The sequence below is a fragment of the Actinomyces sp. AC-20-1 genome, assembly GCF_023369555.1.
Taxonomy (GTDB): domain Bacteria; phylum Actinomycetota; class Actinomycetes; order Actinomycetales; family Actinomycetaceae; genus Actinomyces.
In genome coordinates this window covers 1-113,872 of record NZ_JACJVC010000002.1, presented here as the reverse complement: position 1 = coordinate 113,872, position 113,872 = coordinate 1, and the positions used below count along the sequence as shown (strand labels likewise).

Annotated in this window: 96 protein-coding genes, 1 tRNA gene and 1 pseudogene (1 of these 98 cut by a window edge); 30 read left to right on the top strand and 68 right to left on the bottom strand. The window is 72.2% G+C overall.

Annotated features, from left to right (window positions below):
- Positions 1–603 carry the 5' portion of a citrate synthase gene (locus H6X67_RS01940; protein WP_249368986.1) on the bottom strand. The gene continues 777 nt to the left of window position 1, outside the view, so only the first 603 of its 1,380 coding nucleotides appear in the window; it begins with the start codon at positions 601–603; its stop codon lies off the left edge, out of view.
- 122 nt (positions 604–725) lie between these two features.
- The gene (locus tag H6X67_RS01935; protein WP_249368985.1) at positions 726–1,400 is read right to left on the bottom strand and encodes a TetR/AcrR family transcriptional regulator; all 675 of its coding nucleotides are present in this window, start codon (positions 1,398–1,400) and stop codon (positions 726–728) included.
- Positions 1,401–1,520: 120 nt separating this feature from the next.
- On the opposite strand from H6X67_RS01935, the gene H6X67_RS01930 reads away from it, so the two are divergent.
- Entirely contained in the window at positions 1,521–2,072 is a 552-nt protein-coding gene (locus H6X67_RS01930; RefSeq protein ID WP_249368984.1) for a nuclear transport factor 2 family protein, read from the top strand.
- A 28-nt stretch (positions 2,073–2,100) separates the two neighbouring features.
- On the opposite strand, the gene dapC is transcribed toward H6X67_RS01930, so the two are convergent.
- From dapC to H6X67_RS01870, 12 genes are all read right to left on the bottom strand, one after another.
- Positions 2,101–3,291 carry a succinyldiaminopimelate transaminase gene (gene dapC / locus H6X67_RS01925; protein WP_249376328.1) on the bottom strand — a complete coding sequence of 397 codons (1,191 nt, stop codon included), beginning with the start codon at positions 3,289–3,291 and terminating at the stop codon, positions 2,101–2,103.
- Between the two features lie 73 nt (positions 3,292–3,364).
- Entirely contained in the window at positions 3,365–3,712 is a 348-nt protein-coding gene (gene fdxA / locus H6X67_RS01920; RefSeq protein ID WP_249368651.1) for a ferredoxin, read from the bottom strand.
- Between the two features lie 150 nt (positions 3,713–3,862).
- The gene (locus H6X67_RS01915; protein WP_249375523.1) at positions 3,863–5,764 is read right to left on the bottom strand and encodes a VanW family protein; all 1,902 of its coding nucleotides are present in this window, start codon (positions 5,762–5,764) and stop codon (positions 3,863–3,865) included.
- A gap of 45 nt (positions 5,765–5,809) precedes the next feature.
- Positions 5,810–7,732 carry a translational GTPase TypA gene (gene typA, locus H6X67_RS01910; RefSeq protein ID WP_249368649.1) on the bottom strand — a complete coding sequence of 641 codons (1,923 nt, stop codon included), beginning with the start codon at positions 7,730–7,732 and terminating at the stop codon, positions 5,810–5,812.
- A 212-nt stretch (positions 7,733–7,944) separates the two neighbouring features.
- Positions 7,945–9,717 carry a dipeptide ABC transporter ATP-binding protein gene (locus H6X67_RS01905; RefSeq protein ID WP_249375525.1) on the bottom strand — a complete coding sequence of 591 codons (1,773 nt, stop codon included), beginning with the start codon at positions 9,715–9,717 and terminating at the stop codon, positions 7,945–7,947.
- Positions 9,714–10,670 carry an ABC transporter permease gene (locus H6X67_RS01900; RefSeq protein ID WP_249368647.1) on the bottom strand — a complete coding sequence of 319 codons (957 nt, stop codon included), beginning with the start codon at positions 10,668–10,670 and terminating at the stop codon, positions 9,714–9,716. The genes H6X67_RS01905 and H6X67_RS01900 overlap by 4 nt, the downstream gene beginning before the upstream one ends.
- Positions 10,663–11,592 carry an ABC transporter permease gene (locus H6X67_RS01895; protein WP_249368646.1) on the bottom strand — a complete coding sequence of 310 codons (930 nt, stop codon included), beginning with the start codon at positions 11,590–11,592 and terminating at the stop codon, positions 10,663–10,665. The genes H6X67_RS01900 and H6X67_RS01895 overlap by 8 nt, the downstream gene beginning before the upstream one ends.
- Before the next feature lie 154 nt (positions 11,593–11,746).
- Positions 11,747–13,396, bottom strand: a complete 1,650-nt coding sequence (locus tag H6X67_RS01890) for an ABC transporter substrate-binding protein (RefSeq protein ID WP_249368645.1) — start codon at positions 13,394–13,396, stop codon at positions 11,747–11,749.
- Between the two features lie 240 nt (positions 13,397–13,636).
- Positions 13,637–14,713, bottom strand: coding sequence for an LLM class flavin-dependent oxidoreductase (locus tag H6X67_RS01885; protein ID WP_249377016.1), 1,077 nt, complete (start codon positions 14,711–14,713; stop codon positions 13,637–13,639).
- A 40-nt stretch (positions 14,714–14,753) separates the two neighbouring features.
- The gene (locus H6X67_RS01880; RefSeq protein WP_249368644.1) at positions 14,754–15,746 is read right to left on the bottom strand and encodes a bile acid:sodium symporter family protein; all 993 of its coding nucleotides are present in this window, start codon (positions 15,744–15,746) and stop codon (positions 14,754–14,756) included.
- Positions 15,747–15,920: 174 nt separating this feature from the next.
- Positions 15,921–16,529, bottom strand: a complete 609-nt coding sequence (locus tag H6X67_RS01875) for a biotin transporter BioY (protein WP_249368643.1) — start codon at positions 16,527–16,529, stop codon at positions 15,921–15,923.
- Between the two features lie 116 nt (positions 16,530–16,645).
- Positions 16,646–17,650 carry an alpha/beta hydrolase gene (locus H6X67_RS01870; RefSeq protein WP_249368642.1) on the bottom strand — a complete coding sequence of 335 codons (1,005 nt, stop codon included), beginning with the start codon at positions 17,648–17,650 and terminating at the stop codon, positions 16,646–16,648.
- A 56-nt stretch (positions 17,651–17,706) separates the two neighbouring features.
- Between H6X67_RS01870 and H6X67_RS01865 the strand changes: the two genes are divergently transcribed.
- A complete protein-coding gene (locus H6X67_RS01865; protein WP_249368641.1) occupies positions 17,707–18,219 on the top strand; it encodes an NUDIX domain-containing protein in 513 nt (170 codons plus the stop codon).
- A gap of 114 nt (positions 18,220–18,333) precedes the next feature.
- Here the strand turns inward: H6X67_RS01865 and H6X67_RS01860 are convergent, their stop codons facing one another.
- A complete protein-coding gene (locus H6X67_RS01860; RefSeq protein ID WP_249368640.1) occupies positions 18,334–19,296 on the bottom strand; it encodes a patatin-like phospholipase family protein in 963 nt (320 codons plus the stop codon).
- Positions 19,297–19,386: 90 nt separating this feature from the next.
- Here H6X67_RS01860 and H6X67_RS01855 point away from each other — a divergent pair, with 90 nt between their 5' ends.
- A complete protein-coding gene (locus tag H6X67_RS01855; RefSeq protein ID WP_249368639.1) occupies positions 19,387–20,517 on the top strand; it encodes an oxidoreductase in 1,131 nt (376 codons plus the stop codon).
- Positions 20,518–20,583: 66 nt separating this feature from the next.
- Here the strand turns inward: H6X67_RS01855 and H6X67_RS01850 are convergent, their stop codons facing one another.
- Together H6X67_RS01850 and H6X67_RS01845 are read right to left on the bottom strand one after the other, a co-directional pair.
- Positions 20,584–21,030: a YchJ family protein gene (locus tag H6X67_RS01850; protein WP_249368638.1), complete on the bottom strand. Its 447-nt coding sequence runs from the start codon at positions 21,028–21,030 to the stop codon at positions 20,584–20,586.
- Between the two features lie 23 nt (positions 21,031–21,053).
- The gene (locus H6X67_RS01845) at positions 21,054–22,487 is read right to left on the bottom strand and encodes a M18 family aminopeptidase (protein ID WP_249368637.1); all 1,434 of its coding nucleotides are present in this window, start codon (positions 22,485–22,487) and stop codon (positions 21,054–21,056) included.
- A gap of 45 nt (positions 22,488–22,532) precedes the next feature.
- Here H6X67_RS01845 and H6X67_RS01840 point away from each other — a divergent pair, with 45 nt between their 5' ends.
- Both H6X67_RS01840 and H6X67_RS01835 read left to right on the top strand, forming a co-directional pair.
- On the top strand, positions 22,533–23,240 hold the full coding sequence (locus tag H6X67_RS01840) for an HAD-IA family hydrolase (protein ID WP_249368636.1): 708 nt from the start codon (positions 22,533–22,535) through the stop codon (positions 23,238–23,240).
- A gap of 158 nt (positions 23,241–23,398) precedes the next feature.
- Entirely contained in the window at positions 23,399–23,989 is a 591-nt protein-coding gene (locus H6X67_RS01835; protein WP_249368635.1) for a GtrA family protein, read from the top strand.
- A 56-nt stretch (positions 23,990–24,045) separates the two neighbouring features.
- On the opposite strand, the gene H6X67_RS01830 is transcribed toward H6X67_RS01835, so the two are convergent.
- Complete coding sequence (locus H6X67_RS01830; protein WP_249368652.1) at positions 24,046–24,777, bottom strand: aminoacyl-tRNA hydrolase; 732 nt, start codon at positions 24,775–24,777, stop codon at positions 24,046–24,048.
- 379 nt (positions 24,778–25,156) lie between these two features.
- Here H6X67_RS01830 and H6X67_RS01825 point away from each other — a divergent pair, with 379 nt between their 5' ends.
- Positions 25,157–26,476, top strand: coding sequence for a M48 family metallopeptidase (locus H6X67_RS01825; RefSeq protein WP_249377014.1), 1,320 nt, complete (start codon positions 25,157–25,159; stop codon positions 26,474–26,476).
- A 143-nt stretch (positions 26,477–26,619) separates the two neighbouring features.
- Here H6X67_RS01825 and H6X67_RS11960 read toward each other — a convergent pair whose 3' ends face one another.
- Positions 26,620–27,225, bottom strand: a complete 606-nt coding sequence (locus tag H6X67_RS11960; protein WP_249375480.1) for a GNAT family N-acetyltransferase — start codon at positions 27,223–27,225, stop codon at positions 26,620–26,622.
- Positions 27,226–27,404: 179 nt separating this feature from the next.
- Here H6X67_RS11960 and H6X67_RS01815 point away from each other — a divergent pair, with 179 nt between their 5' ends.
- Entirely contained in the window at positions 27,405–28,406 is a 1,002-nt protein-coding gene (locus tag H6X67_RS01815) for a DUF368 domain-containing protein (protein ID WP_249375482.1), read from the top strand.
- Positions 28,407–28,652: 246 nt separating this feature from the next.
- A pseudogene (gene trpB, locus H6X67_RS01810) lies at positions 28,653–29,981 on the top strand (tryptophan synthase subunit beta); the annotation flags it as partial.
- A gap of 31 nt (positions 29,982–30,012) precedes the next feature.
- Here the strand turns inward: trpB and H6X67_RS01805 are convergent.
- The 4 genes from H6X67_RS01805 to H6X67_RS01790 all read right to left on the bottom strand — a co-directional run bounded on the left by H6X67_RS01805 (position 30,013) and on the right by H6X67_RS01790 (position 32,786).
- Positions 30,013–30,903: an N-acyl homoserine lactonase family protein gene (locus H6X67_RS01805; protein WP_249369224.1), complete on the bottom strand. Its 891-nt coding sequence runs from the start codon at positions 30,901–30,903 to the stop codon at positions 30,013–30,015.
- A gap of 85 nt (positions 30,904–30,988) precedes the next feature.
- Complete coding sequence (locus tag H6X67_RS01800; RefSeq protein ID WP_249369222.1) at positions 30,989–31,351, bottom strand: type II toxin-antitoxin system VapC family toxin; 363 nt, start codon at positions 31,349–31,351, stop codon at positions 30,989–30,991.
- Complete coding sequence (locus H6X67_RS01795) at positions 31,338–31,604, bottom strand: type II toxin-antitoxin system VapB family antitoxin (protein ID WP_249369220.1); 267 nt, start codon at positions 31,602–31,604, stop codon at positions 31,338–31,340. Before H6X67_RS01795 ends, H6X67_RS01800 begins: the two co-directional genes overlap by 14 nt.
- A gap of 210 nt (positions 31,605–31,814) precedes the next feature.
- Positions 31,815–32,786 carry a diaminopimelate dehydrogenase gene (locus H6X67_RS01790; protein ID WP_249369218.1) on the bottom strand — a complete coding sequence of 324 codons (972 nt, stop codon included), beginning with the start codon at positions 32,784–32,786 and terminating at the stop codon, positions 31,815–31,817.
- Positions 32,787–32,836: 50 nt separating this feature from the next.
- Here H6X67_RS01790 and arfB point away from each other — a divergent pair, with 50 nt between their 5' ends.
- Positions 32,837–33,349: an alternative ribosome rescue aminoacyl-tRNA hydrolase ArfB gene (gene arfB / locus H6X67_RS01785; protein ID WP_502797299.1), complete on the top strand. Its 513-nt coding sequence runs from the start codon at positions 32,837–32,839 to the stop codon at positions 33,347–33,349.
- A gap of 92 nt (positions 33,350–33,441) precedes the next feature.
- Positions 33,442–34,596 carry an MFS transporter gene (locus H6X67_RS01780; RefSeq protein WP_249369215.1) on the top strand — a complete coding sequence of 385 codons (1,155 nt, stop codon included), beginning with the start codon at positions 33,442–33,444 and terminating at the stop codon, positions 34,594–34,596.
- Between the two features lie 148 nt (positions 34,597–34,744).
- Here H6X67_RS01780 and H6X67_RS01775 read toward each other — a convergent pair whose 3' ends face one another.
- A complete protein-coding gene (locus tag H6X67_RS01775; RefSeq protein WP_306468494.1) occupies positions 34,745–36,583 on the bottom strand; it encodes a BCCT family transporter in 1,839 nt (612 codons plus the stop codon).
- A gap of 272 nt (positions 36,584–36,855) precedes the next feature.
- Here H6X67_RS01775 and H6X67_RS01770 point away from each other — a divergent pair, with 272 nt between their 5' ends.
- Positions 36,856–37,377, top strand: coding sequence for a DUF4256 domain-containing protein (locus H6X67_RS01770; RefSeq protein ID WP_249369214.1), 522 nt, complete (start codon positions 36,856–36,858; stop codon positions 37,375–37,377).
- Between the two features lie 82 nt (positions 37,378–37,459).
- On the opposite strand, the gene H6X67_RS11725 is transcribed toward H6X67_RS01770, so the two are convergent.
- The 4 genes from H6X67_RS11725 to ychF form a co-directional block, all read right to left on the bottom strand.
- Positions 37,460–38,665: a L,D-transpeptidase family protein gene (locus H6X67_RS11725; protein WP_283251281.1), complete on the bottom strand. Its 1,206-nt coding sequence runs from the start codon at positions 38,663–38,665 to the stop codon at positions 37,460–37,462.
- A gap of 638 nt (positions 38,666–39,303) precedes the next feature.
- The gene (locus H6X67_RS01755; RefSeq protein WP_249369806.1) at positions 39,304–40,044 is read right to left on the bottom strand and encodes a helix-turn-helix domain-containing protein; all 741 of its coding nucleotides are present in this window, start codon (positions 40,042–40,044) and stop codon (positions 39,304–39,306) included.
- Positions 40,045–40,415: 371 nt separating this feature from the next.
- Entirely contained in the window at positions 40,416–40,871 is a 456-nt protein-coding gene (locus tag H6X67_RS01750) for a cytidine deaminase (RefSeq protein ID WP_249369808.1), read from the bottom strand.
- Between the two features lie 36 nt (positions 40,872–40,907).
- Positions 40,908–41,987 carry a redox-regulated ATPase YchF gene (gene ychF, locus H6X67_RS01745; RefSeq protein ID WP_249369810.1) on the bottom strand — a complete coding sequence of 360 codons (1,080 nt, stop codon included), beginning with the start codon at positions 41,985–41,987 and terminating at the stop codon, positions 40,908–40,910.
- Positions 41,988–42,073: 86 nt separating this feature from the next.
- Between ychF and H6X67_RS01740 the strand changes: the two genes are divergently transcribed.
- Entirely contained in the window at positions 42,074–43,348 is a 1,275-nt protein-coding gene (locus H6X67_RS01740; RefSeq protein WP_249369812.1) for a DNA recombination protein RmuC, read from the top strand.
- A gap of 178 nt (positions 43,349–43,526) precedes the next feature.
- Complete coding sequence (gene xseA / locus H6X67_RS01735) at positions 43,527–44,855, top strand: exodeoxyribonuclease VII large subunit (protein WP_249369125.1); 1,329 nt, start codon at positions 43,527–43,529, stop codon at positions 44,853–44,855.
- A 118-nt stretch (positions 44,856–44,973) separates the two neighbouring features.
- Here xseA and H6X67_RS01730 read toward each other — a convergent pair whose 3' ends face one another.
- The 5 genes from H6X67_RS01730 to H6X67_RS01710 all read right to left on the bottom strand — a co-directional run bounded on the left by H6X67_RS01730 (position 44,974) and on the right by H6X67_RS01710 (position 50,234).
- On the bottom strand, positions 44,974–46,017 hold the full coding sequence (locus tag H6X67_RS01730) for a LacI family DNA-binding transcriptional regulator (RefSeq protein WP_249369124.1): 1,044 nt from the start codon (positions 46,015–46,017) through the stop codon (positions 44,974–44,976).
- A 74-nt stretch (positions 46,018–46,091) separates the two neighbouring features.
- Positions 46,092–46,928: a NosD domain-containing protein gene (locus H6X67_RS01725; RefSeq protein ID WP_249369126.1), complete on the bottom strand. Its 837-nt coding sequence runs from the start codon at positions 46,926–46,928 to the stop codon at positions 46,092–46,094.
- On the bottom strand, positions 46,856–47,434 hold the full coding sequence (locus tag H6X67_RS11955; protein ID WP_249369123.1) for a hypothetical protein: 579 nt from the start codon (positions 47,432–47,434) through the stop codon (positions 46,856–46,858). Before H6X67_RS11955 ends, H6X67_RS01725 begins: the two co-directional genes overlap by 73 nt.
- A gap of 105 nt (positions 47,435–47,539) precedes the next feature.
- Positions 47,540–48,823, bottom strand: a complete 1,284-nt coding sequence (locus H6X67_RS01715) for an ABC transporter permease (protein WP_249369122.1) — start codon at positions 48,821–48,823, stop codon at positions 47,540–47,542.
- Between the two features lie 109 nt (positions 48,824–48,932).
- Positions 48,933–50,234 (bottom strand): extracellular solute-binding protein, encoded by a 1,302-nt coding sequence (locus tag H6X67_RS01710; RefSeq protein WP_249369121.1) that lies wholly within the window; start codon positions 50,232–50,234, stop codon positions 48,933–48,935.
- A 170-nt stretch (positions 50,235–50,404) separates the two neighbouring features.
- On the opposite strand from H6X67_RS01710, the gene H6X67_RS01705 reads away from it, so the two are divergent.
- The 3 genes from H6X67_RS01705 (at position 50,405) to H6X67_RS01695 (ending at position 53,144) form a co-directional block, all read left to right on the top strand.
- The gene (locus H6X67_RS01705; RefSeq protein ID WP_249369120.1) at positions 50,405–51,628 is read left to right on the top strand and encodes a glycoside hydrolase family 32 protein; all 1,224 of its coding nucleotides are present in this window, start codon (positions 50,405–50,407) and stop codon (positions 51,626–51,628) included.
- Between the two features lie 147 nt (positions 51,629–51,775).
- Positions 51,776–52,048 carry an exodeoxyribonuclease VII small subunit gene (locus tag H6X67_RS01700; protein ID WP_249369119.1) on the top strand — a complete coding sequence of 91 codons (273 nt, stop codon included), beginning with the start codon at positions 51,776–51,778 and terminating at the stop codon, positions 52,046–52,048.
- A 139-nt stretch (positions 52,049–52,187) separates the two neighbouring features.
- Positions 52,188–53,144: a carbohydrate kinase family protein gene (locus H6X67_RS01695; protein ID WP_249369118.1), complete on the top strand. Its 957-nt coding sequence runs from the start codon at positions 52,188–52,190 to the stop codon at positions 53,142–53,144.
- Positions 53,145–53,180: 36 nt separating this feature from the next.
- Here H6X67_RS01695 and phoH2 read toward each other — a convergent pair whose 3' ends face one another.
- Together phoH2 and H6X67_RS01685 are read right to left on the bottom strand one after the other, a co-directional pair.
- Positions 53,181–54,494 (bottom strand): RNA 5'-3' helicase PhoH2, encoded by a 1,314-nt coding sequence (gene phoH2 / locus H6X67_RS01690; RefSeq protein WP_249369117.1) that lies wholly within the window; start codon positions 54,492–54,494, stop codon positions 53,181–53,183.
- A gap of 389 nt (positions 54,495–54,883) precedes the next feature.
- Positions 54,884–55,654 (bottom strand): isoprenyl transferase, encoded by a 771-nt coding sequence (locus H6X67_RS01685; protein ID WP_249369116.1) that lies wholly within the window; start codon positions 55,652–55,654, stop codon positions 54,884–54,886.
- A 204-nt stretch (positions 55,655–55,858) separates the two neighbouring features.
- Between H6X67_RS01685 and trhA the strand changes: the two genes are divergently transcribed.
- The 4 genes from trhA (at position 55,859) to H6X67_RS01665 (ending at position 60,374) form a co-directional block, all read left to right on the top strand.
- Entirely contained in the window at positions 55,859–56,626 is a 768-nt protein-coding gene (gene trhA / locus H6X67_RS01680; RefSeq protein ID WP_249376378.1) for a PAQR family membrane homeostasis protein TrhA, read from the top strand.
- Positions 56,627–56,960: 334 nt separating this feature from the next.
- Complete coding sequence (locus H6X67_RS01675; protein ID WP_249369407.1) at positions 56,961–57,446, top strand: GreA/GreB family elongation factor; 486 nt, start codon at positions 56,961–56,963, stop codon at positions 57,444–57,446.
- Between the two features lie 160 nt (positions 57,447–57,606).
- On the top strand, positions 57,607–58,311 hold the full coding sequence (gene msrA, locus H6X67_RS01670) for a peptide-methionine (S)-S-oxide reductase MsrA (protein ID WP_249369405.1): 705 nt from the start codon (positions 57,607–57,609) through the stop codon (positions 58,309–58,311).
- 200 nt (positions 58,312–58,511) lie between these two features.
- Positions 58,512–60,374, top strand: a complete 1,863-nt coding sequence (locus tag H6X67_RS01665) for an ABC-ATPase domain-containing protein (RefSeq protein ID WP_249375545.1) — start codon at positions 58,512–58,514, stop codon at positions 60,372–60,374.
- Between the two features lie 135 nt (positions 60,375–60,509).
- Here H6X67_RS01665 and H6X67_RS01660 read toward each other — a convergent pair whose 3' ends face one another.
- From H6X67_RS01660 to ilvD, 7 genes are all read right to left on the bottom strand, one after another.
- Entirely contained in the window at positions 60,510–61,067 is a 558-nt protein-coding gene (locus H6X67_RS01660; protein WP_249369401.1) for an NADPH-dependent FMN reductase, read from the bottom strand.
- A 93-nt stretch (positions 61,068–61,160) separates the two neighbouring features.
- Positions 61,161–62,693 (bottom strand): threonine ammonia-lyase, biosynthetic, encoded by a 1,533-nt coding sequence (ilvA, locus tag H6X67_RS01655; protein WP_249369409.1) that lies wholly within the window; start codon positions 62,691–62,693, stop codon positions 61,161–61,163.
- Between the two features lie 81 nt (positions 62,694–62,774).
- On the bottom strand, positions 62,775–64,541 hold the full coding sequence (locus tag H6X67_RS01650) for an ABC transporter permease subunit (protein ID WP_249369399.1): 1,767 nt from the start codon (positions 64,539–64,541) through the stop codon (positions 62,775–62,777).
- Positions 64,538–66,115 carry an ABC transporter substrate-binding protein gene (locus tag H6X67_RS01645; RefSeq protein ID WP_249377009.1) on the bottom strand — a complete coding sequence of 526 codons (1,578 nt, stop codon included), beginning with the start codon at positions 66,113–66,115 and terminating at the stop codon, positions 64,538–64,540. The genes H6X67_RS01650 and H6X67_RS01645 overlap by 4 nt, the downstream gene beginning before the upstream one ends.
- A 30-nt stretch (positions 66,116–66,145) precedes the next feature.
- Positions 66,146–66,982 carry an ATP-binding cassette domain-containing protein gene (locus tag H6X67_RS01640; RefSeq protein ID WP_249377007.1) on the bottom strand — a complete coding sequence of 279 codons (837 nt, stop codon included), beginning with the start codon at positions 66,980–66,982 and terminating at the stop codon, positions 66,146–66,148.
- Positions 66,979–67,896, bottom strand: a complete 918-nt coding sequence (locus H6X67_RS01635) for an ATP-binding cassette domain-containing protein (RefSeq protein WP_249377005.1) — start codon at positions 67,894–67,896, stop codon at positions 66,979–66,981. The genes H6X67_RS01640 and H6X67_RS01635 overlap by 4 nt, the downstream gene beginning before the upstream one ends.
- A gap of 77 nt (positions 67,897–67,973) precedes the next feature.
- Entirely contained in the window at positions 67,974–69,842 is a 1,869-nt protein-coding gene (ilvD, locus tag H6X67_RS01630; protein WP_249369938.1) for a dihydroxy-acid dehydratase, read from the bottom strand.
- Positions 69,843–70,272: 430 nt separating this feature from the next.
- Here ilvD and H6X67_RS01625 point away from each other — a divergent pair, with 430 nt between their 5' ends.
- Entirely contained in the window at positions 70,273–71,316 is a 1,044-nt protein-coding gene (locus H6X67_RS01625; protein ID WP_249369171.1) for a hypothetical protein, read from the top strand.
- Positions 71,317–71,489: 173 nt separating this feature from the next.
- Here H6X67_RS01625 and H6X67_RS01620 read toward each other — a convergent pair whose 3' ends face one another.
- Both H6X67_RS01620 and H6X67_RS01615 read right to left on the bottom strand, forming a co-directional pair.
- Positions 71,490–71,897, bottom strand: a complete 408-nt coding sequence (locus tag H6X67_RS01620) for an FKBP-type peptidyl-prolyl cis-trans isomerase (RefSeq protein ID WP_249369180.1) — start codon at positions 71,895–71,897, stop codon at positions 71,490–71,492.
- Positions 71,898–71,981: 84 nt separating this feature from the next.
- On the bottom strand, positions 71,982–72,938 hold the full coding sequence (locus tag H6X67_RS01615; RefSeq protein ID WP_249369182.1) for a Bax inhibitor-1/YccA family protein: 957 nt from the start codon (positions 72,936–72,938) through the stop codon (positions 71,982–71,984).
- A gap of 311 nt (positions 72,939–73,249) precedes the next feature.
- On the opposite strand from H6X67_RS01615, the gene H6X67_RS01610 reads away from it, so the two are divergent.
- The 4 genes from H6X67_RS01610 to H6X67_RS01595 all read left to right on the top strand — a co-directional run bounded on the left by H6X67_RS01610 (position 73,250) and on the right by H6X67_RS01595 (position 77,505).
- Complete coding sequence (locus H6X67_RS01610; RefSeq protein ID WP_249369184.1) at positions 73,250–74,209, top strand: ABC transporter ATP-binding protein; 960 nt, start codon at positions 73,250–73,252, stop codon at positions 74,207–74,209.
- A 1-nt stretch (position 74,210) separates the two neighbouring features.
- Entirely contained in the window at positions 74,211–75,158 is a 948-nt protein-coding gene (locus H6X67_RS01605; protein WP_249369186.1) for an ABC transporter permease, read from the top strand.
- Positions 75,159–75,259: 101 nt separating this feature from the next.
- A complete protein-coding gene (locus tag H6X67_RS01600; RefSeq protein ID WP_249375574.1) occupies positions 75,260–76,825 on the top strand; it encodes a sensor histidine kinase in 1,566 nt (521 codons plus the stop codon).
- Positions 76,807–77,505, top strand: coding sequence for a response regulator (locus H6X67_RS01595; protein WP_311765862.1), 699 nt, complete (start codon positions 76,807–76,809; stop codon positions 77,503–77,505). Before H6X67_RS01600 ends, H6X67_RS01595 begins: the two co-directional genes overlap by 19 nt.
- On the opposite strand, the gene pth is transcribed toward H6X67_RS01595, so the two are convergent.
- From pth to eno, 7 genes are all read right to left on the bottom strand, one after another.
- Entirely contained in the window at positions 77,495–78,097 is a 603-nt protein-coding gene (gene pth / locus H6X67_RS01590) for an aminoacyl-tRNA hydrolase (protein WP_249369190.1), read from the bottom strand. The two genes, H6X67_RS01595 and pth, sit on opposite strands and share 11 nt — an antisense overlap.
- 31 nt (positions 78,098–78,128) lie before the next feature.
- On the bottom strand, positions 78,129–78,731 hold the full coding sequence (locus H6X67_RS01585) for a 50S ribosomal protein L25/general stress protein Ctc (RefSeq protein ID WP_249369191.1): 603 nt from the start codon (positions 78,729–78,731) through the stop codon (positions 78,129–78,131).
- A gap of 218 nt (positions 78,732–78,949) precedes the next feature.
- Positions 78,950–79,927, bottom strand: coding sequence for a type I 3-dehydroquinate dehydratase (aroD, locus tag H6X67_RS01580; RefSeq protein WP_249369193.1), 978 nt, complete (start codon positions 79,925–79,927; stop codon positions 78,950–78,952).
- Complete coding sequence (locus H6X67_RS01575) at positions 79,924–80,886, bottom strand: Ppx/GppA phosphatase family protein (RefSeq protein WP_249369195.1); 963 nt, start codon at positions 80,884–80,886, stop codon at positions 79,924–79,926. Before H6X67_RS01575 ends, aroD begins: the two co-directional genes overlap by 4 nt.
- Positions 80,887–80,905: 19 nt before the next feature.
- Positions 80,906–81,421 carry a DUF501 domain-containing protein gene (locus H6X67_RS01570; RefSeq protein WP_249375576.1) on the bottom strand — a complete coding sequence of 172 codons (516 nt, stop codon included), beginning with the start codon at positions 81,419–81,421 and terminating at the stop codon, positions 80,906–80,908.
- Positions 81,422–81,435: 14 nt separating this feature from the next.
- Positions 81,436–82,158: an FtsB family cell division protein gene (locus tag H6X67_RS01565; protein ID WP_249377003.1), complete on the bottom strand. Its 723-nt coding sequence runs from the start codon at positions 82,156–82,158 to the stop codon at positions 81,436–81,438.
- Positions 82,159–82,477: 319 nt separating this feature from the next.
- A complete protein-coding gene (gene eno / locus H6X67_RS01560; protein ID WP_249369660.1) occupies positions 82,478–83,764 on the bottom strand; it encodes a phosphopyruvate hydratase in 1,287 nt (428 codons plus the stop codon).
- Positions 83,765–83,957: 193 nt separating this feature from the next.
- Between eno and H6X67_RS01555 the strand changes: the two genes are divergently transcribed.
- Both H6X67_RS01555 and H6X67_RS01550 read left to right on the top strand, forming a co-directional pair.
- Positions 83,958–85,169, top strand: coding sequence for an AAA family ATPase (locus H6X67_RS01555; RefSeq protein ID WP_249369662.1), 1,212 nt, complete (start codon positions 83,958–83,960; stop codon positions 85,167–85,169).
- Complete coding sequence (locus H6X67_RS01550; RefSeq protein WP_249369664.1) at positions 85,166–85,825, top strand: RloB family protein; 660 nt, start codon at positions 85,166–85,168, stop codon at positions 85,823–85,825. Before H6X67_RS01555 ends, H6X67_RS01550 begins: the two co-directional genes overlap by 4 nt.
- 69 nt (positions 85,826–85,894) lie before the next feature.
- Here H6X67_RS01550 and mfd read toward each other — a convergent pair whose 3' ends face one another.
- From mfd to H6X67_RS01520, 6 genes are all read right to left on the bottom strand, one after another.
- Positions 85,895–89,584 (bottom strand): transcription-repair coupling factor, encoded by a 3,690-nt coding sequence (gene mfd, locus H6X67_RS01545; RefSeq protein ID WP_249377001.1) that lies wholly within the window; start codon positions 89,582–89,584, stop codon positions 85,895–85,897.
- A 110-nt stretch (positions 89,585–89,694) separates the two neighbouring features.
- Positions 89,695–92,949, bottom strand: coding sequence for a DUF5979 domain-containing protein (locus H6X67_RS01540; protein WP_249368479.1), 3,255 nt, complete (start codon positions 92,947–92,949; stop codon positions 89,695–89,697).
- A gap of 345 nt (positions 92,950–93,294) precedes the next feature.
- Positions 93,295–95,361, bottom strand: coding sequence for a DUF7926 domain-containing protein (locus H6X67_RS01535; RefSeq protein WP_249368478.1), 2,067 nt, complete (start codon positions 95,359–95,361; stop codon positions 93,295–93,297).
- 157 nt (positions 95,362–95,518) lie between these two features.
- Positions 95,519–96,502, bottom strand: coding sequence for a ribose-phosphate diphosphokinase (locus tag H6X67_RS01530; protein ID WP_249368477.1), 984 nt, complete (start codon positions 96,500–96,502; stop codon positions 95,519–95,521).
- An 84-nt stretch (positions 96,503–96,586) separates the two neighbouring features.
- Positions 96,587–97,603 (bottom strand): bifunctional UDP-N-acetylglucosamine diphosphorylase/glucosamine-1-phosphate N-acetyltransferase GlmU, encoded by a 1,017-nt coding sequence (locus H6X67_RS01525; protein WP_249368476.1) that lies wholly within the window; start codon positions 97,601–97,603, stop codon positions 96,587–96,589.
- 122 nt (positions 97,604–97,725) lie between these two features.
- A tRNA-Gln gene (locus H6X67_RS01520) sits at positions 97,726–97,797 on the bottom strand.
- Positions 97,798–97,883: 86 nt separating this feature from the next.
- Between H6X67_RS01520 and H6X67_RS01515 the strand changes: the two genes are divergently transcribed.
- Positions 97,884–98,510 (top strand): TetR/AcrR family transcriptional regulator, encoded by a 627-nt coding sequence (locus H6X67_RS01515; RefSeq protein WP_249368475.1) that lies wholly within the window; start codon positions 97,884–97,886, stop codon positions 98,508–98,510.
- Between the two features lie 21 nt (positions 98,511–98,531).
- On the opposite strand, the gene H6X67_RS01510 is transcribed toward H6X67_RS01515, so the two are convergent.
- The 9 genes from H6X67_RS01510 to metG all read right to left on the bottom strand — a co-directional run bounded on the left by H6X67_RS01510 (position 98,532) and on the right by metG (position 108,509).
- Positions 98,532–100,424 carry an ABC-F family ATP-binding cassette domain-containing protein gene (locus H6X67_RS01510; protein ID WP_249368474.1) on the bottom strand — a complete coding sequence of 631 codons (1,893 nt, stop codon included), beginning with the start codon at positions 100,422–100,424 and terminating at the stop codon, positions 98,532–98,534.
- Positions 100,424–101,401 (bottom strand): GHMP family kinase ATP-binding protein, encoded by a 978-nt coding sequence (locus H6X67_RS11950; protein ID WP_311765840.1) that lies wholly within the window; start codon positions 101,399–101,401, stop codon positions 100,424–100,426. The genes H6X67_RS01510 and H6X67_RS11950 overlap by 1 nt, the downstream gene beginning before the upstream one ends.
- Positions 101,398–102,390, bottom strand: coding sequence for a 16S rRNA (adenine(1518)-N(6)/adenine(1519)-N(6))-dimethyltransferase RsmA (rsmA, locus tag H6X67_RS01500; RefSeq protein WP_249368473.1), 993 nt, complete (start codon positions 102,388–102,390; stop codon positions 101,398–101,400). The genes H6X67_RS11950 and rsmA overlap by 4 nt, the downstream gene beginning before the upstream one ends.
- A complete protein-coding gene (locus H6X67_RS01495; protein ID WP_249368472.1) occupies positions 102,383–103,210 on the bottom strand; it encodes a hypothetical protein in 828 nt (275 codons plus the stop codon). The genes rsmA and H6X67_RS01495 overlap by 8 nt, the downstream gene beginning before the upstream one ends.
- Positions 103,211–103,215: 5 nt before the next feature.
- A complete protein-coding gene (locus tag H6X67_RS01490) occupies positions 103,216–103,518 on the bottom strand; it encodes a hypothetical protein (RefSeq protein WP_249368471.1) in 303 nt (100 codons plus the stop codon).
- A gap of 147 nt (positions 103,519–103,665) precedes the next feature.
- Positions 103,666–104,490 (bottom strand): transglycosylase family protein, encoded by an 825-nt coding sequence (locus H6X67_RS11715; RefSeq protein ID WP_311765839.1) that lies wholly within the window; start codon positions 104,488–104,490, stop codon positions 103,666–103,668.
- Positions 104,491–104,615: 125 nt separating this feature from the next.
- Entirely contained in the window at positions 104,616–105,518 is a 903-nt protein-coding gene (locus tag H6X67_RS01475; RefSeq protein WP_249368470.1) for an aggregation-promoting factor C-terminal-like domain-containing protein, read from the bottom strand.
- Positions 105,519–105,737: 219 nt separating this feature from the next.
- Positions 105,738–106,667: a TatD family hydrolase gene (locus tag H6X67_RS01470; protein WP_249368469.1), complete on the bottom strand. Its 930-nt coding sequence runs from the start codon at positions 106,665–106,667 to the stop codon at positions 105,738–105,740.
- Positions 106,668–108,509: a methionine--tRNA ligase gene (metG, locus tag H6X67_RS01465; RefSeq protein WP_249368468.1), complete on the bottom strand. Its 1,842-nt coding sequence runs from the start codon at positions 108,507–108,509 to the stop codon at positions 106,668–106,670. It lies immediately after the preceding gene.
- Between the two features lie 184 nt (positions 108,510–108,693).
- Between metG and H6X67_RS01460 the strand changes: the two genes are divergently transcribed.
- Positions 108,694–109,485, top strand: a complete 792-nt coding sequence (locus H6X67_RS01460) for a hypothetical protein (protein WP_249368467.1) — start codon at positions 108,694–108,696, stop codon at positions 109,483–109,485.
- 54 nt (positions 109,486–109,539) lie between these two features.
- Here H6X67_RS01460 and H6X67_RS01455 read toward each other — a convergent pair whose 3' ends face one another.
- Positions 109,540–110,199 (bottom strand): hypothetical protein, encoded by a 660-nt coding sequence (locus H6X67_RS01455; protein WP_249368466.1) that lies wholly within the window; start codon positions 110,197–110,199, stop codon positions 109,540–109,542.
- A 170-nt stretch (positions 110,200–110,369) separates the two neighbouring features.
- Complete coding sequence (gene rsmI, locus H6X67_RS01450; protein ID WP_249368465.1) at positions 110,370–111,254, bottom strand: 16S rRNA (cytidine(1402)-2'-O)-methyltransferase; 885 nt, start codon at positions 111,252–111,254, stop codon at positions 110,370–110,372.
- Between rsmI and H6X67_RS01445 the strand changes: the two genes are divergently transcribed.
- Positions 111,246–113,165, top strand: coding sequence for a dolichyl-phosphate-mannose--protein mannosyltransferase (locus H6X67_RS01445; RefSeq protein WP_396121330.1), 1,920 nt, complete (start codon positions 111,246–111,248; stop codon positions 113,163–113,165). The two genes, rsmI and H6X67_RS01445, sit on opposite strands and share 9 nt — an antisense overlap.
- Positions 113,166–113,872 lie beyond the last annotated feature (707 nt).

Sequence of the window (113,872 nt, the reverse complement as noted above, 5' to 3'; positions counted from 1 at the left end):
CTCGACGTAGCCGCGCCGCGGGTCGGGGTACATGAGCGGCAGGCCGATGGCGCGCCGGGCGATGTAGGACACCATGGTCGGCACCTTGCTCAGCAGCAGCACGGTGGCGAGCTCGCGCTCGTAGGGGTCGTGCGGGTTGAGGGTGTCCTCGTAGTAGGTGGCCAGGCCCGCGACGCCGGCCTGGAGGATCGCCATGGGGTGCCCGGAGGAGGGGAAGGAGGTGAAGAAGGAGCGGAAGTCCTCGTGCAGGAGGCGGTGGCGGGCGATGCGCCGCTCGAAGCGCTCGAAGGTGTTGGCGTCCGGCAGCTCGCCGTTGATGAGCAGGTAGGCGACCTCGGTGAAGGTGGAGGAGCGGGCGAGCTCGGCGATGGGGTAGCCGCGGTAGCGCAGGATGCCGGCGCCGCCGTCGATGTAGGTGATCTCCGAGGTGGTGGAGGCGGTGTTGGTGAAGCCCGGGTCGAGGGTGACCATGCCGGTGGCGCCCAGGAGCTTGGCGATCCCCAGGCCGTCGGAGCCCTCCGTGGCGTGGGCGCGGGGCAGCTCGAGGCTGGTGTCCTCGATGGTGAGGAGGCCGGGGCCGTCGGCGTCGTTGAGGTCGGTCATGGTTCCTCCTGGTGCAGCTCGGGGGACTGGGCCGTCTGCCACTGTAGCGGTTCGGGCAGGGTGGCGACCTCGCGAGTGACCTCAGGCCCTGCGGGGCAGGACGCCGCAGGGCTGCCCCACCATCAGTTGCTGAGCTGCGACTGTGCCGCCACACCTGCGAGCAGCACGGCGAGCGCCTGGCTCATCTCCCGTTCGAGATTGTCCTGCGGCGGCAAGAGCCGACCGTCCCGGCGCGCCGCCTGCATCAGCGCCGGAGCGGGATGGGTGACGGCCCACAGCTCAGAGATGATGCCGTGTACACCGACGACGACCACCGTGTGCAGGGGCTCGGGGACCGGACCCAGGCGGGACTCGATCACCGCTACGAGCCGCATGATGTGACCGTACATCGCCGTCTTGTACCCGATGATGTCCTCGACGTTGACATGGTGCTCGAGGACGGCGGCGGAGCAGCCGAGCAGCTCGCACAGCAGTGGGCGCCTGGTAATGGTGGCCAGCGCCACAGCCAGCTCCGTGACAGGATCACCTCCGCCTCCAGCGTCCTCGAGCTCATGGGTCACCTCATCAACCCACGCGGCGTAGTCACGCTGTGCAAGCTCAAGCAGGATCGCCTCCCGGGAGCCGAAGTAGCGCAGCACATTGGACTTGGCCAGTCCTGTGCGGCGGGCGATCTCGTTGAGACTGGTCCTCGTGACCCGCCTGTCCTGGAGCAGTGCCCTTGTGGCGGCGAGTATCTGCTCCCTGCGGCTCTCGCGCTGCTCCTGGGTCCTGGCTCTGAGGAATCCACCCTCCACCATGTGCCCCTCCTCACTAGTTAAGGTACCGACGGTCTGTTACGTTGGCTCCACTGGCAACAGACCGTCAGTCTCCTACGCGGTTCCTGCCGGAGCATCATCCCACTCGACCTGGAGCACACCATGCGCAGCCGTCTCATTGCCCTCCCCCTGCTCGTGACCACCGCCCTGAGTGCCTGCTCAGGCGCACAGTCGTCCACCGCCAACTCGGTACCGGCCTCACAGCCTGCCAGCAGCGTCAGTCCCAGCAGCGGCACCAACCAACCGACACCCGCCACACCCGCCCCAGCCGAGATCCGCCAGCCGGACAGTGACCGGCAGGCGGTCATCGACAGGTTCCAGACGCACCAGGCCGCCCTCAGGGCGGGCGACGTTGACACGGTGGCTCAGGGCCTGGCCGAGGACTACGTCGGTACGCACATGAGCGGCCAGACGGTCACCAAGCAGCAGTCGCTCGAGGACCTCAGCAGCGGCGACTACCAGTACCACAGCTTCCAAGAGGTCAGCCCCATCGAGGTCACGGTGGACGGGGACACCGCCACCCTGACGGTGACAGCCGACATCGAGGCGACGGTCCTCGGCAGCCACGGCACATGGCGGATGACAATCTTCAACACCTACCGCTACGAGGACGGGCGCTGGCTCAACACCAGCTCCACCGCGACGCGGGCCTAAACCTCATTCCCCTGGCGACGTGCGGGGCTCATGCCCGGAACAGGTCGGTCGCGGCCAGGCGCCGGCAGGCGGCCCCGACACGCTCGTCGGTCTCGGTCAGGCTCACGCGCACGCGCCCGGCGCCGGCCTCGCCGTAGAAGTCCCCCGGGGCGACGACGATCCCCAGCTCGGCGAAGGCCCCCACGAGGTCGAAGGCGCTCATGCGCTCGGGGCCGCGCAGCCACAGGTACAGTCCCGCGACCGAGCCCGGGTCGTTGACGAGGTCCGCGGCGCGGGTGGCCTCCAGGAGCAGGTCGCGGCGGCGCCGGTAGGTCTCGCGCTGGGCGTCGACGTGCGCGTCATCGGCCAGGACGGCGGTCATGGCGGCCATGACGGGGGCGGGGACCATGAGGCCCGAGTGCTTGCGCACCTCGGTGACGGCCGCGAGCAGGTGCGGGTCACCGGCCATGAGGGCGGCGCGGTAGCCGGCGAGGTTGGACTGCTTGGACAGGGAGTACAGGGCGATGAGGCCGGTGAGGTCGGGGGTGCCGTCGCTCCGGGTGCCGCTCACGCGCGCGTCGAGGAGGCTGGGCACGCCCCGGGTGGCCCAGGGCTCGGCCCAGGCGAGCTCGGCGTAGCACTCGTCGCTGACGACGACGGCGCCGCGCGCCCGCGCCCAGGCGACGACGCGGGCCAGCTGCTCGACGCTCAGGACGTGGCCGTCGGGGTTGCCGGGGCTGTTGAGCCAGACCATGACCGGGGCGCCGTCGGGCAGCCGCCAGGTGGTGGGGTCGGCCTCGACATCGACCGGCACGGGCCTCGCCCCTGCGAGGCGTGCGCCGACGTCGTAGGTGGGGTAGGCGGCCCGGGGGTGCAGGACGAGGTCGCCGGGGCGCGCGCCCAGGTGGCTGGGCAGGAGCGCGACGGCCTCCTTGGAGCCGGTGGTGGGGATGACGTGGGCTCCGGTCAGGCCCGTGACGCCGCGGCGGCGGGCGAACCAGCCGGCGGCCGCCTCGCGCAGGGCGGGGGTGCCGACGACAGCCGGGTACCCGGGGGCGTCAGAGGCGGCGTCCAGTGCCCGGCGGGCGAGGGCGGGGGTGGGGTCGACGGGGGTGCCGATGGACAGGTCGACGGTGCCGCCGGGGTGCTCGGCGGCGCGGCGGCGGTAGGGCACGAGCGAGTCCCACGGGAAGTCGGGCAGGGCCAGTGGCCTGGGCAGCGCGGGGGTCGTGGACGTCATGGGCCGATTGTGGCCCAGCGGGGCGGGCGGCGCCTGCCGCGGCCGACGGCCGGGACGGTGGCCCGCGGTGGGCTCAGCCGTTGGCGGTCTTCCACTCCTCGTTCTGCGGGGGCAGGGCGGCGATCATGGGGTCGTCGTAGTCGAGGGCGCCCACGCGCTGGGCACCGCCGGGCGCCCCCAGGCCCTTGAGGGAGAAGAAGTCGATGTTGGCGCGCGTGTAGTCGACCCACTCGTCGGGGACGTCGTCCTCGTAGAAGATCGCCTCGGTGGGGCACACGGGCTCGCAGGCGCCGCAGTCGACGCACTCGTCGGCGTTGATGTAGAGGGTGCGCTCGCCTTCGTAGATGCAGTCGACGGGGCACTCGTCGACGCAGGCCCTGTCCTTGACGTCGACGCAGGGCTGGGCGATCACGTAGGTCATGCGCTCTCCTCGTTCCTCGGGCCGCCCACCGCAGGGCGGTGTGGTCTGCGGCAAGTATGTGCCGGGGCGGGTGCGGGCCCAAGGGAGCGGGGCCGTGGCGGTGAGCACCCGCGGGCGGGGACCGCCGATAACGTCACGCCCGGCGCGTGTTCAGGCCGGGGACCCGGACGCCGGCTGGGCGGCCGGGTCCGGGGTGGCGGGCGCGTTGGGGTCGACGCAGCGCAGGGCGTGGTCAGCGGCGTAGGAGGTGGTGAGCACGTCGTCGGCGGGGCCGGTGCCGTCGGGTGCCCTGCGGGTGCGGGTGACGGTGACGTCGAAGCCGGCCTGGCCTCCCCCGTAGGGCTCGCAGCCGGGGGCGGTGGAGGTCTCGGTGCGCACGGGCCGATAGCCGGTGTGCTCACTGGAGACGATGCTGACGTCGTAGTAGTGGGTGGACCACAGGCGCACGTGGACGTCGTCGTCGGAGACCCAGGCCTGGACGAGGACGGAGTAGGGAGTGGAGTTCGTCCACCTCACGTCGAGCACCCCGGTCCACAGGGTGGCCTCGCGCCCGGCCGGGTAGCGGGTGAACCACACGGAGTGGGGGTGGTGCTCGACGTCGTCCATCCCGGCCTCGAAGCCGGCGTTGAAGACGGTGGTGGCCACCTGGGACAGGCCCCCGCCGACGGCGTCGGAGTGCACGCCGTTGGTGTAGACGCCGGCGGAGGCGAAGCCGTGCTCGGCGTCCACGGGCCCCAGGGCCTCGGTGAGGGAGAAGGTCTGCCCCGGCAGGACAACCGTGCCGTTGATGGCGGCGGTCCCGGCGGTGAGGTTCTGGGTGCGCTGAGGGTCGTAGTAGAAGGGGGTGGAGTACTCGCCGACGACCTCGGTGACGCCCCACTGCGCCTCGGGCTCGTTGTGCTCCGGCTCGGTGACGGTGACCGGCAGCGTGAGCGTGCGCGTGCCGTTGGCCGTGGCGAGAACGGCGGTGGCCAGGGCCTCGCCGTCGACGCTGAGCCCGGTGGTGCCGGGGACGAAGACGGGGGTGCCGGCCGCGCTGCCCTCGATGGTGAAGGTGGCGTCGACGGGGGCGGTCTCGACGGCGGCGCCCATGTACGCCAGGACGGCCTCGCGCAGGCCGGCCGGGTCGAGGTGCACGGACAGGGCGCCGGACTCGTTGACGACGCTGGCGGTGGCGGCGATCTCCGCGGGGGTGAGGACGGCGTCGGCCTGGGCGGTGGAGGCGGCCTCGGTGCCGGCGGCGCTGACGGTGACGTCGGAGGCGAGCAGGGGCGTGAGGACGGTGTCGATGAGGGCCTGGGCGTCGGCGTCGGTGACGGCGGGCTCGGTCCTGCCGGCGACGAGGGTGACGGTCTCCTGCCCCAGGGGCCAGCCATGGCTCAGGGCCTCGACGGAGGCGGCGACGTCGACGCCGGTGCCGGAGACGGCGGGGATGAGGACGGGGGTGGTGCCGTCAAGGGCGACGGTGGCATCGACCGTGCCCTGGGAGAGGGTGGCGAGCCTCGTGTTGAGGGCGGTGGTGAGGGCCCGGGTGTCGACGGCGGTGACGGCCTGGGTCTGCGCGCCGGTGAGGCGGTCGATGATGGTGACGGGGTTGAGGGTGAGGGAGGTGAGGGTGTCGATGCTGGCGGCGGCGTCGAGGCTGACGCCGGACTGGGCGGGCACGAGGGTGTCGGTGGCGACGGGGGCGCCGTCCTCGCCGGGGACGGCGACGGTGACGGTCTGGGCGAGCCGGGCCCCGATGGTCTCGGTGAGCACCTGCTCGGCCCGGCCGGCGCTCATGCCTCCGACGGCGACGCCGGAGACGGTGGAGCCGGCGAAGACGTGCTGGGTGGTGGCCGCGGCGGCCGAGCCCCACAGGACGAGGAGGAGGGCGCCTGCGCCGATGCCCAGGAGGGTGGCCAGGCGTCGTCGGCCGCGGGTCCCGGTGGCGGCGTCCGCGGGCTCGACGGCGGTCCCCTCCTCGCTCACGGGCGCGAGCTCGGCGGTGTCCTCGCTAGCCGGCGTGGGCTCCTCGGGCGCGATGTCGTCGGGAGTCGGGGTGCTGTCCATGGCTCGCTCCTGGGCAGTGTCGTGGGGCGGGTCAGCGGCGGCCGGTCAGGCCTCGGAGCGGCGCCTGCGGGCCGCGTCCTTGAAGCGCTCCTGCGTGTCGAGGATGATCTTGCGGATGCGCACCGCGTCCGGGGTGACCTCGACGCACTCGTCCTCGGCGGCGAACTCCAGGCTCTCCTCCAGGGTGAGCCGGCGCGGCGGGGTCAGGGCCTCGAAGGAGTCCGCGGTGGAGGAGCGCATGTTCGTCTGCTGCTTCTCGCGCACGACGTTGACGTCCATGTCCTCGTTGCGGGGGTTCTCCCCGACGACCTGCCCCTCGTAGGTCTCCTGCGTGGGCTCGACGAAGAAGGTCCCGCGGTCCTGCAGGCGCACGAGCGCGTAGGCGGTGACGGCGCCCGCACGGTCGGAGACGAGCGAGCCGGTAGTGCGCGAGACGATCTGGCCGGCCCAGGGCTCGTAGCCCTCCGCGATGGAGGAGGCGATGCCGGTACCGCGGGTCTCGGTGAGGAACTGGGTGCGCAGGCCGATGGTGCCGCGCGCCGGGATGAGGAACTCCATGCGGATCCAGCCGGTGCCGTGGTTGGTCATGGTCTCCATGCGCCCCTTGCGGGCGGCCATGAGCTGGGTGACGGCGCCCAGGTGCTCCTCGGGGACGTCGATCGTCATGCGCTCGACGGGCTCGTGGCGCTTGCCGTCGATCATCTTGGTGACGACCTGCGGCTTGCCGACGGTGAGCTCGAAGCCCTCACGGCGCATCTGCTCGACGAGGATCGCCAGGGCCAGCTCGCCGCGGCCCTGGACCTCCCAGGCGTCGGGGCGGTCGGTGGGCAGCACGCGCAGGGACACGTTGCCGACGAGCTCGCGGTCCAGGCGGTCCTTGACCTGGCGGGCCGTGACCTTGGCGCCCTTGGTGCGCCCGGCCATCGGCGAGGTGTTGATGCCGATCGTCATGGAGATGGCGGGGTCGTCCACGGTGATGAGCGGCAGCGGACGCGGGTCCTCGGGGTCCACGAGGGACTCGCCGATGGTGATGTCCTCGATGCCGGCGACGGCGACGATGTCGCCCGCGTGCGCCTCCTCGGCGGGCTTGCGGTCCAGTCCCTCGGTGACGAGGAGCTCGGAGACGCGGGCGCTGGACATGGTGCCGTCGTGACGCGCCCAGGCGACGCTCTGGCCCTTGCGCAGGGTCCCGTTGTGGATGCGCAGCAGGGCCAGGCGGCCCAGGAAGGGGGAGGCGTCGAGGTTGGTCACGTGCGCCTGGAGGGGGGCGCCCTCGTCGTAGGAGGGACCGGGGACGCGCTCGATGATGGTGCGGAACAGGGGCTCGAGGTCCGTGTTGGCGGGCAGGTCGCCGTCGGCCGGCTGGACGGTGTCGGCGCGGCGGGCCTTGGCGGAGGCGTAGACGACGGGGACATCGAGGACGGCGTCGAGGTCGATGTCGGGGTGCTCGTCCGACAGGTCGGAGGCCAGGGCGAGCAGGAGGTCGGTGGTCTCCTCGACCACCTCGCTGATGCGCGAGTCGGGGCGGTCGACCTTGTTGACGACGACGATGACCGGCAGGCTCGCAGCCAGGGCCTTGCGCAGGACGAAGCGCGTCTGGGGCAGCGGCCCCTCGGAGGCGTCGACGAGCAGGACGACACCGTCGACCATGGACAGGCCGCGCTCGACCTCACCGCCGAAGTCGGCGTGGCCGGGGGTGTCGATGACGTTGATGGTCAGGCCCTCGCTCAGCCCGGCGGCGACGGCGGCCGGCCCGGCGTAGTGCACGGCCGTGTTCTTCGCGAGGATGGTGATGCCCTTCTCGCGCTCGAGCTCACCGGAGTCCATGACGCGCTCGGCCGTGTTCTCCTGGGTGGCGCGGGTGCCGAAGGCCCCGGCCTCCCAGAGCATCGCGTCGACGAGGGTGGTCTTGCCGTGGTCGACGTGGGCGACGATGGCGACGTTGCGCAGGTCCTGGCGCACGGTCATATGGGGCTCTTCTTCCGTCCGGGAGGCGCGCCCGGGTCGGTCGGCGCGCCTGGGGACGAGTGTCCGCAGGCGACGGGCACACCGTCGCCAGAGTACGGGGGCGCCTCGGGCCGTCGCCATGACGGAAACGACACCGCCCCTGTGCGCCCGCTCACGCAGGCGGGGCCGCCCCTGCGGGGGCGACCCCGCCGTGGTGGGTGAGGCTCAGCGGCTCAGGCGCCGTAGAGGGGGATCGAGGCTCCCGGAACGGCGTTGATGAGCTCGCGCGTGTACTCCTGGCGCGGGTTGTCGAAGAGATCGTCGGAGGGCCCGGCCTCCACGACCCGACCGTGCTCCATGACGACGACGTCGTCCGCGATCTGGCGGACCACGGCGAGGTCGTGGGTGATGAAGAGGTAGGTCAGGCCCAGCTCGGTCTGCAGGTCCGTCAGCAGGCGCAGCACCTGCGCCTGGACGAGGACGTCGAGGGCCGAGACCGCCTCGTCCAGCACGATGATCTCGGGCCTGAGGGCCAGGGCGCGGGCGATGGCGACGCGCTGGCGCTGACCGCCGGAGAGCTCGTTGGGGTAGCGGCGCATGACCGAGCGCGGCAGGGACACGAGGTCGAGCAGCTCGGCCACCCGCGTCTCGCGCTCCTGACGGGTGCCGACGTGGTGGACCCGCAGGGGCTCCTCGATGACCCGGAAGATCGAGTACATGGGGTCGAGGGAGCCGTAGGGGTTCTGGAAGACCGGCTGCATGATGCGTCGCAGCGCGAAGAGCTCCTTGTCCCCCAGCGTGGACAGGTCGACCCCATTGTGGAAGACCTTGCCGGAGGTGGGGTCCAGGAGGTTGAGGATGATGTTGGCGACCGTGGACTTGCCGGAGCCCGACTCGCCCACGAGCGCGGTGGTCGTGCCGCGCCGCACCCCGAAGGTGACATCGTCGACGGCCTTGAGGGTCTTGGCCTCCCCCTTGGCGCCGCGGACGTCGAAGACCTTCGTCAGGTGCTCGGTGCGCAGGACCTCGTCGACGTCGTCGGCGATCTCGCGCACGCCGAGCTCGTCCTCGCTCACCTGGATGCCGGCGGCGTGAGCCGTCTGGATGCGGCGCGAGGCCAGCGACGGGGCGGCCTGGACCAGGCGCTGGGTGTAGGGGTGGCGGGGGTCCTGCAGGACCTCGATGGAGGGGCCGGACTCGACCACGCGACCGCGGTGCATGACGACGATGTGCTCGGCGCGCTCGGCGGCCAGGCCCAGGTCGTGGGTGATGAACAGCATCGCGGTGCCAAGGCTGTGGATCTGCTCGCCGAGGTGGTCGAGGATGCGGCGCTGGACGGTGACGTCCAGGGCGCTGGTGGGCTCGTCGGCGATGAGCAGCTGGGGGCGGGCCGCCAGGCCGATGGCGATGAGGGCCCGCTGGCGCATGCCGCCGGAGAACTCGTGCGGGTACTGGCGGGCGCGCCGGGCGGCGTCGGGCAGACCGGCCTCCTCCAGGAGGAGGGCGACCTGCTCGTCGACGTCGATGCGCCCGCCGGCGGAGACCTCCTCGCCCTTCTCGGCGGCGGCGAGGGCGGCGAGGCGGTCGTCGGCGACCCCGGCCAGACCGTTGGCCTTGAGGGCCTCCTTGACCTGGAAGCCGATGGACCACACGGGGTTGAGGTTGCTCATCGGGTCCTGGGGGACCAGGCCGATCTCGCTGCCGCGCAGGGCCTGGTACTCGCGGGCGCTGGCGTGGGTGATGTCCGTGCCGTTGAAGGTGATGGTGCCGCCGGTGACGCGGCCGGTGCCGGGCAGCAGGCCGATGACCGCGGAGGCCAGCGTGGACTTGCCGGAGCCGGACTCGCCGACGATGGCGACGGACTGGCCCGGGTAGAGCGTGAGGTTGGCCTTACGCACGGCCGGCACGAGCCCGGTGGAGGACCGGAAGGCGACCTCGAGATCGCGGACCTCGAGCAGTGCGGTGGTGTCCGTGCCTTCGGTGGTGGGGGTGTTCGCGGTACTCACTTGCGGGCCTTCGGGTCGAGGGCGTCGCGCACGGCGTCGCCCATCATGATGAATCCGAGGACGGTCAGGGCCAGGGCCCCGGCCGGGTAGAGGAGGACGGAGATGTGGTCGCGCAGGGCGGCCTGAGCGGAGGCGATGTCCGCCCCCCAGGAGACCATCGAGGGCGGCAGGCCGACGCCGAGGAAGGACAGGGTCGCCTCGGAGACGATGAAGGCGCCGAGCTGGACGGTCGCGGTCACGATGATGGGAGCGGCGGCGTTGGGCAGCACGTGGCGCACGAGGATCGCCATCCGGCTGGATCCGAGCGAGCGCGAGGCGGTGACGAAGTCCTCGTTCTTCACGCTCATGACGGCGCCGCGGGTGATGCGGGCGATCTGGGGCCAGCCGAAGATGGCCAGGACCAGCACGACGGTGGCGATGGAGGAGCGGCCCTTGAACATCTGCATGACAACGATGGCGGCCAGCACGAAGGGCACCGCGAAGAAGATGTCGGTGAAGCGGGCGAGCAGCGCGTCGAGCCAGCCGCCGAAGAAGCCGGCGAGGGAGCCGATGACGGCGCCGATGAGCACGACGATGAGCGTCGTGAGCACGCCGACGGTGACGGAGGCACGGGCGCCGTGGATGGTGCGCGAGAAGATGTCGCAGCCCTGGCGGTCGAAGCCGAAGGGGTGGCCGCCGGTGGCGGGGCCGTAGGAGTCGCGCAGCTGGCAGAAGGTGGGGTCCACCCGGGTGAACAGGCCCGGGGCGATGGCCAGGAGGAGGGCGCCGACGATGAGGACGGCGGCGACCCAGAAGATCGGGCGGCGGCGCAGCTGCTTCCAGGCCTCGCCCCACATGGAGGAGGGGGCGGACTCGTCGGAGACGGCGTCGACGGCGCCCAGGCCCTGCTCGTCGATCTCGGCGACGTAGCGCTCCTGGCCGGGGCGGGCGAGGGTGTGCTGGTTGTCAGGCATAGCGGATCCTCGGGTCGAGAGCGGCGTAGAGCAGGTCCACGACGAGGTTGGAGATGATGAAGACGAGGATGAGGACGGTCGTGAAGGACACGACGGTGGGGCCCTCACCCTGGAGGATGGCGCGGTAGAGGGTGCCTCCGACGCCGCTGATGTTGAAGATGCCCTCGGTGACGATGGCGCCGCCCATGAGGGCGCCGAGGTCCGCGCCGAGGAAGGTGATGACGGGCACGAGCGAGTTGCGCAGGACGTGGACGACCATGACGCGGGTGCCGGACAGGCCCTTGGCGCGCGCGGTGCGCACGTAGTCGGCGGAGAGGTTCTCGGCGACCTCGGTGCGCGTCAGGCGCAGCACGTAGGCGAAGGAGACGGCGCCGAGCACGAGGGCCGGCATGAGCAGCTCCTTGAAACCGGGGCTGTTGCCTGCGGTGACCGGCAGCCACCCCAGGCGCACGCCGATGAAGAACTGCAGGAGGAAGCCGATGACGAAGGTCGGCACGGCGATGACGACGAGGGAGAGCACGAGGGCGGTGGCGTCGAACCAGCGGCCCTTGCGCACACCGGCGATGAAGCCGACCGTGATGCCGGCGACGGCCTCGAAGGTCAGGGCCATGAGGGCGAGCTTGATGGTCACCGGGTAGGCGCCGGCCAGGACCTCGACGATGGGGCGCGAGCCGCGCAGCGTCGTGCCCAGGTCGAGGGTGAACACGCCCTTGAGGTACAGCAGGTACTGCACGAGGAAGGGCTTGTCCAGGTTGTAGCTGGCGCGGATCTGCTCCTGCACGGCCGGGCTCAGGGCGCGCTCGCCTCCGAGGGCGGCGACGGGGTCTCCGGGCAGTGCGAAGACCATCGCGTAGATCAGGAGGGTGGCCCCGAAGAACACGGGGATCATCTGCAGCAGCCTGCGTCCGGCGTAGCGGACCATCGGCGCCTCCTTTGGGTGGGTCGGGGGTGGGACGGGCATGTCGGGCTGGTCCCGACGTGCGCCGGGCCCGCACCTCGCAGGGTACGGGCCCGGTGCACGGTGAGGCTGGGACCGTCAGACCGCCAGGGGCCTGAGGGACGGTCTCAGGTGGGTGTCAGAACTCGGCGATGGCGTTGGCCTGCTCCCACAGGCTCTTGGCCTCGGCCTCGTCGAAGTCCAGGACCTCGTTGCCCTCCACGTCCTCCGTCCAGCCGGCGATGACCGGGGAGGTGAAGTCGGAGGCCGGGGTGCGGGTGCCGTAGAACAGCGTGTCGCAGATCTCCTTGCGGTTGACGGCCCGGGACAGGGCGGCGCGGCGCAGGCGGCCCTCCTCGTCCATCTTGAAGTGCTCGGCCTCGCAGTCGATCGCGAAGAGCTGGACGACGGCACCCGGCTGGTTGATCGCGCGCTCACCGAGCTCCTCGGCGAAGGTGGACAGGGCCGAGTCCGGCAGGGCGTCGATGACGTCGAGGGAGTCCGCGAGCAGGTCGTTGTAGGCGGCGTCGTAGTCCGTGTACATGGTGAAGGTGACACCCTCGTTGGCGACCGTCACCCCGCCCTTGTAGTCGGCGTTCTTGGAAAGGACGATCTCGGAGTCGTGCGTCCAGCTGTCGACCTTGTAGGGGCCGTTGCCGATGGGGGCCTGACCGAAGGCCTCCATGTCCTCGAAGGCGACCTCGGGCAGCGGCGCGAAGGCGGTGTAGCCCAGGCGGAGCTTGAAGTCGGAGGCGGGGGCGGTGAGCTTGACGGTGAAGGTGAGGTCGTCGATCTTGGTCAGACCGGTGAGCTCGGAGTCCTCCTCGAAGGAGAAGCCCTCGATGACCTCGTAGAAGTAGCTCGACAGGTGGGCGTTGGACAGCAGGGCGCCGTAGTTCCACGCCTTGATGAAGGAGTCGGCGGTGACGGGGGTGCCGTCGGTGAAGGTCCAGCCGTCCTTGATCTTGATGGTGTAGGTCTGGTTGTCCTCGGTCTCGATGGACTCGGCGACCTCGTTGACGGGGGTGCCGTCGACCTCGAAGCGCACGAGGTTGGCGAAGACGAGGTCGACGACGCGCCCACCTCCGACCTCGTTGGTGTTGGAGGGGATGAGGGCGTTCTGCGGCTCGGTACCGTTGGCGAAGATGATGCCGTCGGCGGCGGTGGTCTTGACCGCGCTGTACTCGGGGACGGACTTCCAGTTGAAGACGACGTCGGAGACGTTGTTGGAGTGGCCGCCGAAGCCGTTCTGGTACCACAGCGGGATGGCGGGCAGGTCCTTCATGAGGACGGCCTGCGCCTTGAGGTGGAGCTCGAGGGCGGCGTCGTCGGTGCTGGCGGCGGCGGCCTCGTCGAGGAACTTGTCGAACTCCTCGTTGGAGTAGCGCGAGTCGTTGGCGCCGGCGCCGGTGCGGAAGGTGGCGCCGAGGAAGTTGGCCATCGACGGGTAGTCGCCCTGCCAGCCGGTGCGGAAGGCGCCGAGGAGGGTGTGGTCGGTGATCTGCTTGCGCATCTCGGAGAACTGGGCGAAGGGCAGCGGCTCCATGCTGATGCCCAGCGTGTTGCTCACGGAGTTGCACACGGCCTCGACCCAGGCCTTGTGCGGGCCGTCGGAGTTGTAGGCGAGGGTGAGCTTGCCGCCGGCGGCGGCGGCCTGGCCGGAGCCGGAGCCCTCGGAGGAGCCGGAGCCGGAGGAGTCGTTGGAGCCGCAGGAGGCGAGGAGGAGAGCCGTGATGCCGGCGGCGCCGAGGCCGCCGAACATGCGGCGCGAGATCTGAGCAGTGGTCATGGGGACCTCCAGTGGGGTGGGATGGCGCGTGGCCGGTGGGGCCCGCGCCCGCCTCGGCGGGGTGCGCAAGGCTTATGTCGAGGTTATATACACCGCGGACCGTATGAGAATACGCGGGTCCAGCCAAAGAGACGACCGGAGACGCCACCTCGGCTGAGGGCACGAAGGCACGTTCAGGACCATAGCGACGCCGATCTGCTCCTGCACTGCCTCACGCATGACGATGCACCGTGAGAGTGGTCACGTCATCCACGCGCGGGCCAGCATCTCGTAGGAGCGGCGCCGGGCGCAGGCGTCGTGCGCATAGCTGACCACCAGCACCTCCTCCAGGCCCCAGCGCTCGGTCAGCGCCCTCAGCCGGGTGGCGACGTCGGCGGCGGTGCCGACGAAGGACAGGGCCATGGCCTGCTCGACGGCGGCCTCCCGGCCCGGCGCCAGGTCCCGCCAGGCGGCGGGGTCCTCACTGGGAGGGTCCAGCGGGGCGGGGCGGCCGCCGACGACCCGGGCGGCGGCGGCCATCGCCGTCGTGAACAGCCGCCGAGCCTCGCCCTCGGTGGGGGCGACCATGACGTTGACGGCGGCGGCCACGTGGGGGCGCGCGTCGGGCGAGGTGGGGGCGGAGGCGTCGAAGACGGAGCGGTAGGTGACGACGGCGGCCTCCGCCTGGGCGGGGGCGAAGTGCGAGGCGACGGCGAGGGGCAGGCCGAGCGTGCCGGCCACGCGGGCGCCGTTGACGGAGGAGCCCAGCACCCAGGCCTGGGGGCCGGTGCCCTCCCCCGGCACGGCGCGCACCCGGCGGACGGGGGCGGGGAGCTCGCCGGGGCCGGCACCGGGGACGAGTGAGCCCGGGACGGCGGCGGGGACGTCGTCGGGCACCTGGCCGAGGTAGACCAGGGTCTCGAGGACCTCCTGGGCGAAGGAGCGGGGGTCAGCGGCCCGGCGGCGCAGGGCGGAGGCGGTGAGCGGGTCGGTGCCCGGGGCGCGCCCCAGGCCCAGGGCCACGCGGCCGGGGTAGAGCTCGGCCAGGGTGCCGACCTGCTCGGCGACGACGAGCGGCGCGTGGTTGGGCAGCATGATGCCGCCCGAGGCGACGCCGATGCGCTCGGTGGCCGCCAGGACCTGCCCCATGAGGACGGTGGTGGCGGCGGCGAGGTAGGTGGTGGAGCCGTGGTGCTCGGCGATCCAGTAGCGGTGGTAGCCGCAGGCCTCGGCGGTGCGGGCGAGCCCGGTCATCTCAGCCAGGGCCTGGGCCCGGGTGCGCCCGGCGCTGACGGGGACGAGGTCGAGGACGGACAGGACCGGGGCGCTGGCGGGCATGGGCCTCAGGCTAGGCCACCGCAGCGCCGCTGGCCCCCACTCAGGCCGCGAGCACCTTGCGGTCGCGGCTGCGGTAGCACATGGCCAGGACGGCGCCGGAGAGGTTGTGCCACACGGAGAAGACGGCACCGGGCAGGGCGGTCTCGGGGGTGGAGGCAAAGTGGCCGGCAGCCAGGGTGGCGGCGAGCCCGGAGTTCTGCATGCCGACCTCGATGGAGGTGGTGCGCGCGACGCGCTCGTCGCGGACGAGGACCTTGCCCGTGACGAAGCCGAGCAGGTAGCCGATGAGGTTGTGGAGCACGACGACGGCGAGCACGGTCGCGCCGGCGGACAGGATCTTGCCCGCGGAGCCGGACACGACGGCCATGACGACGTAGCAGATGCCGAGGACGGAGACCCAGGGCATGGCGGGCAGGACCCTGGCGACCAGGCGCGGCAGGAGCATGCGCACGACGAGCCCTCCGATGACGGGCACGAGGACCATCTTGACGATGCTCGTCGCCATGGCGCCGGCGTTGACGGGCATGTAGGCGCCGGCGAGCCACTGGGTGAGCAGCGGAGTCGCCAGGGGCGCCAGCAGGGTGGAGACGGAGGTCATGGTGACGCTCAGGGCGACGTCTCCGCGCGCGAGGTAGGAGATGACGTTGGAGGAGGTGCCGCCGGGTGCGCACCCGACGAGGACGACGCCGACGGCGATGGCGCTGGGCAGGTGGAGGAGCCAGGTGAGCAGGACCGCGGTGAGCGGCATGATGACGAACTGGGCGAGGACGCCGATGAGGACGGGCAGGGGCCGCTTGACGACGAGGGCGAAGTCGGGCGGCGTGAGCGTCAGGCCCATGCCGAACATGATGATGCCGAGCGCGTAGCTGGTGCCGGCGCTGAGCGGGGAGAGCTGCTCGGGCAGGAGCATCGCCATGATGAAGGAGGCGATGATCATGAGGGGGAAGACGGTGACGGCGAGGCGCGCGGAGCGGTCCTCGCTGCTGGGCTCATTGCTTGGCGCGGGCCCGGGAGTGGTGACAGGGGCGGTCATGCCGGTATGCCTACCCCCATCATCCAGGATCCGGACAACCCGTCTCGAATAACGGCGCCCGCCTGCGGCCCGCCCCGCGCTCAGAGGCGGCGGCCCGCAGCCCGAGGGACGCCCGCAGGCGCCACCTGGGCCACAGGCCGCCGCACAGAAGAGAAGGAGGGAGGAGGAGCGGGCTCAGCCCCCGAGGCCGGTTCGCCCGGGCAGTGAGAGGCGGGCGGGCAGCGCCGAGGCCAGGAGCGACTTGAGCAGGTCCCCGACGACGAAGGGGGCCAGCCCCATGCCGAGGACCGCGCCCAGCGGGGCTCCGGTGGCGACGGCGAGCCAGGCCAGGCCCGGCACGTACACGAGCGCGGAGGCCAGCATCATGAGGCCCAGGCGGCGCGGCCAGGAGGCGGCGCGCACGGCCCGCCCGGCGACCACCGCCACCAGCGCGTAGCCGATGACGTAGCCGAAGGAGGCCGTGACCCCGCTCGTGAAGCCCTGCAGCACCGGCGCGCCCATGGCGGCCGCCAGGGCCAGCAGCAGGGCGGAGGCCGCGCCGCGCCGCGAGCCGAGGACGGCGCCGACCCCGAGGACGGCCAGCGTGCCCAGCGTCACCGGGACGGGGGTGAAGGGCAGCGGCGCCCGCAGCTGGCCGACGAGGGCGATGACGGCGGTGCCGGCCAGCACGAGCACGGCCTCACGGGTGAGCGCACCGAGGAGGGCGACGGAGGACTCGCGCACCGCACCACCCCCGGCGCTCAGGCGGGAGCGGGACGTCGAGAGGTTCTTGTTCAGCGACATGCGACAACCGTAGACGCCAGGAGCCCCCGGATCATCCGACGCCGGCGTCGGCACTGCCGCGGCAGCTTTGTGGATATCCCACAACAGCGCTCCGTCGCAGCACGCAGCCCCACCGCTCAGCCCAGGTGCTCCTCCACCCAGGCCAGCAGCCCGGCCGTGACCTCCTCGCGGTTCGTCTCGTTGAGCAGCTCGTGGCGCGCCCCCGGGTACAGCCGCAGGGTCACGTCACGCACCCCGGCCCGGCGCATCGCCGTCGCCACGGCCCGCACGCCCTCGCCCATGCCGCCGACCGGGTCAGCCTCACCCGAGACGACGAGTACCGGCAGGTCCCGGGGGACCGCCTCGAAGGAGGCCCGCCGGTTGACCTCGACCGCGCCGACGGCGAGGTCGCGGAAGAAGGCGCTGGTGCACACGAACCCGCACAGCGGGTCGGCGAGGTAGGCGTCCACCTCCGCCTCGTCGCGGCTGAGCCAGTCGAAGTCCGTGCGCCGGGGCTCGAAGGGCGCGTTCCTCCCGCCCCCGGCCACCCGGTCCAGGGTGGTGGACACGTGCCGGGGCCCGCGCAGGCGGGCCTCGGCACGGGCGAGCGCCACGCCCACGTGCCCCAGCGGCCCGGGGCCCGCGGCCGTGCCCATGACCACCAGGCCGGCGAGCGCCGCCTCACCGCCCAGGGCCTGCGCGTGCCGGGGCAGCTGAGCCACCCACCCGCGCACGAGCAGCGACCCCCAGGAGTGGCCCATGAGGATGACGGGGACGCCCGGCCAGGAGGCGTTGACCGCGGCCCGCACGTGGGTGAGGTCGTCCAGGACCCGCTGCCAGCCGTCGACGTCGTCGGTGTGTCCGCGCTCGTCGGGCACCGCGATGGTGGCCCCGTGCCCGCGGTGGTCGTCGGCGACGACGGCGATCCCCCGGGCGACGGCGGCCCGCCCGAGGCGCCCGTAGCGGCCGGAGTGCTCGGCCATGCCGTGCACGAGCTGGATGACGGCGCGCGGGCGGGCGCCGTCGGGAACCCCCACGCGCTCCTCCCCGCAGCGCAGGGGCCCCACGCCGTCGGGCAGCCAGGCCCGCACGAACAGGGGCTTGGAGTCGGAGGCGGTGAGGGTCGTGGTCTGCTCCTGCATGGTTCCTCCTCGAACGGCGGGCCTGGGGGCAGCATAGGCGCCGGTAGCGTGGGCGCGTGAGCCGCCGCCCCTTCGCCCTCGTCCCCGCCGCCTACGTCCTGCTCCTGCGCGAGGCCCCCGCCGGGCACGCCCTGCCTCAGGTCCTGCTGCAGCTGCGCCAGGGCACGGGCTACATGGACGGCTACTGGGCCTGCGGCGCCGCCGGCCACGTGGAGGACGGCGAGTCCGTCCTGGAGGCGGCCGTGCGCGAGGCCGGGGAGGAGCTGGGCGTCGTCGTCGACCCGGCGGACCTCGAGCCGCTCACGGGCATGCACCGCACGAACGACCCCGGAGGCGACCCGCGCGAGCAGCGGGTGGACTGGTTCTTCACCCTCAGGCGCTGGCGGGGCGAGCCGGCCATCTCGGAGGCCGCCAGGACCGCGAGCCTCGCCTGGTACCCCCTCGACGACCTGCCGCGGGTTCCTCCGCACGAGCGGCACGTGATGGACCTGCTCGCCGGGCAGCTGCGCGGCGGGGCGAGCGTGCCCGCGGTGACGGTCTTCGGCTTCGAGGGCCGCAGCGGGCTCTGACCTGTCACTCATCCCTGGTCAGAGCCCGCCGCACCCTGCTCGGCCACCACAGGAGCCGCGGAATCCCGCGGAACCTCCCACATGAGAAGCGTTCTAACCAGGGATGCGTGACACCTAGCCCGCGGAACCGACGCCCAGGAACTCCAGGATCCTCGGCAGCTCACGGCGCGCCTGCACCAGACCCATCTCGTAGGCGCTCGAGACCCGGTCGTAGCGCAGCTCGCCGTTCTCGATCGGCATCCGCTCGGGCTGGTACAGGTAGACGCGCCCGGCGCGCCGCTCCTCCTCCAGCCACCCGAGGGTCCGGTTGTAGCCGGCCGGGCGCGCGATGATCCCCTCCGCCACGGCCGGGGTGCGGCGGAACAGGCGCCGGTAGGCCCCGGGCCGCCTCTCGGCCGGCTTGCGGTAGCCGGCCGCGCGGGTGGAGACCACGAGCATGCGCTCGTAGCCGTCCGCGAGCGCCGCGTCCGTCGCGAAGCCACCGGTGGGGCCCAGGGCCCCGTCGAGGTATGGCACGCCGTCGATGTGGACGGTGGGCATGAGCACCGGCATCGAGGAGGAGGCCTGGCAGCGGACCGTCAGGTCCGCCAGCTCGTCCATGTCCTCCAGGCCCCAGTAGACCATCTCGCCAGTGTCGCAGCGGAAGGCGCCGATGCGCACCGTGCAGGTCGAGGCCGCGAAAGAGGGCCAGTCGAAGGGGATGCGCTCGTTGGGCAGGGAGGTGTGCTGGTAGATGTGCTCGGAGTTGAAGTAGCCCTGCCCCCGGACGAAGGAGCCCCAGCCGCCGGCCTCGGGGTCCGCGGGCAGGCCAACGAAGGCCTCACGGGTGCGCCACAGGTCCCGCGAGACCATGTTGACGGTGTGGGTGGACCCGGCGGAGATGCCCCCGACCCAGGGGAAGGCGAGACCGGCCTCGAGCATCACCTGCACGAGCGCCGCCGTGTAGGTGCCGCGCATGCCGCCTCCCTCGAAGACGAGGGCGACGCCGTCGACCTCGGTGGTGACGGGGGCCGGGGCGTGGCCGGGCTGGCCGAAGCGGACGGGGCGGGTCGGGCGCGAGGGGCTGGCGGTGGTCATCGCCCGCAGGCTATCGAGGCCGGGCACCCTCAGGTCAGTGTGGTCCTCGCCACGAGGAGGGCGGGCGCCCGCGCGCGTAGCGTCGCCGTCATGAGCACGCCCCTCCTCCTCGAGCCCCTCACCATGCGCGCCGCGAGCGCGCGCAACCGCCTGTGGCTGCCGCCCATGTGCATGTACAGCGTCGACGCCGAGGACGGAGTGGTCACCGACTGGCACGTGCGGCACTACGCGGCCCGTGCGCTGGGCGGCTTCGGCACCGTCGTCGTCGAGGCGACCGCGGTGGCGCCGGGCGGCCGCCTGTCCCCGCGCGACCTCGGCCTGTGGGACGACGCCCAGGTGGAGGGCCACCGGCGCCTGGTGGAGGCCGTCCACGCCGGCGGCGCGCTGGCGGGGATCCAGCTGGGGCACGGCGGCCGCAAGGCCGGCACCCCGCCGTGGCTGCCGACGGCGGAGGGCGGCGCGGCGCGCACGAGCACCCTGGCGGGCTGGGACCTGGTCGCGCCCTCGGCCCTGGCCTACCCGGGCCACGCGGTGCCGCGGGCACTGAGCGCCGCCGAGGCCCACGAGGTTGCCGACGCCTTCGCGTCGGCGGCCCGGCGCGCGGTTGAGGCCGGCTACGACCTCATCGAGCTGCACGGTGCGCACGGCTACCTCATCCACCAGTTCCTGTCCCCGCTGTCCAATGAGCGCGAGGACGCGCTCGGAGGCTCGCCGGAGGGACGGCGCCGCTTCGCCCTGGAGACGGTGCGCGCCGTGCGCCGGGTGCTCGGGGAGGGGCCCGAGGGGCGGGTGCTGGGCATCCGCCTGTCCGCGACCGACTGGGTCGAGGGCGGTCTCACGGGCGAGGACACGGCGGTGCTCGCACGCGAGCTGGTCGTGGCCGGCGTTGACGTCCTGCACATCTCGACGGCCGGCAACGTCCCTGCACGCTTCCCCACGGGCCCGGGCTACCAGGTCCGTTTCGCCGCCCAGGTGCGCCAGGCGGTGGCCGCGATGACGACGACGGGCGGGGGCAGCCCGGTGGTGGTGGCCGTCGGGCGCATCGAGAGCGGGGCGCAGGCGGAGCAGGTGCTGCTCACCGGCCAGGCGGACGCCGTGGCGGTGGGGCGCTACGCGCTGCGCGACCCGTTCGCGCCGCTGCGGTGGGCGCACGAGCTGGGGGTGGACGGCTGGCAGGAGGCGGGCTTCCCCGCCCAGTACTGGCGCGGTACCTGGGCCTGAGCCGGGTCTCAGCAGGCGCACCCGGTCCCGCAGGTAGCCGGCGGCCCGCGGCCGGTCCCGCAGGGTCTACAGGTGCTCGCCGTCGACGTAGAGCCAGCGGCCGGCCCGCCGGACGAAGGTGCTGCGCTCCCTCAGCGCGTCGAGCACCGTGCCGCCGCGCCCGTCCACCGTCTCGAAGCGGGCCGTGAGCTCAACGACCGCCTCCTCGCCGTCGGCGGCCTCCTCCCCTCCCCCGACGCACTCGTGGACGGTGAGCCCCAGCCAGCGCGTGCCGGGGTGGCAGTAGGGGCCGTCCGGGCGGGTGCGCGGGTGCCAGGTGCGGAAGAGGTGGTCCTCGTCGCCGACGGCGAAGGCCGTGTAGCGCGAGCGCATGAGCGTCTCGGCCGTGGGGGTGGCGGCGCCGTCGAGCACGCTCTCGCAGCAGTCGGCGAAGACCCGTCCACTGCCGCAGGGGCAGGGGTCGGCGGGCCGGGCCCCGGCGCTGCGCACGGGCGAGCCGCCGGACGGGTGCACGGGCCCTCGGGCTCGGCGCGCGCTCACAGCCCCGCCCAGAAGGCGGCCAGCGCCTGGGCGAGCCAGGGGCCGTCGACGACGGCGCACAGCTCGCGCTGCGAGTGCATCGACAGCAGCGGCTGGCCCACATCCACCGTCGTCATCCCCAGGCGGGTCGCGGTGATCGGGCCGATGGTCGAGCCGCAGGGCACCGCGTTGGAGGACACGAAGTCCTGGTGCGGCACGCCCGCGGCGCGGCAGGCCCGCTCCCACAGGGCCGCGCCCACGGCGTCGGAGGCGTAGCGCTGGCTCGCGTTGACCTTGAGCAGGGGGCCGCCGCCGAGCACCGGGCGCACGGCCGGGTCGTGCTTGTCCGGGTAGCAGGGGTGGACGCCGTGGCCGGCGTCGGCGGACACGCACACGGAGCGAGCCATCGCCGCCTCGAAGGCCTCCCCCTCCAGGCCCATGCGGCGCGCGAGACGGCGCAGCACCACCTCGAGGAAGGGGCCGGCGGCGCCCGAGCGGGTCTCGGAGCCGACCTCCTCATGGTCGTTGGCGATGAGGACGACGGCGTCGCGCGCCGTGGCGGACTCCCACCGGGCCGTGGCGGACTCCCACCGGGCCGTGGCGCCCTCGCCGAGGCCGGCGCCGGCCGCCAGGGCCTCGAGGGCGACGAGGCTGGCCTGGACGGAGCTGAGGTTGTCCAGGCGCGAGGAGGCGAGCATCTCGCCGTGGCGGCCGATCCGCCCGGGGGCCTCCGTGGGGTAGGTGAGGACGTCGTGGGAGGCGAGCTCGGCCCTCTCGATCCCGGCGAGCTCGCACAGGTGCTGCTCGACGGCGTCGGCCTCGCCGCGCGTGGCGGCGTCCTCGGTCCCGGCCGCCTGACCGCAGAGGGACCACAGGGGCGTCAGGTGGGCCTGGCGGTCCAGGTGCAAGCCCTCGTTGACGCTGCGGTCCAGGTGCGGGGCGAGCTGGGCGACGCGCGCGAGGGGGCCGGTGCGCACGAGGTGGACGGCGCCGTCGTGGGTGACGAGCCGGCCGGCCAGGCCCAGGTCGCGGTCGAGGAAGGAGTTGAGCAGGGGGCCGCCGTAGACCTCGGCGTTGACGAGCTGGTAGCCCTCGCGGGCCAGGGCGGCGGCGGGCTTGAGCTTGAGGGCGGGCGAGTCCGTGTGGGAGCCGACGACGCGGAAGGCGGTGGCGGGGCCGGGAGCCTGCGGCAGCATCCAGGCGGCCACGGCGCCGTCGCGCAGCACGTAGCCGCGCTCGGGCAGGTCCTCACCCCAGGGGACGGTCTCGTCCACCGCGGTGAAGCCGGCGGCCTCGAGCCGGGCTGCGAGGGCGGCGGCCGCGTGGTAGCTCGAGGGTGAGGCGGTGACGAGGTCAATGAGCGAGGCGGTGTAGGCGTCGGCGTCGGTGAGGACCGTGGCCGCGCGCGCGCTGGTCGTGGCAGGGGCTCGGTCGGTGGTGTGCTCAGGCATGGCGACAGTCTCCCACCGGGCCGCCGGGCGGGGCAGGATGAGGGCATGACCGAGTCCGCCACGCCCCACTCCCCCGCGGCCGCCGAGGGCCGTCCTCCCGCACCGCCCGCCGCCAGGCCCCCGGCACCGGCTGCCATCCCGCCCGTCGGCACCGGGGCCGTTCGCGCTGTCCTGCTCGACGCCGACGGCGTGCTGCAGCTCATCGGCACCCCCTGGCGCCAGGCCCTGGCCGAGGCCGGGGGGCCGGAGTTCGCCGACTGCCTGCTCACCGAGGAGCACCCGGCCCTCGAGGGGCGCGAGAGACTGGCCGACCTGCTGGACCGGCTGGTGGAGCGCCTGGGCCTGGAGGTCGGCACCGACGACCTCATGCGCGTGTGGCGGCGGGCGACGCCGGACCCGGCCGCCCGCCAGCTGGTGGCCGACCTCAGGGCGGCCGGCTACCTCACGGTCCTGGCGACGAACCAGCACGAGGAGCGGATGGGGTGGATGCGCTCGCAGCTGCGCTACGACGGGCTGTGCGATCTCGACGCCTACTCCTGCACGCTCGGGGTCGCCAAGCCGGACCCGCGCTACTTCGAGACCGTCCTGCGCCTGGCCGGGGTGAGCGCCCACGAGGCCCTGTTCGTGGACGACAGCGCCGAGAACATCGCCTCGGCCCGGGGCGTGGGGCTGCGGGTCCTGCACCACCCGGTGGACGCCGGCGGCCAGGTGCTGCGCCGGGGCGTCGTCGAGGCGCTGTCGCGGCCCTCCTGACGGGCGCCCGCCGCTGGCGGGAGGGACCCTTGTCCTTCTCAGGGAGGACCCGGGTGCGCCCCTGATCTCATCCTGGTGGGCTTGCCCCACCGGCCGGGGCAGGGAAGACTCCGTGTCAGGTAGCGCTCAACCGGTGAGTGCCACAGGAGGAGGACGCGATGTCGGTAGCGGCGCGGACGGCGACCAGCGCGGTGCGCGACCGGATCCAGGACCGTCTCGACGTCCTCAACGACCCCTCGCGCCGTGCCCCGCACGCCTTCCTCAAGGTCATCTCCCGCATCCACCGGGTCCTGCCCCGGCGCCTGCGCGCGCTCGTGCCCGTGACCTTCATCGGCTACGCCCTCATCAACGGCTCGGCCTTCGTCATCGACATCTGCCTGCTGTGGGTGATGTACGAGCGGATGCACGTGTTCTACCCGCTGGCAGTGACCCTCGGCTACCTCGTGGCCGGCGCCTACTCGCTGGTGCTCAACCGGTGGCTCAACTTCCAGTCGCACGGCTCACTGTCCGCGCAGGGCGGCCGCTACGTCGTCGGGCTCGTGAGCCAGTACGTCATCTTCATCCTGGGGCTGTCGAGCGTCCTGCACCTGGCCGGTGTCAACGCCGAGCTCGCGCGCGTCATCTCAGCGTGCTGCGAGGGCCTGTACCTCTACACGCTCATGCGCCTGTGGGTCTTCCGGGGCACGCCCGAGCCGGTGGAGGACGAGGAGGAGGCCGTCGCGCTCGGCTCCTCCGCCGTCGCCGCCTGACCGCCGCCGCCCGAGGCGGCGGGTCCCCGGCCCACCGCAGCCGGCTGGGCCCGGCGTCACCAGAAGGCGCGGGTCGTCTCCGTGGGCCCTCCGAGCTCGGTGAGTCCCGCGTCCACGACCGAGACGGGCCGGGGCGTGGAGTCCCACGCCCCGCGCTCGGGCCAGATGACGCGCACGCGGTAGCCGTCCTCGGCCCAGGCGCTGCGCAGGGCCGGGGGCATGTGAGGGCTCTGCCAGGCCAGCTGGGCGGCGTGGGCGACCTGGGCGCAGAGCTTGCCGGAGGTCATCTCGTGCAGCGGGGTCACCTCGATGGTGACGAGGGCGCCCTGGGACGTCGAGGCGCTGCCCAGGGCGAGCAGGTCGGCGGCGTTCCGGCCTGTGGTCCCGGCCCGGTGGACGGCGGCGGTCACCGCTGCGGGCGGCGGCGGAAGCTCGTCACCGTGGGGGAAGTGCGTGCCCTCGACCTGCGTCTTGGCCAGGGCCGCGGGCAGGGGGCGGACAGGAGCCGGGACGAGGGCGCGGGCCGCTGCGGGCGCCCAGCCCAGGGGCCCGTCCTGGGTGACGGTGGCGCCCGGCAGGGACTGGACCTCGTCCCAGCGCCGGCCCCGGGCGCGGCGCACGAGCTTGCGGATGCGCCCGTCGCGCCAGTAGCGCACCGCCTCGTGCCAGGGCCCGCCGGGGGCGGCCTCGGGTGAGGCGAGGAGGGCGACGACGGCGCGCGCGGTGGCCTCGGCGACGTCGACGCGGCGCGAGGGGTGGACCTTGTCGTAGCGGACGGTGACCTGCATGCCCCACTCGGTGCCGGGGGCGACCTCGGCGCCGGGGCTCAGTGGGGAGACCGGCGGGGCGGGAGCCGCGGGTGCGGCGGGGGCGGCGGGTCCTGGCTGCGGGTCTCTCACGCGCAGACCCTAGCGTCCTGCCCGGCACGCACCCATCCCTCACCCTCGCCTTCGCCCTCACTCACGAGCTCGAGCCTTAGGTGCCGAGGTCGATGCCCTAGTCCTCGAGCTCGGCGCCTCAACCTCGAGCTCGGCGTCGGCGGGGAGAGAGGAGACGACGGCCACACGCACCCACCCCTCCCTCCTTCCGCAGGAGGACGACGCCGCCGGCCGCAGATCATCCCCACGGCCCAGCCGGTGGACGGGTGCGGACCCTTAGCGTGGGCGCATGACCGATCACGACTCCGCTCAGACCCCTGGGTCCGAGGCCCGCCCCTCCCCCGCCGGCCCCTTCGCGGGCCCCTCGCCCGTCCCCGGGCCGGCTCCGGCGGCGCCCGTCGCGCCTCCAGGCGTCCCGGCCCCCGAGGCGGCGCCGCCGACCCTCGCCAACGGCGCCACCGTGCACGGGCTGTGGGGCATCAAGCCGCTGCGCCACCCCGCCGAGCTCCCCCTGATGTGGACGAGCGTCATCCTCAGCGGGCTGGGCCTGGTCCTGTGGGCCGCGCTGTGCGGGTGGCTCCTCGCGGTCCCGGACCCGACCGGCTGGCCGGCGGACGTGCGTGAGTTCTTCGTCGGGGACACCGCCTCCGCCGGCGCGCAGTTCCTGCTCGTCGTGCCCCTCATCCCCGTCATCGTGTGGGTCGTGCGCGCCCTGCTCTACGCCGAGCAGCGCTCCCGCGCCGTCCAGATGAGCCCCACCCAGTTCCCCGAGGGCTACCGCATGGTGGTCGAGGCGGCCCGGCACTTCGGCCTGCGCCGGGTCCCGGACGCCTACGTCGTGCTCGGCAACGGCAGCATCAACGCCTTCGCCTCGGGCCACGGCTTCAGGCGCTTCATCGTCGTCCACTCGGACCTGTTCGAGGTCGGCGGCCGGGCCCGCGACCCCGAGGCGCTGCGCTTCGTCATCGGCCACGAGGTCGGCCACCTCGCGGCCGGGCACGTCTCCTGGTTCCGCATCGTCGCGACGATGCTGGCCTCCAACATCCCGCTGCTCAGCCAGGCGCTGTCGCGCGCCCAGGAGTACACGGCGGACAACCACGGCTACTCGGTGGCGCCGCAGGGCGTGCCCGGCGCGATCGGCCTGCTGGCCGGCGGCAAGTACCTGGGAGCGCAGGTCAACCTGCACGCGATGGCGGACCGGGCCACGCGCGAGAAGGGCCTGTGGCTGCACCTGGTCGTGTGGGCCTCCTCCCACCCGGTGCACACGTGGCGCGCGCACGCGCTGCGCGACCGCCGCGCCCCCGGCCGGATCATGCTGCGGCCGAAGGAGTCGACGGCGTGGTTCGCGCCGACGACGCCCACGGGCTCGTCCGCCTCCACGGGCTGGCCGACGCCGGGCCAGGCCCTGGCCGTGCTGGACGCCTTCGGGCCGCGCACGGGCGAGGAGCAGTTCGGCCGCTACCCGGGCGTGGAGTACACGGTGCCGCGCGACACCCTCAGGCTCGCGGACCCGACGCCGGTGCCGATGTCGCCGCCTACCCAGCCACCCGCGTCGGCGCCCAACCAGCCGCCCACGTCAGCGCCTACCCAGCCGCCCGCCCAGCCCTGACCCGGCACGCCTCTCCCCACCACCCCCACCGCGAGTTCGAGGGTTATGCACCGAGTTCGAGGGCTGAAGGCTCGAACTCGGTGCATAACCCTCGAACTCGTGCAGGACGCAGGGGGTGCAGGACTCAGGGGGAGGGCGCCGGCTCAGCCGGGGCAGACGACGGCGAGCACCACACCGCCGTCGGGCATCTCCATACCCGCGAAGGTCCGCCTCTCCTCGACCTTCTGGAAGCCGACGGACAGGTGCATGGCGAGTGCCGCGTGGTGGGTGGCGTCCACGAAGGTCTGGAGCACAGCCCCCGGCTGGAGGGCGCCGACCTGGCGCACGAGCTCGGCCAGCACGGCCCGCCCGATGCCCCCGCGCCTGACATCGGGGTCGATGACCAGGCCGGTGACCATCCAGCCGTCCTCGGCGAACATGCCCTCGGGCAGGAAGAAGGCGCCGGAGAGCGCGACCGGGACCGCCAGGGCCTCGGCGTCCTCGGCGCTGACGCCGTCGGGCGTGAGGGTCGCGATGACGAGCGCCGGCAGGTTCTCGATCATGGCCGGCGCCTGCTGCCTCGCCCTGTCCACGCTCGTGCCCGCGCGCAGGCACAGCAGGCGGGCGACGCGGGCGGCGTCCTCGGGCCGGGCGGCGCGCACCGTGAGCAGGCCGCGCGGGCCCTCGGGGACCCGGGCAGCGGGGGCACCGCCGCGGGCGTCGATGTCGAGGGTGCCGCGGGGGTCTCGGTCGGGCTCGTTGCTGGTCACGGGGCCACTGTCCGCCGTCGGCGCCGGGCACGGCAAACCCGGACGGAGACGAGCGGGTCCGCCGCCCCGGCCACCCCGCAGCCCCGACCGCGACGCGTCTCACGCCTCACGCGCATGACGCCCACAGGATCAGCCCTTACCGTCGTCGCAGGACAGCGCCCGAGCCCGAGGAGACCCGCATGACGCCCACCGCCCCCGGTACCCCCACCCCGCGCCGGCGCACCAGCGTCCTGGGCAACGTCGTGCGCGGCGCCCTCATCGGCACGGTGGAGACCGTCCCCGGCGTCTCCGGCGGCACAGTCGCCCTCGTCGTCGGCATCTACCACGAGCTCATCGGCTCCGCCTCCGCGCTCATCTCCGCCGTCAAGGCGCTCGTCACCGGCCCGGACCGGGTCGCCGGCGCCCGCGCCTGCCTGGCCGAGGTGCAGTGGCGCGTGCTCCTGCCCGTCATGGCCGGGATGGCGGTGGCGGTCCTCACCGTCGCCGGGCCCATGGCCGACGCCGTCGAGCACCACCCCACGCTCATGCGCGGCCTCTTCCTGGGCATGGTGCTCGCCTCCGTGGCCGTGCCGGTACGCATGATCACCGCCTCCATCGGGGCCGTGCCCCTGGGGTCGCGCACCCGCCGCCAGCGCCCGCTGCGACTGCTCGCCGTCGGCGTCCTCGCAGCGGTCCTCACCTACCTGCTCGTGTCGCTGGAGCCCACGAGGCTCACACCTCACCCCCTCGTCGTCGTCGCAGCGGCCGCCATCGCCGTCTCCGCCCTCGTCCTGCCGGGCCTGTCGGGCTCCTTCCTGCTGCTCACGCTGGGCCTGTACCAGCCGACGCTGCGCGCCGTGGACACCCTCGACCTGGGCTACCTCGGCCTCTTCGCGGCGGGGGCCCTCGTCGGGCTGGCCGTCGTAGTCAAGGCCCTGCAGGTGCTGCTGGCCCGCTACGAGGCGATGACCCTGGCGGCGCTGGCGGGGCTCATGGTGGGGGGCCTGAGGGCGCTGTGGCCGTGGCAGTCCGACTCCGGCACCCTCCTCGCGCCGGGAGCGCAGCTCGGGGCCGTGGTGGGCCTGGGGATGGTGGGCTTCGCGGTGGTGCTGGGGCTCGTCGTCGTCGACGAGATGGTGACGCGACGCGGCGCCGCGCAGCAGGTGCGTGACGAGATCGCACAGACCCTGGCCACCGGTTGAGCGCGCCTTGCCCGCCGTGCCACCGGCCCCTAGCATCACCTAGCACCACTGAGGTGCGAGGAGCGGTGGTGGCGCGCCCGACGGCGCCCGCCGCCTCACCGTGCACCGACCACCCGGCTCGCCCCTCACCCGAGGCTGCGGGCCGGTCGCGCGTCCGGCGGACCCCGCGTCGTCGGGACCCATGACCGAGAAGGACCACCCATGACCAGCGACCAGACCCCCGCGATCCAGACCCGCGACACCCTCATCCCGGCCTTCTTCGGCGAGTTCGGCGGGCAGTACGTGCCCGACCGGCTCCTTCCCGTGCTCGACGAGCTGGAGAGGGCCTACGTCGAGGCCGTCGCCGACCCCGCCTTCCTCGCCGAGCTCGACCGCCTCCAGCGCGAGTACCTGGGCCGCCCGACCCCCATCACCGAGTGCGCCAACCTGCCCCTTGAGGGCCACGGGCGCGGCAGGGCCCGCATCTTCCTCAAGCGCGAGGACCTGGCCCACGGCGGCGCGCACAAGGGCAACCAGGTGCTCGCGCAGGCCCTGCTCGCCAAGCGCCTGGGCAAGACGCGTCTCATCGCCGAGACGGGCGCCGGCCAGCACGGGACGGCGACCGCCATGGTGGCCGCGCTCATGGGCATGGAGTGCACGATCTACATGGGGGCGACGGACGTGGCCCGCCAGCAGCCGAACGTGCGCCGCATGCGCCTCATGGGCGCGAAGGTCGTGCCGGTGACCAATGACGAGGGCGGCTCGATGTCCAACGCGATCGACATCGCGCTGGGCGACTGGGTGGAGAACCTGTCGACGACGCACTACCTGCTGGGCTCGGCCTGCGGCCCCCACCCCTTCCCGACGCTCGTCAAGGAGTTCCAGTCGGTCATCTCCCGCGAGACGCGCGAGCAGATGCTTCAGCGCACGGGCCGTCTGCCGGACTACGTGGTCGCCGCGGTCGGTGGCGGCTCCAACGCGATCGGCGCCTTCGCCGAGTACCTCAAGGACGAGCCGGGCAACGCCGACGTGCGCCTCATCGGCGTGGAGCCGGCCGGTGAGGGGCTGGACACGCACCGTCACGGCGCCCCGCTCAACCGCGGTGAGATCGGCATCCTGCACGGCTCGCGCTCCTACGTGCTGCGCTCGAGCGACGGCAACGTCGGCGAGTCCTTCTCCGTGTCCGCGGGCCTGGACTACCCGGGGGTGGGGGCTGAGCACGCGTGGCTCATGCAGACGGGCCGGGCCGAGTACCTGGGGATCGACGACAACGAGGCTCTGCAGGCCTTCCGTGTGCTCAGCCGCTACGAGGGGATCATCCCGGCGCTGGAGTCCTCGCACGCGCTGGCGCAGGCGCTGAAGATGGCGGAGGAGCTGGAGGCCGAGGGCTACGAGGGAGAGCCGGTGAGCATCCTCGTCAACCTGTCGGGCCGTGGGGACAAGGACATGGAGTACGTGCAGAACGTGCTCGGAGACCTGCTGTTCGAGGACCCGGTGGCGGTGCCCACGCGCGGGCTCAAGATCTCCGAGATCCTCAGGATGATGACGGCCGAGTCCAACGCCCGTGAGGCGGGTCGAACGGTCGCGCACCACTGAGCGCGGCTGGGCGCGGTGCCCGGCGCCGGGGTCAGAACACCCGGGCGCCGGGCCTCACCTCGGGGTCGTGGTTGGCCATGAGGCCGAGGCAGCGCGGGTCGGACTCGACGGCCCGCACCCAGGCGAGCGAGTGCTCGGCGAGCCCCGCGTCGACGACGACTCCGGGCCGCAGGCCCTCGTCAAAGGATGGGCGCCCATAGCCGACGTCGGAGGTCAGCAGGTGGAAGGCTCGTGGGTCCTCACGCCCCGGAGCGTCGACGCCGCCGACCCAGCCGGCGCGCTCGGCGTCGTCGCCCTCGGTGGTCACGTCACCGCGCACGAGCGTCGCGCACAGTCCCCAGGCGTGGCCGGGGACGTGGACCATGACGAGGTCGCCGTCACCGAAGACGTCCCAGCCCGCGCCGAAGGGACCGACCTGCGTGTCCCAGAGGAACGTGCCGACGTCGACGCCCTTCCACTCGTGGGGCAGGTAGCGAAGCCGGTCCCGGCTCGCTGCGCTCAGCTCGGGCGCGGAGACGAGGACCCTCGGGGCACCGGCGAGGTGGCGCAGGCCGTCGGCGTGGTCGCAGTGCAGGTGGGACAGGAGGACGAGGTCCAGGTCCTGCGGGCGCAGCCCACGCTCCTCGAGCTGCTCGTGGATGGCCTCGCCGTCGGGCAGGACCGCCTTGTTGACGGGGTACTGCTGGCGCAGGTTGGCAACCTGCCAGGCCCGGTCCCGGTTGCCCGCGTGCCAGCCGGAGTCGATGAGGGTCAGGCCGTGCCGGTTCTCGATGAGGTAGCAGGAGACCGGCGCCTCGATGAGGTGGCGGCGTGAGCGGCCCGCATGGGTCCAGGCGAGCGGGCGGTCGGTGGCGCGGTGGTACGGCAGGGCCTCGTCGACGACGACGGTTCCGGTGCGCAGGACAGTGAGTGAGGTCGACATGGGTAGAGCATAGGTGCGGATGAAGCTCGACAGGCCATCCCGGGGCGTGCCCCGACGAGGGCGAGGTCCTGTGGCAACAGCCGCTTCACCGCCAGGCGACGCCGAGGTCATCCGCCGCGGCGGCGAGGCGCATGTCCCGGGTCCACAGCATCGCGCCATCCACAGCGAGAACAGCAGCCAGGAGGTGGACATCGACCGCGGACAGGCCCTGCCCCCAGAGCCGGCGGGACTCGATGAGCCACTGCGCTTCGGCGTCACGGACCCGTCGGAAGGCTCCGCAACCGCTGCAAAGCACAAGGACCTCCGCGCGACGGGAGAGGGCCCCCACGGCCAGCCCGGTCAGGACGAGCCCGTGGGTGCAGGCCTCGTCCTGCTCAAGGAGCTCCTGCAGCCTGGGATCTGCCGAGCGGAGGTGATCGATCCAGATGCTCGTGTCAACGAGGATCATGCACCTCGCGTCGACGTCGTCCCGCCTGAGCCACGGGATCGGTTCCCCCGAGCCGCGTCAGGCGGCGCGCGCTCTCCACGCGAACGAGAGTCTCAACGGCCTCGCGCACGAGTGCGGAGCGCTCGTGGATGCCGGTGAGCTCGACAGCCCGTTCGAGGAGGTCGTCGTCAATGGTGATCGTCGTGCGCACAGCCGCCTCCTGCATCAGGTTCGACATCTCACGATGGCCTTCCTCATGCACAGCGGCAAGCATGAGCGGCAGATCCTGCCCCGAGCCTGTGGACAGCCGCGGCTCTCCACAGGCCTCACCGCCCTGAGTCAGTGCGCAGCCGCCGCCAATGTCACGCATCCCTGGTCAGAGACTCCGGTCTCTCAGCAGACCCGCGGGATTCCGCGGTTTCTGGGACACCCGGAGAGCCCAGGGCGGGCTCTGACTAGGGATGCGTGACAGGCGTCCGCCGCCTCACAGGTAGCTGGCGCGCAGCTCCTCCGGGCTCCGGGGGGACAGGTCCGCGAGGGTGACGTCGAAGACGGTGCGCGCACCGGTCTCGCCGCGCCCAGCCATCCGCGCCACGGCTCGGGCGACGGCCACGAGCACGGCACCGGTGAACTCGGGGTTGGAGTCCAGCGCCAGCTCGAAGCCGATGGTCTCGTGCACGCCGTCGGAGGTGGCGCCGCGACGAATGACCTGACCCCCGTGCGGGATGCCGGCGTGCTCGGCGGCCAGCTCCTCGGCGGTGACGAAGGTGACGGTCGTGTCGTAGTCCGCGAAGTAGTTCGGCATCGCCTTGATCTCTGCCTCGATGGCGGCCAGGTCCGCCCCCTCGGCGGCCACGACGTAGCAGTCGCGCGTGTGCTTGTCGCGGGTGGTGAGGCCCGCGGCGGAGCCGGACCTGGCCCGCTCGACCGCCGCCGGGACCGGCAGCGTGTACTGCTTGGCGTCGAGCACGCCGTCGATGCGCCGCAGGGCGTCGGAGTGGCCCTGGGAGACGCCGGGCCCCCAGAAGGTGGTGGTCTCGCCGTCGGGCAGGACGGCCTCGCCGAGCACCCGCAGCATGGAGAACAGGCCCGGGTCCCAGCCGGCGGAGACGAGGGTGAGGTGGCCGGCCGCCCTCGCGGCGGCGTCGACGGCGGCGAAGTGCTCGGGGATGCGCGCGTGGGTGTCGAAGGAGTCGACCGTGTGGAACAAGGCGGTGGCGGCAGGGGTCTGCTCGATGAGGTCGGTGGCGGAACCACCGCAGTTGACGCAGACATCCACCTTGCCGACCCACTCGGCGGCGTCGTCGAGGTGGGCGACGGGCGCCCCGAGGGTGGTGACGCTGGCGGGGTCGCGCCGGGTGAGGACGACGGCAACCTCCATGTCCTCGGTCTTGCTCACGGCCTGCTCAACGCCGCGTCCGAGGTTCCCGTAGCCGTTGATAGCAACCCTGATCATTGTGGGCCTCCTGGTAGACGTTCCGAATCGGCCGTCAGTCTTCCACCCGGATGTTTCCTTCAGGTCATGCGTCTCACCGGCACGAGCACGACGACACGGGCCAGACTGTCGCCATGGACGACCTGCGCATCAGCCCCGGCCCGGGCTGCCCGAAGGGGCTGACGGTCCCGGCGGGCGAGCTGGTCGAGACCTTCTCCCACTCGGGCGGGCCGGGAGGCCAGGGCGTCAACACCTCCGACTCACGGGTCCAGCTGAGCCTGGACGTGGCGACGACGTCGGCCCTGGACGAGCACCAGCGCGAGCGCGCCCTGACGCACCTCGCCCGGCACGCGCCCGGCTACCTGACGGGGACGGTCCTGACGGTCACGGCCTCGCAGCAGCGCTCGCAGCGCCAGAACCGCAAGGCGGCCCGCGAGCGCCTGGCGGGCCTGCTGCGGGCGGCGCTCGCCCCCGCCCAGGTGCGGCGGGCGACGAGGCCGACGCACACCTCCCAGTGCCGTCGGCTGGCGGCGAAGAAGCGGCGCAGCGAGATCAAGGCGGGCAGGCGGCGGCCGCCCGGGTGACTGACCTCGCACCACGGGCCACGCCCCAGCAATCTAGCAACCACTCGGTTAGCATCGACCTGCCCCTGACCCACGCACCCGGAGACGCCGTCGTGTACGCACTTCTGCTCGCGATCATCTACCTCGCCTTCGTCAGCCTCGGCCTGCCCGACTCCCTCGTCGGCTCCGGCTGGCCCGTCATGCACGAGGACCTGTCGGTGCCGACCTCCTTCGCGGGCATCGTCACCTTCATCATCGCCCTGGGCACGATCGTCTCCTCCCTCAGCTCCGACAGGCTCACGCGGCGCTTCGGCGTCGGCCTCGTCACGGCCGTGAGCGTCGCCATGACGGCCCTGGCCCTCCTCGGCTTCTCCACCGCCACCCAGTTCTGGATGCTGCTGCTGTGGGCCGTCCCCTACGGGCTCGGTGCGGGCGCCGTCGACGCCGCCCTCAACAACTACGTGGCCCTGTACTACAACGCCCGCCACATGAACTGGCTGCACTCCTTCTGGGGCGTGGGCGCCTCCATCAGCCCCTTCATCATGAGCCTGGCCCTGGCGACGGACGGCGGCTGGCCCTCCGCCTACTCGGGCGTGGGCTGGATCCAGGCCGTGCTCGCGGCCTTCCTCCTCGCCACGCTGCCGATGTGGCGCCGGGTCGCCACCGCCCACACCGCGGCGGACGACGCGCCCGAGGCCCAGGCGGTCCCGCTCGTCCGGTCCCTGCGCATCCCGGGCGTGCCCTATGTGCTGCTGGCCTTCTTCGCCTACTGCGCCATGGAGGCGACGGCGATGCTGTGGGGCGCCACCTACTTCGTCAACGACCGGGGCTTCGACCCGACGCTGGCGGCCCGCTTCGGCGCCTTCTACATCCTGGGGCTCACGGCAGGGCGCTTCCTCGCGGGCTTCGTCGCCGACCGTCTGGGAGACCGGGCGCTCATCCGCCTCGGCTTCTGCCTGGCGGTCATCGGCTCGCTCGTGCTCGCGCTGCCGCTGGGCGGCGTGTCCTTCGCGGGGCTCATCCTCGCGGGCGTGGGCTCGGCCCCGATCTACCCGGCGATCATCCACTCGACGCCGGACAACTTCGGGCGCGAGAACTCGCAGGCGATCGTCGGCATCCAGATGGCGGCCGCCTACACGGGGGCGACGCTCATGCCTCCGCTGTTCGGCTTCCTGTCCTCAGCGACGGGCCTGTGGATCTTCCCCGTGTACCTCATGGGGCTGGGGGTCCTGGGGCTGGTGATGTCCGAGAGGCTCAGCCGCCGGTAGGCGCACCGGCTGGTGTCACGATCCAGGCCATTCCTCCCCGACCGGCGGCCGCGGCGCCGCACAGCGAGCCACTTCTCATTGAGATGACGCGGTCCTGCCCCAGGGCCGGACTGGTGCCCCTGCGGCAATGGCCTGGATCGTGACAGGCTCAGCGCCTCTCGGGGCGCAGGGCCCGTCCCGGGTGCCGCAGCTGCGCGCGCCGGGCGCGGCGCTCACGCGCCTCGCGGTGCAGGCGCCGCTCACGCGCCATGCGCTGCTGGAAGCGCTGGTTCTCCCGGTACTCCAGGTAGATGACGTCCTCGCGCAGCCCCTTGACGAGGGAGAGCATGAGTCCGATGAGGACAAGCAGGAAGGGGCTCGCCGCGATGATCGTGACGTCCTGGAGGTTGCCGAGCGCGCCGTCGGAGCCGGACAGCAGCAGCGTCAGGCCGATGGCGGCCGTCGCCACGCCCCAGGCAGCGGACACCCAGGGGCTGGCGTCGGGGCTCCCGCCCTGGCTCATGGAGCCCATGACGGTGGAGGCGGAGTCCGCGGAGGTGATGAAGAAGGTCGCCAGCAGGATCATGGCGACGACGCCCGCGGCCGCACCTCCCGGCAGGGTGTGCAGGAGGTTGAACAGCTGGGCCTCGGCGGAGCCGTCGCCCCAGATCGACTGGCTCGCGCGCTCCAGGGTGATGGCCGTGCCGCCGAAGATCGCGAACCACACGACGCTGACGCCCGCGGGCACGAAGAGGATGGTCACGCAGAACTCACGGATGGTGCGTCCGCGCGAGATGCGGGCGAGGAACATGCCGACGAAGGGGCTCCAGGAGGTCCACCAGGCCCAGTAGAAGATGGTCCAGCCGCCCAGCCAGTCGCCGGCGGTGGCGTCGGCGGACTCGGCGGTGCGCCCGGCCATCTCGAAGAACTGGGACAGGTAGGTGCCGATCGAGCTCGGGATGAGGTTGAGGATGGAGACGGTCGGGCCGAGGACGAACACGAAGACCGCCAGCAGGGCAGCCAGGATCATGTTCGCGTTGGACAGGTACTGGATGCCCTTGCCCACGCCGCTGATCGCGGACAGCAGGAAGCACAGGGTCAGGACGAGGACGATGCCCAGGACCACCTGGGAGCTGGGGTCGCGGACGAGCCCGGAGGCCTGCAGGCCCGCCCGGATCTGGATGGCGCCGACGCCGAGTGAGCAGGCGGTGCCGAAGACGGTGGCGACGATAGAGGAGACGTCGATGGCCTTGCCGAGCCAGCCCTGGGCGAGGCGCTCGCCGATGAGGGGCACGAAGGCCTGGGAGAGGAGCTGGCTGCGTCCGACCCTGAAGGTGGAGTAGGCGATGGCCAGCCCCACGACGGCGTAGATGGCCCACGGGTGCAGGGTCCAGTGGAACATGGACTGGGCCATGGCGGTGCCGACCTCGCGGGGGCTGTGCCCGGGCACGCCGTCGCGGTAGTAGGTCAGCGGCTCGGTGGCCCCGTAGAACATGAGGCCGATGCCCATGCCGGCGGCGAACATCATGGCGATCCACGAGGAGGTGCGGAACTCGGGTGCCTCGTCGGAGGCGCCGAGCCTGATGGTGCCGAACTTGGAGAAGGCGACGAAGACGATGAAGGCGACGAAGACGGTGCCGAAGAGGATGAAGGCCCAGCCGAAGTTGTCCAGCAGGCCGGTCAGGGCGGTGGAGGCCAGGTGCGCGAAGGTGCCGGGTGAGGCCAGGCCCCAGGCGACGACGGCGAGCGCGATGAGTCCTGCGGGAGCGGCGACGGCCCAGTCGATGCGGGCGGGGGTGTCCTCCTCGTCGGCTGCGGCGGGAGGCTCGGGCTGCTCGGTGGCTGCGGTGCCAGTAGCGGTGGCGACAAGGAGGTCGGCGAGCTCGCTCGCGGCGCTCGGGGTGGCGTCGGGAGCCTCAGCGCCCGACGCGGACGGCTCTGGCCGTGGCTCCTGGCCTGCGAGGGTGGTGGGGTGGGTGGTCTGGTCCGGGCTGTGGGCCTCGGTCATGCATGCCTCTCGACGGCGTTCAGCCCGGGGACTGGCGTGAGGCGTCCTGCTCTCGGCCGCCGTCCGATCGCCATGTGAACAAGGGGCGAGCCGGGCTCTGACGGGCCCGAGGGTATCGCATGGGTCCCGCACGCCCCTCGGCGCGTGGCGATCGTCATATCCGCCGGCGGGCGGCACATGAGGACAGGGATGAGCGTTGCGACCTGAAGGTCACTAGCCTCTAGGCCGGGGACGACGCTCCCACCAGCCACCCGCCATGAACAGGAGGGGACATGCTCGACGTCCTCCACGCTCGTTTCGTCTCCCACCCGCACCGCCATGCCGGAGTACGGTGGGAGCAGGTGGCGGCGCGTCTGGCGGAGCGCCCCGAGACTCTGAGTGTCCTGGAGCTCCTGGAGAGCACCGGCGGCGAGCCCGACGTCGTCGGCATCGACAACCAGACCGGCGCCGTCACCTTCTATGACTGTTCGGTGGAGTCTCCTGCGGGCAGGCGGAGCCTGTGTCTCGACGAGGAGGCTTTGCTCGGGAGAAAGCGAAACTCACCTCGGGGCAGCGCCGCTGGCGAGGCCACGGCCGCCGGGGTACGGCTCATGAGCGAGGAGGAGTACCACCACTTGCAGGGCCTGGGCGAGTTCGACCTGAGGACCTCGACGTGGCTCGCCACTCCCCCGCATCTGCGCGCGTTGGGCGGTGCCCTCTTCGGTGACCGCCGCTACGGGCGGGTGTTCGTGTACCACAACGGGGCGGACTCGTACTACGCCTCCCGCGGGTGGAGGGGCGTGCTCAGCGTGTGAGCCCGGGTGGGCGTGGCGGGCGCTGTTGTTCACCACCGGTCGGTGCGCAGCCGGCGGTTGCCGCGTAGGCGGTGCAGGCGGTTCAGTAGATGACGACGCGGGTGCCCGACGGGACGTTGTCGTGGATCCACTTGGCGTCCTGGAACCGCATGCGCACGCAGCCGTGGGAGACGTGCCCGCCGAGGGTCCCGTCCTGGACGGTATAGGTGCCCTGGTGGTACAGGATCGAGTGGAAGAGGTAGTCGTGGTGGAACTGGGTCCACCAGTAGGCGGTGTAGCCGGAGCCGAAGGAGCGGCCGCGAGAGCCGATGGAGAAGGTGCCGCGGACCGTGGGGGTCGAGCCGGCTCCGACGGAGCAGGGCCAGTCGTGGTGGGGCTGCCAGGCGCCGTCGCGCCAGTAGAAGGACATGCAGTGCGGGGCGCTGGTGTCGACGACGATGAGGTAGTTGGTCGGGCTGTAGAGGGTCCTCGCGTAGGCCCAGTCGGCGTCGAAGCCGGCCCGGTTGGTGACCCAGAACCCGTCCCAGGCGTCGAAGTAGCTCCAGCGTCCACCGATGCTCCGCCACCCGGTAGCCATCGCGCCGCCGCTCGACGGGTCGAGGTAGTACCAGTCGCCGCTGTGGAGCCACCCTGTTGTCATGGCACCGCTGCTGGACAGGTGGTACCAGTGGGAGCCGTCCCGCACCCAGCCGGTGGCCATGGCGCCCGAGTCCCGCATGAAGTACCAGGTGCCACCGTCGAGCAGCCACTTCGTCGCCATCGCGCCGCTTGAGCCGAGGTAGTACCAGGTGGCGCCGTCGCGCTGCCAGCCGGTGCGCACACCGTGGTCGGAGGACAGGTACCAGCGGCCCTGGGGGCCGCGGTACCAGCCTCGGGCGATGTGCCCGGTGGCGTCGAAGGCGTAGACGACGCCACCGATCTCCTTGACCTGGTGGGCGACTGCGGTGCCGTCGCTGAGGACGTACCTCCAGCCCGCGGAGTCCCGGGCCCAGGAGCCGGTGGTGGGCTGAGGGGAGGGGGCGGGCGGTTCCGGGGCCGGCGAAGGGTCGGGAGCCGGGGTTGAGGGCTGGGGGTCCGGGGTGGCCTCGTCCGACGGCGGGGCGGCGGGGTCTGAGCCTGTGGCGTCCGGGACGGCGGGCTCGGTGGCCGGCGTCGCGTAGGTGCCCTGTTTCTGGGAGGACGCGTCGGAGGCGACGCCGTCGGCGGCAGCTGGGGAGACCGACGTCAGGGTCAGGGCGAGCAGCGCGGTGGCGACTATGGCCACGAGGCCGTGGCGGGGGCGGGTCATCGCGTTCTCCTGGGTCGAACGGGTCACGGGGTGCCGGGGAGGGCAGCAAGACCAGGCTACCCGGGGGTCCGACACGAATTCGGGCTTGAGGCCGGGGTCCCCCACCGCCGTCGGCCCGCTGTCACCTCGGCGCGGCACGCACGGACTCCTCGAGGGAGATGAGCATGCGTCCCACGAGCCGCTGCAGGGCGTCGGTCGACACCAGCAGGTCCCCCTCTCCCTTGGAACTGGAGCGGAGCCTTCGAGACCCGGAGCACGCGCCCCGCACCGCGTCTTTTTTCCAGTAGGCGTTCCAGTAAGCAGTCTGCGACGGGGCTGGACGCTCGGACTCCCTCACGCTCAGAGACGCCGGAGGGTGGCGACCGCCCCTCCCACTGTCGCCAGTGGTACGCACCTACTTCACTCAATCAAGAGACTGCTATCTGCGCATCGGCTACGAGTCGCGCAAACATCCCCTGCCGAGCAGCAGGAGCTCGCGTACGACCGGGAGCCTGTCACTCATCCCTAGTCAGAGGGCGCCCAAGCACTCACGAGTGCAACATGAACCGCGGAATTTCGCGGATCCGCTGGCGCACAAGAATCTCTGACCAGGGATCCGTGACACACAAGAATCCAGCTCCAACACGGACCCCCTCCCGCTAGTCGCACCACGTGATCGGAGGGTTCTCCCTCAACAACACAGGGAGCAGCGGATGACGCCGGTACAGCGGAACTTCCCACATGTCCCACCTGCACTCGTCATCGAAGCCGTCACTCACAGCATCCCAGTCCTCATCACCGACGAGCCACTCATCTCCCGACTCGACACCGACGCGCTCAGGGACCTCCTCGAACATGTCAGGCTGATCAACGAGATAGATCTTGGCGCGCTCCAAGCCCACGCCCATGAGGACCTCATCAATGAACGGCCCCGGCCGGTCAAAAGGAAGAACCCCTGCCCTGATCTCAGTCGCGATCGCCATGCAGCGTTCAGCCACACACTCGGCCCAGGCCCGGTTCTCACCCACCCGGATCATGACGCGCGGGTCAAACTGGTTGAACGGCTCCACAAGGTGCAAGGGATCAGCTGGATTGTCAATCCAGTCACGAAGATCCACGTCAGCCCACACCTCCAGCGAGAGCGATATGGCGCACGCCTGGCGCGGCGTGAGACGCGGGGAGTCCTCCCATGCCGCGACATAGTCACGCGCTTCAGACGCCCAGGCGCTGTCCACTCGACGTTCCTCGAAGACAGCCTCACAGGCCTTGCACGTCGCCTCACTGACAGCCTGGGGATCCATCTCCCAACGACGCCAGGTAGCAACACTCACACCAGCCCTGGTGGCCGCCTCCTGCTGCGTCAAACCTGCTTCACGCCTCTTTTCAGCACCCGTACTCATGCTGTCAATATACCGCGTTGAGCGCTCACCGAGTACTCAACGCGGTGGGCTTTTCTCGACACATCAGGAACACCACTAGCACAACGGCTGGGTCATGCCTCCAGGCGGTAGACAACGCACAAGAACCGGCCTCGAAGCACAGGATCAAGATCCCGGACGCGGGCCAAGTACTGGCTGTCCCGTGCGTGAACCCGTTCGACATGTACCGCTGGCTCGGGCTGAGGTTCTCATCAGGAGGGAAGACCTGTGATCCCGCCAGGGCGAGGAGTGGGACCAGTCATGCTGCGCCGGCGGCCACCCGGATGACGTCCTCCGGGCCGAGGTCCAGCCCACTGACGACAGCGACCACCCTGCGTCTCCAGCGCATCGCGTCAGCAGTTCCACGAGGACTCCCCCTCAGACTCGAACGCCGTGAGCCAGTAGTGCGGCAGCACATCCTTCAAGGTCACCCACTCAACGACGGTCGGGTCATCGCTGTCTGCGACCGCCACGAGAACATCGGGACCCCACATCGCCAAGCGCTCACGGCACACACCACAGGGGCTGAGAACCAGGTACCGCCCCGCCGCCTCACGGTGCAGGCACACGGAGGCGGTCACACCCCGTCCCAGCCGGTAGGCGGCGCAGTAGGGCTCGGCCTCGTGGCACAGCGCCGTCGCCGGATTGACGAAGTGCGGGCTGGTACCCATCAGGACGCTGCCGTCATCCAGCAGGACCGCCGCCGCCCCCTCCTCCGCACCACCGGGGAACCGGGACTCGATCAGGGTCCGGCACTCAGCGACCAGACGCTCGAGGTCATCGCCGTGCCGCTGCTCGGACACACTCACGCCATCTCGCCATCGGGCGTGCGTCTCGAACCGGCCTCACACATTGAACCGGAACTCGACCACGTCCCCGTCGCGCATGACGTAGTCCTTGCCCTCCATGCGCATCTTGCCGTGGGCGCGGGCCTCGGCCACCGAGCCCTGCTCGACGAGGTCCTCGAAGGAGATGACCTCGGCCTTGATGAAGCCGCGCTCGAAGTCGCTGTGGATGACGCCGGCGGCCTGCGGGGCGGTCCAGCCCTTGCGGATCGTCCAGGCGCGCGACTCCTTGGGGCCGGCGGTGAGGTAGGTCTGCAGGCCCAGCGTGTCGAAGCCGACGCGGGCGAGCTTGTCGAGCCCGGCCTCGTCCTGCCCGTTCTCGTGCAGCATCTCGGCGGCCTCCTCCGGCTCGAGCTCGACGAGCTCGGACTCGAACTGGGCGTCGAGGAAGATCGCCTCGGCCGGTGCCACCAGCGCGCGCAGCTCGGCCTGCCTGGCCTCGTCGCGCAGGCCGTCGTCGTCCATGTTGAAGACGTAGATGAAGGGCTTGGTGGTCATGAGCTGGAAGGAGCGCAGCACGTCGGCGTCGAGCCCGGCGGCGGCCGAGGACAGGAGCCTGCCCTCCTCGAGGACCGCGAGGGCGGCCTTGGCGGTCTCGAGGACGGTCGGGTCGGTCTTCCTGCCCCGCACCTCCTTCTCCAGGCGGGGCAGGGCCTTCTCGAGGGTCTGGATGTCGGCGAGGACGAGCTCAGTGACGATGGTCTCGATGTCGCTGGCGGGCTCGACCTTGCCGTCGACGTGGACGACGTCGGGGTCGTCGAAGGCGCGGGTGACCATGCAGATGGCGTCGGCCTCGCGGATGTTGGCGAGGAACTGGTTGCCCAGGCCCTCGCCCTCGCTCGCGCCGCGCACGATGCCGGCGATGTCGACGAAGGAGACGGTGGCGGGCAGGATGCGCTCGGAGCCGAAGATCTCGGCGAGCACACCCAGGCGCGGATCGGGCAGCGGGACGACGCCGACGTTGGGCTCGATGGTGGCGAAGGGGTAGTTCGCCGCGAGCACGGTCGCGCGGGTGAGGGCGTTGAACAAGGTGGACTTGCCGACGTTGGGCAGTCCGACGATTCCGATAGTGAGGGCCACGCCCGGAGTCTAAGGGTCCGACGGCGCAGCCCGGGTCCCGCGCTCGGGCCCGGATTCGTGTCACATCCCTGACACATCCTCGTTCCATGACCTTCTCCTCCCCTCTTGTCCTCCTGGTCCTGCTCATCGGTCTCGGTGTGGGGGCGGCGCTCGGCTACGCGTTGGCGGTGGCCCGGGCGGCGACGGCGCGCGCCGGGGGCCGCGACGAGGCCGCGAGCGCCCGCACGGACGCGGCTCAGTGGCGGGCGCGCGCGGAGGAGCTTGAGCAGCGGGCGGTCCTGGCGGAGGAGCGGGCGGAGCGTGACGGCTCGGTCCTGCGGGCGCTGGCGCCGGTGCGCGCGCAGCTGGAGCAGGTGGGCGCGCGTGTGGAGATGATGGAGCGCGAGCGGGCGGCCCAGCACGCGACACTGTCGGAGCAGCTGCGGGCGGGGGCCCGGGCGGAGGAGGAGCTGAGGCGCACGACGGCGGCGCTCACGGGTGCGCTGCGCTCGCGCTCGAGCCGTGGCTTGTGGGGTGAGGTGGAGCTGGCGCGCGTGCTGGAGGCCTCGGGGATGCTGGCGCACGTGGACTTCTTCGAGCAGCGCTCGGTCGCCTCGGTGCTGGCCTCCCGCTCCGGCGGCCCGGGTGGGGTGGCCGGGGCCGGCTCGAGGGAGGGTGACGGATCACGTCCCGATGTCGTCGTCCGGCTTCCGGGGGACGGTTTTCTCGCGCTGGACGCCAAGGTGCCCATGGACGCCTACCTGCGGGCAGCGGGCCTGGGCGGAGAAGGTGGCGGGCCCGACGGCGGGGAGCCCGACGAGGCTGAGCGTCGCCGGCTGCTGGCGGCTCACGCGGCGGCGCTGCGCTCGCACGTGGACGCGTTGGCGTCCCGCGGATACGACCGGGCACTAGGGGCCTCACCCGAGCTCGTCGTCCTGTTCGTGCCCGCGGAGCCGGTGCTGGCGGCGGCGCTGGAGGCGGACCCCACGCTCATGGAGCACGCCCTGGGCAGGGGTGTGGCCCTGGCCTCCCCGGCCTCCCTCCTGGCACTGCTGCGCACCTGCGCGAGCGCCTGGGCGCGCACGGCGGTGACCGAGGACGCCCAGGAGCTGCTTGAGCTCGGGCGCACGCTCTACGAGCGGCTGGGGACGGTGGCCGGGCACCTGGACGCGCTGGGGGCGAGCCTGACCCGTTCGGTCTCCTCCTACAACCGCACGGTCGCCTCCCTGGAGTCGCGGCTGCTGGTGACCGCGCGCAGCCTCGACTCGCTGGCCAGCGAGGTGCCGAGCCCGCGGCAGGTCTCCCCCGACGACGCGCAGGTGCGCGCGCTCACCGCCCCCGAGCTCACGCGCCTTGAGGGTCAGGAGCGCCCGCGCCCCTGACCCCCGTGCCCGGCCCCGCCTCCACGCGCCCACGCGGCAGGCTCCCCAGGGGCTGCACCTGCGGCGCCCGGCTCCCCACGCCCGGAGACCGGGGACCCGGCCCGAGGAGCCCACTGCCGACGCCAGCACCGGGAGCGCACGCAGCGGGTAGCGCCCGTCCGCGTGGCACAGTGGCCCCGTGACCCCGCAGCCCCCGTCGAGCCTGGCCGCCCAACGCTCAGACGCCCAGCGAGCCAACCCGGCCACCACCCGCGAGCCTGCCCGGCTCGCCCGCGAGACGACGCCTGAGAACCCGTGGCCGCTGTCGCTCCTGTCCGCCAAGATCGAGGGCTACGTCGCCCGTATGACCGAGGTGTGGGTCGAGGCCCAGGTCGTGCAGGTCAACCGCCGCTCCGGCATGTCCTTCCTCACCCTGCGGGACGTGTCCACCGAGGTCAGCCTGCGTGCCGCCATGTACCGCCGTGACCTCGTCTCCTCCGAGCAGGCGATGGGAGCCGAGGTCACGGACGGCATGCGCGTCGTCGCCCACGGCCGCCCCACCTTCTGGACGCGCGCAGGCTCCCTCCAGCTCCAGCTCGACGACGTCCGGGCCGTCGGCACCGGGGACCTGCTCGCCCGTATCGAGCAGCTGCGCCGCACGCTCGCCGCCGAGGGCCTCCTCGCCCCTGAGCGCAAGCGGCCCCTGCCCTTCCTGCCCCGCACGGTGGGCCTCGTGTGCGGGCGCGACGCCAAGGCGAAGGACGACGTCATCGTCAACGCCCGTCTGCGCTGGCCGGGACTGCCCTTCCAGGTCCGTGAGGTGGCCGTCCAGGGTGTGCACGCCGTCGGCCAGGTGACTGCGGCGATCCAGGAGCTGGACGCGGACCCGCTGGTGGACGTCATCGTCGTCGCCCGCGGCGGAGGCGCCGTCGAGGACCTGCTCCCCTTCTCCGACGAGGGGCTGGTGCGTGCGGCCGCCGCCTGCCGCACGCCGCTCGTCTCGGCCATCGGCCACGAGACGGACCGACCCGTGCTCGACGACGTCGCCGACTACCGGGCCTCGACCCCCACGGACGCGGCCCGACGGATCGTGCCGGACCTGGCGCAGGAGACGGTCGGCCTCGACCAGGCCCGCTCGCGCATCCGCTCAGCCCTCGCCGCCCGCCTCGATGAGGAGCAGACCCGCCTCGACCGTGTGCGCGAGCGCCCCGTCATGGCGGACCCGACGGTCATCGTCCGCGAGCAGGAGGCGGAGCTGGGACGCACCCGCGAGAGGATGCGCCGCGCGCTGGGCGGTGCCCTCGACCTGGCGTCGGCGGACCTGCGGGCTCACCGCGCGCAGCTGACGGCCCTGTCCCCGCAGGGGGTCCTCGACCGCGGCTACGCGATCCTGCGCAAGCCGGGCGTCGGCGTCGTCACGAGCGCGGAGGACCTGAGGAAGGGCGACCTCATCGAGGGCGTGCTCGCCCAGGGCCGTCTCATCGCCCAGGTCGTGGGCACCACCAAGCCGACCGCCCCACCATCCTGAGCCGCCGCCCCGCACGCGGGTCCCTGACCCGCAGGACGTGACCGGACAAGGGTGACGGCCTGAGGGACCGGGCCCGTCCTGGCCGTTGTGCGGACAGCGACGCCCCTCCCCTCAGCGGTCAGCCGATGGCGCGGGCGACAGCCACGGACTCACGTCTGATAAGCGGGCACGGCAGGACAACGTGCTCCACAGGTGGGGCGTCCTCGCCGTCGGTGCCAAGCATGGCGATGAGGCGCTTCATCGCCCACCTGCCCATCTCGTAGTGGGGCAGGGCAACTGTGGTGAGAGACGGGTAAAGCCCTTCCGCGACGATCTCCTGGTTGTCGAACCCGACGATCGACAGGTCGTCAGGAACCCGAAGGCCCAGCTCTGCCGCCGCACGGTAGGCACCCATGGCCATACGGTCGTTGTAGCAGAACAACGCCGTGGGACGGGGGCTGGACCGCAGGACTGCGAGGGCTGCCTCATAGCCTCCTTCGGTCTCGGAGACCCGGGCGACGACGAGAGAGCTGTCGAACGGAACGCCTGCGCCCTCGAGGCTTGCCCGGTACCCGGCGAGCCGGCCGTGGGTGGCGGGAACGTCGTCGGTGTTCGTGATGAAGCCGATCCGGCGGTGCCCGTGGTCGATGAGCTCCTGGACGGCAGCCGCGGCACCGGCGGCCTCGTCCGGCACCACCGAGGAGACCTTGCCCCTCACGTCCTGCGCGTCGATGAGAACCGTGGGCACGCTGCCGAGACCCTCCGGGACCTCGACGACACGGTGGTACATCGTGGCGTAGAGGACGCCGTCGACCTGCTGGCGCAGGAGGGCCTCGACGTCTCGTTCCGTGTCGGTCGCCGACTGTGTCGTGTTGATGAGGACGAGGGTGAGGCCGGCCTCACGCGCTGTCTCCTGGGCACCCAGGAGGATGCGTCCCGCGTGCGGCGTGGTGGCGATGTCCTCGCTGAGCAGACCGATCATCTCCGAGCGCTGAAGGCGCAGGCTCCGTGCCATTCGGTTCGGCCCGTAGCCGAGCCGGGCTGCGGTGTCACGGACTCGCTGGCGGGTCTCCTCGCTGGCCCGGGCGTACGACACGTTGTTGAGGATGTGCGACACGGTGGTGACGGAGACCTGCGCCTCCCGGGCGACGTCCCGGATCCCCACAGTCTTGCGACGCGCCATCTGCTTCCCTTCTCGGAGTGGCGGTACTGCTTCCAGCACCAACTCTCACACGACGGCTCGTGAGCCCGCCTCGATCAGCGGGCACCAATCTCGGGCGTCGCCCTGAACGCGTTGACCGACCTGTCGAGCACCACCTGCCCCTCTGTTCCCGAGTCGACGACGGTCGTCATCGTCGCGCTGTCCTCCACCAGGACGGTCGTGGTGTCGAGGCGTTGCGACGCGTCCGTGGTCAGCATCGCTCCCACCTGCGCCTCGAAGCAGGAGTCGCTGGCCTCAGCGCTCGTGTCCCGGGCGACGACGTGGTTGTTGGCCACGTAGTTGCCGGAGCCGCTGACCACCCGGATCGCAACTGGTCGCCTGCCCGCGGGCCGGACACGTGCCGAGTCCACTGCGAGGGACAGGTGGTTGGCGATGACGGAGTTGTCGGAGCCCTCAAGGCGCACGAGGCCCTCGTCGTCGTCCCTTCCGTTGTCGATGTCGAGGAACGGTGTCCATGGCTCATGGTCACGCAGGAGGTGGTTCGAGCCGATGAGGTTCTCCGAGCTGGAGCCGTCGAGGACCACCATGCCAGGGTAGAACGAGTGCAGCCGGTTGCTGGTGACGCTTGAGCGGGTGACCCCATGGAGGTGGACACTGCTGGAGCCACGCGGGAACACGTTGTTCGAGGCGATGAGGAGCCCGCCGTGGTTCTCGGCGTAGATGGAGTGGCCCGCCGGGCCGGCACCGATGAGGTTGTCGGTGACCTTGGAGGCCTGGCCCCAACCGAGCAGCTCGATGCAGGAACCGCACTCGGCGATGAAGCAGTCGTGGATGGACAGGGCGTCGGCCTTGCAGACCGTCAGCGCGTGCTCGAGGTACACCAGGCCCATTCCCGTGACCTTGAAGGAGTCGTTGGGGTCCTCGACGTAGATGCCGGTCTTGCCGTTGACGTAGGAGTTCTCCGGGTCGGCGGTGGTGCCGTCGTCGTCGAAGTGCAGGCGTCGATGCAGAATCCCACGAGCTCGACGGAGCTGATGCGCGGGCTTCCCTGGCGGATGATCCTGAACGCGGCGGCGTCGGCAGGCTCACCAGCCGGTGCCACCGGCAGGTCGACCATGACGCGGCTGCCACCAGGCCACAGCTCGTGCAGCCCGGCCCACTCCTCGCGGGGGACGTTGAAGCGGATACTCGACGAGGTGAAGCCGTGCCCGGCCCCTTGGATCCTGAGGAAGCTGATGTCGATGCGCTCCTGTGTGCGTAGCCGGTAGTCGCCCGGGGGGATGACGATGACCGCGCCAGGCTTGCCCCCGGAGCCTGTGTCCGGGTCGTGCTGGCGGGTCTTGATGTCGGCGACCATGTCGTTGATGACCGCGCCGATGTCGTCGTACGGGTCTCCGTGGGGCCATGTCGTGACGTCGTAGTAGGTGGTGGGGTGCATGATGCCTCGATTCGGGTCCTGCGGTGCGGGGTCCCCACCGGCCCCGGGAGGTGGGGCCGGCGTTGACGCGAGGGGTGGTGGTCTGGTGGGGGAGGCGGTGACGGTTCAGCCCTTCACCGCTCCGAGGGTCATGCCTGCCACGATGTGCTTCTGAAGCATGAAGGTCAGCAGGATGACTGGCACGGAGTAGAGGATGGCGAGTGCTGTCATCGCACCCCAGTCGAGACCGAACTGGGTCTGGAAGTTGGCGATGACGATCGGCGTCGTCTGCGACCGGAAGGCGGTCAGCAGCAGGGAGAAGAGGAACTCATTCCATGAGGCGAGGAACGCGAAGATGGCTGTGACCGCGATGCCTCCTGACGTGACCGGCAGGACGACGCGCCACAGGGCGCCGAGCCGGCTGGCACCGTCGATCTTGGCCGCCTCCTCCAGCTCGACCGGAACGGACTCGAAGAAGCTGGCCATGAGCCAGATGGACAGCGGCAGTGAGATGGTCACGTGCGCGAGCGCCAGGGCGAGGGAGGTGTCATACAGGCCGATGGACTGGAATACCTGCACCATGGGGACTCCGACGGCGATCGGGGGGACCATCCGCATGACGAGTGCCAGGACGATGAAGACCCGCCCGTAACGGGTGCGGAATCGTGTGACCGCGTAGGCGGCGGGCAGTGCCAGCAGCAGTGAGATGAGGGTGGACAGCAGCGCGGTGACCGCCCCGTTGATGAAGGAGGCGATGACTGCGATCGAGGCGATGACCATCATGGCAATGAGGTAGAGAGTGCCCATGGCGCTGGCAAGCCCGGGGTCGCCGAATCGGACCATGGTGCGGTAGATGAGCATCGACATGACCTCGGTGCTCTGCTGAGGCCCTCCGTTCGTCTGGATGAGGATGACGTCGAAGGCGCGTGCGGCGTCGACACCGCGGATGATGAGGGCGACGGCGATGACGGGCCGCAGCAGCGGGATGATGATGCGGAACAGGATCGTGAGGTTGCGGGCGCCGTCGATCCTCGCTGCCTCGATGACGTCACCCGGGATGTTCTGCAGGCCGGCGAACAGCACGAGCGTCATGAACGACGTGGTGAGCCAGATGTCCGGGATGGCGACGGAGAACAGGGCGATGTCGGGGTCCGACAGCCAGGGGATGTCTCCCGACGACGACAGCAGCCCGGCCCTGTCGAGAAGCTCGTTGATGATGCCGAAGCTGTCGATGAGCAGGAACCGCCAGAGCAGGCCCGCGACGACCGGCGCGATCATGAGCGGGTAGAGGAAGACCGTCCTGAAGATCCTCGACGCGTTGCCCAGGAGGGAGAACATGAGCGCGGCGGCGAGCCCGAGGCAGAACTCGAAGAAGACGAACAGCGCGAGGAACACCGTCGCAGGCAGCATGAGCAGGGTGGCGAACTGGCGGTCCGTGATGCCCCGACGGCGCGGAGCCGGTTGGCCACCGGCTCCGCGGGTTGCCGCCGTGCCCGCGGGCGCCGGACGGGAGAGGGTGTCAGCCGACAACGCTCTCGACCTGCGCCTTCGCATCCTCGAGGAGTGCGGCGTTGTCCGCACCCGGCTCCACTGCCTTCTGGATCATCGGGATGAGGGCGGTGTCAACGATCTGCTGCCAGTGGGCGATGGCCGGGCGGGGCCGGGTCGCGGGAGCGTTGAGGGTGTCGAGGAGTGGGGCGTAGTGCTCGAAGCCCTCGTCATCCTGGCGCGACTCGAGGACGGAGATCCTTGAGGCGAGCCCGAGGCTCGTGTCGACGCTCAGCTCGTTGTGGTCGTATGCGTACCGGATGAACTCGAGGGCCTTGTCCTGCTTCTTGCTCGCCTGCGCGATGGACAGGTACCAGGCGCCCGGAACACCCGCTACGCCGGCGTCACCGCCGATCATCGGGGCGACCCCCACCTTGCCCGCCACCGGGGAGCCCTCGGGCACCTGCCGGTAGGCGTGCGCCCAGAAGCGCATGAGCGCGAGCTGGCCCTGGTTGAACAGGTTCTGCGCACCCGCCCAGTCCAGCTGCGCCGCCCCGGAGGGCGCGAAGGGCAGCAGCCCGGTGTAAAAGTCGAGGGCGGCACGGCCCTCGCTGCTGCCGAGCGAGACCTTGCCGTCCAGGTCAACGACCATGACCTCCTCGCCGGCCTGGGAGAGGGTGGCGAGCCACTCGGTCTCGACGGCCCCCTTGACGTCGGTGCCGTAGTAGTCCCCACCACCGGCGTTGAAGAAGTACTCGGCAGCGTCGTGGTACTGCTGCCAGGTGGCCGGCGGGGTGAGCTCGCAGCCGTAGGCCTGTGGGAAGGCGGCCTGGTGGGCGGGGTCCTCGAACAGGTCCTTGCGGTAGAAGAGGATCTCGGCGTTGGTCCACACCGGCATCCCCACGAAGGTGCCGTCGACCGCCGCCTCCTCGACGAGCGCGGGGAAGATGTCCCCCTTCACCTCATCGGTGAACAGGCTGTCCAGTGGTGTGAGTGAGCTCTGGAACGCGGGAAGCCAGATGGCGTCAAGGGCTGCGACGTCGAAGGAGACAGCGTTGCCGTTGAGCTCGCTGCTCAGGCGGTTGTAGAGGCCGTCGTAGGGGAGCTCGACGAAGGACACCTTGGTCCCGGTCTCCGCCTGGAACTGGTCGGCGATCGGCTGGAGCTGGCCGTGTCCGCCGGCCTCGACCAGGACGGTGAGGGTGTCGCCGTCGTCTGAGGAGCCGCTGCCGCCGGCACCGCATGCTGCGAGGGTCGCCGCGGTCGCGAGGGTGAGGCTGCCTCCGAGGAACGTGCGTCGGGCAAGTTGGGCTGAGGTACCACGAAGCATCATCACTTCGCCTCCATCTTCTGTGCGTCAGTGCACGGAGAGGTGGGACGTGACGTCGTCGGCCGTCCCCATCGCTGACAATACGTTTTGCCAAAACGTCGTGCCAACCCCATACTGGTCTCGTCCTCGCAGGCACTCGCAGCTCATGACAATCTCATCAAGGGGGATGGACAATGGATGGGGCACCCACACGCACAAGGCCCGCCGCGCACTTCACGGCCCAGTCAGGCTGGATCAACGACCCGCATGGGATCAGCGTCGTTGACGGCCGCTACCACCTGTTCTTCCAGCACGTCCCCGGCCGCACGGCATGGGCACCCGGCTGCCACTGGGGGCACGCCGTCAGCGACGACCTCATCACCTGGGAGCACCGCCCCATCGCCTTGGCCCCCGGCGATGGCGACGACGGCGTCTGGTCCGGGTCGGTCACCATCGACGACGCCGGTGAGGCCCTGGCCTTCTACACCTCAGTGAGCGTGCCCGACTTCGGCATCGGTCGCGTCCGCGTCGCGCGCCCCACCGACCCGGGCTGGGACCACTGGGAGAAGGGCGACGTCGTCGTCGACCTGCCCACAGAGCTCGACGCCGTCGCCTTCCGCGATCCCTTCGTGTTCCGCGACGGTTCCGGCTGGCGCATGCTCGTGGGCACGGCCCTGCGCGACGGCACCGCCGCGGCCGCGGCCTTCTCCTCACCCGACCGTCTCAGGTGGAGCTACGACGGGCTGGCCGCCCAGCGCTCACGCAGCGTCACGGACCCCGTGTGGACAGGCACCCTGTGGGAGTGCCCGCAGCTGTTCGAGATCGACGGGTCCCACGTGCTCATCACATCCGTGTGGGACGCCGACGTGCTGCACCACGTCGCCTACGCCATCGGCAGGTACGAGCACAACCGGTTCACCCCGCACCGTTGGCACCGCCTCACCTACGGAGACAGCTACTACGCCCCCTCCTTCTTCCGTGACCGTGACGGTCAGCCCTGCCTCATATTCTGGATGCGCGGGGTCGGCGGCCCGGCCCAGGGCTGGGTCGGCGCTCACAGCGTCCCCCACCAGCTGTCGCTCGAGGGCGGTCACCTCGTGACGCGCCCGCACCCGAGCCTCACGGCAAGGCTCACCGCCCTCAACGAGACCGCGCAGACCGGGTCGCCGGCCCTGCTCGACTGGGATCCCTCGGCCACCACCCTCAGCGCGTCCTCGGGCGGCGGGACCACGACCGTCCTGAGGCGCACAGCGACCGGGACCGAGGTGGCCTCAGACGACCAGAGCCTGACCATTCCCGGTGATCCTGGCAGACACGTCCCGGTCCTCGTCGACGGCCCTGTCCTCGAGGTCTTCCTGCGGACGGGGTGCTTCGCGACCAGCACGGACTCCGACTTGACCGTGTCGACAACCGCCTAGGCCTGACAGGTGACGCTGCCGCCGGGCCTCGTGCCGCCCGTCTCCACAAGCGCGGCCGCCACCCCGCGCGCGGGTCCCCCGGGCTGCTCCGGCGCTGGCCGCTCCCGGGCCTCCCAACGCGTCGGACCACCGTGCAAGAATCGCCGTATGAGCCTGAGCCCGGACACCTCCCCCCTCGGAAGCGACGCCGGCGGCGAGAACGCCCACGCGGACGTCGCCTCCCTGTCCTACGAGCGGGCGCGCGAGGAGCTGGTCACCGTGGTCCAGCGCCTGGAGGCGGGCCAGGTGCCGCTCGAGGAGGCGCTGGCCCTGTGGGAGCGGGGCGAGGCCCTGGCCGCCCGCTGCCAGTCCTGGCTCGATGACGCCCGTGGCCGCCTGGCCGCCGTCGCCCGTCAGGAGGCCAACGGCAGCGAGGTCTGACACCGTGCGGCGCGGGCCCTCTCATCCGCCCGCGGGCACCACTGCCGGCCCCAGCCCCACCGACACCGCCCCTCCACTGCTTCTCAGACCTCACCGCCGCACCGACACCCGCACACCCGCCGCTCACGAAGGACCTGCCATGACCTACACGCCCACCACCGGCTGCCCCGGCACCGCCCTCGTCATCGGCGAGGCCCTCGTCGACGTCGTCATCCACCCCGGCGAGGAGCCCCGGGAGATCCCCGGAGGCTCGCCCGCGAACGTGGCCCTGGGCCTGTCGCGCCTGGGCCGGGACGCCGAGCTCACCTGCTGGATCGGCACGGACGCGCGCGGCGCCGCCATCCGGGCCCACCTCGAGGCCTCCGGGGTGCGCCTGGCTCCCGGCAGCGACGGCGCGGCGCGCACCTCCACCGCTCAGGCGACCATCGGCGCCGACCGCGCCGCCACCTACGTCTTCGACCTCGACTGGAACCCGCCCTTCCCCCAGCACGACGACGCCCCCGTCCTCGTGCACACGGGCTCCATCGCCGCGGTCCTCGAGCCGGGCGCCGCCACGGTGCGCCGTGCCCTCGAGGAGCACCGGGCGACGGCGACCGTCTGCTACGACCCCAACGCCCGCCCCCAGCTCATGGGGGAGCCGGCCGCGGCCCGCGCCACCGCGGAGTCCCTCATCGCCCTGTCGGACCTCGTCAAGTGCTCCGACGAGGACGTCACCTGGCTCTACGGCGTCGACGCCTCCTCGGACGAGGCTCTTGAGGCGGTGCTGCGCGGCTGGCTGGACCTGGGGGCGGCGCTCGTCGTCGTCACCCGGGGCAAGCGCGGCGCCCTGGCCCTGTCGGCCTCGGGCCAGCGCGTCGAGGTCCCGGCCGACCCGGCCGTCGTCGTCGCGGACACGGTGGGGGCCGGCGACTCCTTCATGGGAGGGCTCGAGGACGGCCTGTGGTGCGAGGACCTGGTGGGCGCCGACCGCCGCGAGGCCCTGCGCTCCATCGACGCGGCGACCCTGGAGCGCGTCGTGCGCCACGCCGCGGCGATCGCGGACATCACCGTCTCGCGCGCCGGGGCGAACCCTCCCACGCGCGCCGAGCTGGTCTGAGGCCCGGCCTCCCCGGCCCACTCAGCACAGGGACGCTCAGTACAGGGGCACGTCGTCGAGCATCGTCGTGACGAGCTCGGCGATCTCGCTGCGCTCGGTGCGCACGAGGTCGATGTGCGCGAACAGCGGGTTGCCCTTGAGCGACTCGATGACGGAGGCGACGCCGTCCCAGCGCCCCACACGCAGGTTGTCGCGCTGGGCGACGTCGTGGGTGAGCACCACCTTGGAGTTCTGCCCCACGCGCGAGAGCACGGTGAGCAGGACGTTGCGCTCGAGGGACTGCGCCTCGTCGACGATGACGAAGGCGTCGTGGAAGGAGCGCCCGCGGATGTGCGTCAGCGGCAGGACCTCGATCTGACCGAGCTGGACGATCCTGTCGATGCGCTCGGCGGGGATGACGGAGGTGAGGGTGTCGAAGACGGCCTCGGACCAGGGCTGCATCTTCTCGCCGCTGTCGCCGGGCAGGAAGCCGAGGGTCTGGCCGCCCACGGCGTACAGGGGGCGGAAGACGAGGACCTTGCGGTGCTCTCGTCGGTTGACGACGGCGTCGATCCCGGCGCTCAGGGCGAGCGCGGACTTGCCGGTGCCGGCGCGCCCGCCCAGGGAGACGATGCCGATGGCCGGGTTGAGCAGGTGGTCGATGGCGACGCGCTGCTCGGCGGAGCGCCCGCGCACGCCGAAGACCTCCCGGTCGGGTCGCACCAGGCGCAGGGCGCCGTCGACGACGGTGGCCAGGGCGGAGCCGCGCGGGGAGGTGACCGTGACGCCGGTGTGGACGGGCTCCTCGGCCAGGCGGGCGGCGGTCTCGCCGTCGGACAGCCCCTCGAGGGGCAGGGACTCGTCCTCCCACAGGGCGTTCATCTCCTCGGCGCTGACGGCCAGGCTCGTCATGCCGGTGTAGCCGGAGTCGGTGGCGAGCTGGGCGCGGTACTCGTCCGACTGGAGGCCGACGGCGGCAGCCTTGATCCGCATGGGCAGGTCCTTGGAGACGACGATGACGTCCTCGCCCGCGCGCGCGAGGGTGACGGCGACGCTGAGGATGCGGGTGTCGTTGTCCCCCAGGCGCATGCCCGTGGGCAGGACGGCGGGGTCGTCGCTGTCGAGGTCGACGTGCAGGGTGCCGCCGAGGTCGTTGAGCGGGACGGGGCGGTCGAGCCGACCGTGCGTCTCACGCAGGGAGTCGAGCAGGCGCAGGGCGGAGCGGGCGAAGTAGCCGAGCTCGGGGTGGTGCCGCTTGCCCTCGAGCTCGGTGATGACGACGACGGGCACGATGACGGCGTGCTCGGCGAAGCGCAGGAGGGCTCGGGGGTCGGAGAGCAGGACGGAGGTGTCCAGGACGTAGGTGCGCATGTCGCCGCTCCAGGGGTCGTGGCGGCGCCCCGGCGGCCGGCCGCCTCGTGGTGACCAGGGTAAGCCGCCTGTGACCCACGACACGCGGTTGGTGTGGTTGGCGCGGTCGGTCAGCACACGCTCAGCAGCCCCGCCGTCGGGCCCGTCGCACACGCCCGCGCACGCCGGCAACTGCGCACACGCGCCGGCAACACGGACAACGTGCACGCGCTTGGACAACGTGGCGCACATATGGACAACCTGCCTGCAGCAGGACAACCTGGTAGACGCCATGAGATTGTCCTGGTGCGCACAGGTTGTCCTGCTGCACGGAAGTGGTCCTGGCGGCTCGCGCGGCGCCTACCCATCACCCGGACGGCGGGCCTGCTGACCACCCGCCGTCGGGACCGTCAACGTCCCAGGCGACGCTCGCGGCGCGCGTAGTCGCGCAGGGCCCGCAGGAAGTCGATACGGCGGAAGTCCGGCCAGTACACCTCGCAGAAGTAGTACTCGGAGTGGACGGACTGCCACAGGAGGAAGCCGGACAGGCGCTGCTCGCCGGAGGTGCGGATGACGAGCTCGGGGTCCGGCTGGCCCTTGGTGTAGAGGTGGGCGGTGATGTCCTCCTCGCACAGGGTCTCGGCGACCTCCTCGAGGGTGACGCCGGCAGCGGCGCGCTCGCGCAGGACGTCGCGCACGGCATCGGCGATCTCCTGGCGGCCGCCGTAGCCGACGGCGACGTTGACCTGCATGCGCCCGTCGGCGTCGTCGGGGCGGGTGGAGTCGGCGGCGGCGCGCAGGCGCAGGGCGACGGGCTCGGGGAGGAGGTCGACGGCGCCCACCAGGCGCAGGCGCCAGGTGCCGGCTCCGGCCAGGCCCTCGACGGCGGTGGCGATGATGTCGAGCAGGGGGGAGAGCTCGGCGGGGTCGCGGTTGAGGTTGTCGGTGCTCAGCAGCCACAGGGTGACGACCTTGACGCCGGCGGTGTGGGCCCAGCCGAGGAAGTCCTCGATCTTGTCGGCGCCGCGCTTGTGGCCCTGGGAGGTGCCGATGCCCATCTGCCTGGCCCAGCGGCGGTTGCCGTCGAGGATGACGCCGACGTGCTCGGGCACGCGGTCGGCCTCAACCTGGGAGGCGAGCCGGCGCTCGTAGAGGTCGTAGACGAGGTTGTTGCCAGCCATCTCGCACCTGCCTTCCACTCGGCCGCCCGGAGGCGGCGCTGCGGGCCCGCACGGTGCGCGCCGTGCCCAACGGTACGCGAGCCGGGCCAGGAGGAAGGCCGGGAGGGCGGGCAGGAGACGGCCGGCACAGCACCCCCTCTTCCCACCGAACCTACGGAGGCGTAACCTACGGAACCGTAACTTAGTTGGAGCGCCGGAGGACCCATGACCACCCACCCCGGACCCGCGACGGAGCGCCCCCGCCCCGAGGCCCCCGCAGCCGGCGGGGCAGCCGGCGCCGCCTCCGCCCTCGTCGGTGCCGCGAGCGCCGCCAGGGACGCCGCGCGCGAGGCCGCCCTGGCCGTCAAGCCCCGCCTGCGCGGCTGGATCCACGCGGCCACCGCCCCCCTCGCCCTGGCCGCCTGCCTCGTGCTCACCGTCCTGGCCGACGGCGCCGCCCTGACCTGGGCCTGCGCCACCTACCTCGTGTGCTCCCTGCTCCTGTTCGCCAACTCCGGCGTCTACCACATCTCCAACGGCCACTTCCCGGCACCCGTCACCACCGTCCTGCGGCGCTTCGACCACGCCAACATCTACCTGCTCATCGCCGGGACCTACACGCCACTGTCGGTGGCGCTGCTGGATGCGCGCATGGCGGCGCTCGTGCTCGGGGTCGTGTGGGGCGGGGCGGTCATCGGCATCGTCACCTCCCTCGTGTGGCCGACGGCGCCGCGCTGGCTGGTGACCCTGCTGTACATCGTCCTGGGCTGGGTGGCGCTGTGGTTCCTGCCGCAGTTCTGGCAGGCCGGGGGCCCGGAGATCGTGTGGCTGCTCGTGGCCGGCGGCGTGACGTACACGGTCGGCGGCGTCGTCTACGCCCGCAAGCGCCCCGACCCGCTGCCCCGCTGGTTCGGCTTCCACGAGGTCTTCCACGTGTGCACGGTCGCCGCCTGGGCCTGCCACTGCGTCGCCTGCTACCTCGCCGTCCTCTGAGACAGGACGCAGCACCAGCACCCTCCCGGGACGCACCACCGGCACCGGACCACTGAGCCCTGACCTCTCACGTTGAGACCTGACCAGAAGCACCAGGGCTCAGTGCGAAGGGCCAGGGTCGACGGGGGGGCACGAGCGGGACGCATGAGCCCTCAGGGCCCGTCACGCGGCCCCGGCGCGCGATTCAGCCCGCAGCATGGCCCCGGGACCCGGCCCGGGGCCTGCGGCTAGACTGCTGAGCCATATGACCCCGGCCTCACCACCGGGAGCGAGACCTCACACGTCCCGGCGTCGGACCGCCCCGGCGCCGGGACCTGCATTCAAAGGAGATGCCATGTCCGAGCCCACCCAGGGCACCTGGCTCACCCAGGACGCCTTCGACCGCCTCACCGCCGAGCTCAACCGCCGCAAGGAGACCGACCGCAAGGAGATCGCCCAGCGCGTGGAGGCCGCCCGCCAGGAGGGCGACCTGCGCGAGAACGCCGGCTACCACGCGGCCCGCGAGGAGGCCTCGCTCAACGAGGCGCGCATCGTCCAGCTCACCGAGATGCTCGAGCACGCCCAGATCGGCGAGGTGGTGGACGACGGCACCGTCGCGGCGGGCACGGTCGTCACCGCGAAGGTCGCGGGCAAGGAGCAGACCTTCGCGCTGGGCGGCCAGGAGATCGCGGCCGACGTCCCCGCGGGCGTCAAGGTCTTCTCCCCCGACGCCCCGCTGGGCAGGGCCCTCATGGGGCACAAGGCCGGCGAGACAGTCTCCTACGAGGCCCCCAACGGCAAGCGGATCACGGCGGAGATCGTCTCGGTCAAGGCCCTGTGACCCACAAGGCCACCCGACGCCGCCCCGCCCCCGAGATCCTCGTTTTGCGCACGAGCGTACGGCAAAACCCCAGGGAGCTCGCGCGCAAGCCGAGGAGGTGGGCGCTCGCGATGAGTGAAGCGGGGTGGCCCGCGGGCACCGTCCCGGTAGCGTTCGGGCCATGACGCACGCACGCAGCACCCTCCTGCCGGGCCGCGAGGAGCCCCTCCTGCCGGACCCGGGGCACCACGTCGTCCTCCACACGCCGCTGGACGGCCCCTGGCCCGAGGGCACCCGGGTCATCTACCTGGCGGGCGGCTGCTTCTGGGGCGTGGAGCGCTTCCTGTGGCGCCGTCCCGGGGTGGTGTCCACCGCCGTCGGCTACATGGGCGGCACGACGCCGAACGCCACCTACCGCGAGGTGTGCACCGGGCGGACGGGCCACGCCGAGACGGTGCGGGTCGCCTACGACCCGTCCGTGGTGGGCGAGGGCGCCGAGGCGCTGCTGCGCTTCTTCTGGGAGAACCACGACTCCACCCAGCTCAACCGGCACGGCAACGACGTCGGCACCCAGTACCGCTCCGCGGTGTGGACGACGACGCCGGAGCAGGACGCGGCCGCCCACCGGGTCCGGGACCTGTTCCAGGGCGAGCTCACGCGCATGGGACTGGGCACCTGCCAGACGACGATCGCGGACGCCGCCTCGCTGTACTCGCAGTTCGGAGGCCCCTTCTACCTGGCGGAGGACTACCACCAGGGCTACCTGGCGAAGAACCCCGACGGCTACTGCAACCACGGGCCCAACGGCGTGACCTGCCCGGTCGGCGTCGTCGACCTGCCCGCCCAGGTGGACGTGCTCGCCCCCGAGGACGCGCCCGGGGCGTAGAGCGGTCCGACGGCGTCCGGCCCGCTGGGCGGGTCCCCCACCAGCCGGGTGAGCCGGGCGCACCGGCAGGTCGGGGCACCGCAGCCGTCGGCCCGGGGGCACGGCAGCCGGCCCGCCGTCCACCGGCCGGGCGACCCGGCATCCTCCGGCTCACTCGGCCACCCACCGAGCCACCCGGCCGCGTGTGCCAGGATCGCCCCATGACTGAGAGCAGGTACACGGGCGGCGAGCCTCTTCATCGCACAGGACCGGGGCGCGCGGGCGGCCGGCCGGACCGGACGGGCCGGGGTCACCGCGGCGGCCCCGGCGGCTACCGTCCCGACCGCCCCCGCCGCGACTACGACGACCAGCCCCGTGAGGGTGCCCTGTCCGACCTCGTCGGGCACCTGCACGCCCTCGACAACCGCTCCTACGCGGCCTACAAGGCGATCATCGGCCACTACACGGCCCCCGAGGGCTGGGTGCTGCACGTCGACCGGGTCCAGCCGGACCCCTACGCGCCCCCGACCCACATCCGCCTCGAGGTCCCCACCGACCTGCCGGGCCTCGAGGTGCTGGGCGAGCACGAGCTGCTGGCGACGCGGGACCGGCGCACCGCCGTCGGCGACTTCCTCAGCCGCGAGCTCCACCAGGGATTCAAGGGCACGAGCCTGTCGATCGCGGTGCCCGGCCAGGAGATCCTCGAGCGCTCCTGCGTCACCTTCCTGCCCGGGCCGCAGCCCGGCACCTGGGTGGTCGAGGTGCGCGCCCGCGTCTCGCTGCCCGCACGCGGTCGCTCTATCCAGGGCCACGAGGCCTCGCGCATCATCGGCCGCGACCTCACGCGGGAGGTGGGGGCCGCCCTCGACCTCACCGGACGGCGCGCCGAGCGCCTGCTGGCGCACGTCGCCGCCCTGGAGGACCACCGGGCGCTGACCGAGGCGGTGCGCGCCAACGGCTGGGTCTGCTTCCTCGCGGACGGCTCGCTGCTGCCGCGCCGCTCGGGCGTCTCCGACGAGCCGATGCGCTCGGGCGCGGTCCCGCTCACCGCCCCGGACACGCTCGCCGCGAGCGTGAGCCTGCCGCACGCGGGCACGGTGCGCGGCACCGCCGTCGGAGCGGGGGTGACGCTCATCGTGGGTGGCGGCTACCACGGCAAGTCGACCCTGCTGACGGCGATCGAGCGGGGCGTGTACCCGCACGTGCCCGGGGACGGGCGCGAGCTCGTGGCCACGGTCCCCGACGCGGTCAAGGCGAGGGCGGCGGACGGCCGGGCAGTGACCTCGGTGGACCTCACGCCCTTCATCTCGCACCTGCCGGGCGGCCAGGACACGGCCTCCTTCACGACGAAGAACGCCTCGGGCTCGACCTCGCAGGCGGCCTCACTCATGGAGGCGGTGGAGGCCGGGGCCTCGGCCCTGCTGCTGGACGAGGACACGAGCGCGACGAACCTGCTCATCCGGGACTCGCGGATGCGCGCCCTGGTGGCGGACGAGCACGAGCCGATCACGCCGCTCGTGGACCGTGTGGGCGCGCTGGCGCGGGACAGGGGCGTCTCGACCGTGCTCGTCATGGGCGGCTCGGGCGACTACCTCGACGTCGCGGACCGGGTGCTGCTCATGGACTCCTACGAGCTGCGTGACACCACGGCCCGGGCGGCCGCCGTCGTCGCGGACCTGCCGCGGCCGGCGACGGCGATGAGCGCCTTCCCGGCCCCGGCGGCGCGGGTGCCCCTGCCGGCCCCCGCGCGCGAGCGCCGCGGCCCGGTGCGCACGCGGGCCCGGGGCACGGGCTCGCTCACGCTGGACCGTGAGGACGTGGACGTCTCGGACGTCGCCGGCATCGTGGACCCCGGCCAGGCCGAGGCTCTCGCCCACGCGCTGCGGGCGCTGCTGGAGCAGCGCTTCGACGGCGGGTCGACGCTGGCCGAGTGCCTGGGCGACCTGGAGGCGCTGCTGGACGAGGAGGGGCTGGACGCGCTGGGCGACAGGCCGGCCTTCCTCGTGCGCCCGCGGATGGTGGATGTGGCGGGGACGGTCAACCGGTACCGCTTGCTGGAGGTCGCTGCTGTCACTGAGGCCTAGTCAGCCACTGGCGCCGCGCAGCAGCCGGGCCCTTCATCCGCGCGATGGCGCGGATGAAGGGCCCGGTCGCTCAGGGGCTCCCCGTTCTGACTAGGGATGCGTGACAGGCTGCCCCGCCGGCGCGGGGCGCCGGTGTCAGCGCAGGACCGACAGCGCCCTGTCCTGGGCGACGATGGCCTCGACCATGGCGGGGACCTCGGCGTCGTGGAAGGCGGCGGGCTTGAAGACGCTCATGTTCTCGAAGTCGGTGGCCAGGTGCAGGTTGACCTGGGGACCGACGACGCCGGTGGTGAAGTTGGCGAGGATGAGGCGCAGCGCCTCGATGGGGCGGAAGCCGGAGCCGAAGGAGTAGGAGACGAGGCCGACGGCCTTGTTCGCCAGGACGGAGGGGGTGATGAAGTCGATGGCGTTCTTCAGGGCCCCGGGGATGGAGTGGTTGTACTCGGGGGTGACGAAGACGTAGGCGTCGTAGGAGGCCAGCGCCTCGTTCCACCTCACGGCGGCGGGGTCGGTTGCGGGCCGCACGGCGGTCGGGTAGTCCTCGACGAAGACCGGCAGGTTGAAGTCGGCGAGGTTGAGGACGGTGGCCTCGACCCCCTCGACGGCGTTGGCCTTGTCGGCCACCCACTGGGCGACGGGGCCGCCGACGGAGGCGGGGCGGACGGAACCAGAGATGACGGCGATGGTGGTCATGGGGACTCCTCAGAAGTAGTTGATCCGCGAACTACTTTAGGCCCAAGGTCCGCCCCGCTCCACACCCGTCACCATGAGCCCGGACACACCCGCTCAGCGCGCGAGGAAGAACCTCGCCGCCGGGTCCTGGGTCTCCTCGCGGTAGGCGTAGCCGAGCCGGTCCATGTGCTCGGTCAGCGCCGTGTCCCCCTCACCGGCCTCGAAGCCGCACAGGATGCGCCCGTAGTCCGCGCCGTCCGTGCGGTAGTGGAACAGCGTGACGTTCCAGCGGGTGCCCAGCACCTCCAGGAAGCGCACGAGCGCACCCGGGGCCTCGGGGAACTCGAAGGAGAACAGCCGCTCCGCCATCCCGCGCGGAGCCCGCCCGCCGATCATCGAGCGCACGTGCACCTTGGCGAGCTCGTCCTCGGTGAGGTCGATGACGCCGTAGCCGCAGCCCTCCAGGTCCGCGACGATCTCGCGGCGCTCCTCGCGCCCTCGGCTCAGGCGCACGCCGACGAAGATCCGGGCCGGCTGCCCCGGGTCGGCGCTGGCCGAGACGCGGTAGTTGAACTCGGTGACGGCCCGCCCGCCCAGGACGGAGGCGAAGCGCAGGAACTCCCCCTGGCGCTCGGGGATGGTGACCCCGAGCATCGCCTCGCGCTGCTCACCGATCTCGCTGCGCTCGGAGATGTAGCGCAGCTGGTGGAAGTTGAGGTTCGAGCCCGACAGCACGCAGGCGAGCCTCTCCCCGCTGAGCGCGTGCTCACCGGCGTACTTCTTGAGCCCCGCGAGCGCGACCGCGCCACTGGGCTCCGGGACGGCGCGCACGTCCTCGAAGAGGTCGCGCACGGCGGCCGAGACCTCGTCGGAGGAGACGGTGACGACGTCGTCGAGCAGGGCCCGGCACAGGCGGAAGGTCTCGTCGCCCACGCGGCGCACGGCGACGCCCTCGGCGAAGAGGCCCACGTGCCCGAGGGTGACGGGCTCCCCGGCCGCCAGGGCGGCGCTCAGGCAGGCGGACTCCTCGTGCTCGACGCCGATGACGGCGGTGTCCGGCATGAGGGCCTTGACCAGGACGGCGATGCCGGAGACGAGTCCGCCGCCGCCCACGGGCACGAAGACGCGGTCGAGCTGGGCGTCCTGCTGGATGAGCTCGAGCCCGATGGTGCCCTGGCCGGCAATGACGCGAGGGTCGTCGAAGGGGGCGACGTAGGTGCGCCCCTCGGCCTCGGCCAGGCGCCGGGCCTCGCGGGCGGCGGCGTCGAAGTTGTCCCCGTGGAGAAGGACCTCACCGCCCAGGGCGCGCACGGCGTCCACCTTGATGCGCGGCGTGACGGTGGGCATGACGATGGTGGCGCTCACCCCGAGCAGGGAGGCCGAGCGGGCCACGCCCTGGGCGTGGTTGCCGGCCGAGGCGGTGATGACGCCGCGGGCGCGGGCGGCCTCGTCGAGGCAGCGCATGGCGTTGTAGGCGCCGCGGATCTTGAAGGAGTGGACGGCCTGCAGGTCCTCGCGCTTGACCTGGACGGTGCACCCCAGGCGGGCGGACAGGGCGGGCATCTCCTGCAGGGGGGTGTGCTCGGCGGCCTCGTAGACGGGTGCGCGCAGCACCTCCTTGAGGTAGCGGGCGGAGTCCCAGGTCATGCCGTCGGTGCCGAGCTCGTTCACGCGGCTCAGGCTATCGGTCCGACGGCGGGTACCGCCCGGGCGTCCGCGGCACGGGTCTCAGCGACGGCCGGTGCGGGAGGCGGCGACGGCGGTGACGCTGAGCAGGACGAGGGCGGCGGCGGGCGTGGCGACGGCCCAGGGGGCGCGCTCGATGTAGGGCAGGGCCTCGGCGAGGACGAGCCCCCACTCGGGCTCGGGCGCCTGGGCGCCGAGGCCGAGGAAGCCGAGCCCGGCCAGGGCCAGGGCGATGCCGGGCAGGCGCAGGGCGGCGTGGCGCAGGAGGGGTCCGACGACGGCGGGCAGCACCCGGGTGAGGGTGACGCGCACCCGCCCCTCCCCCAGGACGGGGGCGATGGCGACGTCGGGGCGCTCGCGGGCCTCCTGGACGAGGGCGGCGGCGTGGGCGGCGAGCGGTGCCCAGCCGACGCAGGTGACGGCGAGGGCGGCACCGAGGGCGCTGGGGCCGGTGACGGCGGCGACCATGAGGCCGGCGAGGACGGGCGGGGCGGCGTTGGCGACCTCGATGGGGCCGGTGGAGGCGCGCGGCACCAGCCCGAGCAGGAGGCCGATGAGCAGGCAGACGGCGGTGACGGCCAGGGCGGCGAGCATGGTGGACACGGCGCCGTGGGCGACACGGGCGAGCACGTCGCGCCCGAGGGCGTCGGCCCCGAGCAGCAGGGTGGCGCTGGGCGCCTGGAGGCGTGAGGCGACGACGGTGTAGGGGTCGCGGGCGACGCCGGCGAGCACGAGGGCGGTGAGTGCGAGGGCGCCGGCGAGGGCGACGAGTCGCGCGCCGCGTCCGGGGCTGGTGACGGCGGGGGCGGCGGCGACGCCTCCGGCTCCGTGGGCGCCGGCGAGCAGGAGGCGGCGGGTGAGGGAGGCGAGCGCCCCGGCGCCCAGGGCGAGGGCGAGCAGGAGGATGACACCGGCCTGGAGGGCGGGCACGTCCTGGGCGGTGGCGGAGCCGAGCAGGGCGCGTCCGAGTCCGGGGATGGCGAAGACCTTCTCGACGGCGACGGCCCCGCCGGTCAGGCCGACGACGACGAGGGCGACCTGCCCGGTGAGCGGGGTCAGGGCGCGGCGCAGGACGGCCAGGGCGAGGGCGGGGCCGCGGATGCCGGCGGTGGCCCAGGTGGCGACCCACTTCTCTGCGGTGACGGCGGCCACGGCGTCGGCCACGAGGCCGCCGAGCAGGCCGCCGGCGGGCAGGCCGAGGGACAGGGCGGGCAGGACGAGGTGCGCCAGGTCCCCCCAGCCGTAGGGCGGCAGCCACCCGGCGTAGACGCTGAGCAGGAGCAGGAGCACGGGGGCGAGCAGGTACTCGGGCAGGGAGGTCAGGGCGGCGGCCGCTGCCCCGCCCCGGCTGCGGCGGCGGCCGGTGAGGGCGTCGCGCAGGGCGGGGGCGGTGAGCAGGGCGGCGGTGAGGACGGCGACGGCGAGGGCCGCGCCCATGAGGGTGAGGGAGACGCGGAAGGCCTCGAGGGTACCGGGGCCGACGGGGGCGCCGGAGATCCAGGAGGTGCCGAGGTCGCCGTGGGCGAGCCCGGCGAGCCAGTGGCCGATGGTGCCCAGAGGGCCGCGGTCCAGGCCGAGGCGCTGGCGGATGGCGTCGAGGACCTCGGCGGTGGCCTCGCGCTCGGCGGAGGTGGCGCGCAGGATCGTCAGGGCGGGGTCGTTGCCGCTGAGCCAGGGCAGGAGCCCGATGAGGGCGATGAGGGCCGCGACGGCCAGCGCCCTTGAGGCGGCCGTGACGCCATTGGCGCCGATGGCGCCCCTGACAGCACCGCGGCCGCTGAGGACGCCGGCGCCTGCGGGCCGTCTCATGAGACCTGGGTGGCGGTGGTGACGAGGGCGCGCTCGCGCGGGTCGCGCTCGGCGCCAGTGACACCGGCGCCCTCGCCCTGCAGGACGCGCTCGTGCAGCAGCGGGACGGCGCAGTCGGTGGCGAGGATGAGCTGCTCGGCAGCGATGATGGCGGCGCGGCGCTCGTCGCCGGCCTCGAGGGCGGCGGCGCCGGCCAGGGCGGCGTCGACCTCGGCGTCCTGGAGGAAGCACAGGGAGAAGGAGCCGCTGGAGGAGAAGTCGGAGACCATGTAGGCCACGGGGTCGCCGGAGTCGAGGACGGTGGCACGTGAGAGCAGGAAGGCGTCGAAGCGCCCGGCGAGGGCGTCGGCCTCGATCTGGGCGTACTCGCGCACGTCCTGGGTGACGGTGAAGCCGACGGCCTCGAGCTGCTGGGCGATGAGGACGACGATCTCGGCGAGCTCGGGGCGGTCGGTGTAGGTGCCCAGCGTGATGGTGGTGCCGGCGGGCACGGCGGTGGCGCGGGTGGCGGTGGGGGCCTTGCCTGTGGCGGCGGCGCCGTCGCTGCCGGCCCAGGCCTGGGCGCCCCAGGCGCGCTGCTCGACGCTCCAGGCGAGGGCGGGGCCCAGGAGCCCGGCGGCGACGTCGGCGTGGCCCTCGTACATGGTCTCGACGAGGCCGGTGACGTCGATGGCGTCGCGGGCGGCGGCGCGCAGGCCGTGGTCGGTGAAGGCTCCGCTGCGGGTGTTGAGGTAGAGGGTGGCGGTGCGGGGCATGGGGACCTCGTGGAGGAGGCCCTCGTCGATGGTGGCGGCCTGGGAGACGGGCACGGCCTCGACGATGTCGGCCTCGCCGGTGCGCAGGGCGGCGCCGCGGGCGGTGCCGTCGGGGACGTAGGAGACGTCGAGGCCTGTGGCGGCGGCCTTCTCGCCCCAGTAGTCCTCGTTGCGCTCGAGGGTGGCGGTGGCGGTGCCGCCGACCTCGGTGAGGATGAAGGCGCCGGTGCCGTGGCCCTGGGGGTTGACGGGGCCGTCGGGGCTGAGGTCGGCGGGGTAGGCGGCTGCGGCGAGGATGGCAAGCTGGGGGCTGGACAGGCGCTGGGGGACGAGGGGGTCGGGGCTGGAGGTGGTGACGAGGACGTCGTCGCCGTCGGCGGTGGCGGCCAGGTCGGTGCCGTCGAGGATGCGCGGCGGGGTGGAGTAGGCGGCGGCGAAGGCGAGGTCGGCGGCGACCTGCTCGGCGGTGAGGGCGGTGCCGTCGTGGAAGGTGACGCCCTGGCGGATGGTGAAGCGCCAGGTGGTGTCGTTCTCGCGGGTCCAGCTGGTGGCGAGGCAGGGCAGGGCGTTGCCGTCGGCGTCGAGGACGACGAGGGTCTCGGCGGTGGACCAGCGCGAGAGCTTGAAGGCGTCGTCGGACAGGGGGTTGAGGCCGGAGCGGGGCGGCTGGAGCATGGCGATGCGGATGCGGCCGTCGGAGGCGGAGGCGGCCCCGCCGGTGGTGCTGGGGCTGCTGGAGCAGGCGGCGACGGCGCCGGCCACGGCTCCGGCGGCGAGCAGGGCCAGGACGTGGCGGCGGGTGACCTGGGTGGCGTTCATGGGGGTCCTTTCCGGGGTGCGGGTGCCGGCTCAGCCGGCGGGCATCTGGGGCACGGCGTCGCGCAGGGCGCGGGCGGCCGGGTGGTGCGGGGTGGTGAGGAGCTGGGTGGTGGGGGCGTCCTCGACGATGCGGCCGTCGTCCATGACGAGGGCGCGGCGGCACACGCGGGCGACGGCGGCCAGGTCGTGGGAGACGACGAGGAGGCCGGGGGTGGGGGCGCCGTCGGGCGCGGCGGGCAGGCAGAGGCCGCCGTCGGCGTCGCTGAGCCCGGCGAGCAGGTCGAGGACCTGGTGGCGCAGGGCGGGGTCGAGGCCGGAGACGGGCTCGTCGAGGAGGAGGAAGCGGGGGGCGGGTGCGAGGGCTCGGGCGAGGGCGACGCGCTGGGCCTGTCCGCCGGAGACCTCGTGGGGGCGGCGGCGCCACAGGTCACGGGGCAGGTCGAGGGCGGCCAGGACGGCGTGGGCGGTGGCCTCGTGCTCGTCCCGGCCGCCGGGCGCGCCGAGGCTGCGCAGGGTGCGGGTGACCTGGGACAGGACGTCGTGGCGGGGGTCGAGGCTGGCGGCGGGGTCCTGGGGGACGTACTGGACGGCGCGGCGGTAGGGGCGCAGGGCGCGGGCGCTGCGCCCGCCGGCGAGGACGCTGCGCCCGTCGAGGAGGATGTCGCCGTCGTCGCCGCGCTGGGGGTGGTCGATGAGGAGCAGGGCGCGCAGGAGGGTGGTCTTGCCGCAGCCGGAGCGGCCGAGGAGGGCGACGGTCTCGGAGCCCGCGAGGGTGAGGTCGAGCCGGTCGAGGACGCGGTGGGGGCGGCCGTCCTCGCCGGGGTAGGAGCGGGTGAGGTGGCGGACGGCGAACGAGGGGGCGCTCACCGGGCAGCCTCCGAGGCGGTGTGCTCGAGGGCGTGGGTGGCGCACTCGGGGCAGTCGGAGCCGGTGGTGAAGGCGGTGCGGGCCTCGACGGCGGCGAGGGCCCCGGCGAGGGTCTCCTCGCGGGCGGCGGCGCACATGGCGCGGGTGAGGGGGTGCTGGGGGGTGGTGAGGACGGTGGTGGCGTCGCCGGCCTCGATGACGTGCCCGTCGTGCATGACGAGGACGCGGTCGCACAGGGCGGCGGCGGGCAGGTCGTGGGTGACGAGCAGGAGGGCGGGGGCGCGGTCCCCGAGGGAGGCGAGGACGCCGGTGAGGACGTCGAGGACCTCGGCGCGGGCGATGACGTCGAGGGCGGTGGTGGGCTCGTCGGCGACGAGGACGGCGGGGTCGCAGGCGAGCGCCAGGGCGAGGGCGGCGCGCTGGCGCTGGCCGCCGGAGAGCCGTCCGGGGACGCGCTCGGTGAGGTCGGCGGGCAGCCCGACGGCGGCCAGGAGCTCGAGCGCACGGGCGACGCGGCGTCGGCGGCCGGCTCCGCTGCGGGTGGAGCGGACGGCGAGGGCGACCTGCTCGGTGACGGGCAGGAGGGGGTGCAGGGCGGTGGCGGGGTCCTGCTGGACGAGGGCGACGCGGGCTCCGGCGGGGCGCTGCTGGGCGGGCAGGGGCAGGAGGTTGACGACGGCGTCGGGCTGTGCGCCCTGCCCGTCGTGCTGCGCCCGCTCGCGGCGCGTGAGCAGCCCCTCGGCACGGGCCCCGGGGGCGAGGGTGCCGGCGAGGGCGGCGCAGGTGAGGGACTTGCCGGCCCCGGAGGCGCCGACGAGCGCGGTGGAGGTGCCGGGGGCGAGGTCGAGGTCGACGCCGTTGACGAGGCGCCGGCCGGCGATCTCCACCACCAGCCCTCTGAGAACGATTGTCACACTCGCACTCTATGTGGCAACGGGACCCGTTCTCAAACCAAAGTGGGTCACATCTGCGCACCGGAGACTCCCGCGGCTCAGTACCGGGGAAGCCTGCTCAGGTCGCGCACCGCGCCGAGGTCGGCGGAGGTGGCGAGCATGGCGTAGGCGCGCAGCGCCGCGCTCACCTGGCGCGGGCGCTGGGTGTGCGGGGTCCAGGCGGCGTCACCGCGGGCCTCCTCGGCGGCGCGACGACGGGCGACCTCGGCGTCGTCGACCTTGAGGACGATGGAGCGGTTCGGGATGTCGATCTCGATGAGGTCGCCGGTGCGGACGAGGCCGATGAGGCCGCCGGCGGCCGCCTCCGGGGAGACGTGGCCGATGGACAGGCCGGAGGTGCCGCCGGAGAAGCGGCCGTCGGTGAGCAGGGCGCACTCCTTGCCCAGGTGCATCGACTTGATGTACGTCGTCGGGTAGAGCATCTCCTGCATGCCCGGGCCGCCGCGCGGGCCCTCGTGGCTGATGACGACGACGTCGCCGCTCGCCACCTTCCCGCCCAGGATGCCCTCGACGGCGTCCTCCTGGGACTCGAAGACGACGGCGGGCCCGGTGAAGGTGAGGATGGAGGCGTCCACGCCGGCGGTCTTGACGATGCAGCCCTTCTCGGCGATGTTGCCGAAGAGGACGGCCAGGCCGCCGTCCTGGGAGAAGGCGTGGGCGCGGTCGCGGATGGCGCCCTCGGCACGGTCGGTGTCCAGCCGCTCCCAGCGCGAGGCCTGGGAGAGCATCCGGGTGGTGCGCACGCCCGCGGGGGCGGCGAGGTAAGCGGTACGCACGTCGTCGGGGACGGTGGCGCCGGGGCGGGCGACGTCGTACTCGTCGAGGGTGTCGCGCAGGGTGGTGCCCAGGACGTTGGTCGTCGTCGTGTCGAGCAGGCCGGCGCGGTCGATCTCCCCGAGGATGCCCATGATGCCGCCGGCACGGTGGACGTCCTCGATGTGGATGAGGTTGGTCGACGGCGCGACCTTGCACAGGTGGGGCACGACGCGCGAGAGGCGGTCGATGTCCGCCATGGTGAAGTCGACCTCGGCGGACTGGGCGGCGGCCAGCAGGTGCAGGACCGTGTTGGTGGAGCCGCCCATGGCGACGTCGAGGCTCATGGCGTTCTCGAAGGCGGCCTTGGTGCAGATCGAGCGGGGCAGGACGCTGGCGTCATCCTGCTCGTAGTAGCGCTTGGTGATCTCGACGATCTGGCGGCCGGCCCGGCGGAAGAGCTCGCCGCGGTCCGCGTGGGTGGCGAGCAGGGTGCCGTTCATCGGCAGGGCGAGGCCCAGGGCCTCGGTGAGGCAGTTCATGGAGTTGGCGGTGAACATGCCGGAGCAGGAGCCGCAGGTGGGGCAGGCCAGGCGCTCGATGGCGCTGATGGTCTCGTCGGAGACGGTGGGGTCGGCGGCGTCCATCATGGCGTCGATGAGGTCGAGCTTGCGGGTGGTGCCGTCGTTGGCGGTCATCTTGCCGGACTCCATGGGCCCGCCGGAGACGAAGATCGTGGGGACGTTGAGCCGCAGGGCGGCCATGAGCATGCCGGGGGTGATCTTGTCACAGTTGGAGATGCACACGATGGCGTCGGCGCAGTGGGCATTGACCATGTACTCCACCGAGTCGGCGATGATGTCGCGGCTGGGCAGGGAGTAGAGCATGCCGTCATGGCCCATCGCGATGCCGTCGTCGACGGCGATCGTGTTGAACTCCTTGGCGATGCCGCCGGCGGCCTGGACCTGCTCGGCGACGAGCCTGCCGACGTCGCGCAGGCCGACGTGCCCGGGGACGAACTCGGTGAAGGAGTTGGCGATGGCGATGATCGGCTTGCCGAAGTCGGAGTCCTTGACGCCGGTGGCGCGCCAGAGCGCGCGGGCGCCGGCCATGTTGCGGCCGGAGGTGGAGGTGGCGCTGCGGTACTGCGGCATGGGCCCGGGTTCTCCTTACGAGGCGTCATGAACTGGGTCCAAGACTAGTGGGGCGGCGCCCGGCGCCGTCGTGGAGGCCATCACCCGGACCAAGGCGGCCCTTACCCGCTCCCTTCTGCCCCACCCCAGCCCCACCCCCTGTCCCAACTCCTCGGTTTGCGCTCGAACTCCCTGGGGGAACCCCGGGGTTTCGAGCGCAAACCGAGGAGGTCGGGGGTAGGGCCACGGCAGCCGAGCCCGAGGCGCCGCGGGCTCATCGAGGCTCACGGAGCGCCGCCCCTCAGGGCTCCGGAGCGCACCCGTCTCCCGGGGCCAGGCTCCGCCCGGGACGGTGAGGTGAGCCATGTCGCCCCACAGGGCCGCCAGAGGAACAGAAGCATTGGTTAGGCTGTCCTTACCTTCCTTCTCCATGTCCTGAACGAGGTTCCCCATGAGACTCCGCCACCCACTCGCCACAGCCTCCGCCGTCGCCATCATGGCCGCGGGCGTCCTGCTGTCCCCCGCCGCGCTCGCCGCGCAGCAGCCGTCACTGGAGTGCAACGGGTTCACCTGCGCCAACCCGATCATCACCGGCGGCGTGAGCGCCGCCTACACCACGGACCAGCCCGGCCCTGACACGGTCTGGGGCACCCCGCAGGTGGGCCTGGCGGAGACCCCGGCCGACGCCCTGGACGTCGAGCCGGGCAGCACGGTGACGAGGACCTATGAGGTCACCATCCCGTCCCAGGTCTCCCCCACCTCGCCGCACAGGGTCTCGCTGCTCATCGAGAACGGCACCGGACTGTTCTCCGTCCCCCTCGACATGCGTCTCCACGTCACTGACGCTGCCGGCACCGAGCTGCCCGGCGGGACCTGCACCCCCGCGGAGCAGAGGCTCAACGCGGGCGAGCAGGTGACCGTGACCTGCACGGTCCCCGAGGGCGGCACCCGTGTCACGGCCTTCCGTCGGGGCAGCTACGGGGGCGAGCAGCTGGCCGCCTGGACGCTGGCCTCCCAGACGCAGCCCACCCCTGCGGCCCCGGCTACCGCGCCCGCGGTCACCGTTGACGGCCAGAGCGTTGCCGGGACGGTGGACGCCGACGGGACCTGGCGGGGCACCGCCGTCGTCACCCGTCAGGCCCCGGACACCAACGGCGCGGAGGCCACCCACACCCCGGAGGTCACCGTTGACTGCGCGCCGGTGACTGCGCCCTCCTTCCGCGTGACCACCAAGGCCGCTCCCGCGCCGGTGCCCTCGCCCACGCAGTCGGCCACGGGCTCCGAGCAGGACCCCACGGCCTCCGCCTCAGCGACCGAGGGCCCGACGGCGGCCGCCGTGTCAGCCACCGCGTCGAGCCGTCCCCAGCAGAAGGGGTCCGGGACGGGCTCCGCCCGTCTGGCGGCCACCGGCCCCCAGACGCTGGGCGCGCTGACCTTCGCGCTGGTGCTCGTCGGCGCGGGCGCCCTCTCGCTCAGGCGCACCCGCCGCGCCTGACCCGGCGTCCCACCCCGCCGGCCTGAGCTCCTCGGTTTGCGCTCGAACTCCCTGGGAGAACCCCGTGGTTTCGAGCGCAAACCGAGGAGCTCGGGTACGACCGTGCCCCGTCCGGGCTGAGGGCCGGACGGGGCACGGGTGCGTCAGTGTGTCAGCGCAGCAGGGCGCGGGCGTCACATGACGCCGAGGATCTCCGTGACGAAGACAAGGGTGTCGCCGCCCTTGATGCCGGCCTGGGGCACGCCGCGGTCGCCGTAGCCGAGGTCGGAGGGGATGGACAGCAGGACGCGGCTGCCGACGCGCTGGCCGACCAGGCCGTCGTCCCAGCCGCGGATGACCATGCCGACGCCGATCTGGAAGTCCAGCGGGGCGCCGCGGTCGTAGGAGTTGTCGAAGACGTTGCCGTTCCAGCACTGACCGAGGTAGTGGCAGACGATGTGGTCGCCGGCCTCGACGACCTGGCCGTCGCCGTCGTCGAGCACCTGGACCTGCAGGCCCTCGGGGGCCTCGGGGGACGGGAAGGTGAGGACCGGCTTGGTGCCCTTGGCACCCTCGACCGTGGGCATGTTGAGGTTGATCATGGCTCGAGCCTAGCGGGTGCCGGCCGCGGCGCGCTCAGCCGCCGGGCCGCACGCACCGCGCCCCCCTGCGCCCATCCCGTTCGCTCAGTCGTTCCCGCGCAGGATCGCGAGGATCCTGAGGATCTCGACGTAGAGCCACACGAGGGTGACGGTGAGGCCGAAGGCCCCGGCCCAGGCGTAGCGGGTGGGCAGGCCGCGCTCGACACCGCGCTGGATGGAGTCGAAGTCCATCACCAGGCTGAAGGCTGCCATGACGACGGCGAGCCCACCGATGAGCAGGCCCAGCGGGATGCCCATGACGGTGACGCCGCGCAGGCCCCAGGGGTCGCTCACGAGGCCGGTGACCATGAGGACGAGGTTGACGAGGCTGAAGACGAGGTAGCCGCCCATGGCGATGAGGAGGATCCTCTGGGCCTTGCCGGTGAGCCGGAAGCCGCCGACCTTGTAGGCGGCGAGCATGACGCCGAAGGTGGCGACGGTGCCGACGACGGCCTGCATGACGATGCCGGGGTAGACCATCTCCATGACGCCGGACAGGGCGCCGAGCATCATGCCCTCGAAGACGGCGTAGGTGACGATGAGCGCAGGGCTCGGCACCTTCTTGAAGGAGTTGACCAGGCCCATGACGAGGGCGCCGACGCAGCCGGCCATCATCACCATCATGCCGAGGGCGGCGGTGGCGGGGCTGGTGGCGAGCATCCAGGAGGCGCCGCCGACGAGGACGATGACGCCGAGCAGGACGGCGGTGCGCACGATGACGTCGTCATAGGTCATGCGGCCGAGGTCGACGTTGGCGGCGGCGGGCGCGCCGTACTGGGCCTCGAGCCCGGCGACCTGCTCGGGGCTGACCTGGCCGTACTGCTGCTGGCCGTACTGCTGACCGTAGCCCTGGGCGGGCTGCGGGTACTGCCGGTACTGCTGCTGGCCCTGGTACCCGGGCTGGTAGCCGGGCATGGCCGGGTAGCCCGCGGGGGTGCGGGTGGCGGTCGCCGTCGCGCCCTCCTTGAAGGCCGGGCTGCGGTCGAAGAACGGGTTGCTCATGTCCTGTGGTTCCCTCTCGGACGGGGGACGGGATGGGGCCGACGGCGTCCGGCGGGGCCGGTCCATCAGCACCTGTGTGGCACAACAGCGGCATCGTGCCCCACATTCCTGAACGGCACCTGAACCGGGGCGGAGCACCCCGCATCCTCCCCCAGGAGGAGGGTGCTCCGCCTGGCGGCCCGCGCCCGCGCTCCCCCGCTTTCGTCACCCCGGCCGATCATCGGGGCGCGGGCCCTTCCTAGCCTGGGGGCACACGCGGCGCCGGTTCCCGCCGGCCGAAGCGCCCGCCCGTCAGAAACGAGCTGATCCCCATGATCGAAGCCGTCGGTCTCACCAAGCGCTACGGCTCCAAGACCGCCGTCGACAACGCCTCCTTCACCGTCGAGCCCGGCACCGTCACCGGCTTCCTCGGCCCCAACGGCTCGGGCAAGTCGACGACGATGCGCATGATCATGGGCCTGGACAAGCCCACCAGCGGCACCGTCACGGTCAACGGGCGCCCCTACCGCGAGCTGGCCACACCGCTGCGCGAGGTCGGCGCCCTGCTGGACGCCAAGGGCCTGCACGGCTCGCGCAGCGCCCGCGCCCACCTCACCCAGCTGGCAGTCTCCAACGGCATCCCCACCCGCCGCGTGGACGAGGTCCTGGAGACCACGGGCCTGACCTCCGTCGCCAGGAAGAAGGTCAAGGGCTTCAGCCTGGGCATGGGCCAGCGCCTGGGGATCGCGGCCGCCCTGCTGGGCGACCCGAAGGTCCTCATCTTCGACGAGCCGGTCAACGGCCTCGACCCCGAGGGCGTCAAGTGGGTGCGTGAGACCTGCCGCTCGCTGGCCGCCCAGGGGCGCACGGTCTTCATCTCCTCCCACCTCATGAGCGAGATGGCGCTGACGGCGGACCACCTCATCGTCATCGGCCGGGGCCGCATCCTCACCTCCGGCCCCGTGGGAGAGGTCATCGCGGCCGCCACCAGTGACGTCGTGCGGGTCGTGTCCCCCGACGCCGGCCGGCTCGCCGAGGCCCTGGCCGCCGACGGCCTGCAGGCCCAGCTCACCGCCCCGGACACGCTCACGACGACGACGGTGCCCGCCGCCCGCATCGGTGAGACGGCCGCCGCCCACGGCCTCGTCCTGCACGAGCTCGTCACCCAGCACGCCTCCTTGGAGGAGGCCTACCTGGAGCTGACCGGAGGCGAGGTCGAGTACGCCACCGGCGCCCCGGCCGCCGAGCAGGGCGGGACCCGCCGCTCGCGCCGCGCCTTGGGCGGGCACTGACATGAGCGCCGCCGCCACCCCCATGAGCCACACCTTCCTGTCCTCCCTGGAGTCCTCGATGGAGCCCGACATGACCACCAGCCCCTCCCCCGCCCAGCCCACCGCCCGCTCCCGGCGCGCCGCGCGCGCAGCCGCCCGCACTGCCCGAGGCGCCGCCTCCTCGGGCGGCGCCGGCCAGACCTTCTGGCGGACCCTGGCCTCGGAGTGGGTCAAGCTGCGCACCCTGCGCTCGACCTGGATCACCGCCTTCATCGCGGTCCTGCTCACCTCCGGCTTCGGTGCCGCGATCGTCGTCGGCATGAACGACCTGGACCACCCTCAGGCGTGGACCAACGTCGTCGGCGGCATCCAGTTCGGGCAGATCGTCGTCGCCGTGCTGGGAGCCCTGGCGATCACCGGGGAGTACTCCTCCGGGCAGATCCGCTCGAGCCTGGCGGCCGTGCCCCGCCGCAGCCGCCTGCTGCTGGCCAAGGCCACCGTCCTGTCCCTGTTCAGCTTCGTGCTCGGCGCCCTGTCCATCCTCATCGCCTGGGCCGCCTCCGCCCTCTTCGCGGGTGAGGCGGCCGGGTCCCTGGCCGACCCCGCCTACCTCGGCTTCGTGTGGGGCACGGGCCTGACCTACGCCGGCACGGCCCTGCTCGCCATGGGTCTGGGCTTCCTCATGCGCTCGACCGCCGGGGCCATCACGATGGTCCTCACCCTCCTGTTCATCATCGACATCCCCATCAACATCGCCTCGCTCAAGTGGGAGTGGGTCGCCAAGCTCCAGACCTTCGAGCCCCTGACCCTGTCCAGGGCCGTCTTCGACCCCCTCGAGGCCGTCGTGCAGTGGGGCGAGCCGGACACCCTGCTCTTCATCGAGCACTGGCAGGCCGCCCTGGGCTTCGCCCTGTGGGCCCTGGTGCCGATGGTGCTCGCTGCCGTCGTCTTCTCCCGTCGCGACGCCTGAGGGCGGCCACGGGTCACCGGCTCCGGTGGCTAGGCGCTGAGCCTGGGCACCGGGGCCGGAGGCAGCGCTGTGAGCGCTGCGGCTGCTGTGACAATAAGGCCATGACCACCCGCGAGGTCCCTGCCGTGAGTATCCCGCCCTCCGCCCGCCGTCTCGCCCGCTGGCACGACTCTCACGCCCTGCTGGCGGACGTGCTCGTCGCCGTCGTCGTCCTCGTGCTCAACGTCCCCCTGGGGCTCGCCCCCCTGTGGGACGGCCACCTGGCGATGGTCACCGACGTGCGCGTGGTGCTCGCGGCCTCGGTGTCCGCCAGCCTCGTGTGCGGCGCGGGGATGTTCCTGCGGCGGCTGAGCCCGCGCCTGGCCTGGGCCCTGGTGACCTTCGTGCCGCTGGTGCACGCCGCCGTGGTCCCCCGGGTGCTGGGCCTGGGCGTGGTCGAGGGCTCCTACGTCGTGTGGTCCCTGCAGGCGGTCACCCTCATCGGCACCCCGGTGGTGCTCGCGACCCTGGCCTCGCGCCACCGCCTGGGGTGGGCGTGGGCGGCGTGCGCGGTCTCCACCCTCACCTCGATCCTGTGCGGGCGGCTGCTGGGCGGCAGCCTGGTGCTCACGCACCTGGGGCTCGTGGAGGTCCTCATGCCCTACGGGCTGGTCAACGTCATCGGCACGCTGGTGGGGATCATCATCCGCATCCAGCGGGCCCAGGTGGTCGAGCTCGCCCAGCGCAACGACCGGCTGGCCCTGGCCCGTGAGCAGGCGGCGGCGCTGGCCTCCGCCAATGAGCGCAGCCGTATCGCCCGGGAGATGCACGACGTCGTCGCCCACTCCCTGGCGGTGATGATCACGATGGCCGACGGCGCGGCCGCGGCGGTGGAGCGCAACCCGCAGATGGCGAGGGAGGCGCTGGGCGTCCTGGCGGAGACCGGCCGCTCGGCGCTGGCGGACACCCGCCGGCTCGTGGGGGTGCTGCGCGACGACCCGGGGGCCTCCTCGGACCCGGCCCGGCGCCACGAGGCCGCCCCGGCGGCGGCCTCACCGGAGGCCGGTGGGCCGGCTACCAGCGGGCCGGCAGCCAGCGGCCCGGCCACTGTCCCCGGCGCGCCCGCCGTGCGCGCGCTTCCGGTGCCGGAGTTCGCGCCCCCGGGCACCGTGGCCCCGGCGGAGCCCTCGGCGCAGATCGCGGCCCTGCGCCTCACGGCGACCGACTCGGGCACGGACCGCTCCACCGGGGACCTGCCGACGGCGCCGGCCCCGGAGTCGGCGGACCTGACGGTGCTGGTCGAGCGCTTCACGGCCGCGGGCGTGCCGGTGGAGTACGAGTGGGTGGGTGAGCCGCTGCCGGACGACAAGGGCCTGCAGCTGACGGTCTTCCGCATCGCCCAGGAGTCCCTGACGAATGTGCTGCGCTACGCCCCGACGACGAGGCGGGTGCTCGTGCGGCTCGTGCGGCGCACGGGCACGGCGGTCCTCACGGTGGACAACGACGCCGCCCCGGGCTCGACGCCGGTGCACGGCTCCGGCAAGGGGCTCATCGGCATGAGGGAGCGGGCCGCCGTCTATGGTGGGACCGTGGACGCGGGCCCCACACCCACCGGTTGGCAGGTGCGCGCGGTCCTGCGCTGGGACGAGAGCAACGAAGGGACCACGTCGTGGCAGATGCCGTTCTGACCTCCGAGGAGGCCACCCGCCCCGTGACCGTCGTGCTGGCGGACGACCAGGCGCTCATGCGGATGGGTTTCCGCATGGTGCTGGACGCCGAGGACGGTATCGAGGTCATCGGTGAGGCCTCGGACGGCTCCTCGGCGCTGGCGCAGGCGCGCGCGCTGCGCCCGGACGTCATCCTCATGGACGTGCGCATGCCGGGGATGAACGGCATCGAGGCGACTGAGACGATCACCGCCCAGTGCCCGGGCACGAGGATCCTCATCCTCACGACCTTCGACCTGGACGAGTACGCCTTCGCGGGCCTGCGCGCCGGGGCCAGCGGCTTCCTGCTCAAGGACACGCGCCCGGCGGAGCTGGCGGAGGCGATCCGCACGGTGGCCTCGGGTGAGGCGGTCGTCTCGCCGCGGGTGACGCGGCGGATGCTGGAGATGTTCGCCTCGCACCTGCCGCAGGACGGCCAGGAGGCGGCCTCCGAGGACGGGCGCATCGCGGCTCTGACACCGCGCGAGCGCGAGATCCTGGTGCTCATGGCGCAGGGGATGTCGAACGCGGAGATCGCGGACCACCTGGTGGTCTCGGCGACGACGGTCAAGACGCACGTGGGCAACGTGCTGGCGAAGCTGGACGTGCGCGACCGGGTGCAGGCCGTCGTCGTGGCCTATGAGACGGGGCTCATGAAGTAGGCCGGTGCAGCCTGCCCTGGGCGGCCTCGAGGCCGAGGGCGACGACCTCCTCGACGGCGTCGGCCGCCTGCTCGAGGGTGACGGCGAGGGCATCGCGCTCGCGGGCCGGGAAGTCGGACAGGACGTAGTCGGCCGGGTCCTGGCGCCCGGGGGGTCGTCCGACGCCGACCCTCAGGCGGGCGTAACCGCGTGTGCCCAGGGCCTGGCTGATGGAGCGCAGGCCGTTGTGCCCGCCCTCGCCGCCGCCGCGCTTGAGCCGCAGCTCGTGGGCGGGGATGTCGAGCTCGTCGTGGATGACGAGCAGCCGGGCGGTGGGCTCGACGCCGTAGAACTGGGCGAGCGCCTTGACCGGCCCGCCCGAGGTGTTCATGTAGGTGGCGGGGGTGGCGAGGATGACGCGCGGGCCGGGGGCGCCGCCGGGCATGGTGCCCAGTCGCGCCTCGGCCACCTGCGCGCGGGTCTTGTGCCGGGACAGCCGGGACCCGGTACGCCCGGCCAGGACGTCGATGACCATGTGGCCGACGTTGTGGCGGTTGCGGGCGTACCGGGTCTCGGGGTTCCCCAGCCCGACGATGAGCCAGGGGTCGCTCATGCGAGCTCCTTGTGCGTGGGTGCCGTGCGGGTCACTCGGCGGCGGGGGCCTCAGCGGCCTCCTCCTCGGGGGCCTCCTCGGTGGAGACGGCGGCCTCGTCGGCGACGTTGACGACGCCGGTCTCGGCGTCGGTGACAGCCTCGACGTGGGCGGGCAGGGCGAGGTCGGCGACGGTGATGACGGTGCCGGGGGCGACGTCGGTGACGTCGATCTCGATGGACTCGGGGATCTCGACGGCGGGGGCGGAGACGACGACGTGCGCGGACTCGATCATGGGCAGGGCGCCGGGGGCGGCCTCACCGGTGAGGACGACGGGGACCTCGACCTCGACGCGCTCGTTGCGGTTGACGAGGAGGAAGTCGACGTGCTGGACGCCCGGACGGATCGGGTGGCGCTGGACGTCCTTGGCGAGGGCGAGGACCTTGTCGCCGTCGACGTCGAGCTCGACGAGGGCGTTCTCGTTGCCGCGCAGGGCCAGGCGGGTGGTGTGCTCGTCGAGCAGCAGGTGGCGCGGCTCGGTGCCGTGGCCGTAGACGACGACGGGCACGAGGCCGTCGCGGCGGGCCTGGCGGGCGGAGCCCTTGCCGAAGTCGGTGCGGACGGTGGCCTTGAGGCTGATGGCGTTGTGGGCCATGGGGTTCTCCTCGGTTCGGGCGGGGAGCGGGCCCCGCGGGTCTGGTGGTCCGGCGTGGCGCGACGACGCGCAGCACCTTCCGGCACCACCACGTCGATCACGGATGCACGCGCGTCGCGCGTGTCCCTCGCCGGGGCAACGTGCTGAGCATACGGGCTGCGCCCCGTGGGGGGCGAGCCCGGTCCCGGTGACGCGGGACATACTCGGGGCCGGCGCGCTCAGCGGGCCCAGGTGAGGCGGGCGAGGGCCTGGCGCACCTGGGTGATCTCCGGCTGCCCGGGGGCGGAGGCGCCGGCCCCGGCGGTGGCGAAGGTGAGGGCGGAGCCGAAGACCCCGCCGAGGAGACGGGTGGGTACGCCCTGCTCGCCCATGGACATGGTGATGACGGGGACCTCGAGCTCGGCGCGGGCCCGGGCGGTGGCCCTCAGGAGGGTGAGGACGTCGTCGTGCCCGGCCTGCCCGTCGCGGGGCATGACGGCGGTCTTGGCGGCGTCCGCCCCTTCCTGCTGCATCCGGCTCAGGAGCGCCACGATCTCCTCCTGGCCGGGTGTGGAGGTGAAGAAGTGGGCGGAGACGACGACGGCGAGCCCGGCCTCGTGGGCGGCTGTGGACGCCTCCGTCAGGCAGCCGCGGGCGATCTCGACGTCGACGGCGCGCACGAGGTCGAAGCGGCCGGTGGCGCGCGCCTCGCCGAGAAAGCGGATCGTCTCGAGCAGGGTGCGGCGGTAGGCGGCGTCGTCGACGTCGGCGGCGCCCCCCTCCGCGGTGGTGCGCACGGTGAGGAGCACGGGGGTGCTGCGCCCCTCGGCGGCGAGCAGGGAGGCGGTGGCCAGTGCCGGTGAGGCCCAGGCGGCGGCCCGTCCCTGGGACGGGGCCGTGCTGTCCGGCTCGGGCTCGATGAGGTCGGCGCGCACCTCCACGAGGTCGGCGCCCAGCGCGGAAGCGACGACCGCCTGGCGCATGGCCTCCGCCTCGCTCCCGGTGGTGGTGGCGACGGCGATGAGCGGGACCGGCCCGCCGAGCACGGGCCCTGCCACCCCAGCTCCCCCGGCGGGGCCGACTGCGCCGAGCGGGACGGGCCGCGGTGCGCGCGGGCCGCCGGGGACGCTGAGGCCGGCGGCCTCGACCTCGGCGCGCAGGGCGGCCAGCGCCTGCGCGAGCCGGTCGCCGTCGGGCAGGGCGTTCGGGCCGCTCACGGGCGGCCCGCCAGGGACAGGGCGATGCCGTCGAGGATGTCGTGCAGGCTCGTGACCGTCGTCGTCAGCGGGGCCCCGGCCGCGGTGGTGCGCTCGACCGCCCGGGCGACCACCTCGGACCACACGAGCGCGCCGGCGGCGATGACGTCGCGGCGGCCGGGGCGCAGGTACCCCCAGGACTCACGCTCGGCCGGGGTGGAGTGCAGCACCGCCTCGCAGGAGGCGAGGGTGTCCTCGACGCTGAGACGGGCGCCGTCGAGGGCCTCGGGGTCGAAGGCGCGCAGCCCCAGGGCGTGGGCGGTGATGGTCGTGATGGTCCCGGCCAGGCCGACGAGCTCGGTGGCGCGCTCCACGGGCACGCTCCGGCCGGCGGCGTCGAGCAGGTCCCGCACGTGTGCGCGGGCGGCCGCCTCGGCGGCGGGGGTGACGCCGTCGGCGAGGTAGCGCTCGGTGACGCGCACGCTGCCGGTGTCCATGGAGCAGGCGGCGGCGGGGGCGTCGGTGCCGAGCACCAGCTCGGTGGAGCCGCCCCCGAGGTCGACGACGAGGCGTGTGGTCTGCGCCGTCCCGTGGGCCCCGGACAGGGCGCCGCAGAAGGACAGGCGGGCCTCCTCGTCGCCGGAGACGACCTCGGGCTCGGTGCCCAGGCGCTCGCGCACGCCGTCGACGAAGACGGCGCGGTTCTCAGCGTCGCGGGTGGCGGAGGTGGCGACGAAGCGGACGCGCTCGGCGCCGAGCGCGCGCAGGCGGGTGGCGTAGTCGTCGACGACGGCGAGCGTGCGCGCCAGGGCCCGCTCGTCGAGCCGGCCGGTGCGGTCCACTCCCTGACCCAGGCGCACGATCTCGTTCTCGCGGACGAGGGGGGCCAGTCTGGGGGCGCCGTCGGGGCCGGGCAGGAGGTCGGCGACGAGCAGGCGGATGGTGTTGGTCCCGCAGTCGATGGCGGCGACGCGTGTCATGGTGCTCCTTGGGGCAGGGTCAGCAGCTGCAGCGGGCGGGGTCCCACAGGCCTCGCTCGCGCAGCACGTCCAGGGTCCGGTCCCCGATGGGGTTGACTCCGGGTCCTGCGGCCAGCGCGTGCCCCACCACGGCGTGCAGGCACTTGACGCGCGTGGGCATGCCGCCGGCGGAGACGCCGTCGATCTCCTTGGGGGTGCCGAGCTCGGCGCGGCGGGCGAGGTAGTCCTCGTGGGCAGCGGCGTAGGCGGCGGCGACCTCGGGGTCCTCGGCCAGGAGGGTGTTGTAGTCCTCCATGAGGTGCTCGGCCTCGAGAGTGGAGCAGCCCTTCACGGCGACGGGGTGGGTGAGGTAGTAGCTCGTGGGGAAGGGGGAGCCGTCGGGCAGGCGGGGGGTGGTGCGCACGACGGTGGGCCGCCCGCACACGCAGCGGGCGGCGATGGCGACGACACCGCGCGGCACGCGGCCGAGCTGCTCACGCAGGGCCTCGAGGTCGGCGTCGGTGACGGCCGGCGCGACGGCGTGGTTCTGGGTCATGGGGGTCCTCTCGGTCACGGCTCGTCGACGGGGGCGGGCGCGTCGCCGGGGGCCTCGGCGGGCGGGGCGCTCGGCGTCGGCACGGTGGGCACGGCGGTGGACCAGCCCCGCTGGGCGGGCTCGGCGGGCTCGGGCCCGCCGGTCTGCCCGGCGACGCGCGCGGACTCTCGCACGATCTCGTACCAGGGTCGGGTGGTGCCGCCCGAGGCGGTGGCGGTGGACGCTGCCTGCTCCTCCTCGAAGGCGTCGGCACCGACGACGACGTAGGTGGTCTCGCCCGGCATGACGTAGGACAGGCGCTCGCGGGCCTGGGAGCGGACGTAGTCGTCGTCCTGCCACTTGGCGAGCTCGGCCTCGAGGGCGGTGGAGACGGCCTCGGCCTCGTCGATCTCGTGGAGGATCGCGTCGTACTGGGCGCGCTGGGAGAGGTAGCCGCGCAGGGAGGGGAAGGTGATGATGAAGGCGCCCAGGAGGACGAGGGCGATGATGAGGACGCGGGCGGGCACGGCCACGCCGTCGGCGCCTCCCAGGCGCAGGACGGTGTGCTCCGGCGCGGGCGGGGTGGCGGTCTCGGGGCGTGCTGAGTGCGCTGCGGCCCGGGGGGTGGCGCGGGGCGCGGTGGGCTTGTCGCCGGTGCGGCCGGGGGCGGGGGTGGCGGCGCGTGAGGCCGGGCGTCCCGAGGGGCGCGCGCCGGGGCGGCTGCCCGGGCGGGCGGGGGTGGGGCGTCGCGGGCTCATGGGGGCATCCTGCCCCAGCCTCCTGGGAGCGCGCTCCACGCCCCGGGGCGCGTCGCTCACGCCCACCCCGTCCTCCCCCGCCCAACTCCTCGGTTTGCGCTCGAACGTGCGGCAAACTCTCAGGGAGTTCGCGCGCGAACCGAGGATCTCGAGGGTGTGGCGGACGCGGCGGACGCAGCAGCCGCGGCGGGCGCGCCAGACACAGCCGCCATGCCGGACGCACGAGACGCAGCGGTGCCCGGGCACCGTCGGAGGTCCGACGGCGTCCGGGCACCGGTGGCTGCGCTCAGCTGAGGACGCTCAGCGCGCTGTGCTCAGCTCAGGCCTTGAAGCGGGGGAAGGCGGAGGCGCCGGCGTAGACGGCGTCCTCACCCAGGGCCTCCTCGATGCGCAGGAGCTGGTTGTACTTGTTGATGCGCTCGCCGCGGGCCGGGGCACCGGTCTTGATCTGGCCGGAGTTGGTGGCGACGGCGAGGTCGGCGATGGTGACGTCCTCGGTCTCGCCGGAGCGGTGGGAGGTCATCGACTTGTAGCCGGCGCGGTGGGCCATCTCGACGGCCTCGAGGGTCTCGGTCAGCGAGCCGATCTGGTTGACCTTGACCAGGAGGGCGTTGGCGGCACCCAGCTCGATGCCCTTGGCCAGGCGCTCGGGGTTGGTGACGAAGAAGTCGTCGCCGACGAGCTGGACGCGGTCGCCGATCTTGTCGGTCAGGGCCTTCCAGTCCTCCCACTCGTCCTCGCTGAGCGGGTCCTCGATGGAGACGATCGGGAAGTCGGTGATGAGCTTCTCGTAGTAGTCGACCATGTAGGCGTTGTCGCGGGCCTCGCCCTCGAACTGGTAGGTCTTGGTCTTCTCGTCGAAGAACTCGGTGGAGGCGACGTCCATGGCGAGGGCGACGTCGGCGCCGGGCTTGTAGCCGGCCTTCTCGATGGCCTCGACGATGAGCTCGAGGGCCTCGCGGTTGGAGTCGAGGTTGGGGGCGAAGCCGCCCTCGTCGCCCAGGCCGGTGGACAGGCCGCGGGCCTTCACGACGGCCTTGAGGGCGTGGTAGACCTCGGCGCCCATGCGCAGGGCCTCGCGGAAGGTCTTGGCGCCGATGGGGGCGATCATGAACTCCTGGATGTCGACGTTGGAGTCGGCGTGGGAGCCACCGTTGAGGATGTTCATCATCGGGACGGGCAGGACGTGGGCGTTCGGGCCGCCGACGTACTGGAAGAGGTCGAGACCGGCGGACTCGGCGGAGGCCTGGGCGGCGGCGAGGGAGACGCCGAGGACGGCGTTGGCGCCGAGCTTGCCCTTGTTGGGGGTGCCGTCGAGCTCGATCATGAGGCGGTCGAGGCCGCGCTGGTCGGAGGCGTCGTAGCCGATGATCTCGGGGGCGATGAGGTCGTTGACGTTGGCCACGGCCTTCTCGACGCCCTTGCCCAGGTAGCGGGACTTGTCGCCGTCGCGCAGCTCGACAGCCTCGAAGGCGCCGGTGGAGGCGCCGGAGGGGACGGCGGCGCGGGCGGAGGCGCCGTCCTCCAGCAGGATCTCGACCTCGAGGGTCGGGTTGCCGCGGGAGTCGAGGATCTCGCGGGCGTGAACGTTCTCGATGAGGGCCACTGTGGGTGCTCCTTGCTGGATCGGATCAGGGTGCGGGTCCAGACTACCGGCCTGGTGGGCGGATCACGAGGGCCATGGTCCTCGGGCGGCATTCACCTGCGGCGTGACGCCGTCCTCATAGTCGGCTGGCAGCTGGTTGTCACCATGCAGAAGACCGTTTGACGGGACCCGGGGACTACCGGACACTACAGGCATGCTCATCCGTGCCGAGGTGGAGAACTTCCGCTCCATCGACGCCGCCGTGGAGCTGTCGATGGTCGCCGTCGACGAGGAGCGCGACTGCGTCCGCCCCGCGCCAGGCGCGGGCGTCGTCATCCTTCCCGTCGCAGGGATCCTCGGGCCCAACGCGTCGGGCAAGACGAATGTCCTGCGCGCTCTCAACTGGCTGGCCCGGGGCGTCAAGGGATCCATGTCCGAATGGACTGACAGGATCCCTGTAGAACCCTTCGCACTCACCTCACCGGCGCGCCCGACGACGTCCTTCACCGTCGCTGTTCTGGTCGACGGCCACGTCTTCGAGTACCTCATGGACCTGACAGCCGACAGGATCGAGTACGAGGCGCTGTTCCGCCTCGACGGCGAGGAGCGGGTCCTCGTCTTCGAGCGCGAGGACAACGAGATCGTCCTCGCCCCGGAGCGCGAGGACAGGCTCCGAGGCACCCGGCTGATCCTGTCCTCACGCGCCTTGGCCCTGTCCGTCATGAGAGAGCGCTTTGGTGACCGGGACGTCGACGGGGTTGCCAGGACGCTGGTCTCCATCGACTTCCTCAGCCCCAGGACCAGCCTGTGGCTGGGGTTTCAGGAGTCCACTCTGGACGCCTTCGAGGCGGACTCTCCTCGGCGCGAGCGCGCGCTGTCGCTGTTGCGCCTGGCCGACCTTGGTATCACCGACGCCACGGTGTCCTCCATCGACCGTCTGCCGCATCGGGCTCTCCAGGATCGCAAGCTCCGTCTGCTGCATGACGCGGGCAACGGCCCCGTGCCCTTCACTCGCGACCAGGAGTCCGCAGGCACTATCGAGTGGCTGCAGACCATCGGGCCGGCACTCACCGCTCTCGGTCGAGGCTCGCTCCTCCTGTGCGACGAGATCGACGCGAGCCTGCACCCGACGCTCACCGTGGAGCTGCTCCACCTCTTCCAGTCGACGGAGATGAACCCTCTCGGTGCGCAGCTGATCTTCACCACGCATGACACGAACCTGCTCAACCACCTCAACCGGGACGAGGTCTGGCTCACCCACCGTGACGATAAGGGCTCCACGTCCCTGCGGGCCCTCGCAGACTTCTCCGGTCGGAACGTCGAGCAGTCCCGGGGCCTGGAGCGGTCCTACCTCGACGGCGCCTTCGGGGCTCTGCCGGACATCCGGCGCTACGAGATGCAGCGGGCCCTGGGGCTGGTCCCATGAGCGCCCGGGACCATCACCGGTCTCGAGAACGGGGACTGCGCCGGCTGGGGGTCGCAGGCACTCCTCGGATTCCTGTCTTCCATGTCTTTGTCGAGGGCTCCGTAACAGAGCCGGAGTACGTCGAGAGGCTCCGCGAGGTTTCCGACGTCGCAGGTGGGATCACAATCAAGGTGCACCACCCTGGCAACAGTCCGCGCCCGATCGTCAACGCTGCCGTGGCAGCACGCGACGCGAGCGCCGACGGCGACATCCACCAGTTCTGGGCCGTTTTCGATGTCGAGGCCCCGGATCCTCACGGTGACCTGAGCGACGCGATGTCGCTCGCTCGACATCATGACCTCCCCACTGCCGTGTCCAACCCTTGCGTCGAGCTGTGGCTGCTCCTGCACACTGGGGACCAGGACGGATACCTCGACAGTACGACGGCCGAGTCCAGGCGCCGTGCGATGGACGGCTCGAAGGACAAGCACCTGACGGAGCGGACCCCGGTCAGCTCCGAGAGCGTCTCGCGCGCCTGTGCGCGCTCCCGCAGGCTCCGGCAGCGTCACAAGGACAATGGGACGGTGTTCCCGGATGACAACCCGTCGTCCGGCATGGACCTCCTCATCAGCGCCATGAGGGAGGTCTCCGCCACGCGGCGAGCCTCCCGCCGGTGAGAGCACAGGAGCCGGGGCCCGTCCGGGCTCAGGACCCCGGAGCATCGCAGTTCCATGGCCCCGGCCGGCTCAGCGGCGCCGGCGGTACCGGGTCGCCTCGACCTCGTAGGCCTGCTCGCCCTCGACAACGGCGTGCAGCAGCACCTCGGCCCAGCGCAGCAGCTCCTCGCCCTCGATGGCGCCGCCGCCCATGCGGGCCTGGCCGGGGGCGGGCACGACGATGGTGCGGGTGGCGGGTTTCATCGTGGTGCCGGGGTAGAGGCGGGTGAGCCTCATACGGCCGGACTCGGGCAGGTCCACGGGGGCGAAGCGGATGGAGCGGCCCTGGGCGACGATCTCGCGCACGCCCAGGCGGGCGGCGAGTGAGCGCAGGCGCGCGAGGGCGGCCAGGCGCCCGGTCGCCTCGGGCACGGGCCCGTAGCGGTCGGTGAGCTCGTCGAGGACGTCTTGGATGGCCTCCTCGCTGCGGGCGGCGGCGAACTTGGTGTAGGCCTCCAGGCGCAGGCGCTCGTGGGGCACGTAGTCCTCGGGGATGGTGGCGTCCACGGGCAGCTCGACACGCAGGTCCTCGTCGATCCCGGCCCCGTCCTCGCCGGCGCGGGCGGCGGCGTCGGAGGCGGTGGCGGGGTCGATGGCGAGGGCCTTCTTGTAGGCGGCGACGGCCTCGGAGACCATGCGCACGTACAGGTCGAATCCGACGCCGGCGATGTGCCCGGACTGCTCGCCGCCCAGGAGGTTGCCGGCGCCGCGGATCTCGAGGTCCTTCATGGCGACCTGCATTCCGGCGCCGAGGTCGGTGTTGGTGGCGATGGTGCGCAGGCGCTCGAGGGCGGTCTCGGTCAGGGGCTTGTCGGCCGGGTAGAGGAAGTAGGCGTAGGCGCGCTCGCGTCCGCGCCCGACGCGTCCGCGCAGCTGGTGGAGCTGGGACAGGCCGAAGCGGTCGGCGCGGTCGACGATGAGGGTGTTGGCGTTGGACACGTCGAGGCCGGTCTCGACGATGGTGGTGCACACGAGGACGTCGATCTCCTTGTGCCAGAAGCGGTCGATGACCTCCTCGAGGCGGGACTCGCTCATCTGCCCGTGGGCGGTGGCGACGCGGGCCTCGGGGACGGTGTCCTGGATGCGGGCGGCGACGCGGTCGATGTCCTCGACGCGGTTGTGGACGTAGAAGACCTGCCCGTCGCGCAGGAGCTCGCGGCGGATGGCGGCGGAGACCTGCTTGGTCTCGTAGGCGCCGACGTAGGTGAGGATGGGGTGGCGGTCCTCGGGCGGGGTGGCCAGTGTGGACATCTCGCGCAGGCCGGTGACGGCCATCTCGAGGGTGCGGGGGATGGGTGTGGCGGACATGGACAGGACGTCGACGTCGGTGCGCAGCGCCTTGAGCGTCTCCTTGTGCTCGACGCCGAAGCGCTGCTCCTCGTCGATGATGACGAGGCCGAGGTCCTTGAAGCGGACCTGGCCGGTGATGAGGCGGTGGGTGCCGACGACGACGTCGATGCTGCCGGAGGCCAGGCCCTGAAGGACCTTGTGGGACTCGGCGTCGGACTGGAAGCGGGAGAGCTGGGCCACGGTGACGGGGAATCCGGCGTAGCGCTCGGTGAAGGTCTCGGCGTGCTGGGAGACGAGCAGGGTGGTGGGCACGAGGACGGCGACCTGCTTGCCGTCCTGGACGGCCTTGAAGGCGGCGCGCACGGCGATCTCGGTCTTGCCGTAGCCGACGTCGCCGCAGATGAGGCGGTCCATGGGCTGGGGCTTCTCCATGTCGGCCTTGACGTCGTCGATGGTGGAGAGCTGGTCGGGGGTCTCGGTGTAGGGGAAGGCCTCCTCGAGCTCGGTCTGCCAGGGGGTGTCGGGGCTGAAGGCGTGGCCGGTGGTGGCGGTGCGGGCGGCGTAGAGGCGCACGAGCTCGCCGGCGATCTCGCGCACGGCCTTGCGGGCGCGGGACTTGGTCCTCTGCCAGTCGGCGCCGCCCATCTTGTTGAGGGTGGGGTTGTCGCCGCCGACGTACTTGCTCACCTGGTCGAGGGCGTCGGTGGGCACGAGGAGGCGGTCGGCGGGCTGGCCCCTCTTGGAGGCGGCGTACTCGATGACGACGTACTCGCGGGTGGCGGCGCTCTTACCGGAGCCGATGGGGCGGCGCATGAGCTCGACGAAGCGGCCGACGCCGTGCTGGGCGTGGACGACGAGGTCCCCGGGGTGCAGGGAGAGGGGGTCGACGCTCTTGCGGGGGCGGCGCGAGGGCAGGATCTTGCGCTCGCGGGGGCCGGTGGCGGCGCGGCCGGTGAGGTCGGACTCGGCGATGAGGGCCAGTCGCAGCGTGTCGGAGACGAAGCCGTGCCCGGCGCTGGCCTGGGTGACGCGCACGACGCCGTCGGCGGTGATGTCGGCGGGCTCGTCGAGCTGGGTGACGATACGGGAGGGGACGCCGCCGTCGGACAGGAGCTCGGCCATGCGGCGGGCGGGCCCGGGACCGGGGGTGGTGACGATGACGCTCCAGCCGTCCCTGGCGAGGGAGCCGAGGTCGGTGACGGCCTCGGTGAGCCGGCCGCTGTAGCCGCGGGGGTCGCGCAGGGGCAGCTCGGTGGTTCCGGGGGCGGCCTTGAGGGAGGTGAGTGACCACCAGCCGCGGTTGGTGGACAGAGCGAGGGCGCGGGCCTCGGCGAGGTGAGCGAAGGCGGCTGCGGACAGGTCCACGGGGGCCTGGCCGCCGTTGGCGGCGCTGGTCCAGGCGGCGGCGAGGAACTCCTGGGTGGTGGCGGTGAGGTCCTCGGCGCGCTTGCGCAGGCGCTCGGGCTCGAGGCCGACGACGAGGCGGTCCCCGACGAGGTCGAGCAGGGGGACCATGCGGGGCACGAGGACGGGGGCGAGGGACTCCATGCCCTCGACGGGGATGCCCGCGGCGATCTTCTCGAGCATGTCGGTGGCGCCGGGGATGACGCCTTGGAGGGCACGGGCGCGCTCGCGCACGGTGTCGGTGAGCAGGATCTCGCGGCAGGGGTGGGCGGTGACGGTGCCGAGCTCTTCGACGGTGCGCTGGTCGCTGACGGAGAAGGAGGAGACGGACTCGATCTCGTCGCCGAAGAAGTCGATGCGCACGGGGCGGGGCTGGGTGGGTGGAAAGACGTCGAGGATGCCGCCGCGCACGGCGAACTCGCCGCGGTTCTCGACCATGTCGACGCGGGTGTAGGCGGCGTCGGCCAGGCGTTGGGCGGTGGTCTCGAGGCCGGCGTTGAGCCCGTGGGTGAGGGTGACGGGCTCGAGCTCCCCGAGTCCGTCGATGACGGGGGCGAGGAGGGCGCGCACGGGTGCGACGAGGACGCGGATGGGACCGCGGGCGGGGTCGGTGCGGCCGTCCTCGGGGTGGGCGAGGCGGCGCAGGACGGCGAGGCGGGTGGCGACGGTGTCGGCGCGTGGGGACAGGCGCTCGTGGGGGAGGGTCTCCCAGGCGGGGAAGACGGCGACGTCGTGCTCGCTGAGGTAGCAGGTGAGGGCGGCGGCGGTGTCCTCGGCCTCGCGGGTGGTGGCGGTGAGGACGAGGAGGGGGGTGCCGGTGGCGGTGCTGTCTGGGGCAGCGGCGGGGGCTCCGACGGCGTGGGCGACGCCCTGCTCGCCGAGGGTGAGGGCGGCGAGGACGGCGGGGCGGGCTCCTGGGGCGACGACGGCGGTGCGGTCGGTGCGTGTGGGTGCTCCGGCGGCGGCCACGAGGGCGGCGGTGGCCGGGTCGGTGAGCAGTGGGGGCAGGACGGCGGTGAGTCGCATCAGCGGGGATTGTACGGGCGGGACGCCTGAGCGCCCTCACCCCGGGTGGGGTGAGGGCGCTCAGGTTGATGGGTGCTCAGCCTCTGCTCAGCAGCGGCTGGGCTGCGTCATCAGGCCTCATCACGGCGACGCATGGCCAGGACGGTGAGGCCTCCGCCTGCGACGAGCGCGGTCCCAAGGACGCCCAGAAGGACGACATTGGACGCACCGGTCTTGGCCAGGGGCCTCTTGCTGGGCTTGGTGGCCGACGGGGTCGGCGTGGGCACCGGAGAGTAGGTGTTGGTCGCGGTCAGCGCCACCACCTTGTCCTTCTCGGCGATGGTGACCTTGCCGCCGTCGGAGATCTCCGAGACGACGGTGTAGCCGGTGCGGCCGGCGGAGTCGGCGCGCTCGGTCACGGTGCACTCGGAGCCGGTCGGGATCGTCTCCGAGGTGACGGCGGTGCCGTCACCAGGGACGTCGAGTCTGCCCTGGCTGCCGTCGGTGCAGGTGTAGTCGAACACGAAGGTGTCCTGCGTGTAGGAGTCCTGACCACCCACGACCGCCTTGGCGACGGAGAAGGAGCCGCGGTGACGGGTGTAGGTGTTGGTCGCGGCGACCTTGACCGTGGTGCCGTCGCTGACACTGAAGTGCGCCTCGTTGCCGTCGACCCCGTCGGAGGAGTCATTGACGGTGACAACCGTGCTCAGGTCGGCTCCGTCGATGGTGGCGTCACGCTCGGTGACGACGCAGGGGCCGACGGGCACCTGGTCGAACGTGGCGGTCTCCCCGCCCTTGAGCTCGACAGTCCCCTCGAAGACGTCCTGGCCGGCAGCGGCGGGCGTGCAGGCGTACTCGAAAGTGAACTTCGTGTTGGCGGCTAGAGAAGCACCGTCACCGTCCACGGTCTTGGAGATCGTGAACCCGCCCTTGAGCGCGGTGTAGGTGTTGGTGATGGTGACCTCGGGGCTGGGGTTGGTGACACCGATGGTCACCATCCCGGTCGAGTAGGCGGTGGCGAGCGCGTAGCCGTCACGCTGCGCGGCGTCGGTGTCCTCGGTGATGGTGCAGGAGATGCCGTAGGGCAGGTCCTTGACAGTGGCCGCGTCTCCGCCGCCCGTCAGCTTCAGCTGGCCCCCCTCGCCGTTGTCACAGGTGTAGTACACCGTGAAGGTGTTGTTGGACCCGATGAAGGTGGGGCCGACGATGACCTTCTTCACCGAGAAGCTGCCCTTGTTGACCGTGTACGTGTTGGTCACGGCGATGGTCGGGTTCCCGCCCTTGGCAATGTCAACGCCCGGGGTGGAGGTGACATCGAGCGTGTAGCCCTCGAGGTAGGCCGTGCCAGGCTGTCCCTCGGCCACCCGCTCGGTCACCTCGCAGTGGTAGCCCACAGGGATGTCCTTGCCGTTGTCCTTGGACCCACCCTTGTCGACGACGATCTCGCCGGTGATGTTGTCCTTACCGGGCGCCGTGCAGGTGTAGTCGAAGGTGTAGGTGGGCGGCACCTTGGTGCCGGCGTCACCCTTGACCGTCTTGGACACCGAGAAGCGTCCGGCGTCCTGGGTGTACTTGTTGGTGAAGGTCGCCGTGGCCACCGGCTGGCTCCGCAGGCCGATGGTGACACTCTGCTCCCCAGCCTCCGAGTCATCGAGGGTGTAGCCGTCGATTCCGGCGGCGTCGGTCTTCTCAGTGACCTTGCAGGTGGTGCCGACGGGGAAGGCCTCCGGGCTGTCAACCGCGTCGCCGTTGCCCTTCGCCTTGATCTCGCCCGTCTTCTGGGTCTGGTCCGGCAGGGTGCAGGTGTAAGTGAAGGTATAGTCCTTATCAGCGGCCCCCGGGGTGTCGTCAACCTTCTTCAGAACCTGGAAGCCGTTGGGCCTGATGTCGACGTAGTTCGTGAGGTTGACGATGGGATCCTTCTGGTCCTCAATCGTCAGCTCCGCGACGGAGAACTCGGGGGTCCGCCATGAGTAGTCAGTACCGAGCTGGGTGGAACCCTGCTCCGGGTCCTCGCTCAGGGTGACCTTCGTGCCCACGGGGAAGAGATCCTTGAAGGGGGTCGGGGTCCCAAGCTCGGCATTGAAAGTCACTGTTCCGGTGCGCTGGTCCGCGTTGAGCGTGCCGGGAGCCGTCCAGCTCAGACTATCCTTGAAGTCCGCCGCTGTGGTGCCCTCAGGCAGCTCGTAGTTGACGGTCACAGGGAACGTAGCGCCGGCACCGACCTGGTTGGCCCCATCGCCCTTGACCGTCTTGAACACACGGAAGGTGCCGAGGCCAGGCTTCATCTCCACGGTGATGCTGAAGGAGTTGGCGAAGGTCCTCTTGCCCTCGGTCTTCATCGTCGTGCCGGCTATGGACACCTCGTTCTTGTACTCGAAGCCGGGAACCGCCAGGCCATTGGGAGTGGTGACGGGGGTGGAGTACGTGATCGAGTAGTTCGTGTCAGCGGCAAAGGGACCGGTCACGGTGATAGTGATGGGCGTCTTACCGTCGGGACCAGCGACGCCACAGTCGAAGACCATGTTGAACAGCCCGTAGGCCGTTGACGCATCCTTACCGCTTGCGGCGCCGGGCTCAGCACTGTCGACCTTCGTCAGCACCCTGTCGGGGGCAGTCCTAGAACGCCCGACATGGAACCAGACGTTGCTCATCTGCTCAGGACAAGTCATGCCCGCACCGAGCGTGTCGTAGAACGTGATCGTCTGGTCGTTGGTGCCGTCGTAAACGACGCCGTTCTCCTCAGAGAGCTTCTCCGTGCCGAAGGTGACGAACCAGTTGGCGTGCGTGCTCTTCTCCGACATGCCGCTGATGCCCTTGACGATCTTGAGGGGGTCGTAAGTAGCGGCGTTGTTGTTCTTCTTGATGCCGCCCTCTCCGGGAAGATCGACGTCGACGGTCTTGTCCTCGTTGATCTTGAAGGGGACGGTCTCGTTGGTGGTGGAGCCAGCGGCGCTCAGCTGGACCTTGCCCGTTCCCCGCATGTCGTTGTTGACGAGGGCGAGCTCCTCCATCTTCGCGTTGAAGGTGCAGGTCATCAGCCGGTCGCTGATAGTGCAGTCACCGACGTGGTACTCCACACCGGCACGGGTGTAGTTGATGGGCTTAGTGTCCGGAACGCGGTACTTGAGGACCTCGGGCAGCTCGACAGTGAAGGAGTCGCCGTCCTTGAGCTGGGTCTTGGTCGCGTCCCACTTGTACTGCAGCAGAGCGAGAGAGGACTCAGTCATCTGCCCCTCCGCCGGCTTCTCAGTCGCGTCGACGATGTGGGTCAGGGTCAGGTCGGTGACCTCGATCTTGGGGTTCACCGCGGCTGCGGCCGGCACGGCGAGGCCCTGGACCACCAGAGCCAGGGAGGCCAAGACCGTCAGGAGAGTGGCAGCCACTCTCGTTCTGGCACCTCTGGCTGCGAGGCCTCTCATCTGTGTCTGCATACTGCTGTCTTTCGGTTCATCGGATTGGACTGGGACAAGCTAAGGAACGATGTCACGCGCACACGACACTGTTACACATCATTTCATACAGGCTAGCACGACATCTGATCACTGGCAGAGGCTCGTTATCACACTGAGCATGACAACCACCCCAGACGTGCCGAGGTGGCTGCACATCTGCGACCCTTGCAGACGTTTCACTCACACGTGCGAGTGCCCCCACCCCGGTCGGGGTGGGGGCGCTCCGAGGCTGGTCAGCCGCCCAGTCAGCAGCTGGTCAGTACTCGCTCACTGCCATCAGGCGTCGTCGCGACGACGCCTGACCAGTACCGCCAGGCCGCCACCCGCGACGAGCGCGACCCCGACGACGCCCAGCAGGACGACGTTGGACGCGCCAGTCTTGGCCAGCGGCGGCCTCTTGCCGGGCTTGGTGGCCGACGGCGTCGGCGTGGGCACCGGAGAGTAGGCGTTGGTGAAGGTCGCGGTGACTGTCTCCGCGCTGGTCAGGCCGATGGTGACGGTCTGCTCACCGGCACCCGAGGCATCGAGGGTGTAGCCGTCGATAGCAGCCTTCGCGGCGTCCTCGGCGACCGTGCAGGTGGTGCCCACGGGCAGCTCCGGCCCCCTGACCGCGACGCCGTCGCCCTTGGCCGTGATCTCGCCCGTCTTTCGGGTCTGGTCCGGCAGGGTGCAGGTGTAGGTGAAGGTGTAGTCCTTGTCCGCGGCCCTCGGGGCCCCGTCGGCCTTCTTGAGGACCTGGAAGTAGTTGGACTGCGCCTCGGTGGTATTGCGCAGCTCAACGGGGGTGGTCCCGCCGTCGGTGATCGTCAGGGTCACGGTCTCACCCGTGGTCGACCCCACTGTGAAGCTCGGGGCGCTCCAGGCGTATCCGGCCGGAGGAGCGCTGGAGGAGTCCAGGACCTCACTGAGGGTCACCACGGTCCCCACCGGGAAGGTGGACTGGGCCACGGGACCGGTGAAGACCGTGGTCTTCCCCTTGACCGCCTCCAAGGTGGCCGTGCCGGACCTGTTGTCGGCGTCGAGGGTCCCCGGAGCCGTCCAGCCCGGGTACTTGTCCGCGGTCAGCGGCAAGGTGTAGTCCACCTTGACAGCGAAGGCCGCGTCCGCGGGCACCTGGCTCGCCCCGTTGCCCCCGACGTACTTGGCGACGCTGAAGGTGCCGTAGCCGACCGTCAGTGTGAGGTCAATGGAGAAGGACTCGGTGAAGTACTGCTCGGCGGACTTTTCGAGCTTGGTCCCCTGGACCGAGGCGCGGTTCGTGTAGACGGTGCCGGGCACCGCCTTGCCATCCGCCGTGGCGGGGTCCGCCAGCGCCCGGTACTGCAGCCGGTAGTTCGTGTCCGGCGCGAATGGGCCGCGCACCGTGATCGTGGCCGGAGTGCCCTCCGCCGTCTTCTCCCCAACCTCGACGCTCACAATGGAGAACCCGGGGAGCTCCGTGCTCACGCTGGTGGAGCCCTGGGCAAGAGGGTGGTGCCTCAGGGCCGAGTTCTTCGAGTTGCGCATGACGAGGTTGAACTTGTCAAGGTCCGGGAACTTCTGTCCGTCACCGAGCACGTCCGTGAAGACGATGTCCCGGACGGTGGTGCCGTCGAAGTAGCCGACGTCGTAGAGGCCGGCGAGGTAGCCGTCCGTCGACCCGCTGGTCGGCAGGCCGGTGGAGAAGTAGATGTTCCACACGGGCCCGAGGTCGTTCTCGGTCATGCCCCACGCACTCTTGTCGAAGGGCATGGGCTGGTAGGGGGAGGGCGTGCCGGAGCCCGGTGGGATCGGCTCGTCCTTCGGCAGAGGGACCTCCACCTTCTTCTCGGCGTTGATGGTGACCGTGATCTTCGAGGTCGTGGTCGACTTGACAGCCGTCACCTGCACCTTGCCGCTGCCGTGAATGTCCTTGAACCCACCCTTGATGCGCTCGGGCAGCTCGTTGTTGAAGGTGCAGGTCAGCAGCTGCGCCTCAATGGCGCACTCGCCGACCTTCGTCTCAGCCACACCATCGCCGTCGAAGTCATGGAGGAAGTCCTTGGTCGTCGGGACGGTGAACTTCACCTCCTCCGGCAGCGCGACGGAGAACTGATCACCCTCCTTGAGTTCCGCGTTGCGGGCGTCCCAGGTGAAGCGCAGGAGGGCGAGGCTGCCCACCCTGAGTGGCTTGTCCGGCTGCTCCTGCCCCTGGTAGGTGATCCTGGTCAGCGCGAGGTTGTCGACCGTGATCCTGTTGTTGACGTCAGCCGCCGCCGGCACGGCAAGGCCTTGGACCACCAGGGTCAGGGCCGCCAGGACCGTCAGGAGGGCGGCCAGCACCCCCGTTCTGATCCCTCTGGACGTCAAGTTGTTGATCTGCATGCGTGTGTCCTTACCACTTCAAGAAACAGGGACGCTGTGCGCCCCCAGTGGCACCTCCATGCGGTGTCAATAACACACTAGCATGATCGCGATAACGACATAGTGTCCCCTTATCGGCCCGGCTGCGTCAGTGCCATGTGGCGCGCGGGGCCGCGCCTCACACGCCGGCGGACTCGAAGAGCGAGGTCACGGACCCGTCGTCGAACACCGCCCGGATCGCCTGGGCAAGCAGCGGCGCGATCGACAGGATCGTCAGCTGCCCGAAGCGCTTGCTGGGCGGGATCGGCAGCGTGTCCGTCACCACCACCTCGCGCGCCCCGCAGGACGACAGCCGCTCCACTGCCGGGCCGGACAGCACTCCGTGCGTCGCCGCCACGATGACGTCCTTAGCCCCCTGGTCCATGAGCACCTGGACCGCCTTGGCGATGGTGCCGCCCGTGTCGATCATGTCGTCCACCAGCACGCAGGAGCGGCCCGTGACGTCACCCACCACACGGTTGGCGACGGACTCGTTGGGGCGCGTGACGTCGCGGGTCTTGTGCACGAAGGCCAGCGGGGTGTCACCCAGGGCGTGCGCCCAGCGCTCAGCCACGCGGATGCGCCCGGCGTCCGGGGAGACGACCGTCGTCGTCGAGGGGTTCACCCGGCTCTTGATGTAGTCCACGAGCACCGGCTGGGCCCACAGGTGGTCCCAGGGGCCGTCGAAGAAGCCCTGCTCCTGGCTCGTGTGCAGGTCCACGCTCATGATGCGGTCCGCGCCGGCCGTCTTGTACAGGTCCGCGACCAGGCGCGCGGAGATGGGCTCGCGCCCCAGGTGCTTCTTGTCCTGGCGGGCGTAGGGGAAGAAGGGGGCGACCACGCTGATGCGCTTGGCGGAGGCGCGCTTGAGGGCGTCCACCATGATGAGCTGCTCCATGAGCCAGTCGTTGACCCGGTCTCCGTGGGACTGCATGACGAACACGTCGCAGCCGCGCACGGACTCGTTGAAGCGCACGTAGGTCTCACCGTTGGCGAAGTCGTAGGCCGTGGAGGACAGGACCTCCGTGCCGAGCTCGGAGGCGACGGCCGCCGCGAGCTCGGGGTGCGCGCGCCCCGAGACGATGACCAGTCGCTTCTCACCGCTCGTGATGATGCCCGTCATGAACTGTGTCCCCTCTTGAGGCCCTAGTGCCCCGGCTTGGTTGGGTGTGGTTGGGTGTGGGTGGTGGTCTGGCGGCCCCGGGTCCTACCGGTCCTGACGAGGGCTCCCGTCGAGCTGCGTCAAGGGCGTGACGACGGCTCCTGCCGGCACCTCGACGTCGGACAGGACGCTGTGGGCGCCCACGCGGGCCCCCTCGCCGACCCTGGTGCGCCCGTGCAGGACGACGCCCGGCTCGAGGGTCACGTCCCGGGCGAGCTCGACGTCGACGTCGACCCAGGTGGTGGCGGGGTCGGTGACGCCGACGCCCTCCTCCATCCAGCGGGCCAGGACGCGGCGGTTGAGCTCGGCGCCGAGGGCGGCGAGCTGGGCGCGGTCGTTGCAGCCCTCCACGAGCCAGTGGTCACCGACCAGGAGCGCGGAGGTGGACAGCCCCTGGGCGTGGGCGCGGGCGACGACGTCGGTGAGGTAGACCTCACCCTGGTCGTTGTCGGTGCCCAGGGTGTCCAGGGCCCGGCGCAGCAGGGCGATGTCGAAGACGTAGACACCGGCGTTGACCTCGCGCACGGCACGCTGGGCCTCGGTGGCGTCACGCTGCTCGACGACGGCGACGACGCTCAGCGGGTCCGCGCCGGGACCCTCGGCCCGCTCGCGCAGCACACGGCCGTAGCCGGTGGGGTCGGCGAGCTCGGTGGTGAGCAGGGTGACGGCGTCGCCGCGCTCGGCGTGCTGGGCGACCAGCGCCTCCAGGGTCGCGGTGTCGAGGAGGGGGACGTCGCCGCTGGTGACGACGACGCTGCCGGTGAGGCCGTCAGGCAGGGCCGCCAGGCCGCAGGCGACCGCACGCCCGGTTCCGGGGACCTCGTCCTGGTCCGCGGGCAGGGCGTCGGGGGCGACCTCGGCGAGGTGGGCGACGACGGCGTCGCGCTCGTGGCGCACGACCACCACCAGGTGCTCGGGGGCCAGGGCGCGGGCGGCGCTGACGGCGTGGTCGAGCAGGCTCCTGCCGCCGATGCGGTGCAGGACCTTGGGTGTGGCGGAGCGCATGCGGGTGCCCTTGCCTGCCGCCATGACGATGACGGCTGAGGGGGTCGTGGGAGCCACAGGTCCTCTTCTCGCTGAGACTGCGGGCCGGCCGTACCGTGACCCGGCTGTGCGGAGCAGGGTCATCCTACGTCCTGGGCGGGCCTGGCGCCCCGGCGGGAGGTGAGGGCCTGCCCACGCCGCTCCGCCCCCAGGGTTCGAACCCGGGCCTCAAGGCTCCAAAGGCCTGCGTGCTGCCACTACACCAGGGCGGAAAGCGCGCCCTCGGGCAGCGCGGAGCCATCCTCTCACAGGCCGGGCCCACCACCGGCTCCCCCGCCCAGGCGGCATGATGGGCCGCATGGCAGCCAAGGCGAGCAAGCGGACCCGGATGAGCGCGGGAGAGAGACGCGAGCAGCTCATCGACGTCGCCCGCGCCCTCTTCGCGGAGAAGGGCTTCGAGGGCACGGCGATCGAGGAGATCGCGTCCCGGGCGAAGGTCTCCAAGCCGGTGGTCTACGAGCACTTCGGCGGCAAGGAGGGCCTGTACGCGGTCATCGTGGACCGCGAGCTCAGCGCCATCTCCACCACGGTGACCCAGGCGCTGCGCTCCTCGCCGTCGCCCTCCCTCGTGGTGGAGCGCGCGGCCCTGGCCCTGCTGACCTACATCGAGGACTCCCCCGACGGCTTCCAGATCCTGTCCTCCTCAGGGGACCGCACGGCGGGCACGTACTCGACCCTGCTGGCGGACGTCGCCATCCAGGTCTCGGGGATCCTCGCCTCCCAGTTCCAGGAGCACGGCATGGACCCGCGCACGGCACCCCTGTACGCGCAGATGCTCGTGGGGATTGTGTCCTCGCCGGCCTGGTGGTGGTTGGAGAACCGGACGATGAGCAAGGAGGAGGTGGCCGCTCACATGGTCAACCTCGCCTGGAACGGGCTGCGGGCCATGGAGGCGCGCCCCCAGCTGCGCGAGGCCGGCCGGTAAGCCGGGCAGCGTCCGGCCCCGCTACTGCTCCAGCAGCTCCGCGGCCTCCAGCCACTCGAGCTCGAGCGCGTCGTGCTCGGCCTGCGCGGACGCCAGCTCGCGCCCGAGCTCGACGAGCTCGCCCACGCGCGCGGGGTCCGCGGAGACCGTCTCCATGCGAGCGTGCAGCCGCTCGAGGGCCTGGGCCGCCTTGTCCATGCGCCGCTCGACGCGGGCCAGGTTCTTCATGGCCTCGCGCCGCTCGGCACCGCTGAGGGCGCCCGCCTGCGCTCCCTGCGGGGCGCCCGCCCGCGCGGAGGGGACCGCGGGGGCGCCGGCCTGCGCCGCCAGGGCCTCGCGGCGCATCTCGAGGTACTGCTCGACACCGCCGGGCAGGTCCCGCAGGCCCCTGTCGCCGAGCAGGGCCACCTGGTGGTCCGTGACGCGCTCGAGGAGGTAGCGGTCGTGGGAGACGACGACGAGCGTGCCCGGGAAGGAGTCGAGGATGTCCTCGACGGCGGCGAGCGTGTCCGTGTCGAGGTCGTTGGTGGGCTCGTCCAGCAGGAGCACGTTCGGCTCGGTCATGAGCAGGCGCAGGAGCTGCAGGCGGCGGCGCTCGCCACCGGAGACCTCCGCCACCCTGGTCCAGGCGCGCTGGCGGGTGAAGCCCAGGCGCTCGACCAGCTGGGCGGCGGTGAGCTCCTTGCCGCCGACCGTCACGCGCTCGCCGACGGCGGCCACCGCCTCGACCACGCGCATATCCGCCAGGGCGTCGAGCTCGTGGGTGGACTGCGACAGCGTCGCCACCTGGACGGTGGTGCCGCGCACGACCCGCCCCTCGGTGGGCTCCTGGACGCCCTCGAGCAGGCGCAGGAGGGTGGTCTTTCCCGCGCCGTTGACGCCGACGACGCCCACCCGCTCGCCGGGCGCGAGCCGCCAGGTGACCCTGCGCAGGACCTCCCGCTCCCCGGCGGGCCGCCCGTCGGGGCCCTGCGGCCGGGGGTAGCGGACGGTGACGTCCTCCAGGTCGAGGACCTTCTTGCCCAGGCGGGCGGTGGCCATCGCCATGAGCTCGACCGTGTCGCGAGGCGGCGGCACGTCCGCGATCAGCGCCTCGGCGGCGTCGATGCGGAAGCGGGGCTTGGAGGTGCGGGCCGGCGCCCCTCGGCGCAGCCAGGCCAGCTCCTTGCGCAGGAGGTTCTCGCGCTTCTCAGCAGCGACGGCGGCCTGGCGGGCGCGCTCAGCCCGGGCCAGGACGTAGGCCGCGTAGCCGCCGTCGTAGGTCTCGATGCTGCCGGGCACCTGCGGCCTGCCGCCGCCGGGGTCGGTGCCCGGGACGACCTCCCACACGTGCGTGCAGATGGCGTCGAGGAACCAGCGGTCGTGGGTGACGGTGACGAGTGCGCCCGTGGAGGCGCGTCGGCCGGAGAACCGGGCGCTCAGGTGCCGGGCGAGCCAGTCCACCCCCTCGACGTCGAGGTGGTTGGTGGGCTCGTCCAGGACCACGACGTCGGCCTCGGCGGTGAGGACGGCCGCGAGGGCGACCCGGCGGCGCTGGCCGCCGGAGAGGGTGGCGACGTCGGAGCCCAGGTCGAGGTCCGCCAGGAGGCCCGCGTGGACGTCGCGCACGGCCGGGTCGGAGGCCCACTCGTGCTCCGGGGCGTCGCCGTGGACCGCCTGGCGCACCGTGGTGCCGGGGGCGAGGTCGTCGGCCTGGGTGAGCAGGGCGACGCGGGTGCCCCCAGCGCGGGTGACGCGCCCGCCGTCCACCTCGCGGGTGCCGGCCAGGGCCGCCAGCAGCGTGGACTTGCCCGCGCCGTTGGGGCCGAGGACGCCGACCCGCGTGCCGTCCTCGATGCCGAGGGTGACGTCGTCCAGGAGCAGGCGTGAGCCGACGACGACGCGGATGGACTCGAGCCCGATGAGGTGCGCCATCAGCCCACCACCCGTGCGCCGGCGACCGGGGCGTCGGCGCGCAGGACGTGGGCGACGAGCCCGCTGGCGCTCAGGGCGCGGGTGACGCGCGCGGCGGCGACCGTGTCCGCCACGAGGGCGGCGACGGCGGGGCCGGTGCCGGCGACGAGGGCGCGCAGCGCCCCGGCCCGCTCGGCGGTGGTGATGACGTCGGCGAGAACGGGTCTGAGGGACAGGACGGCCTCCTCGAGGTCGTTGTGCAGAAGGGTGGAGAGGGCGGCGGTGTCACCGGCGCGCAGGGCGGCGGTGAGCGCCTCCGGGACCTCCTGGCCGGGGTGCGGCCGGGGTCCGCCGTGGCCGGCGACGCCCAGCGCGTCATGGCGGGCCAGGACCTCAGCCGGGTCCAGGCCCCCCTCGGGCACCGCGAGCACCCACTGGTAGGCGCCCCGGGTCATGACAGGGCTCAGCTCCCGTCCGCGCCCGACGGCGCAGGCGCCCGTGAGGGGGAAGGCGGCGTCCCCGCCGAGCCCGGCCGCGACGGCGCGCAGCTCCGGCTGGGTGAGGCCGGTCCCCCACAGGTGGTTGCAGGCGACGAGGGTCGCGGCCGCCTCGGCGGCGCCGACCCCCAGCCCGCAGCGGGCTGGCGCGCGCCGGCGCAGGAGGAGGTCCACGCCCTCGGTGACCCCGACGGCCTGGGCCAGGGCCCGGGCGGCCCGGGCGGCGGGACCCTGCGTGTCCAGCGGGCCGGCGCCCGGCTCCTCGGGGGTGAGGGTGACGGTGCCGTGGGCGTCACGGGACTGGCGTCGGGCCGTGACGGTGGTGATGAGCCGGACCGCCTGGTAGACGCTGGTGGCCGGGGCCTCGCCGTCGGCACCGGCGGCTCCCCGGCTGTGGAAGAGGGTGAGGCGGCCCGGGGCCTCGACGCGCACGCTCGTGGCGGAGCCGGAGCGGGTGCGCGGCTGCTCGTCCGGGCTGGGCACGGCCCTGAGGTGGCTCACTGCTCCTCCTGGCGGGGGCCGCTGCCGGCGGGCTCAGCGTCGGTTCGCTCGGTCCCCGCGTGCCCGGGGCCGTCGGGGATTTCAGCACCTGAGGAGAGCAGCCCGGCGGCCGTCAGCTGCTCGGCGACGGCCGCGAAGTCGGCCACGTCCAGGGTCTCGCCGCGACGGGCCGGGTCGATGCCCGCGGCCCGCAGGGCCCGCTCGGCGGCCTCCGCGCTCCCGGCGAGCGGGGCCAGGGCCTTGCGCAGCGTCTTGCGCCGCTGGGCGAAGGCCGCGTCGATGACGGCGAAGACCTCCTCACGGCCGGCACCGGTGGCCGGGGGCTCACGGCGGGTGAGCTCGACGAGGGCCGAGTCCACGTTGGGCACCGGCCAGAAGACGGTGCGACCGATGGTGACGGTGCGGCGGGCCGCCGCGTACCAGGCGGCCTTGACGCTCGGGACCCCGTAGGTGCGCGATCCGGGCGGGGCGGCGAGGCGGTCCGCGACCTCCGCCTGGACCATGACCGTGACGCTCTGCAGGGACGGCAGGCAGCCCAGGAGCGTGAGCAGCACGGGCACGGCGACGTTGTAGGGCAGGTTGGCCACGAGCCGGGTGGGCAGCGCCTCGCCGTCGGACAGCCCCAGCGCCGCCGGGCCGTCGATGGTGAGGGCGTCCGCGGTGACGACGCGCAGGCGCCCGGCCGCCTCGGGCATCCGGGAGGCCACCGTGACGGGCAGCGCCCGCGCCAGCAGCGGGTCGATCTCGACGGCGACCACGTGCGCGCCGGCCTCGAGGAGCGCCAGGGTGAGCGAGCCCAGGCCCGGCCCGACCTCGAGGACCGTCTCGCCGGCGCGCACGCCCGCCGAGCGCACGATGCGCCGCACGGTGCCGGCGTCGTGGACGAAGTTCTGGCCCAGGGTCTTGGTGGGACGCACCCCCAGGGCCTCGGCCAGGCCGCGCACGTCCTGAAGCCCGAGCAGGCTGGTCGGCGCCGGGGTATCAGCCATTGCTGTCCTTACCATCCTCACTACGGGCGTCGAAGCTCTGCCTCAATACGAAAACCACCTCATTGAGCGCGGCGAGCAGCTCATGGAGAACCGGGTCAGTCTCGAAGGCATCGGCCACCTTGTCGGTGATGTCGTCGGCCTTGAGGCTCTCCACGATCAGCACACCGATGAGATCAACTCCGTGCTCCAGCCGCAACCCGAGATACGAGCGGCTCTTCATCGAGATCCCTTGGGCGACCTCGTTGCTCATCCTGTACAGTCGACGGGCCTGGACCCACTCATCAGGGTCCTCCGGCAAGTCCGTGACGACGAGGCGCCTGGCCTGCCATGCCTTGGCGATCACTCCCTCTCGATCGGGGTAGCGCTCACGACCGGGCTTCGCAAGCTCGGGGTTGTCCGAGGTCCTCGCCACGCGGACAAACGCGTCCTGAGCGTGGTAATACACAGACAGGCGAGTGTCAGCAGGGGTCGCCTCGATACGCGACAACGTGCGCCGGGCGAGGGTCTGCACGGCCTTCTCCAGCTCTTCCCCTCGACGCGCGTGCTCCTCAGCCAGCCGATGAGCCTCCTTGAGGACGTCTGCCCGGCTCGGACGCAACCGCAGGTCCATGACCAGAGCCCCGGCATAGAACATGGTGCCCGCAAGCAGCGAGAACCACCACCACGCAGGACGGGCGAATCCACTGCCGTCGAAGAAGCTTGGAACAAGCAGCACCGCCCCTCCAAGCCCTGCAAGGACCTTACCGAGGTGCTCCCTGAGCACTAAGAGCCCGTGGGCGATCCTCGTCTCTTGAGCGCGCACGTTCTCATAGGTGTACACGAACGTCAGACGTAGGAGATCTCGCGATGACGCCTCACGACACCCTCGCGGTAGTCCGGAAGCATATTCAGGGCCCCATCCAGGACCCTCGTCGCCTGCGCAGACGCATCAGCGACCGAGCCCGCCTTGATGGCCAGTGCGAGCCTCACACGCCCAGCCGAAGGCATGACCGCGACCTCATCGACCTCCACGTCGTGGTCGCTGTCCGCTGAGGCAGATCTGACCACGTCCTCAAGCAGGCGGCAGAATGTGTCGATGTCAACGGCGCCAGGAGGCTCGAGATAGGTAGCCGCCCTGTAGGTCTTCATACTTCCCTTCCGCACTCCGCCCGCCATCGACGGGCAGCACACCGTCAGTCTAGCCTCTCGTCTGGTGCCCTCATCGCTTTCCCGGCAAGCCCGTCATCCCGGTCCCAGCCCGGGCCCCGCTCTCGGAGGAGGGGCCGCCGCTGCGGGTCAGAGCAGGCCGAGGGAGGCGGCGCAGGCGGGCCACTGGCCCCAGCCCGAACGCGCCTGCAGGGCCTGCGCCAGGGCCAGCTGGGTCTCGTAGCTGTTCTCGTGCGGGTAGCCCGTGCCGCCCAGGGACTGCCAGGTGGACAAGGTGAACTGGAAGGCGCCGTAGTACCCGTTGCCCGTGTTGATCGCGGCGTTGCCACCGGACTCGCACAGGGCCAGGCTCCACCACACCGAGCCGTCGTTGACCGCGGTGGTGGTGGTCGGCGTCGTCCCGGCGGAGCCGCCGGACGCGGAGGTGCTAGAGGCGCTGGCCGTGCCGACGAGGACCACCTCGTCCGTGCGCGGGGTGACGACGACGCTGGAGACCGCCTCACGCGAGACCTCCACACCACCCTCGGTCACCACCTGGTACGTGGTGCGCACGACCCCGTCCACACCGGCGGTCTGCACCTCGGTGGTGCCCGCGGCCAGGGAGCTGGACTCCTGCTCCACCGTGCCGTGGGGGTCGGCGACGTCCTCCGTCACCGTCTCGATGACGACCTGCGTGGTCGACACGTCGAGCGCCGCAGCCGTGGCGACGGCCTGCCCCGCAGAGGTGGGGGCACCGAGGCGGGCCTGCGCCTCGGTCAGCGGGACCGCGCCGGCCCCCGCTCCCAGGACGGCCGCGTAGGCGCCACCGGAGACCGCGAGCGCGAGGGCCGCGGCCACGGCGCCCGCCCGCAGCAGGGCACCCGCCCTCGACGCCTCCGCGGCGCCGTGCGCGCCGGCCTCACTGGGCAGGTGGCTCAGCGCGTTGGGGGCGTCGTCGTTGTGGTGCCGTGTCACGTGAGTGGTCCTTCCGTCGGCTGCACCCAACGTAACGGAGCCCTGGTGGGGGCGGCAATGGGACAGGTCACGTCCCGCGGCCGCCAGGGGCGGCTCAGTGCCAGCCGGGCACCAGCCGACAGGGCTCAGTACCAGCCGACGGAGTTGGAGTGGGCCCAGGCGCTGCACGGGGAGCCGTAGCGGCCCTCGATGTACTGCAGGCCCCAGGTGATCTGCGTGACCGGGTTCGTCGCCCAGTCCGCGGCCACCGTGGCCATCTTCGAGCCCGGCAGGGCCTGCGGGATCCCGTAGGCGCCCGAGGAGGGGTTCTGGGCCTGGTAGCTCCAGCCCGACTCGCGCTGCCACAGGCTCACCAGGCACTGGAACTCGGCGTCGTCCCAGCCGTGGGAGGCCATCATCGCCTGGGCTGCCGCCTGTGCGGAGGCGGCCGTCGTGCCGTCACCGGCGGCGGCGAGCGCGACCTGCGTGTCCGTGCCCGTGCCCACGAGGACGACCTCCTCGACCGGGACGGTGACGACGACGCTGGAGACCGCCTCGCGCGAGACCTCCACACCGTCCTCGGTCACCACCTGGTAGGTGACGCGGGTCAGGCCGTCCACGCCCGCGGTCTCGACCTCGCTCGTGCCGGTCAGCAGGGCGTCAGTCTGCCGCTCGACGGTGGTGTGGGCCTGCACCTGGTCCTCGGTGACGGTGGTGACGGCGACGGCGCCGCCGGAGACCGCCAGGGAGGTGGTCCCCCCGTCCTCACCCGTGGAGCCGATGGCCTGCAGCCGCGCCCGGGTCTCGGTCAGGGGCCGCACGTCGGAGGCGCTGACCTGGACGGCGGCGTAGGCGCCGCCGGAGACCGCCAGGGCGAGCGCGGCCGCGGCACCGGAGGCGCGCAGCACGGCCGGGGAGGTGCGGGGCCGGGCGGGGGCACCGCGGTGAGCGGGCGAGCCCGTGGCGCTGCGCGTCAGGCTGCGACGGGCCAGGGCCCCGAGCTCGGCCAGGGTCGTGCCGGCGGAGCTGGCGTCCGAGTGTCGTCCCACGTCTGATGTTCCTCACTGTCGGCAGGGTGCCGACGACGCTAGCCGAGCCCGTCACGACGGCGCAATGCATCCGGTCACACCGCTGGCGGGCTCCCGGCCCGGGTCACCGCCGTCAGGCGGCCGGTCCGGGAGGCCCGGACGCCGCCGTCGGGCAGTCAACGGGCAGCCGGACGGGCCCGTGCGGACGCACCACGCCGGGCACCCGCCGTCGGGCCCCACTCACCAGGCGCCGTAGACCTCCCGGGTGCTGCGCTCCAGGCGCTCGCACATGGCCGCCTCGTCCAGACCGCGCAGGTCGGCGAGGAAGCGCACGGTCTCCCCCATGAGGTAGCCGGCGTTGGGTCTGCCCCGCCACGGCCTGGGCGGCAGGTAGGGCGCGTCCGTCTCCACCAGCAGCAGCTCCAGGGGCACGGCGCTGACCGCCGCCCGCAGCCCGTCATTGGCCGGGTAGGTCACCGGCCCCGCGACGGAGGCGTACCAGCCCTGCTCGGCGCACACGGCCGCCAGCTCGGTCCCGCCGGAGAAGCAGTGCAGGACGGTGCGCTCAGGGGCACCGTCGGCGAGCAGGACCTCGACACACTCGGCGTGGGCGTCACGGTCGTGGATCTGCAGGGGCAGGCCCACCTCCTTCGCCAGCGCGACGTGCGCCCGGAAGGCCTCGCGCTGGACGGCGCGCCCGCGCTCGCCCGTGCGGAAGAAGTCGAGGCCGGTCTCCCCGACGGCGACCACCGCGTCAGGGCTGGTGCGCACCAGGTCCTCGAGCCGGGACATGGCCTCGTCCAGCGGCTCGGCGTGGTGGTCGCGCACGGCCGGATCCAGCCCGTCCGGGCCGGTCTCACGCACCCCCGCGTGCAGCACCGCCTCGTTGGGGTGGATGGCCAGGGCCACGCGCACCCCCGGCAGGGTGCGGGCCAGGGCGATGCTGCCCTCCCAGGCCGGGGTCTCGCAGGCGGAGGTGATCGTGCGGGTGACGCCGACGGCGGCGGCCCGCTCGACCAGCTCGGCCGCCGTCAGGGGCGCCTGCGAGCCGGGCCCGGTCTCCTCCAGACCCGGCACCGGCAGGTGGGTGTGGTTGTCGGTGACGGGCAGCGCGAGCGGGGCGACGGCGTCGGGGCCCGGCCACGAGCGGTCGCGGTGCTTGCGGCTCACTCAGGCCCCGGTGACGTCGTCGGGACGCGACTGCGAGTAGCGGGCCAGCTCCTCCTCGACGATGGACTCGTCCAGCTTGACGAAGACCGGGGAGGGCTTGCCCACCGGCGTGCCGACGACGACCTCGTGACGCCCCCAGGTGGGCGCCTGCGTGTAGTCGCCCGTGATGACCGGGTAGCCGGTGCGGCCGGCGAAGTCCTGCGGCAGGACCTCGGGGTCGAGCTCGTCCACCTCCTCGATGCGCGGCATCGGGGCGATCGCGCCCGTGCCGCCGAGGATGCGGTCGACGTCGTTGGCGGCGTGCGGCAGGAAGGGCGAGAGCATGAGGTTGAGGTCCGCGACCACCTGCGCGAGCGTGTGCAGGATCGTGGCCAGGCGCGGCAGCTGCTCCTGCGCCTTGAGCTTGAAGGGCTCGGTGTCCGCCACGTACTTGTTGGCCTCCCCCACCAGGCGCATGGCCTCGGTGAGGGCGGCCTTCTGGCGGTGGTGGCGGATGAGGTCGCCGACCGTGGCGAAGCCCGCCTCGACCGAGTCCAGCAGGGCGCGGTCGATCTCCTCCAGCTGCGCCGGGGCGGGGACCTCGCCGAAGCGCTTGTGGATCATCGAGGCCGTGCGGTTGACGAGGTTGCCCCAGCCGGCGACGAGCTCGCCGTTGGTGCGGCGCACGAACTCCGCCCACGTGAAGTCCGCGTCGGCCGTCTCCGGGCCTGCGGCGCTGATGAAGTAGCGCAGGGCGTCCGCCTGGTAGCGGGCGAGGAAGTCGCGCACGTAGATGACGATGCCGTGGCTCGAGGAGAACTTGCGGCCCTCCATCGTGAGGAACTCGCTCGAGACGACCTCCGTGGGCAGGTTGAGGACCCCCAGGTGACCGGGCTCGCCCCCGCGCTCGCCCTGGCCGTTGTAGCCCAGGAGCTCAGCCGGCCAGATCTGGGAGTGGAAGACGATGTTGTCCTTGCCCATGAAGTAGTAGGACAGGGCCTCCGGGTTGTTCCACCACTGGCGCCACGCCTCGGGGTCCCCGGCGCGCCGGGCCCACTCGATGGAGGCCGACAGGTAGCCGATGACGGCGTCGAACCACACGTACAGGCGCTTGGAGGGCTGGTCCTCCCAGCCGGGCACCGGGATGCCCCAGTCGATATCGCGCGTCATGGCGCGCGGGCGGATCTCCTCCAGGATGTTCTTGGAGAAGCGGATGACGTTGGGCCGCCAGGTGCCGGAGGCCTCGCGCTCGTCCAGCCAGGCGCCCAGGGCCTCCGCGAGGGCCGGCAGGTCGAGGAACCAGTGGTTGGACTCGACGAACTCGGGGGTCTCTCCGTTGATGCGTGAGCGCGGGTCGATGAGGTCGGTGGGGTCGAGCTGGTTGCCGCAGGCGTCGCACTGGTCCCCGCGGGCGCCGGGCGTGGAGCAGATGGGACAGGTGCCCTCGATATAGCGGTCCGGCAGGGTCCGGCCGGTCGAGGGGCTGATGGCGGAGCGGGTGACCTGCTCGACCATGTAGCCGTTGTCGCGCACCGTGCGGAACATGTCCTGCACGACGGCGTAGTGGTTGGAGGCGGTGGTGCGCGTGAAGAGGTCGTAGGACAGGCCCAGGGCCACCAGGTCCTCGACGATGAGCCGGTTGTTGCGGTCCGCGAGCTCGCGGGCGCTGATGCCCTCGGCGTCGGCCGCCACGAGGATGGGGGTGCCGTGCTCGTCCGTGCCGGAGACCATGAGGACGTCGTGGCCCGCCATTCGCATGTAGCGCGAGAAGACGTCGGAGGGGACGCCGAAGCCGGCGACGTGACCGATGTGGCGGGGGCCGTTGGCGTAGGGCCAGGCGACCGCGGAGAGGATGTGGCTCATGGGGGCAGCCTATCCGCTCCGCCCGTGGCGGCCCGACGCGGGAGAGCACCTCCGGGCCGGCCGGAGACTCCCGGCTCCTGGCGCCGTATCCTGACCCTGTCATGGGTACGGCGCCCGCCCGGCGGCGCGACGTGCCACCACGCACCTGTGCGGGTCGCTCCCGCCACGACCGCAGAGGAACGTCATGTCCCAGGTCCCTCCCTCCTCAGGATCGCCCTACAGCCCGGCCCCCTACGGCCAGGGAGAGCCGGGCACGAGCCCGTACACGACACCCAGCGCCTCCTCGGCCCCCGGGGCCTACCCTCCCGCCGGCCAGGGCGGCTACGGCCAGCCCTACGCGCAGCAGGCCCCGGCCTATGGCGCCCCGACCTACCCGACGGCACCCGCCTACGGCACCCCCGCCGGATACGGCGCCGGCCCGGTGCCCCAGGTGCGCCCGACCACGGGCCCGAAGATCCTCCTGACGATCGGCCTCGTCATGCTCATCGGCTCCATCGTCGCCTTCGCGGTGTCGCTGGCGACGCTCCTCAACGTCTCCGGCTCCCTGTCGGAGATCCCGCGCAACGGCACCGCCACCGCGACCCTGGAGAGCAGCAACGTCTACGGCATCTACTCCGGTGGCCTCATCGCCTGCGAGGTGGCCGACCCGAGCGGCGCCCCGGTGGACGTCACCTCCGTCCCCCCGTCCGACGCGACCGACGTCGACGGCAACCCGCTCATCGGCATCTTCTCCCCGACGACGAGCGGTGACTACACCATCACCTGCCAGAGCAGCTCCTCCAAGCCCGTCTACCTGGGCCTGTCGGTCAACGGCAGCGGCGCGATCGCCAGCGGTCTGGGCATCATCGGCTCGTTCCTGCTGGGCCTGCCCGGCCTGTTCCTCACCATCGGCGGGTTCATCTGGCTGGGCGTGCGCCGCTCCCAGAACAAGCAGGCTCAGGCCGCCGCGGGCGGCTACCCGGGGGCACGCTTCTGACCTTCCTCACTCTCCCTCACCTGCGCGGAGAGGCCCCCTCCGGCTGCTATCGGCTCACCAGCGCATCAGTTGCACGCGAGACCGAGGGTAAGGGGCCGAGCTCGATACCTGAGATATCGAGCTCGGCCCCTCAGCATCGAGCTCGGTAAGAGCGACGTGCGTCCGCAGGAGCGCGTCAGAGGTAGTCCCGGCGGTCAAACGAGGCTTCATAGCAGGCCCGGTCGAGATTGGTGTTCCAGATCCTCGCACCGTGATGACCAGGTCGACGTCATCCTGGACGGCCTTGCGCAGACAGGTCAGGGCGACGAGCACGTCGATCCCCTTCTCTCGTCCTGAGCCAATGGGGATCTTGTGCCCGTTGATGTCAGTGGCTGGCCTGCCGTCGGCCGCTGTCTGGAAGCGGTACTTCAAGTCGCGCAGCTCGATGGTGGCGCCGTCAGCACGCCACCGGGCAGCCTGGGCGCTACAGCGGCGATTTTGCTCCCAGTCGTACAGGGAGTGCGGCAGGCCTCGGAAGGCGATGGCCTCACAAAGGACGGCGTGCGGGTGGCCCTCGTGCTGGCGTTCGTTGCGCACACGGACCACGGTCTGCGCAAAGCGCTGCGGGTGGATGAGCGCTTCGTGGCGCTCACCATCCCTGTTGAAGATGTCATGGGCGGTGAGGTGGACGTTCTGATAGTCGATGACCACGACCGTTGAGAGCAGGTCAGACATGCAGGGATCCTCTGGCGGAGAGAAAAATCCCCACCAACCCGTGAGGGCGATGGGGAGCAATGCGGCCATTGCAGCAGCGCCCGGGTGGGGTTGTCAACGTTTCGACGTGCCTTGCGGTTGCTGAGCACGTGGCTCGAGTCGAGAGCGGACAGATCATGGGGCGAGCCGGGCTAGCCGGCAGCCCCTCGCAGGGCCAGGGCCGCCCGGTAGACCTCGTTGGCGCGCAGCCCCGCCTCCCGCGCCGCCTGGGCCGCCGCCGCCTTGAGGCGCATGCCGTCGTCGGCCAGCGCCAGGGCCTCGCGCGCGACCTCCTGCGGGTCGGCCGCCACCGGCTGCACGCCGGCGACGACGAGCACGATCTCCCCCAGGACCTCACCGGTGGTGGAGGCCACGAGCTCACCCAGGGTGGCACGGCGCACCTCCTCGTAGGTCTTCGTCAGCTCACGGCACAGGGCGGCCCGGCGGCTGGCGCCAAGCACCTGCGCCATCACCGTCAGGGTCTGGTGCACACGGCGCGGGGACTCGAAGAACACCATGGTGCGCCGCTCCTCAGCCAGCGCCTCGAGCGCACGACGCTGCTCGCCCGGCTTGCGGGGCAGGAAGCCCTCGAAGCAGAAGCGGTCACTGGCCAGGCCTGACAGTGCCAGAGCCGTGAGCACAGCGGAGGGACCCGGGGCGACGGTGACGGGCACACCGGCCTCGGTGGCGGCGACGACGAGCCGGTAACCGGGGTCGGAGACCGAGGGCATCCCGGCGTCGGAGACCATGAGGACGCTGCGGCCCGCACGGGCCGCCTCGATGAGCTCGGCCGCCCGCTCCCGCTCATTGTGCTCGTGGAAGGCGAGGACCCTGCCGCTGACGTGCACGCCCAGGCGCTGGGCGAGGTTGAGCAGCCGCCGGGTGTCCTCCGCCGCGACGAGGTCGGCGTGGGCCAGGGCTGCCCGCAGGCGGGCCGAGGCGTCACCCGTGTGGCCGATGGGGGTGGCGGCCAGGGTGATGACGCCGGAGCGGGGCTCGTCGTCGGCACTCACGGGAGCGGATGCGGCATGGGTCATGAGGCCAGTATGGACGGTCCCCTTAGACTCGCCGCCGTGAGCCCTGACCCGAGCACCGTCTCCCACGACAGCACAGACGCCACTGTCCCGGAGACGCCACCGGCCGCCGACGGGGGTGAGCAGAACGCCCGCACGGCGGAGGACCTGCCCAGCGGCACCGGTGCGACGGAGGACGTCGATAGCACCCGTACCGAGGAGGGGCTGCGAGAGCTCCTCGGGCTCGACCCGCTGGGCTGGAGCCTGGCGCCCGCGGTACGGCTGCGCGGATGGGTGGCGACCGGCGTCGTCACCCTGGTGGCCGCCCTCACGCGCCTCATCGGGCTCGGGCACCCCAACGGGCTCATGTTCGACGAGATCTACTACGTCAAGGACGCCTACGCGCTGTGGCACAACGGCTACGAGTCCGTGTGGACTGAGGGCGCCGACCGGCTCTTCGAGCAGGGTGACGCCTCCGGCCTCACGACGGAGGCGTCGTTCATCGTCCACCCCCAGCTCGGCAAGTGGCTCATCGCGCTCGGCATGCAGCTCTTCGGGGCGGACTCCGCCGTCGGATGGCGCTTCATGCCCGCCGTCGCCGGCGTCCTCACCGTCCTCCTCCTCGCGCGCCTGACCATGCGCCTGACCCGCTCCCCCCTGCTGGCCGGGCTCGCGGGGCTGCTGCTCGCCATCGACGGGGTGGGGATCACCGAGTCGCGTATCGCCCTGCTCGACGTCTTCGTCGGGTTCTTCGGGCTCGCGTCGGTCTACCTGCTTGTGAGGGACCGCGAGTGGTTCCACGCCCGGCTCGCCTGCGGCCTCGCCGGCACCGTTCCGGGGGCCTGGGCGCCGCTACCACTCCTGCGGCCCTGGTTGCTCGCCGCGGGGCTGTGCGCTGGGCTCACCTGCTCCATCAAGTGGTCCGGCGCCTACCTGCTCGCCGCGATGGGGATCATGGTGGTCGTCTGGGACCTCACCGCCCTGCGACGGGTCCATGCCCGCTCCTGGCTGGCCGACGGCGTCCTGCACCGCGGCGTGCTCGACTTCCTGCACCTGGTCCCGACGGCCTTCGTCGTGTACGTGGTCAACTGGTGGTCCTGGTTCGCCCACGTCGGGGCGTACAAGCACGGGTGGGCCGCCGAGCAGCGGGCCGCCGGGACACCGGTGCGAGCGTGGCTGCCTGACCCGCTCAACGACCTGTTTGAGTACCACCAGTCCATGTACGCCTTCCACGTGGGGCTCGACTCCGAGCACCCCTACATGGCCAAGCCGACCGGCTGGCTCGTCCAGTGGAGGCCGACCTCGTTCTTCTGGCCCTCAGAGGAGGACCTGGGCTTCCCGAGCTGCGGCGGTGGTCGCTGCGTGCAGGCCATCACCTCCATCGGGAACATCCCCATCTGGTGGGCGGCCGTGCTCGCTCTCGTCCTCGGCGTCATCGTGCTCGCCGGGATCAGGAGGGACTGGCGGGTGTGGGTCGCCCTCGTGGGCTACCTGGGCCTGTACCTGCCCTGGTTCTTCTACTGGGACCGCACGATCTTCACCTTCTACACGGTCGCCTTCGTTCCCTACGTGGTGCTGGTGCTCGTGCTGGCCCTGGGGACGGCGGCGGGCCTGCTGCGGTCCGTGCCCGGATCGGCCGAGGCCCGGCGGGAGGAGCGTCTGCTGGCGGCTGGCGAGATCGGGCCGGGACTGCCGGCTCCCCGTGGTGCGGTCGCGCGCTACCTCGGCTTCGGGATGCGCCCGATGCGTCGGGGCCTGCCCGAGGCGTGGAGCGGTGCGCCGGTGTGGCGTACCCGGGGCGAGGGTTACGCCCTCATGGGGGTGCTGGTGGTGGCCGCCGTGGTCTTCGCAGTGCTGTGGTGGCCCATCTGGACCGGGCAGACGGTGTCCTACGAGTTCTGGCACAGGCACATGCTGTTCGACAGCTGGATCTGAGTCTGGGCGGGACCCGAGGTTGGAACCGGAGCCGCGACGGCCGGGCCCGGCCGTCGCCCGTTGCTGCCCCATCGACTGTTGTTGACGCGGCCGACGACGACGCACTGAGCTGGGGCCGACGACTGCTCTGCAGACCGGACACCGGGGCGGTCGAGCGCGTCTGAGGAAGTGAGAGAAGCTAAATGGGCTGAGTAGGACCGAGGGCGTGTGTCCCCGTGTGTGAGGACAACGTGTGGGTCCTAGGACAACGTGTGCGCGTCCAAGTGGTTGTCCTGGCGTAGACAGGTTGTCCTTGGCCGCAAAGGTGGTCCTGCTGGTGGGGTGCCCGGTTTTGGGCTGGGTTGTGGGAGTCCTTCACCGGCCCTGGGCTCTATTGGCTGGGGGTGTGCCCTGTCTACACGGCCACTGTGTGGTGCGTCCCCGCGCTTGCGTCGTCGTGCTTGTGTCGGCGGGGTCTGTGGGTGGTGCCCCGGAAGGGGTGTGGTGGTGTCCTGTAAGGGGGGTGTGGTGTGTGGTGGTTCGTTGGTGGACTGGCTGTGGTGGTGTCGTGTCTGTTCGCGCGCGCCCCCGTTGTGGGGTTGTGTTGTTGGTGTGTGGGTGTAGAGCGAGAGCCGGTTCACCCGTGGTGGGTGGACCGGCTCTTGCTGTGTGGTTGGTGCTCGGCGGTGTCCTACTCTCCCACACCCTGGCGGGTGCAGTACCATCGG

Bases quoted from the DNA above. Each gene is read 5' to 3' on its own strand.
- dapC (WP_249376328.1), bottom strand. From the start codon at position 3,291: ATGACGTCCACGACCCCCGCGCTGCCCAGGCCACTGGCCCTGCCCGAC.
- metG (WP_249368468.1), bottom strand. From the start codon at position 108,509: ATGAGCCACATCCTCTCCGCGGTCGCCTGGCCCTACGCCAACGGCCCC.
- H6X67_RS01795 (WP_249369220.1), bottom strand. From the start codon at position 31,604: ATGCTTGCCGCTGTGCATGAGGAAGGCCATCGTGAGATGTCGAACCTG.
- H6X67_RS01900 (WP_249368647.1), bottom strand. From the start codon at position 10,670: ATGCCTGACAACCAGCACACCCTCGCCCGCCCCGGCCAGGAGCGCTAC.
- trhA (WP_249376378.1), top strand. From the start codon at position 55,859: ATGACCACCCACCCCGGACCCGCGACGGAGCGCCCCCGCCCCGAGGCC.
- H6X67_RS01800 (WP_249369222.1), bottom strand. From the start codon at position 31,351: ATGATCCTCGTTGACACGAGCATCTGGATCGATCACCTCCGCTCGGCA.
- H6X67_RS01530 (WP_249368477.1), bottom strand. From the start codon at position 96,502: ATGACGGGCATCATCACGAGCGGTGAGAAGCGACTGGTCATCGTCTCG.
- phoH2 (WP_249369117.1), bottom strand. From the start codon at position 54,494: ATGCGCACCTACGTCCTGGACACCTCCGTCCTGCTCTCCGACCCCCGA.
- H6X67_RS01460 (WP_249368467.1), top strand. From the start codon at position 108,694: ATGTCCCAGGTCCCTCCCTCCTCAGGATCGCCCTACAGCCCGGCCCCC.
- H6X67_RS01755 (WP_249369806.1), bottom strand. From the start codon at position 40,044: ATGAGTACGGGTGCTGAAAAGAGGCGTGAAGCAGGTTTGACGCAGCAG.
- H6X67_RS01515 (WP_249368475.1), top strand. From the start codon at position 97,884: ATGGCAGCCAAGGCGAGCAAGCGGACCCGGATGAGCGCGGGAGAGAGA.
- H6X67_RS01665 (WP_249375545.1), top strand. From the start codon at position 58,512: ATGACTGAGAGCAGGTACACGGGCGGCGAGCCTCTTCATCGCACAGGA.
- H6X67_RS01445 (WP_396121330.1), top strand. From the start codon at position 111,246: ATGGGTCATGAGGCCAGTATGGACGGTCCCCTTAGACTCGCCGCCGTG.
- H6X67_RS01610 (WP_249369184.1), top strand. From the start codon at position 73,250: ATGATCGAAGCCGTCGGTCTCACCAAGCGCTACGGCTCCAAGACCGCC.
- H6X67_RS01620 (WP_249369180.1), bottom strand. From the start codon at position 71,897: ATGATCAACCTCAACATGCCCACGGTCGAGGGTGCCAAGGGCACCAAG.
- H6X67_RS01555 (WP_249369662.1), top strand. From the start codon at position 83,958: ATGCTCATCCGTGCCGAGGTGGAGAACTTCCGCTCCATCGACGCCGCC.
- H6X67_RS01915 (WP_249375523.1), bottom strand. From the start codon at position 5,764: ATGGACAGCACCCCGACTCCCGACGACATCGCGCCCGAGGAGCCCACG.
- H6X67_RS01930 (WP_249368984.1), top strand. From the start codon at position 1,521: ATGCGCAGCCGTCTCATTGCCCTCCCCCTGCTCGTGACCACCGCCCTG.
- H6X67_RS01805 (WP_249369224.1), bottom strand. From the start codon at position 30,903: ATGTCGACCTCACTCACTGTCCTGCGCACCGGAACCGTCGTCGTCGAC.
- H6X67_RS01730 (WP_249369124.1), bottom strand. From the start codon at position 46,017: ATGGCGCGTCGCAAGACTGTGGGGATCCGGGACGTCGCCCGGGAGGCG.
- H6X67_RS01600 (WP_249375574.1), top strand. From the start codon at position 75,260: ATGACCACCCGCGAGGTCCCTGCCGTGAGTATCCCGCCCTCCGCCCGC.
- H6X67_RS01710 (WP_249369121.1), bottom strand. From the start codon at position 50,234: ATGATGCTTCGTGGTACCTCAGCCCAACTTGCCCGACGCACGTTCCTC.
- H6X67_RS01695 (WP_249369118.1), top strand. From the start codon at position 52,188: ATGACCTACACGCCCACCACCGGCTGCCCCGGCACCGCCCTCGTCATC.
- H6X67_RS01605 (WP_249369186.1), top strand. From the start codon at position 74,211: ATGAGCGCCGCCGCCACCCCCATGAGCCACACCTTCCTGTCCTCCCTG.
- H6X67_RS01650 (WP_249369399.1), bottom strand. From the start codon at position 64,541: ATGAGACGGCCCGCAGGCGCCGGCGTCCTCAGCGGCCGCGGTGCTGTC.
- H6X67_RS01855 (WP_249368639.1), top strand. From the start codon at position 19,387: ATGAGCACGCCCCTCCTCCTCGAGCCCCTCACCATGCGCGCCGCGAGC.
- H6X67_RS01770 (WP_249369214.1), top strand. From the start codon at position 36,856: ATGCTCGACGTCCTCCACGCTCGTTTCGTCTCCCACCCGCACCGCCAT.
- H6X67_RS01615 (WP_249369182.1), bottom strand. From the start codon at position 72,938: ATGAGCAACCCGTTCTTCGACCGCAGCCCGGCCTTCAAGGAGGGCGCG.
- H6X67_RS01715 (WP_249369122.1), bottom strand. From the start codon at position 48,823: ATGCTGCCTGCGACGGTGTTCCTCGCGCTGTTCGTCTTCTTCGAGTTC.
- H6X67_RS01455 (WP_249368466.1), bottom strand. From the start codon at position 110,199: ATGTCTGACCTGCTCTCAACGGTCGTGGTCATCGACTATCAGAACGTC.
- H6X67_RS01740 (WP_249369812.1), top strand. From the start codon at position 42,074: ATGACCTTCTCCTCCCCTCTTGTCCTCCTGGTCCTGCTCATCGGTCTC.
- H6X67_RS01535 (WP_249368478.1), bottom strand. From the start codon at position 95,361: ATGCAGATCAACAACTTGACGTCCAGAGGGATCAGAACGGGGGTGCTG.
- H6X67_RS01565 (WP_249377003.1), bottom strand. From the start codon at position 82,158: ATGAGCCCGCGACGCCCCACCCCCGCCCGCCCGGGCAGCCGCCCCGGC.
- rsmA (WP_249368473.1), bottom strand. From the start codon at position 102,390: ATGGCTGATACCCCGGCGCCGACCAGCCTGCTCGGGCTTCAGGACGTG.
- H6X67_RS01685 (WP_249369116.1), bottom strand. From the start codon at position 55,654: ATGGCTGGCAACAACCTCGTCTACGACCTCTACGAGCGCCGGCTCGCC.
- H6X67_RS01895 (WP_249368646.1), bottom strand. From the start codon at position 11,592: ATGGTCCGCTACGCCGGACGCAGGCTGCTGCAGATGATCCCCGTGTTC.
- fdxA (WP_249368651.1), bottom strand. From the start codon at position 3,712: ATGACCTACGTGATCGCCCAGCCCTGCGTCGACGTCAAGGACAGGGCC.
- H6X67_RS01790 (WP_249369218.1), bottom strand. From the start codon at position 32,786: ATGATCAGGGTTGCTATCAACGGCTACGGGAACCTCGGACGCGGCGTT.
- H6X67_RS01835 (WP_249368635.1), top strand. From the start codon at position 23,399: ATGTCGGTAGCGGCGCGGACGGCGACCAGCGCGGTGCGCGACCGGATC.
- H6X67_RS01660 (WP_249369401.1), bottom strand. From the start codon at position 61,067: ATGACCACCATCGCCGTCATCTCTGGTTCCGTCCGCCCCGCCTCCGTC.
- H6X67_RS01825 (WP_249377014.1), top strand. From the start codon at position 25,157: ATGACCGATCACGACTCCGCTCAGACCCCTGGGTCCGAGGCCCGCCCC.
- H6X67_RS01880 (WP_249368644.1), bottom strand. From the start codon at position 15,746: ATGACCGCCCCTGTCACCACTCCCGGGCCCGCGCCAAGCAATGAGCCC.
- H6X67_RS11955 (WP_249369123.1), bottom strand. From the start codon at position 47,434: ATGCACCCCACCACCTACTACGACGTCACGACATGGCCCCACGGAGAC.
- H6X67_RS01815 (WP_249375482.1), top strand. From the start codon at position 27,405: ATGACGCCCACCGCCCCCGGTACCCCCACCCCGCGCCGGCGCACCAGC.
- H6X67_RS01775 (WP_306468494.1), bottom strand. From the start codon at position 36,583: ATGACCGAGGCCCACAGCCCGGACCAGACCACCCACCCCACCACCCTC.
- H6X67_RS01675 (WP_249369407.1), top strand. From the start codon at position 56,961: ATGTCCGAGCCCACCCAGGGCACCTGGCTCACCCAGGACGCCTTCGAC.
- H6X67_RS01570 (WP_249375576.1), bottom strand. From the start codon at position 81,421: ATGACCCAGAACCACGCCGTCGCGCCGGCCGTCACCGACGCCGACCTC.
- H6X67_RS01845 (WP_249368637.1), bottom strand. From the start codon at position 22,487: ATGCCTGAGCACACCACCGACCGAGCCCCTGCCACGACCAGCGCGCGC.
- H6X67_RS01875 (WP_249368643.1), bottom strand. From the start codon at position 16,529: ATGTCGCTGAACAAGAACCTCTCGACGTCCCGCTCCCGCCTGAGCGCC.
- ilvD (WP_249369938.1), bottom strand. From the start codon at position 69,842: ATGCCGCAGTACCGCAGCGCCACCTCCACCTCCGGCCGCAACATGGCC.
- rsmI (WP_249368465.1), bottom strand. From the start codon at position 111,254: ATGACCCATGCCGCATCCGCTCCCGTGAGTGCCGACGACGAGCCCCGC.
- msrA (WP_249369405.1), top strand. From the start codon at position 57,607: ATGACGCACGCACGCAGCACCCTCCTGCCGGGCCGCGAGGAGCCCCTC.
- H6X67_RS01625 (WP_249369171.1), top strand. From the start codon at position 70,273: ATGAGACTCCGCCACCCACTCGCCACAGCCTCCGCCGTCGCCATCATG.
- H6X67_RS01490 (WP_249368471.1), bottom strand. From the start codon at position 103,518: ATGAAGACCTACAGGGCGGCTACCTATCTCGAGCCTCCTGGCGCCGTT.
- H6X67_RS01840 (WP_249368636.1), top strand. From the start codon at position 22,533: ATGACCGAGTCCGCCACGCCCCACTCCCCCGCGGCCGCCGAGGGCCGT.
- H6X67_RS01935 (WP_249368985.1), bottom strand. From the start codon at position 1,400: ATGGTGGAGGGTGGATTCCTCAGAGCCAGGACCCAGGAGCAGCGCGAG.
- H6X67_RS01575 (WP_249369195.1), bottom strand. From the start codon at position 80,886: ATGACACGCGTCGCCGCCATCGACTGCGGGACCAACACCATCCGCCTG.
- H6X67_RS01860 (WP_249368640.1), bottom strand. From the start codon at position 19,296: ATGACCACCGCCAGCCCCTCGCGCCCGACCCGCCCCGTCCGCTTCGGC.
- H6X67_RS01885 (WP_249377016.1), bottom strand. From the start codon at position 14,713: ATGCCCGCCAGCGCCCCGGTCCTGTCCGTCCTCGACCTCGTCCCCGTC.
- H6X67_RS01510 (WP_249368474.1), bottom strand. From the start codon at position 100,424: ATGGCGCACCTCATCGGGCTCGAGTCCATCCGCGTCGTCGTCGGCTCA.
- H6X67_RS11725 (WP_283251281.1), bottom strand. From the start codon at position 38,665: ATGACCCGCCCCCGCCACGGCCTCGTGGCCATAGTCGCCACCGCGCTG.
- H6X67_RS01585 (WP_249369191.1), bottom strand. From the start codon at position 78,731: ATGGCCCACAACGCCATCAGCCTCAAGGCCACCGTCCGCACCGACTTC.
- H6X67_RS01870 (WP_249368642.1), bottom strand. From the start codon at position 17,650: ATGCAGGAGCAGACCACGACCCTCACCGCCTCCGACTCCAAGCCCCTG.
- H6X67_RS01550 (WP_249369664.1), top strand. From the start codon at position 85,166: ATGAGCGCCCGGGACCATCACCGGTCTCGAGAACGGGGACTGCGCCGG.
- ilvA (WP_249369409.1), bottom strand. From the start codon at position 62,693: ATGACCTGGGACTCCGCCCGCTACCTCAAGGAGGTGCTGCGCGCACCC.
- H6X67_RS01705 (WP_249369120.1), top strand. From the start codon at position 50,405: ATGGATGGGGCACCCACACGCACAAGGCCCGCCGCGCACTTCACGGCC.
- H6X67_RS01890 (WP_249368645.1), bottom strand. From the start codon at position 13,396: ATGACCACTGCTCAGATCTCGCGCCGCATGTTCGGCGGCCTCGGCGCC.
- typA (WP_249368649.1), bottom strand. From the start codon at position 7,732: ATGACCGTGCGCCAGGACCTGCGCAACGTCGCCATCGTCGCCCACGTC.
- H6X67_RS01830 (WP_249368652.1), bottom strand. From the start codon at position 24,777: ATGCAGGTCACCGTCCGCTACGACAAGGTCCACCCCTCGCGCCGCGTC.
- H6X67_RS01645 (WP_249377009.1), bottom strand. From the start codon at position 66,115: ATGAACGCCACCCAGGTCACCCGCCGCCACGTCCTGGCCCTGCTCGCC.
- pth (WP_249369190.1), bottom strand. From the start codon at position 78,097: ATGAGCGACCCCTGGCTCATCGTCGGGCTGGGGAACCCCGAGACCCGG.
- H6X67_RS01700 (WP_249369119.1), top strand. From the start codon at position 51,776: ATGAGCCTGAGCCCGGACACCTCCCCCCTCGGAAGCGACGCCGGCGGC.
- arfB (WP_502797299.1), top strand. From the start codon at position 32,837: ATGTTTCCTTCAGGTCATGCGTCTCACCGGCACGAGCACGACGACACG.
- mfd (WP_249377001.1), bottom strand. From the start codon at position 89,584: ATGCGACTCACCGCCGTCCTGCCCCCACTGCTCACCGACCCGGCCACC.